At 43.4% G+C, this 115,343-nt stretch carries 95 protein-coding genes and 2 tRNA genes (2 of these 97 only partly in view); 54 read left to right on the forward strand and 43 right to left on the reverse strand.

The annotated features are described in order from the left end of the window. Together LAQ65_RS03125 and LAQ65_RS03130 are read right to left on the reverse strand one after the other, a co-directional pair. A protein-coding gene (locus LAQ65_RS03125) for a hypothetical protein (protein ID WP_224115477.1) crosses the window boundary here: on the reverse strand, positions 1-26 show its start. The gene continues 679 nt to the left of window position 1, outside the view; only the first 26 of its 705 coding nucleotides appear in the window; it begins with the start codon at positions 24-26; its stop codon lies off the left edge, out of view. Between the two features lie 324 nt (positions 27-350). Next, positions 351-2,048 (reverse strand): DUF4091 domain-containing protein, encoded by a 1,698-nt coding sequence (locus tag LAQ65_RS03130; RefSeq protein WP_224115478.1) that lies wholly within the window; start codon positions 2,046-2,048, stop codon positions 351-353. Positions 2,049-2,233: 185 nt separating this feature from the next. Here LAQ65_RS03130 and LAQ65_RS03135 point away from each other — a divergent pair, with 185 nt between their 5' ends. From LAQ65_RS03135 to LAQ65_RS03195, 13 genes are read left to right on the forward strand one after another with little or no spacing between them, the layout of a single operon-like run. Then, positions 2,234-4,723, forward strand: coding sequence for a PSD1 and planctomycete cytochrome C domain-containing protein (locus LAQ65_RS03135; protein WP_224115479.1), 2,490 nt, complete (start codon positions 2,234-2,236; stop codon positions 4,721-4,723). Positions 4,724-4,766: 43 nt separating this feature from the next. After that, the gene (locus LAQ65_RS03140) at positions 4,767-6,197 is read left to right on the forward strand and encodes a DUF1501 domain-containing protein (RefSeq protein WP_224115480.1); all 1,431 of its coding nucleotides are present in this window, start codon (positions 4,767-4,769) and stop codon (positions 6,195-6,197) included. A 51-nt stretch (positions 6,198-6,248) separates the two neighbouring features. Continuing rightward, positions 6,249-8,951: a c-type cytochrome gene (locus LAQ65_RS03145; protein WP_224115481.1), complete on the forward strand. Its 2,703-nt coding sequence runs from the start codon at positions 6,249-6,251 to the stop codon at positions 8,949-8,951. 18 nt (positions 8,952-8,969) lie between these two features. Continuing rightward, a complete protein-coding gene (locus LAQ65_RS03150; protein ID WP_224115482.1) occupies positions 8,970-10,031 on the forward strand; it encodes an aldose 1-epimerase family protein in 1,062 nt (353 codons plus the stop codon). A 21-nt stretch (positions 10,032-10,052) separates the two neighbouring features. Further along, positions 10,053-11,267 (forward strand): hypothetical protein, encoded by a 1,215-nt coding sequence (locus LAQ65_RS03155; protein ID WP_224115483.1) that lies wholly within the window; start codon positions 10,053-10,055, stop codon positions 11,265-11,267. 45 nt (positions 11,268-11,312) lie between these two features. Further along, the gene (locus LAQ65_RS03160; protein WP_224115484.1) at positions 11,313-14,489 is read left to right on the forward strand and encodes a PVC-type heme-binding CxxCH protein; all 3,177 of its coding nucleotides are present in this window, start codon (positions 11,313-11,315) and stop codon (positions 14,487-14,489) included. Positions 14,490-14,516: 27 nt separating this feature from the next. Beyond that, positions 14,517-15,368: a sugar phosphate isomerase/epimerase family protein gene (locus LAQ65_RS03165; RefSeq protein WP_224115485.1), complete on the forward strand. Its 852-nt coding sequence runs from the start codon at positions 14,517-14,519 to the stop codon at positions 15,366-15,368. Positions 15,369-15,370: 2 nt separating this feature from the next. Next, positions 15,371-16,198: a sugar phosphate isomerase/epimerase family protein gene (locus tag LAQ65_RS03170; protein WP_224115486.1), complete on the forward strand. Its 828-nt coding sequence runs from the start codon at positions 15,371-15,373 to the stop codon at positions 16,196-16,198. A gap of 8 nt (positions 16,199-16,206) precedes the next feature. After that, positions 16,207-17,010: an alpha/beta fold hydrolase gene (locus LAQ65_RS03175; RefSeq protein WP_224115487.1), complete on the forward strand. Its 804-nt coding sequence runs from the start codon at positions 16,207-16,209 to the stop codon at positions 17,008-17,010. Positions 17,011-17,032: 22 nt separating this feature from the next. Next, positions 17,033-18,574 (forward strand): MFS transporter, encoded by a 1,542-nt coding sequence (locus LAQ65_RS03180; protein ID WP_224115488.1) that lies wholly within the window; start codon positions 17,033-17,035, stop codon positions 18,572-18,574. 27 nt (positions 18,575-18,601) lie between these two features. Further along, complete coding sequence (locus LAQ65_RS03185; protein ID WP_224115489.1) at positions 18,602-19,630, forward strand: sugar phosphate isomerase/epimerase family protein; 1,029 nt, start codon at positions 18,602-18,604, stop codon at positions 19,628-19,630. A 51-nt stretch (positions 19,631-19,681) separates the two neighbouring features. Continuing rightward, entirely contained in the window at positions 19,682-20,833 is a 1,152-nt protein-coding gene (locus LAQ65_RS03190) for a Gfo/Idh/MocA family protein (protein WP_224115490.1), read from the forward strand. A 9-nt stretch (positions 20,834-20,842) separates the two neighbouring features. Beyond that, positions 20,843-21,583, forward strand: a complete 741-nt coding sequence (locus LAQ65_RS03195; protein WP_224115491.1) for a 3-keto-disaccharide hydrolase — start codon at positions 20,843-20,845, stop codon at positions 21,581-21,583. 35 nt (positions 21,584-21,618) lie between these two features. On the opposite strand, the gene LAQ65_RS03200 is transcribed toward LAQ65_RS03195, so the two are convergent. The 5 genes from LAQ65_RS03200 to LAQ65_RS03220 form a co-directional block, all read right to left on the reverse strand. Further along, on the reverse strand, positions 21,619-23,010 hold the full coding sequence (locus LAQ65_RS03200) for a DUF2231 domain-containing protein (protein WP_224115492.1): 1,392 nt from the start codon (positions 23,008-23,010) through the stop codon (positions 21,619-21,621). Positions 23,011-23,015: 5 nt separating this feature from the next. Then, positions 23,016-23,942 (reverse strand): beta-propeller domain-containing protein, encoded by a 927-nt coding sequence (locus LAQ65_RS03205; protein ID WP_224115493.1) that lies wholly within the window; start codon positions 23,940-23,942, stop codon positions 23,016-23,018. After that, positions 23,939-25,402: a DUF1501 domain-containing protein gene (locus tag LAQ65_RS03210; protein WP_224115494.1), complete on the reverse strand. Its 1,464-nt coding sequence runs from the start codon at positions 25,400-25,402 to the stop codon at positions 23,939-23,941. Before LAQ65_RS03210 ends, LAQ65_RS03205 begins: the two co-directional genes overlap by 4 nt. Before the next feature lie 2 nt (positions 25,403-25,404). Then, entirely contained in the window at positions 25,405-28,416 is a 3,012-nt protein-coding gene (locus tag LAQ65_RS03215; RefSeq protein ID WP_224115495.1) for a PSD1 and planctomycete cytochrome C domain-containing protein, read from the reverse strand. Positions 28,417-28,505: 89 nt separating this feature from the next. Next, on the reverse strand, positions 28,506-29,453 hold the full coding sequence (locus LAQ65_RS03220; protein ID WP_224115496.1) for a glycoside hydrolase family protein: 948 nt from the start codon (positions 29,451-29,453) through the stop codon (positions 28,506-28,508). A 165-nt stretch (positions 29,454-29,618) separates the two neighbouring features. On the opposite strand from LAQ65_RS03220, the gene LAQ65_RS03225 reads away from it, so the two are divergent. Continuing rightward, on the forward strand, positions 29,619-30,797 hold the full coding sequence (locus LAQ65_RS03225) for a hypothetical protein (RefSeq protein WP_224115497.1): 1,179 nt from the start codon (positions 29,619-29,621) through the stop codon (positions 30,795-30,797). Positions 30,798-30,826: 29 nt separating this feature from the next. On the opposite strand, the gene LAQ65_RS03230 is transcribed toward LAQ65_RS03225, so the two are convergent. The 16 genes from LAQ65_RS03230 to LAQ65_RS03305 all read right to left on the reverse strand — a co-directional run bounded on the left by LAQ65_RS03230 (position 30,827) and on the right by LAQ65_RS03305 (position 44,436). Further along, positions 30,827-31,666 (reverse strand): pirin family protein, encoded by an 840-nt coding sequence (locus LAQ65_RS03230; RefSeq protein ID WP_224115498.1) that lies wholly within the window; start codon positions 31,664-31,666, stop codon positions 30,827-30,829. Positions 31,667-31,671: 5 nt separating this feature from the next. After that, positions 31,672-31,965, reverse strand: coding sequence for a hypothetical protein (locus LAQ65_RS03235; RefSeq protein WP_224115499.1), 294 nt, complete (start codon positions 31,963-31,965; stop codon positions 31,672-31,674). A 74-nt stretch (positions 31,966-32,039) separates the two neighbouring features. After that, positions 32,040-32,792: an SDR family NAD(P)-dependent oxidoreductase gene (locus tag LAQ65_RS03240; RefSeq protein ID WP_224115500.1), complete on the reverse strand. Its 753-nt coding sequence runs from the start codon at positions 32,790-32,792 to the stop codon at positions 32,040-32,042. A gap of 112 nt (positions 32,793-32,904) precedes the next feature. Next, the gene (ygiD, locus tag LAQ65_RS03245; protein WP_224115501.1) at positions 32,905-33,753 is read right to left on the reverse strand and encodes a 4,5-DOPA-extradiol-dioxygenase; all 849 of its coding nucleotides are present in this window, start codon (positions 33,751-33,753) and stop codon (positions 32,905-32,907) included. 30 nt (positions 33,754-33,783) lie between these two features. After that, positions 33,784-34,254 carry a DoxX family protein gene (locus tag LAQ65_RS03250; RefSeq protein WP_224115502.1) on the reverse strand — a complete coding sequence of 157 codons (471 nt, stop codon included), beginning with the start codon at positions 34,252-34,254 and terminating at the stop codon, positions 33,784-33,786. A gap of 28 nt (positions 34,255-34,282) precedes the next feature. Further along, complete coding sequence (locus tag LAQ65_RS03255) at positions 34,283-34,855, reverse strand: YceI family protein (protein ID WP_224115503.1); 573 nt, start codon at positions 34,853-34,855, stop codon at positions 34,283-34,285. Between the two features lie 38 nt (positions 34,856-34,893). Beyond that, positions 34,894-35,514 carry an NADPH-dependent F420 reductase gene (locus tag LAQ65_RS03260; RefSeq protein WP_224115504.1) on the reverse strand — a complete coding sequence of 207 codons (621 nt, stop codon included), beginning with the start codon at positions 35,512-35,514 and terminating at the stop codon, positions 34,894-34,896. A gap of 115 nt (positions 35,515-35,629) precedes the next feature. Beyond that, positions 35,630-36,208: a Crp/Fnr family transcriptional regulator gene (locus LAQ65_RS03265; RefSeq protein WP_224115505.1), complete on the reverse strand. Its 579-nt coding sequence runs from the start codon at positions 36,206-36,208 to the stop codon at positions 35,630-35,632. An 8-nt stretch (positions 36,209-36,216) separates the two neighbouring features. Beyond that, positions 36,217-36,969, reverse strand: coding sequence for a DUF3667 domain-containing protein (locus LAQ65_RS03270; protein WP_224115506.1), 753 nt, complete (start codon positions 36,967-36,969; stop codon positions 36,217-36,219). 47 nt (positions 36,970-37,016) lie between these two features. Beyond that, positions 37,017-37,631 (reverse strand): outer membrane beta-barrel protein, encoded by a 615-nt coding sequence (locus tag LAQ65_RS03275; protein ID WP_224115507.1) that lies wholly within the window; start codon positions 37,629-37,631, stop codon positions 37,017-37,019. Beyond that, positions 37,618-38,856, reverse strand: a complete 1,239-nt coding sequence (locus tag LAQ65_RS03280; protein ID WP_224115508.1) for a glycerophosphodiester phosphodiesterase — start codon at positions 38,854-38,856, stop codon at positions 37,618-37,620. Before LAQ65_RS03280 ends, LAQ65_RS03275 begins: the two co-directional genes overlap by 14 nt. A 32-nt stretch (positions 38,857-38,888) precedes the next feature. Next, entirely contained in the window at positions 38,889-39,629 is a 741-nt protein-coding gene (locus LAQ65_RS03285) for a hypothetical protein (RefSeq protein ID WP_224115509.1), read from the reverse strand. Between the two features lie 150 nt (positions 39,630-39,779). Next, the gene (locus LAQ65_RS03290) at positions 39,780-42,881 is read right to left on the reverse strand and encodes a GH116 family glycosyl hydrolase (protein ID WP_224115510.1); all 3,102 of its coding nucleotides are present in this window, start codon (positions 42,879-42,881) and stop codon (positions 39,780-39,782) included. A 393-nt stretch (positions 42,882-43,274) separates the two neighbouring features. After that, positions 43,275-43,598 carry a Dabb family protein gene (locus tag LAQ65_RS03295; RefSeq protein ID WP_224115511.1) on the reverse strand — a complete coding sequence of 108 codons (324 nt, stop codon included), beginning with the start codon at positions 43,596-43,598 and terminating at the stop codon, positions 43,275-43,277. A gap of 129 nt (positions 43,599-43,727) precedes the next feature. Next, complete coding sequence (locus tag LAQ65_RS03300; protein WP_224115512.1) at positions 43,728-44,261, reverse strand: GRAM domain-containing protein; 534 nt, start codon at positions 44,259-44,261, stop codon at positions 43,728-43,730. 101 nt (positions 44,262-44,362) lie between these two features. Beyond that, positions 44,363-44,436, reverse strand: a tRNA-Arg gene (locus LAQ65_RS03305). A gap of 113 nt (positions 44,437-44,549) precedes the next feature. On the opposite strand from LAQ65_RS03305, the gene LAQ65_RS03310 reads away from it, so the two are divergent. From LAQ65_RS03310 to LAQ65_RS03335, 6 genes are read left to right on the forward strand one after another with little or no spacing between them, the layout of a single operon-like run. Next, positions 44,550-45,032: a MarR family winged helix-turn-helix transcriptional regulator gene (locus LAQ65_RS03310; RefSeq protein WP_224115513.1), complete on the forward strand. Its 483-nt coding sequence runs from the start codon at positions 44,550-44,552 to the stop codon at positions 45,030-45,032. Next, positions 45,029-46,591, forward strand: coding sequence for a histidine ammonia-lyase (gene hutH, locus LAQ65_RS03315; RefSeq protein WP_224115514.1), 1,563 nt, complete (start codon positions 45,029-45,031; stop codon positions 46,589-46,591). The genes LAQ65_RS03310 and hutH overlap by 4 nt, the downstream gene beginning before the upstream one ends. 19 nt (positions 46,592-46,610) lie before the next feature. Continuing rightward, positions 46,611-48,296 carry a urocanate hydratase gene (gene hutU / locus LAQ65_RS03320; protein ID WP_224115515.1) on the forward strand — a complete coding sequence of 562 codons (1,686 nt, stop codon included), beginning with the start codon at positions 46,611-46,613 and terminating at the stop codon, positions 48,294-48,296. A gap of 34 nt (positions 48,297-48,330) precedes the next feature. Then, the gene (locus tag LAQ65_RS03325; protein ID WP_224115516.1) at positions 48,331-49,704 is read left to right on the forward strand and encodes a UDP-N-acetylmuramate--L-alanine ligase; all 1,374 of its coding nucleotides are present in this window, start codon (positions 48,331-48,333) and stop codon (positions 49,702-49,704) included. Between the two features lie 3 nt (positions 49,705-49,707). Then, positions 49,708-50,952 (forward strand): imidazolonepropionase, encoded by a 1,245-nt coding sequence (hutI, locus tag LAQ65_RS03330; protein WP_224115517.1) that lies wholly within the window; start codon positions 49,708-49,710, stop codon positions 50,950-50,952. Positions 50,953-50,984: 32 nt separating this feature from the next. Continuing rightward, entirely contained in the window at positions 50,985-52,040 is a 1,056-nt protein-coding gene (locus tag LAQ65_RS03335; RefSeq protein WP_224115518.1) for a formimidoylglutamase, read from the forward strand. Here the strand turns inward: LAQ65_RS03335 and LAQ65_RS03340 are convergent. The 3 genes from LAQ65_RS03340 to abc-f are packed head-to-tail and all read right to left on the reverse strand — an operon-like array spanning position 52,001 to position 57,459. After that, complete coding sequence (locus LAQ65_RS03340) at positions 52,001-53,179, reverse strand: threonine aldolase family protein (protein ID WP_224115519.1); 1,179 nt, start codon at positions 53,177-53,179, stop codon at positions 52,001-52,003. The two genes, LAQ65_RS03335 and LAQ65_RS03340, sit on opposite strands and share 40 nt — an antisense overlap. Before the next feature lie 48 nt (positions 53,180-53,227). Then, positions 53,228-55,498, reverse strand: coding sequence for a patatin-like phospholipase family protein (locus LAQ65_RS03345; protein ID WP_224115520.1), 2,271 nt, complete (start codon positions 55,496-55,498; stop codon positions 53,228-53,230). 11 nt (positions 55,499-55,509) lie between these two features. After that, complete coding sequence (gene abc-f / locus LAQ65_RS03350) at positions 55,510-57,459, reverse strand: ribosomal protection-like ABC-F family protein (RefSeq protein ID WP_224115521.1); 1,950 nt, start codon at positions 57,457-57,459, stop codon at positions 55,510-55,512. 92 nt (positions 57,460-57,551) lie between these two features. Here abc-f and LAQ65_RS03355 point away from each other — a divergent pair, with 92 nt between their 5' ends. Beyond that, entirely contained in the window at positions 57,552-59,936 is a 2,385-nt protein-coding gene (locus LAQ65_RS03355) for a TonB-dependent receptor (protein ID WP_224115522.1), read from the forward strand. A gap of 7 nt (positions 59,937-59,943) precedes the next feature. Here LAQ65_RS03355 and LAQ65_RS03360 read toward each other — a convergent pair whose 3' ends face one another. Both LAQ65_RS03360 and LAQ65_RS03365 read right to left on the reverse strand, forming a co-directional pair. Next, a complete protein-coding gene (locus LAQ65_RS03360) occupies positions 59,944-60,795 on the reverse strand; it encodes a hypothetical protein (RefSeq protein ID WP_224115523.1) in 852 nt (283 codons plus the stop codon). A 75-nt stretch (positions 60,796-60,870) separates the two neighbouring features. After that, positions 60,871-61,953, reverse strand: coding sequence for a hypothetical protein (locus tag LAQ65_RS03365; RefSeq protein ID WP_224115524.1), 1,083 nt, complete (start codon positions 61,951-61,953; stop codon positions 60,871-60,873). A gap of 144 nt (positions 61,954-62,097) precedes the next feature. On the opposite strand from LAQ65_RS03365, the gene thrS reads away from it, so the two are divergent. From thrS to LAQ65_RS03435, 14 genes are all read left to right on the forward strand, one after another. Then, positions 62,098-64,035, forward strand: coding sequence for a threonine--tRNA ligase (gene thrS, locus LAQ65_RS03370; RefSeq protein WP_224115525.1), 1,938 nt, complete (start codon positions 62,098-62,100; stop codon positions 64,033-64,035). Between the two features lie 46 nt (positions 64,036-64,081). Further along, positions 64,082-64,675 carry a translation initiation factor IF-3 gene (gene infC, locus LAQ65_RS03375; protein WP_224115526.1) on the forward strand — a complete coding sequence of 198 codons (594 nt, stop codon included), beginning with the start codon at positions 64,082-64,084 and terminating at the stop codon, positions 64,673-64,675. Between the two features lie 98 nt (positions 64,676-64,773). Then, complete coding sequence (locus LAQ65_RS03380) at positions 64,774-70,050, forward strand: S8 family serine peptidase (protein ID WP_224115527.1); 5,277 nt, start codon at positions 64,774-64,776, stop codon at positions 70,048-70,050. A gap of 117 nt (positions 70,051-70,167) precedes the next feature. Then, a complete protein-coding gene (rpmI, locus tag LAQ65_RS03385; RefSeq protein WP_224115528.1) occupies positions 70,168-70,365 on the forward strand; it encodes a 50S ribosomal protein L35 in 198 nt (65 codons plus the stop codon). A 34-nt stretch (positions 70,366-70,399) separates the two neighbouring features. Then, on the forward strand, positions 70,400-70,744 hold the full coding sequence (rplT, locus tag LAQ65_RS03390) for a 50S ribosomal protein L20 (protein WP_224115529.1): 345 nt from the start codon (positions 70,400-70,402) through the stop codon (positions 70,742-70,744). Between the two features lie 163 nt (positions 70,745-70,907). Beyond that, complete coding sequence (locus tag LAQ65_RS03395; RefSeq protein ID WP_224115530.1) at positions 70,908-72,308, forward strand: type III PLP-dependent enzyme domain-containing protein; 1,401 nt, start codon at positions 70,908-70,910, stop codon at positions 72,306-72,308. Between the two features lie 102 nt (positions 72,309-72,410). Further along, positions 72,411-73,277, forward strand: a complete 867-nt coding sequence (porG, locus tag LAQ65_RS03400) for a type IX secretion system protein PorG (RefSeq protein WP_224115531.1) — start codon at positions 72,411-72,413, stop codon at positions 73,275-73,277. A gap of 85 nt (positions 73,278-73,362) precedes the next feature. Next, positions 73,363-75,291 (forward strand): menaquinone biosynthesis decarboxylase, encoded by a 1,929-nt coding sequence (locus LAQ65_RS03405; protein WP_224115532.1) that lies wholly within the window; start codon positions 73,363-73,365, stop codon positions 75,289-75,291. Positions 75,292-75,298: 7 nt separating this feature from the next. Continuing rightward, positions 75,299-76,225, forward strand: coding sequence for a TraB/GumN family protein (locus LAQ65_RS03410; protein WP_224115533.1), 927 nt, complete (start codon positions 75,299-75,301; stop codon positions 76,223-76,225). A 78-nt stretch (positions 76,226-76,303) separates the two neighbouring features. After that, on the forward strand, positions 76,304-77,146 hold the full coding sequence (locus LAQ65_RS03415; protein WP_224115534.1) for a methylated-DNA--[protein]-cysteine S-methyltransferase: 843 nt from the start codon (positions 76,304-76,306) through the stop codon (positions 77,144-77,146). 21 nt (positions 77,147-77,167) lie between these two features. Further along, positions 77,168-77,776, forward strand: a complete 609-nt coding sequence (locus LAQ65_RS03420; RefSeq protein ID WP_224115535.1) for an alpha-ketoglutarate-dependent dioxygenase AlkB family protein — start codon at positions 77,168-77,170, stop codon at positions 77,774-77,776. Positions 77,777-77,800: 24 nt separating this feature from the next. Then, the gene (locus tag LAQ65_RS03425; RefSeq protein ID WP_224115536.1) at positions 77,801-78,214 is read left to right on the forward strand and encodes a DUF1801 domain-containing protein; all 414 of its coding nucleotides are present in this window, start codon (positions 77,801-77,803) and stop codon (positions 78,212-78,214) included. Between the two features lie 71 nt (positions 78,215-78,285). Then, on the forward strand, positions 78,286-78,717 hold the full coding sequence (locus tag LAQ65_RS03430; protein WP_224115537.1) for a hypothetical protein: 432 nt from the start codon (positions 78,286-78,288) through the stop codon (positions 78,715-78,717). Further along, the gene (locus tag LAQ65_RS03435) at positions 78,714-79,475 is read left to right on the forward strand and encodes a creatininase family protein (RefSeq protein ID WP_224115538.1); all 762 of its coding nucleotides are present in this window, start codon (positions 78,714-78,716) and stop codon (positions 79,473-79,475) included. Before LAQ65_RS03430 ends, LAQ65_RS03435 begins: the two co-directional genes overlap by 4 nt. A gap of 70 nt (positions 79,476-79,545) precedes the next feature. Here the strand turns inward: LAQ65_RS03435 and LAQ65_RS03440 are convergent, their stop codons facing one another. Next, complete coding sequence (locus tag LAQ65_RS03440; RefSeq protein WP_224115539.1) at positions 79,546-79,962, reverse strand: nucleoside-diphosphate kinase; 417 nt, start codon at positions 79,960-79,962, stop codon at positions 79,546-79,548. Positions 79,963-80,019: 57 nt separating this feature from the next. Between LAQ65_RS03440 and LAQ65_RS03445 the strand changes: the two genes are divergently transcribed. Next, entirely contained in the window at positions 80,020-81,039 is a 1,020-nt protein-coding gene (locus LAQ65_RS03445; protein WP_224115540.1) for a DHH family phosphoesterase, read from the forward strand. After that, on the forward strand, positions 81,036-81,953 hold the full coding sequence (locus tag LAQ65_RS03450; protein WP_224115541.1) for an FKBP-type peptidyl-prolyl cis-trans isomerase: 918 nt from the start codon (positions 81,036-81,038) through the stop codon (positions 81,951-81,953). The genes LAQ65_RS03445 and LAQ65_RS03450 overlap by 4 nt, the downstream gene beginning before the upstream one ends. Before the next feature lie 74 nt (positions 81,954-82,027). Here LAQ65_RS03450 and folP read toward each other — a convergent pair whose 3' ends face one another. Then, entirely contained in the window at positions 82,028-82,858 is an 831-nt protein-coding gene (gene folP / locus LAQ65_RS03455) for a dihydropteroate synthase (protein ID WP_224115542.1), read from the reverse strand. A gap of 54 nt (positions 82,859-82,912) precedes the next feature. Between folP and LAQ65_RS03460 the strand changes: the two genes are divergently transcribed. From LAQ65_RS03460 to LAQ65_RS03470, 3 genes are all read left to right on the forward strand, one after another. Next, positions 82,913-83,476: a DUF1599 domain-containing protein gene (locus tag LAQ65_RS03460; RefSeq protein WP_224115543.1), complete on the forward strand. Its 564-nt coding sequence runs from the start codon at positions 82,913-82,915 to the stop codon at positions 83,474-83,476. 43 nt (positions 83,477-83,519) lie between these two features. After that, positions 83,520-84,641, forward strand: a complete 1,122-nt coding sequence (locus tag LAQ65_RS03465; protein WP_224115544.1) for a BT_3928 family protein — start codon at positions 83,520-83,522, stop codon at positions 84,639-84,641. 74 nt (positions 84,642-84,715) lie between these two features. After that, complete coding sequence (locus LAQ65_RS03470; protein ID WP_394369714.1) at positions 84,716-85,729, forward strand: ABC transporter permease; 1,014 nt, start codon at positions 84,716-84,718, stop codon at positions 85,727-85,729. 11 nt (positions 85,730-85,740) lie between these two features. On the opposite strand, the gene LAQ65_RS03475 is transcribed toward LAQ65_RS03470, so the two are convergent. Both LAQ65_RS03475 and recF read right to left on the reverse strand, forming a co-directional pair. Next, entirely contained in the window at positions 85,741-86,022 is a 282-nt protein-coding gene (locus tag LAQ65_RS03475; RefSeq protein ID WP_224115546.1) for a DUF721 domain-containing protein, read from the reverse strand. 233 nt (positions 86,023-86,255) lie between these two features. Next, the gene (recF, locus tag LAQ65_RS03480; protein WP_224115547.1) at positions 86,256-87,371 is read right to left on the reverse strand and encodes a DNA replication/repair protein RecF; all 1,116 of its coding nucleotides are present in this window, start codon (positions 87,369-87,371) and stop codon (positions 86,256-86,258) included. A gap of 72 nt (positions 87,372-87,443) precedes the next feature. Here recF and pdhA point away from each other — a divergent pair, with 72 nt between their 5' ends. The 7 genes from pdhA to LAQ65_RS03515 are packed head-to-tail and all read left to right on the forward strand — an operon-like array spanning position 87,444 to position 92,921. Continuing rightward, the gene (pdhA, locus tag LAQ65_RS03485; RefSeq protein ID WP_224115548.1) at positions 87,444-88,439 is read left to right on the forward strand and encodes a pyruvate dehydrogenase (acetyl-transferring) E1 component subunit alpha; all 996 of its coding nucleotides are present in this window, start codon (positions 87,444-87,446) and stop codon (positions 88,437-88,439) included. 20 nt (positions 88,440-88,459) lie between these two features. Next, on the forward strand, positions 88,460-89,143 hold the full coding sequence (locus LAQ65_RS03490) for a YfgM family protein (protein ID WP_224115549.1): 684 nt from the start codon (positions 88,460-88,462) through the stop codon (positions 89,141-89,143). Positions 89,144-89,166: 23 nt separating this feature from the next. Beyond that, complete coding sequence (ribH, locus tag LAQ65_RS03495) at positions 89,167-89,667, forward strand: 6,7-dimethyl-8-ribityllumazine synthase (protein ID WP_224115550.1); 501 nt, start codon at positions 89,167-89,169, stop codon at positions 89,665-89,667. Positions 89,668-89,670: 3 nt separating this feature from the next. Continuing rightward, positions 89,671-90,393 carry a (Fe-S)-binding protein gene (locus tag LAQ65_RS03500; RefSeq protein ID WP_224115551.1) on the forward strand — a complete coding sequence of 241 codons (723 nt, stop codon included), beginning with the start codon at positions 89,671-89,673 and terminating at the stop codon, positions 90,391-90,393. Between the two features lie 23 nt (positions 90,394-90,416). Then, positions 90,417-90,827: an EVE domain-containing protein gene (locus tag LAQ65_RS03505; protein ID WP_224115552.1), complete on the forward strand. Its 411-nt coding sequence runs from the start codon at positions 90,417-90,419 to the stop codon at positions 90,825-90,827. Positions 90,828-90,853: 26 nt separating this feature from the next. Continuing rightward, on the forward strand, positions 90,854-91,549 hold the full coding sequence (locus LAQ65_RS03510) for an SIR2 family NAD-dependent protein deacylase (RefSeq protein WP_224115553.1): 696 nt from the start codon (positions 90,854-90,856) through the stop codon (positions 91,547-91,549). A gap of 46 nt (positions 91,550-91,595) precedes the next feature. Beyond that, positions 91,596-92,921 carry a hypothetical protein gene (locus tag LAQ65_RS03515; RefSeq protein WP_224115554.1) on the forward strand — a complete coding sequence of 442 codons (1,326 nt, stop codon included), beginning with the start codon at positions 91,596-91,598 and terminating at the stop codon, positions 92,919-92,921. A gap of 528 nt (positions 92,922-93,449) precedes the next feature. Here the strand turns inward: LAQ65_RS03515 and LAQ65_RS03520 are convergent. Continuing rightward, on the reverse strand, positions 93,450-94,427 hold the full coding sequence (locus LAQ65_RS03520) for a hypothetical protein (protein WP_224115555.1): 978 nt from the start codon (positions 94,425-94,427) through the stop codon (positions 93,450-93,452). Between the two features lie 212 nt (positions 94,428-94,639). On the opposite strand from LAQ65_RS03520, the gene gyrA reads away from it, so the two are divergent. Both gyrA and LAQ65_RS03530 read left to right on the forward strand, forming a co-directional pair. Further along, on the forward strand, positions 94,640-97,237 hold the full coding sequence (gene gyrA / locus LAQ65_RS03525) for a DNA gyrase subunit A (protein ID WP_224115556.1): 2,598 nt from the start codon (positions 94,640-94,642) through the stop codon (positions 97,235-97,237). 30 nt (positions 97,238-97,267) lie between these two features. Beyond that, the gene (locus tag LAQ65_RS03530; RefSeq protein ID WP_224115557.1) at positions 97,268-98,551 is read left to right on the forward strand and encodes a hypothetical protein; all 1,284 of its coding nucleotides are present in this window, start codon (positions 97,268-97,270) and stop codon (positions 98,549-98,551) included. A gap of 98 nt (positions 98,552-98,649) precedes the next feature. Here the strand turns inward: LAQ65_RS03530 and LAQ65_RS03535 are convergent, their stop codons facing one another. Both LAQ65_RS03535 and serA read right to left on the reverse strand, forming a co-directional pair. Further along, positions 98,650-99,930, reverse strand: a complete 1,281-nt coding sequence (locus LAQ65_RS03535; RefSeq protein ID WP_224115558.1) for an NAD(P)/FAD-dependent oxidoreductase — start codon at positions 99,928-99,930, stop codon at positions 98,650-98,652. Between the two features lie 18 nt (positions 99,931-99,948). Further along, positions 99,949-101,181 (reverse strand): phosphoglycerate dehydrogenase, encoded by a 1,233-nt coding sequence (serA, locus tag LAQ65_RS03540; protein ID WP_224115559.1) that lies wholly within the window; start codon positions 101,179-101,181, stop codon positions 99,949-99,951. Positions 101,182-101,319: 138 nt separating this feature from the next. Between serA and LAQ65_RS03545 the strand changes: the two genes are divergently transcribed. Genes LAQ65_RS03545 through LAQ65_RS03555 form a run of 3 tightly spaced genes read left to right on the forward strand, consistent with a single transcriptional unit; the run spans position 101,320 to position 105,133 of the window. Beyond that, positions 101,320-102,534 carry a serine hydrolase domain-containing protein gene (locus LAQ65_RS03545; RefSeq protein WP_224115560.1) on the forward strand — a complete coding sequence of 405 codons (1,215 nt, stop codon included), beginning with the start codon at positions 101,320-101,322 and terminating at the stop codon, positions 102,532-102,534. 36 nt (positions 102,535-102,570) lie between these two features. Then, positions 102,571-104,076, forward strand: a complete 1,506-nt coding sequence (locus tag LAQ65_RS03550) for an NAD(P)H-hydrate dehydratase (protein WP_224115561.1) — start codon at positions 102,571-102,573, stop codon at positions 104,074-104,076. 16 nt (positions 104,077-104,092) lie between these two features. Beyond that, positions 104,093-105,133, forward strand: coding sequence for a proline iminopeptidase-family hydrolase (locus LAQ65_RS03555; RefSeq protein WP_224115562.1), 1,041 nt, complete (start codon positions 104,093-104,095; stop codon positions 105,131-105,133). 16 nt (positions 105,134-105,149) lie between these two features. Here the strand turns inward: LAQ65_RS03555 and LAQ65_RS03560 are convergent, their stop codons facing one another. Together LAQ65_RS03560 and LAQ65_RS03565 are read right to left on the reverse strand one after the other, a co-directional pair. Then, positions 105,150-106,328, reverse strand: a complete 1,179-nt coding sequence (locus tag LAQ65_RS03560; protein WP_224115563.1) for a sialidase family protein — start codon at positions 106,326-106,328, stop codon at positions 105,150-105,152. A 28-nt stretch (positions 106,329-106,356) separates the two neighbouring features. After that, complete coding sequence (locus LAQ65_RS03565) at positions 106,357-107,598, reverse strand: DEAD/DEAH box helicase (RefSeq protein ID WP_224115564.1); 1,242 nt, start codon at positions 107,596-107,598, stop codon at positions 106,357-106,359. Between the two features lie 52 nt (positions 107,599-107,650). On the opposite strand from LAQ65_RS03565, the gene LAQ65_RS03570 reads away from it, so the two are divergent. Then, a complete protein-coding gene (locus tag LAQ65_RS03570; RefSeq protein WP_224115565.1) occupies positions 107,651-108,973 on the forward strand; it encodes an MATE family efflux transporter in 1,323 nt (440 codons plus the stop codon). A 26-nt stretch (positions 108,974-108,999) separates the two neighbouring features. On the opposite strand, the gene LAQ65_RS03575 is transcribed toward LAQ65_RS03570, so the two are convergent. The 6 genes from LAQ65_RS03575 to LAQ65_RS03600 all read right to left on the reverse strand — a co-directional run bounded on the left by LAQ65_RS03575 (position 109,000) and on the right by LAQ65_RS03600 (position 114,521). Further along, positions 109,000-110,025: an AI-2E family transporter gene (locus LAQ65_RS03575; RefSeq protein WP_224115566.1), complete on the reverse strand. Its 1,026-nt coding sequence runs from the start codon at positions 110,023-110,025 to the stop codon at positions 109,000-109,002. Between the two features lie 25 nt (positions 110,026-110,050). Next, positions 110,051-111,121: a dipeptidase gene (locus LAQ65_RS03580; RefSeq protein WP_224115567.1), complete on the reverse strand. Its 1,071-nt coding sequence runs from the start codon at positions 111,119-111,121 to the stop codon at positions 110,051-110,053. A gap of 9 nt (positions 111,122-111,130) precedes the next feature. Next, positions 111,131-111,601 carry a RidA family protein gene (locus tag LAQ65_RS03585; protein ID WP_224115568.1) on the reverse strand — a complete coding sequence of 157 codons (471 nt, stop codon included), beginning with the start codon at positions 111,599-111,601 and terminating at the stop codon, positions 111,131-111,133. A 195-nt stretch (positions 111,602-111,796) separates the two neighbouring features. Next, positions 111,797-111,867 (reverse strand) — tRNA-Cys (locus tag LAQ65_RS03590). Beyond that, entirely contained in the window at positions 111,842-113,083 is a 1,242-nt protein-coding gene (locus LAQ65_RS03595) for a sterol desaturase family protein (protein WP_224115569.1), read from the reverse strand. The genes LAQ65_RS03590 and LAQ65_RS03595 overlap by 26 nt, the downstream gene beginning before the upstream one ends. Positions 113,084-113,480: 397 nt before the next feature. Next, positions 113,481-114,521, reverse strand: a complete 1,041-nt coding sequence (locus LAQ65_RS03600) for a nucleoside hydrolase (RefSeq protein WP_224115570.1) — start codon at positions 114,519-114,521, stop codon at positions 113,481-113,483. Positions 114,522-114,686: 165 nt separating this feature from the next. On the opposite strand from LAQ65_RS03600, the gene LAQ65_RS03605 reads away from it, so the two are divergent. Then, on the forward strand, positions 114,687-115,343 hold the 5' portion of the coding sequence (locus LAQ65_RS03605) for a PIG-L deacetylase family protein (RefSeq protein ID WP_224115571.1). The gene runs 240 nt beyond the window's last position; 657 of the gene's 897 nt are visible here — the first part of the coding sequence; the start codon lies at positions 114,687-114,689; its stop codon lies off the right edge, out of view.

Below are 115,343 nucleotides of genomic sequence, written 5' to 3' on the forward strand. Positions count from 1 at the left end.
GGGGCAGGGACTTGTTTTTTTTTCATACAGCATTGTTTTATTGGTTAAACATTAATGGAATGCTTCTGTAAACAGAAATAATATTCCTGTTCGAATGGGTACAAGTAGAAGTCCGACTGACTGTTGGATAGGGGTGGGAATTTGGAGCAAAAAGACTGGAATAAAGCCAATTGATTGGAAGGCCGCTTAACAAATTAATCTCAGGTAATTTGTTCAATTGCCTAAGTTACAAATTTGGTACCGGAATTCCTTTTGCTTTTTTTCTATTTTGAAGGCATAATTTCCTTTCAGCCCAGTGGAAGGGAAAGGTAACCGTATAAACAGGGAAATGTTTTTATGATTTTTCCGTGTTAATAACTATTAAGCGTTTTTTGGGCTTTTTCAATCATGGTTGCAGCACTGGTTTTATCCAATGATTTTATGGTGAAAATGGCCAGCAACTTGTTTAAGGACTCCAGGTTTTTGGTATTTTTTTGCCGGATAAATTCTTCTTTAAGGATCCTTACCTTTTCAAAATCCTGGATGCCCTCTATTAGTTTTTCAAAGCGAATGGAAGTCCATGGACCAGGGTATACCTGGTAAGTATCACCAGCAGGCCAGGCAGTATAACGGCTGTCGGCCAATGGATCTTTTACCCAACTGTTATAAGCCCACCTGAGGTATCCATTGAAGCCATTTGCGGCTGCATACCAACCAAGCCAGGCACCTTCCGCCGGAGGCGAAAAAGTGAATATATTTGGCCTTGCTTCTACACAGCAGGTATAATATGTACTGGGTTTGCCAAGGCTTTTACGTTCCTCTAAAACTTCGGGGGTAAACCGGAATTTCGAAGCCACACAATAATCATAAATATCCTTTTCGATTTCCGGATGGTATTCCCCGGCCAGTGCTATTTTCCAGGCTGGATCAATATTTTTAAGTAAGGCAATTACTGCCTTCATATCTGCCATAGGTCTTTCATCCATAGCGATCCTTGTAATGGAAAACCAGCCCTTTTCTTTAAGATGTACCGTAAAATCTTTCAACATGGCCGACCAATGGCTGTTGTATTCTTCAGAACCAATTTTGGCAACCAGGGCAGTATCTTTGGACAGGCTTTCATCATAATATTGGAAAGAGAGTTTCCAGGGTACCATAGAATAGCAATTGATGCCTTTATTTATGCCACAGCTCATTACAAACGAAACATATTGGTCAAATAAGCTGTAATCATAATACCAGCTGCCATCTTTTTTCTTTACCCATTTTATCAGGCTTGGAAAATCATCATATGTCTGGTGGTTCCAGGGTTCAGTGATGATGCTGGTTGTAACATATTTCTGTCCTGCATTGGCCAGCATAGTATAATAAGGCCGCATAAACGCGTAATGCGCAACACTCCACAATGGTACATTATGGATCCTGGAAATTGCTGCCGGGTGTTGCCACAGGTCCAGGGCGAATGTCCAGTCACCCGGTGGTGGTAATTCATGGTTAACCACTGTCAGGGAAACCTGGAGCTGATAAGGCTTATCTGCATTGATTGTAACAGTTCCTTTATACTCTCCAGGAGTTGCTGAAGCCGGTACCTGTATACTTAGCCAAACTGGTTGGACAGTATATTGCTTTACTGCTGTTGCTGTGGCAGGATCAATAGGATCAGCTACAAGAGAAGAATCGAAATCCTTTGGTTGACGGTATCCGCAGCCATTCGCGAATTCATCTGTTATAACATAGCGAAGGAATCCCGAAGTAATATTATTGGCATTTATTTTCTCGCCACTGTTATTGGTTAATTCATTAGCCTGCACACTCAGGTTACTGATTTTTTCGCTTGACCAAACCAGGAGCTGTACCTGTACTTTTTCACCGCGCCAGGCTTTAGCTGTCCATTTGGTATTAGCAGCAATTTGTGGTAATTTATCCTGTGCATATCGTAAATTGCTACTGGCAAAACTGACAGTGGTGCCCGGTTTCATTTTTTTCCAGGCAGCATCCTGGGCAAATAAAGAACTAAAATTGGTAATGCATAATAAAAGGAACAATAAATTGGTGGCAATTTTTTTCATACCCTGGTTGGCAAGTTTTCGTTGAAATTCCTTTCAAATATCTGTTAAAAAACAAGCCGGGGAATTTTTTCTGCCATTTAGAATTGCAGGACGGCACAGGACGGTTATATAACACCAAATAATTATTGTTGTAGGCTACTATATATTGGAATAATTCATTTTTTCAGAAACGATTGTAATACCAGATGGGAAGTATTAATATTTTTTATAAAGGAAAGGCAAATTTCCACCTGAAGGCCGCTTGTATTACTTTTTTAATTGTACTGATCTGTTTTCCTTCATTCATTGCTAACGCCCAGGAAAGCCCTGTTGAAATTCCTGCCAAAGAAGGTTTCTGGCTTTGGTCTTTGTTGGGAAGGTTCCATCCTGCTATTGTCCATTTCCCTATTGGGTTTTTGTATATCGCCATCCTGCTCGAATGGATAGGCAGAAGAAAGAAAACCGGCCAGTTTGAAAGCAGCATTTATATTACTGTTTTAGTAGCTGCAATTTCTTCCGTCCTGGCGGTAGTACTGGGCCTGGTTTTATCGAATACCGAAAGCTATGGCAGCAATGTGCTCGTTGTTCACCAGTGGACGGGAATTGCAACAATGATTTTTTCCTGTATTACAGCTTATTTATATCAGAAGAAACTGTTTCGTTATGCCTTCCTTTTTTTATTTGCCAGCACCATTGGCGTAACGGTTGCCGGACACTATGGTGCAGAATTAACACATGGTGACGATTACCTGACCAGTGTGCTTCCCAAAGGTGAAGAAGAAGTAGTAGCAGGAGAGGATGGAGAAGAAAATAAATTTTCCCTGGCGAGTCTGAAAGGACCAATAACAAATGAACAGGTTCAGGAACTGAATTTCCAGGTAAGGACAATACTGGCCCATAATTGTTATAGTTGCCATGGTCCGGGGAAAATGAAAGGGGAATTACGCCTCGATTCTAAAGAAAGTATATTCAAGGGCGGGAAGAATGGCATCATCCTGAAACCGGGCCATCCTGAAACTAGTGAAATTATTCGCAGGGTTACTCTACCACGTACCCATAAAGAAGCTATGCCATCAAAAGGGAAGGCGCTTACTTCTAATGAGATTGCCATTCTTGAGTATTGGATCAAGCAGGGTGCGCCCTGGCCAAGCGGTCCTGAAAAAAGTTTATATCGCGTTGCTGCGCTTGAACCAAGGCTACCGGAAGTTCCTGCAGCTTCGGAAAACCTCACCAACCCGATTGACAGGTTTGTTGGTGCCTATTTCCAGAAACACAAAATCCAGTGGAGTTCGCCGGTTGATGACAGGATTTATATCCGGCGTGTTTACCTGGATGTTATCGGTTTGGTTCCACCTCCGGATAGTATAGATGCCTATGTGCAGGATAAAAGGCCAGATAAACAAAGCATCCTTGTCAGAAACCTCCTGAACCGTAATAATGATTATGCGCAACACTGGCTAACTTTCTGGAATGATGCGTTGCGGAATGATTATACCGGCACAGGCTATATAACAGGGGGCAGGTTTGATATTACCCAATGGCTGTACAACTCGCTGTTGGAAAACAAGCCTTATAATACTTTTGTAAAGGAATTGCTTAGTCCCGATAGCTCCTCCGCGGGTTTTATCAGGGGCATTCAATGGCGGGGTGTTATCAATTCAAGCCAGTCTACAGAAATGCAGGCTGCACAGAATGTTTCGCAGGTTTTCCTGGGCCTTAATTTGAAATGCACTTCCTGCCATGATAGTTTTATCAGCGACTGGAAACTGGATGATGCCTACGCCTTTGCTAATCTTTTTTCAGATTCTTCCCTTGAAATTCACCGGTGTGACAAGCCAACCGGCAAAATGGCGGGCCGCAGGATTCTTTTTAAAGACCTTGGGGTAATTGATTCTACTGCAACCAGGATTAACCGTTTAAAGCAACTGGCTGATAACCTGGTACAACCCAGGGATGGTCGTTTATACAGAACGTTCGTGAACCGCATGTGGGCACAGTTTTTTGGCAGGGGAATTATTGAGCCGGTGGATATGATGGACAATAAGCCCTGGAACCAGGATTTGATCGACTGGCTTGCCTATGATTTCGTAGCTTCCGGATATGATACTAAAAAACTGATTCAGAATATTCTCACTTCGCAAACCTATCAGTTGCCATCAGTTGCGATGAAAGATCCTGAATTGGTCACAGCTCCAGGCTATGTATTCCAGGGAATGGTGCGGAAAAGGTTAACTGCAGAACAATTTGCAGATGCTGTTAGTGAAACCCTGCAGCCAATTTACCAGGATAGTATGATTGTTTTTAACCTGTTGCCTGAAAAAGTGAAATATAATATTCCGTTTGCCAGGGCTTCACTGATGAGAAACGATCCGTTCCTTACAGCATTGGGGAGGCCAAACCGCGAAACTGTTTCTACCAGCAGAAGTTCGCAGGCGAACCTGCTTCAGGCGCTGGAATTAACCAACGGGAACTTATTTAATGAGGCTATGAAAAAAGCCGCTGAAAAATGGAAAAATAAATATCCTGATCCGGTTGTAATGATCAGGCAGGTGTACAGGAATGCATTGGGGCGGTTACCGATGAAGCATGAAGAGGAAATTGCGCTAAAAGCTATAAAGGAATCACCTTCAGTAAACGGAGTTCAGGATTTCCTTTGGGCCATAGCACTGCACCCCGAATTTCAGCTGATTTATTGATCGGTTCTTTTTTTTTTAAATTTCAGCATTACAAATCAGACAAATGAAACCTAATTGGAACAGAAGGGAATTTATCAGGAAAACCGGGGCAGCGACCATGGCTGCTTTAGCTGCCGGTGTTCCTATTGCCGGACTGGTTTCGGGTTGTGGCAAAAGAAGTTTGTTAAGGGATTCAACAGCCGATACCGTTATCCTTTTATGGATGGCCGGTGGTATGGCCCATACGGAAACCTTTGACCCTAAGAGATATACTCCTTTTGAAACGGGTATGGAAGGAAACCGGGTGCTTAGTACTTTTAAATCTTTCCCAACAGCTATTGACGGTGTGCAGTTTTCTGATGGATTGCAATCTATTGGGAATGTGATGGACAGGGGTAGCCTCATAAGGTCATATGTAGCTGCAGATATGGGGCATATCCTGCATTCCAGGCACCAGTACCACTGGCATACCTGCTACGAGCCACCCCAAACTGTTGCTGCCCCGCATATCGGTTCCTGGATTGCCAAGGAGCTTGGCCCCAAAAATCCGGTTATACCCGCTTTTATTGATATCGGGCAACGATTTACCCTTGGGGAGGGTGAGGAACTTAAAGCATTCCATACAGCGGGATTCCTGGGAAATGAATTTGGCCCTTTCCTGATTCCTGATCCCAGCCAGGGACTTGAGTCTGTTCGTCCACCTGTGGGTATGGACGCAAAACGCTTTGAACGCAGGAACCAACTTTACAATGAATTGATAAGTGCGAGCCCGGTTGGCGAATTTGGCAGCGACTACCAGAAAGAATCCTTAAAGCGGTCGATGGAGCAATCTTATATGTTGCTGAATTCACCTGAGGCAAAAGCCTTTGACCTTAGTTTAGAGCCTAAGGAAATTTACGATATCTATAATACCGGCCGCTTTGGCCTGGGTTGCCTGCTGGCTAAGAGACTAACGGAGCAGGGCGCACGCTTTATTAGTGTTACGACCGAGTATGAGCCTTTCAAAGGTTTTGATACCCATGAAAACGGGCATACCAGGATGGTGGATATGAAAAAAATGATTGATGGCCCGATCGCGCAACTGGTGAAGGACCTTGAAAAATCTGGCAAGCTCGACAGGACACTTATTATCCTTGCCAGTGAATTCAGCCGGGATATGATGGTGGAAGGAAGGCCAGATAAAAAAGTACTGGAACAGGTTAACCAGCCGGATATTCTTTCTGAATTGAAATTCTATGGTATGCACCGCCATTTTACAGATGCCGGGTCAATTCTTATGTTTGGTGGCGGCATAAAGAAAGGATTTGTTTACGGTAAAACTGCCGATGAGCGTCCTTGCAAGACCATTGAAAACCCGGTTAAAATAGACCAGGTACACCAAACCATTTACCATGCCCTGGGAATTCCGGAGGATACACAATATGAAATAGAAAAGCGCCCGTTTTATACCACTCCCGATGGGAAGGGTAAACCAATTAAGGAGCTATTCGCATAAAGTAAAGTTTCGTTTAAAAATCGTCGTTCATAAAACAATTAATTCGCAAAAATGCAAAGGTATCCACTGATTAAATTTTTACCCGTCATTGCTGCATTCCTCCTGGTTTTTTCCTGTAAAACAGAGAAGAAGCAGCAGGAGCCACAGGTTGCGGCAGATCCAAAAGTTGCCAAACTTAAACTGCCGGAAGGCTTTAATGCCGATCATTTATTTGGCCCTTCAGAAAATGGAGAAGGATCATGGGTGGCCATGACTTTTGATAATAAAGGGCGCATTATCGCATCCGATCAGTATGGTTCATTATACCGCATGGTTATCCCGGCCATTGGTGATACCAGTACCAAAATAAAAGTTGAGCAGCTTACTATCCCAACTGCTAAAGGGGAAAAACCAGATACTTCCGGCAAAAAAATCGCCATGGGCTATGCGCATGGATTGTTGTACGCGTTTAATAGCCTTTATGTAATGATCAATCATGAAAGTGATTCTGAATTCAATAAGGGCAGTGGCTTATACCGCATGCAGGATACTGACGGTGATGACCAGTACGATAAAATCACTTTGCTCAAAGCCCTCGACGGCGAAGGGGAACACGGACCACACAGTATAGTGTTATCTCCTGATAAGCAGTCCTTATATGTGATAGCAGGGAATTTCACCAAAATCCCGAAGATGAATGCCTACCGGAATTTCCCGGAAAGCAAACTGGATAATATTATGCCCCTGATCAAAGATCCGAACGGCCACGATAATACCGTAAACTGGCATGGCGGCTGGATCGCAAATGTAGATTCAACAGGATCTAATTGGGAACTGTACGCTTCAGGTTTCCGTAATCCTTTTGATCTTGCCTTTAATGAAGAAGGCGATATGTTTACCTATGATTCCGACATGGAATGGGATATCGGTACACCATGGTATCGCCCGACCCGTATTTGCCATGTAACCAGCGGCAGTGAATTTGGCTGGCGCCCGGGTACTGACAAATGGTCTCCAGTATGGCCGGATAACAGTCCCGCTATTTTGAACATCGGCCAGGGTTCACCTACCAATGTTGTATATGGTGCAAATGCGCATTTCCCCGAAAAATACCGCAGGTCAGTTTTTGCTTTTGACTGGAGTTTTGGAATTATTTATGCCATGCACCTGGAACAGCAGGGCTCTTCCTATAAAGCAACCGGGGAAGAATTTGTTTCCGGCTCACCGCTTCCTTTAACAGATGGCGTTATCGGACCAGATGGTGCTTTGTATTTCCTTACCGGCGGTCGCAGGCTTGAATCTGATTTATATCGTGTATACTATGGCGATAGTAAGCAGAATACCGAACCACTGGCACCCCAGGCTTTGAATGAAGACCATAAAATTCGCCGTAAACTGGAAGAATACCATGGCGCACCAAAAGCCGGCGCGGTTGATTTCGTGTGGCCTTACCTGAAACATGAAGACCGTTTTATCCGCTACGCTGCACGTGTAGCGCTCGAACACCAGCCGGTGAAAGAATGGCAGGACAGGGTAGTGGCAGAAAAAGATCCTGTGATATTAACTCAGGGCGCTATTGCGCTTGCGCGGAAAGGAAATGCTTCAATTAAGGATAAATTACTGGAAGCAATGGCTGCAGTAAATTATACTGCTCTTTCTGAACCACAGCAGGTTGACCTGGTGAGAAGTATTGAATTGGTGATTTCGCGTATGGGCATCCCCGGTACAAAAGCCAAATCAGGAATAACATCATACCTGGAGGCCCAATATCCTTCAAAAAGTGGTAATGAATTGAACAGGGAATTAAGTAAGGTACTGGTTTACCTGGGCGATCCGCAAGCAACTCAAAAAACAGTGGCTTTACTGGCTACTGCCAAAGATGACAATAGCGCCGGACAGGAAACCTTTACCAGTTCTTCAGACCTGATCATGCGTAACCCGCAGTACGGAATGGATATCGCATCCATGCTGTCTAAAATGCCGCCGCTGCAGCAAACTTTTTATGCAACAGTACTTAGCCAGGCAAAAACAGGATGGACACCTGAATTACAGGATGCATATTTCAAATGGTATTACAATGCTTTCAGCTTCAGGGGGGGACACAGCTTTACCGGATTTATAAATGGTGCACGCAAACTGGCGTTGGCCAATGTTCCCAAAGACAAGTTTGCTTATTTTAATACAATTTCCGGCGATTCCATTGCGGAATTATCAGGAGCTGCCCTGGCCAAAGGAGCCATCAGGCCCAAAGGACCTGGTAGGGACTGGACCATTGAGGAAGCTACAAAAATAGCAGACAGCGGAATTTCACATCGTGATTTCGAAAGGGGAAAAGGACTGTTTACTGCCTCATTGTGTAGTTCCTGCCATAATATGCGTGGTGAGGGTGGTATTGCCGGCCCTGACTTAACGCAGCTGGGTACCCGCTTTTCTTATAAAGACATGCTGGAAGCAATCATTGATCCAAGTAAAACGATTTCCGACCAATATGGCGCCACTGTTTTTTCGTTGAAAAAAGGCGGATCAGTAGTCGGACGGTTAATCAGCCAGGATGATGACAAGTACGTTATTTCACAGAATCCTTTTGCGCCACAGGTTACCCGAGAATTGAAAAAATCTGACGTAAGCGGAACACGGGTTTCAGAAATATCGCCCATGTTGCCGGGAATGATTAACCAGTTAAATCCTGAAGAATTAAAAGACCTGTTGGCTTTCCTCAAGTCTGGTGGTAATTCACAGGATACCATATTCGCTGCAAAGCAAGGCACAAAATAAAGACGCAGGGTAAAAACAATGCTGCAGCCATTCCATCATAAGTTATCCCACCATTCCCAGCTCGGCGGTATAGAAACCGCCGTGCTGGACAATGGCCCGGAACGAGGTACCCGTATTGCCTGGATAAACACTGGCACTGGATTGCGTTTCAAGGTAGTCATTGACCGGGCAATGGATATTGCTGATGCATTTTATAACCAGCATAGCCTGGGTTGGATGAATGCAACCGGGGTAAGGCCACCGCAAATGAATGGTGACAAAGGAATAGACTGGTTGAAAACATTCGGGGGCGGGTTGCTTACCACCTGCGGGCTTACCCATGTAGGCGGACCGGAATCAGACGAGTATGGGGAACGCGGGCTTCATGGTCCGATCAGCAATACGCCGGCTGAAATTGAATCAATTATTCAGCCTGATCCGATTTTCGGAAAAATGGAAATGAGTATAACCGGGAAAATACCCCAAACACATATTTTTGGTCCATGCCTTGAATTGAGGCGAACTATTTCCTGTGTACTTGGCCAGCCTTTCATTCATATCCATGATGAAGTGACGAACCGGGGCAATACAGTTGCACCACATATGCTCCTTTACCATTGTAATTTTGGATGGCCGCTCGCTGATGAAGGCGCGCAGATATTATGGAAAGGTGAGTGGCAACCAGGCAATCCGGATTGCAAAATATTTTCCGCTACAAACGATTTTCATACTTGTCCGGCCCCCTTGCAGTCACACAATGGTTCAGGGGAAGAAGTGGCATTTATTGATATTGCCGCTGATGATGAAGGAACATGTACCTGCGGATTATACAACCCGAAAATTAATGTGGCCCTTGCTATCCGCTTCTCAAAATCACAATTGCCATGGCTAACAAACTGGCAACATTGGGGAGAGGGCGAATATGTTACCGGCATAGAACCAGGTACAAATCCGCCTATTGGGCAATCTAAGGCAAGGGCACAAAATACACTCCTCTTTTTAGCGCCCGGGGAGACCAGGATGTATGACCTCCATTTGCAGGTATTGCATACCCGTGACGAAATTCAATCATTTATAAACGACCTAACGATTACACAATAAACTCATCTTTAAGTTAAGCCAATGGAAAATTTACAAGTAGCCCAAAAAGCACTCGAACAAGGAAAAGGTATTCTTAGACTGGCACCCACCTGGGTACCCAGGTCTTTTTGTGTACCAGGGAGAAGGATAAAACTGCATCCCGATGATTATTATGTATTGGGCGGCCAGCGTGGAGGCATCGATGAGCGTTGGCTTTCCTCCACCACACCAGCCAAGAACGGCCCCTTAACCGGCGAGCACGAAGGCCTTAGCAAAGTGGTATTTACAGATGGCGGCAAAACTGAGCAGTTTTTACTGAAAGATGCCATTGATGCATTAAAAGGTGCATTGATTGGTGATCGTATATGGAACGCTTACGGCAGCTGGCCGATGTATTCCAAGTTTTTCGATAATATGGGACCACTGCCACACCATGTGCACCACAACGATGAAAAAGCAGCATTAATAGGACAGAAGGGCAAGCCAGAGGCCTATTATTTCCCGCCACAACTGAATAACCATGGCGGTGATTTCCCGTATACTTTCATAGGAATTGAACCTGGCACAACCAAAGAACAGATCAGGGAATGCCTGGTTAATTTTACCAAAGGCGATAATAAGATCACAAACTTTTCTTCGGCATACAGGCTTGAACCAGGCACCGGCTGGGATGTGCCACCCGGATTACTGCATGCACCGGGTAGTTTATGTACCTATGAACCACAAAAAGCATCGGATGTATTTGCCATGTACCAGTCGCTCGTTAATGAGGCGATTATTCCGGAAGAATTATTGTGGAACGGATCCCCGAAAGAAAGTATCGGAGATTATGATTCCTTAATCGATATCCTGGATTGGGAACTGAATGTTGATCCCAATATGATGACTAACCGCTTTATGGCGCCCAAACCAGTGAAGCCGGTAGCAGAAATGCATGCCGAAGGTTATTCTGAAAACTGGATCTGCTATAAATCGCATGATTTCAGCGCGAAAGAGTTAACCGTTTTCCCCGGACAAACAGTTACCATTAAAGACAGTGCAGCCTATGGCATTATTGTAATGCAGGGGCATGGCAAAATGGGCGTTTGGGATATTGAAACACCAGCCCTGATTCGCTATGGCCAACTAACCAACGATGAATTTTTTATCAGCGAAGCTGCTGCTAAAGAAGGTGTGAAAATCACCAACCCTTCAGCAACAGATCCGATCGTAATGCTGAAACATTTTGGCCCCAATAACCCCGACCTTGTAGTGTAATGTTTCAAAAGATTGCTTGAGTTTTTGATGTAATAAATAAATGAAATGGGAAAACAGTTTAGTAAAAAAAGCAATCTTGTATTGTTCTTTTTTGGCGCAGTAATGTTTTTAGCTCCGGGATGTACAAGTAAAAAGGCCGATGGGAATCACCTCACCCTAAAGAAAGGAGCGCACATCATCCTGGTCGGGAATAACCTTGGCTCGCGGATGATGAACTACCCTTATTTTGAAACGGACCTGCAGGTGCGGTACCCCGACAGTTTATTGTATATCCGCAATATGTGCGACGGCGGAAATACGCCGGGGTTCAGGCCGCATTCTGGCCGACCTACACCATGGGCATTTCCGGGGGCAGAAAAATTCCAGACTGAGCTGGCTAAAAGTCCGGAGAGCGAAGGCTTCTATGAATATCCCGACCAATGGATAACAAACCATAAGGCGGATATCATCATTGCTTTGTTTGGATTCAATGAATCCTTCCAGGGTGAAGCCGGACTTGAGAATTACAAAGCCGAGCTGGATGCCTTTATCATACATACCCTGCAACAAAAATACAATGGTGTTTCAACGCCACAGCTTGCCATTGTTTCACCCATCGCATTTGAAGACCTTTCAAAGAAATTTGACCTCCCCGACGGCAAGACCGAGAACAAGAACCTTTTATTATATGCCAATGCGATGAAAGAGGTAGCAGAAAAAAATAAGGTATTATATATAGATGCCTTTACCCCATCAAAAGCTTGGTTTGAAAGTGAGGAAACAGATTTTACAATTGATGGTTCACAATTATCAGATGCGGGTTATGCTAAGTTCGGGCCATTTTTAGCGGATGCGGTTTTTGGAAAGGCTGAAGCAAAGGCTGAAGCTAATCGTGAATTGGTTAGCAAAGCAGTGGTGGAAAAAAACTGGATGTGGCATAATGACATCAAGATACCCAACGGAGTGCATGTTTTTGGCCGGCGTTATGATCCTTTCGGTCCGGATAATTACCCCGCTGAAGTCAAAAAGATAAGGGAAATGACCCTGTTAAGGGATGAAGCCATCTGGAAGGCGGCAAAGGGCGAAAAGATGGACCTGGATTCAGCTGACAAAACAACTTCCCCATTATCTGAAGTTAAAACCAATTTTAAGCCTAGTGAGAAAAATGGCAGCCTGCGGTATCTTTCTGGCGATGAAGCATTAGCCAAATTCAAAATGGCACCAGGGTACAAAATTGATTTGTTTGCATCGGAGAAAGAGTTTCCTGAATTGGCAAAACCCGTACAGATATCCTTTGACAATAAAGGTCGTCTATGGGTAGCTGTTATGCCTACTTACCCGCATTGGAGACCAGGCGACCCTAAGCCCAACGATAAATTAATTATCCTGGAAGATACCAATGGTGATGGTAAGGCTGATAAGGAAACCACTTTCGCTGATGGCTTACCGCTGCCACTTGGCTTTGAATTTGCACCAGAAGGTGTATACCTTTCACAGGGTACCAATTTTGTGCTGTTAAAGGATACCAATGGCGATGATAAGGCCGATACCAAAGAAATATTATTGAGTGGATTTGATGACCACGATACCCACCATGCCCACCATGCTTATACAACAGATGCTTCCGGTTCAATTTACATGGGCCAGGGTGTTTTCCTGCTGAATGATATTGAAACTTCTTATGGACCTGTGCGCGGTACTAACGGTGGCTTTTTCCGCTATGATGTTAACCGCCGAAAATTAGATCGGATCGCTCAGTTGTCCATTCCCAATCCATGGGGTATCGCATTCGACAATTGGGGCCAGGTTTTTTATGCTGAAACCTCAGGACCCGATGTTAGCTGGATGATGCCCGGAACTGTTAAACCCAGGTATGGGGAATTTACCCCGAAATCTCCCAACCTTATTGAAGAAGCACATAAGGTTAGGCCTACATCCGGACTTGAATTTATTTCGAGCCGCCATTTTCCGGATGAAGTACAGGGCGATATGCTCATCAACAATACTATCGGATTTTTAGGGACCAAAGAACATAGCCTTACCGATGACGGCACAGGTTATAAAAGTAAACACCGGCAGGACCTGATGACATCATCTGACCCGAATTTCCGTCCCGTTGATTTAGAGTTCGCACCAGATGGGTCTTTATATATCGCTGACTGGCATAATGTATTGATCGGCCATATGCAGCACAATGCAAGGGATCCGTTACGCGACCATTCACATGGACGAATCTACCGGATCACCTATCCATCCCGGCCCCTTGTTGTACCGGCCAAAGTTGCCGGTGCCAGTGTTAAGGAATTGCTGGATAATTTAAAACTGCCGGAATACAGGACCCGATACCGGAGCCACCGGGAATTGCGTGCACATCCGGCCACTGAAGTATTGCCGGCACTTGCTACATGGATAGGTCAACTCGATAAAACATCCCCGGATTATGAACACCAATTGCTGGAAGCACTGTGGGTAACCTGGGGGCTAGATAAGGTGGACCAAAATCTGCTCAAACAATTATTGCAGGCAAAGGACCCAAGGGTAAGAGCTGCTGCAGTTGAGGTCGTACGTTTCACCCCCCAAAATTTACCTGACCAGGCCGACCTCTTAATGGCTGCTGCAAAAGATGACAATGGCCGTGTTCGTTTGGAAGCAATTGTTTCCGCCTCCTGGCTGGATAAGGAAAAAGGGTTGCCCATTGTTTTGGAAGCAGGAAAAAAACCACTGGATGACTGGATGAAACCTGCTTATGAAACTGCTGTTTTACACCTGAACGGCCGTGGACCTGATGAGAAAAAACAAGAAATCATGCATGACCTGCCCGAGGGCATTAAGGAAGATGTTATGCTTTCCGGAAAGGCTATATTTGGAAGGGACGGTTATTGTATTACCTGCCACCAGCCCAATGGAAAAGGCCTGGAGGCATCAGGGTTCCCACCATTGTCAGATTCGAAATGGGTAACAGGCAATGAAGACCGGCTGATTAAACTGGTATTAAAAGGATTGTACGGTCCCATTGATGTAAATGGAAAAAAATTCCCGGGACTGGTGCCGATGACGCCTTTCGGCGGTATGCTGAAAGATGAAGAGGTAGCAGCTGTTTTAACCTATGTCCGAAATTCATTTGGAAACAGGGCTTCTGCAATTCAACCTGAAAAAGTAAAAGCGGTGCGGGCCGAAATTGATAAGAAGTCCGGATTTTATTCCCCGGAAGAATTACTCAAACAACATCCAATGGATAAATAGGAGCAACCACTTTACAATACAGAACCCATGAATAAAATTGGATTTAATACGCTCGTCTGGTCTGCAGTTGTGTCGGATGATTTATTCCCCATCATAGACCGTTTGAGGGAGATAGGGTATGATGGTGTGGAGTGTTTTATTGGTGCACCTGATGAGAAAGCCTACCGGCGCTTCGGGAACCATGCAAAAAATATTGGCCTCGAAACAACGGCAGTTACGGTTGTCAGTGAAACTGAGAACCCGGTCAGCCCTTCGGCATCAATCAGGCAGAAAGGGTTAGACCGCATCAAATGGGTTATTGACCGGGCCCAGGACATGAATGCCACCGTATTATGCGGCCCTTTTCATTCGGCGCATAGTGTTTTTTCCAGGCAACCACCCCAGTCGCAGGAGTATGGCTGGGCAGGTGAAGTATTGCATGCCGCAGGTGATTATGCAGCCCAGGCTGGCATTACCCTGGCACTGGAAGCGCTGAACCGTTTTGAATGCTATTTGTGCAATACAGCCGAACAGTTGACAACATTGGTACAAGCTGCTGCCCATCCTAATGTCCGGGCCATGTATGATACCCACCATGCTAATATTGAAGAGAAAAATAACCAAACGGCCATCAGAACAATTGCCCCCTTATTAGCTCATGTGCATATCAGTGAGAATGACCGGGGAACTCCCGGTGATGGTCATGTGCTTTGGGACGAAGCTTTTTCAACATTGGCAGAAATCAATTATTCAGGCTGGCTCACGATTGAGGCCTTTTCCCGGATTGATCCCGATTTTGCGAATGCGATCAATGTATGGCGGGAATATTCAAAGCCATGGGATATAGCAACAAAAGGATTAGCCTTTATTCAACAACAATGCAAAAAACACAGTCTTTAATCATGGCAAACGCACTACCATTCAGGTTTGGTTCTGAAGTATATACCTGGTTTATGAACGGCAGCGGTAAAACGCATGAGAACAGGCTTGGGCATATGATGGAAATAATTGCCCGGGCAGGGTTCACCGGAATCCAACCCATCCATTTCTGGATGGGTGATTTAAGTGACCCGGGCCTGCTGGAAGCAAAACTCAGGGAGACCGGATTGGAATTAGCTGCCATTTCACTGGCTTTGGATTGGAAAGGCACTGAAGAATCAGAAAAGGAAAGGAAGGAAGCCGACCAGATGATCAGTTTATTGCAACGTTTTCCGGGTGCCATACTTTGCACTGTACAAATACCTTCCGGCCGCCATGAACTGGAAACACGCCGCAGGAACCTGGTCAATATAGTGAACACGGTTTCAAGAAGGGCCATGGAGAAAGGGGTGCCCTGTAGCTTCCATCCCAATTCACCACATACATCCATTGTACGTACAGCCGAAGATTATGCGGTGATATTGCCGGCACTGGATAGCGCTGCAACTGGCTGGACGCCTGATGTCGGCCATATCATAAATGCCGGAATGGACCCGTTGGAAAAGATGAAGGAATATTCGGCCCTGATCAACCACATGCATTATAAAGACTGGAACGGTGAACCGGAATTCACACTGATGGGAAATGGTAAGGTCGACCTGATAGGCATCACCCAATGGCTGAAAGATATTAATTATAAGGGCTGGATCATTTGCGAGGATGAAGGTCCTGAAGCCATGGATGATCCAGATTATGTAACGCTCCACGATGGCCGCTGGGTGAATGAAACCCTGGTCAGGGCATTAAAATAATAACTGCGATGCCTAAAATACGCACTAACGGTATAGACTTTTTTTATGAGGAACAGGGCTCAGGTGAGCCGCTGCTGCTTATTATGGGAATTACCGCAACAGGATCGGTCTGGGAAAAACATGTGGCGCACTGGCAAAATAGTTTCAGGTGCATCACTGCAGATAACCGCGGTGTGGGCCAGTCAGATACTCCTGCCGGACCTTATACAACTGCGCAGATGGCAGATGATTATGCAGGTTTGCTGGATGCGCTTCAATTGAAAAAAGTAAGGGTGGTGGGCGTTTCCATGGGAAGTACCATTGCCCAGCAACTGGCGATCCGGCATCCTGACAAAATTATTTCATTAGTGTTGATGTGCCCCTGGGCAAGATGCGACAACATGGCTAAAGCCATCTTCCAGCACATGGTCAATTGTAAAAGGTCCCTCGATCCGGAAGCATTCAGCCTGTTTATACAACTATTGATTTTTTCAAAGTCCTCCTGGGACAACGAAACGATATTTGCCCAGTTGGCAGAAGACCGTAAAAAGGCCGCGACTAACGAGCAGGTCCAATCGCTGCAGGGTATATCCGGTCAGGCAGCAGCATGTATAAATCATGATGTGCTTGACCAACTCCCCCGGATCCGGAAACCGGTATTGGTCATTGGTGGCACTGCAGATATTTTTACGCCACAATGGATGGCAACTGAAGTGGCCGGTGCTATACCCAACGCTGAATTGCATATGTATGAAGGGTGCGGACATGCTTTTCATTGGGAACAAATAGCAGACTTCAATGAACGTACCAGCCAGTGGCTATTAAATCATTAATTTAACCTTCAATAAAGTAAATATGAATTCAACAATAGTGGGCTCTGTAAAAACAACTACAGAAGAGCAGGATAAAAAAATGCTATTCTGGGGATGTTTTATAGCCCTGGTCGCTACTGCATTTGGTTTTGTTTTCAGGGCATTTATCATGGCACAGTGGGGCGTTCAGTTCGGGTTAAGTAAAACGCAGCAGGGGGAAATATTCGGTGTTGGATTCTGGCCTTTTGGTATCAGTATTGTTTTCTTTAGTCTTATAATTGATAAGATCGGGTACAAAAAATCAATGGTCTTTGCTTTTATCTGCCATATACTTTCAGTCATCATCACCATTTTCGCGAATGGTTACTGGATGCTTTTTGCAGGTACCTTTTTATTCGCTTTAGGTAACGGCGCCGTAGAAGCTGTAATCAATCCAGTTGTGGCCACCATGTTTCCCAGGGAAAAAACCAAATGGCTGAATATACTGCATGCGGGATGGCCTGCCGGTATGGTGATTGGTGGTTTATTAGGGATATTTATGATTAACCAGCAATTTCCATGGCAGGTGATCATCGCATTTATTTTACTGCCTGCCATCGTATATGGCTGGATCATTGTTAAGCGGGAATTCCCGGTTAATGAGCGGGTTGAAGCCGGTGTCAGCTACCTCGACATGTTAAAGGAAGTTGGCATACTCGGTATGCTTATTATAGCTGCTTTATGTGCATTCCAGCTTGGCAGCCTTTTTCAATGGTCTTATACAGTAAGTGTTATTATCACGCTGGTTGCAGTAGCTATTTTCGGATATTACGTGCGCTCCTTAGGCCAACCGCTGCTTATCCTGCTGCTCCTCATCATGATTCCACTGGCGACCACCGAATTGGGAACGGATAGCTGGATTACAGATTTAATGACACCCGCAATGCAGAAAATGGGTTTCCAGGGTGGTTGGGTATTGATGTACACATCTATTTTAATGGCCCTGCTCAGGTTTTATGCGGGCCCCATTGTTCATAAGCTTTCGCCGGTAGGGCTGCTGCTGTCCTGCTCACTGGTAGCCATGCTTGGTTTGGTATTTCTTTCCTATTCAACCGGTGTATTGATTATTGTGGCGGCTACTGTATATGCTTTTGGCAAAACATTTTTTTGGCCTACAATGCTTGGGGTGGTTTCAGAACAGTTTCCAAGGGGTGGGGCGCTTGCCATTAATTTTACAGGGGCTGTTGGTATGATGGGTGTTGGTGTAATTGGTGCGGTTATACTTGGTTTTGTGCAGGATAAACAACTGGACCAGAACCTGGCCGCTTATGACCAGCAAAATAATACCACATTGCACACGACCTATTTGACGGAACCAAAACAGGGACTTTTCGGAACATATAAGGCACTTGACGCCCAGAAAATGGCCCAGGCCCCTGCACAGGCAGTTGAGGAGATCAACCTTGTCCAGAATGATGCTAAAAAAAGCGCCTTGCGGACAGTGGCCTTTTTCCCAGCCTTAATGTTTCTATGTTATCTCTTACTCTTTATTTATTTTAAATCCAGGGGCGGCTATAAACCTGTACTGCTTACTGAACCTCATTGATGCTATAAAAAAATAAAACCTGACGATATGCAACAAAACAATTTCCCGAAACTGCACAATGCAACCTGGCCTGGAATTGTAGGCAAAGGACCAGACTCAGAACCACCAATTCCATTGGATACTTTACTGGAATTAACCGCTGCCGCAGAGGTAGATGGCGTTAAATTCGATGGGATAGATATCGGGCTTTTTGAACCCCATTTTGATATAGATATATCAGACGATGGCTTGAAAAAGCTGGCTGAAAAATGTGCCGGACTGAACCTGAATATCGGCAGCCTTGTTGCACCGATCTGGGGCGGCCCTGCTATGGGTAGTAAGGAAGACAGGGCCGTGTTTGTTGACATGGTTCGCAAATCCTGCCGCTTTGGCCAGAAGCTCCGGGAATTGGGTGTACGCCCATATGGTGTTATCCGGATCGATTCTGCTTCCAAACCAGAGGACTGGGCAAAAGATCCAGCCGGTAATACCCGCCTGATTGCTGAAACATTCCGTGAAGCCTGCGATGTAGCCGCTGATTTCGGTGAAAAACTGGCGGCGGAAGGTGAGATCTGCTGGGGTGGCATGCATAGCTGGAAAGCGATGATAAATACGCTTGAAGCGGTTGACCGGCCTAATATCGGCTTCCAGGCCGATATGGCACATACCCTGTTGTACATGTTAGGTTATAACAGTCCGGAGGACCGTATTCTTCCTGCAAACTTCGATTGGAATGATCGCGAAACATTCAACGCCGGACTTAAGAAATTAACCGCAGCCCTTCGTCCGTGGACAATCGATTTTCATGTTGCACAGAACGATGGAACAGTATTTGGCAGCGGATCCCATGATAAAACAGGACGCCATTGCCTGGCAACAGATCCTAATGGCAAGCTCGATATTGTACATGATGCCGGGTATTGGTTGCGGGATGAAAACGGGGAACTTACTAAAGCGTTTAAACATATTTGTTGGGATGGCTGTATGTTCCCGAATGCTGTGATGATGAAGCAGCAAACCTGGAATGACATCCTTGGAAAAATGATTAAAGTACGCGAAGCCCACGGTTGGTCTTAAGCGTAATGCATAACTCATAAATATCAATACTACCTTTTAATTTAATAAAAGATGGCCCAGAAAAAACAATTAAGAATCGGACTGATAGGTTGCGGCTTCATGGGAAGAACCCATTCAAATGGCTACAACAGGATAGCTAATTTCTTTCCCGAACTTGCATTTACACCTGTTTTGCAGGCGGCTTGTGCGCGTAATGAAGAAAAGGCCCGTGCATTTGCTGCGCAGTGGGGCTATGCTTCTTTCGAAACAGACTGGAGAAAAATGGTTGCCAGGGATGATATTGATGCGATCGATATATGTACACCGAACGATACCCATGCTGAAATTGCTATTGCCGCCGCGGCCGCAGGCAAAATGATACTCTGCGAAAAGCCACTTGCCAGATCATTGGAGGAATCACAAAAAATGGTTGATGCAGTGGAGAAAGCAGGTGTAAAAAATACAGTGTATTATAATTACCGCCGCATTCCCGCAGTAACCCTGGCCAAACAAATTATTGATTCCGGCAAACTGGGAAAAATATACCATTACCGTGCAAATTTCCTGCAGGACTGGACCATCAATGCAGAACTTCCGCAGGGCGGGGAGGGCTTATGGCGCATGGATGCTGCTGTTTCAGGATCCGGGGTTTTGGGCGACCTGTTGTCGCATTGTATTGATACTGCAATATGGCTGAATGGTGGCATTAAAGATGTTTCTGCTATGACGGAAACATTTGTAAAGGAACGCACCCATCAGTTAACCGGTAAAAAAGAACCTGTAACAATTGATGATGCCTGTGCCATTATGTGCCATTTTAATAATGGGTCACTAGGACTTTTCGAATCAACCCGTTACGCGCGTGGACATAAAGCTGAATATACTTTTGAGATCAATGGCGCCAATGCTTCCATTGCCTGGAACCTGCATGACCTGAACCGGCTGCAGTTTTTTGATAATTCAGATGAGTCTATTTTGAAAGGTTGGAGGTCTATCCATGTTACCGATGGCGACCAGCCATATATGAACAGGTGGTGGGTACCCGGCCTGGGAATTGGTTACGAACATTCCTTCATTCACCAGGTGGCCGATTTCTTTAAGGGCCTTGAAACCGGCGAAGACTGCTCGCCAACATTTAAAGAAGCCTATGAAACAGAAAAAGTTTGCGAAGCAGTTTTGCAATCAGCAGCTACAGGATCCTGGAAAGCAACAAATAATTTATAAAAAACAATCATGAAATATCTATCAATTCCTGCAGCCATCCTAATTGTAACCGTAATGGCCAGTTGTAATAACCCGGCACCTAAAGAAAAAGAAGCTGAAACAGCTACCAGTGATACCGCTGCTGCTACACCTGGTTTTGTTCCCATTTTTGACGGAAAATCTTTTGCGGGCTGGGAAGGTGACACCAGCTTCTGGCATATTGAAAACGGGGTGTTAACCGGACTGGAAACAAAAGACCATAAACTCAAAACGAACACTTTTATGATCTGGAAAGGCGGTGAACCGTCTGATTTTGAATTCAAAGCAGAATACCGGATCAGTTCAGGTGGTAACAGCGGTGTTCAGTACCGCAGTGAATTGGTGAAGGACATTCCTTATGCCTTGAAAGGGTACCAGGCTGATATCGATGGGGCCGATGTGTATACCGGCCAGAACTATGAAGAAAGGGGCCGCGGGTTTTTGGCTATGCGCGGACAGATTGCTACCATTCCTACAAATGAAAAGCCTGTGATCACAGGCTCATTAGGCAACCCCGATTCCTTGAAATTGAAAATACATCCCAACGACTGGAATGAGCTGCACCTGGTTGTAAAAGGAAACCATATGCTGCATTATGTTAATGGGGTTTTGATGAGCGAAACAACCGATAACGACACCATTAACCGCAAAGATAAAGGCCTCATTGGGTTGCAGCTGCACGTAATGGATGATATGAAAGTGGAGTACAGGAACATACAGCTGAAGCAGTAAAAGCAATATTATATTTCAAAAGGGGGCAGTTATTTTTAATTGTCCCCTTTTATTTTATACACTATTTCAAGGTCTTTTTTCGGGACTTTAAAAGTATCCATCTTCAATGTGTCAACGGCAGTTTCCCAAACGTATAATTTTTTAAGATTTGGCAAAGCCATTAAAGCAGTAATGCTGCTATCTGAAATAGCCGTACCATATAAATTCAGGTATTCTAGTTTTGATAAACCCAGGAGGTACCCTATCCCTTTATCAGAAATTTTGTTCCTGCTAAGGTTAAGCTTGTAAAGGTTTGAAAGGCTTCCGATTTCTTTTAAGTCATCATCTGAAATGCCGCAATCTGTAAGCTTCAACCAGACTAATTGTTCTTTTAGTAGTTTCAGGTCTTTAACCTTTGGGGGCTCATTTGAATTCCCGTTCCGATTTACTTCATAAAGGTGTTTATCCCTTGTAAGCTGGTTAACCAGGTAGCCATCCTGTAATAAGGTTTTTATGGCTTCAGGACTTTCAGGCGGCGCCGTAAAGTCCAGGATTTCATCCCTTCCGATCTGGAAGAAATCCCCTAAGATATCCTGCATTTTCTTATTCGGATGCAAGTCGCCAATCATGGCTTGTTTTTGTGCACCGTTTTCAATCCACCATTCCAGGATAGCTACCTGTTCTTCAGTTAGCGGTTTTTTTCCACCAGTTGGCATAAACTCTTTATGGTCCTGGGGAAGTGTTATCCTTCTGAAGATTTCACTGGTAGCAAGGTTTCCTGGTGTAATACCTTCGCGCGTTTTGCCGCCTGCAAATATTTCGTCATAAGAAGTCAGGAGCAAGCCCCCTTTTTTCTTTTCCTTATTATGGCAACTGGTGCACTTCGATTGTATAATCGGCAATACGGCATCATTAAAAATATCAGCAGAATCAAGTGATGTTACCTTTCTTTTTACCGGATGGTTTTCAACCGTACCTGGCGAAAAACCAAATAGTGATTTTGGTGCGAATTCAGAAAGGTATTCATTGCCATGGGTAAGTGAACCACCAAGATGTCCCGTAACAATAAGGCTGATTGAAGTGAACAGTATAAAAATCAAATATACCGGCCGGTTGGATTTTTTGAAACTGGAAAAATTTTGCCTGTTCAGGAAAAAACCAATCAGCGACAGTATAATTAAGGTGAACCCGCCGAACCGATGCCAAAACAAGGTACTCTCATTATACCCGCCCCCAAGTGACAATGAGTATCCTAATAAAACCGACACGATGGTACTAAAGGCCGTCAGTAACCAGATAAATGGAATGAAGTTTTTGAAATGTTCAAACCGTTTTCCAGGTATTAGGATTTCTAATAAAACAGCCAATGTCAGGAACCCTATTGGCAGGTGGACAACAAGGGAATGAAACCGTCCTAAAAAAATAAAAATATCCGGGATTGGCTCCATGGTCATTATTTAAGCGGAATACCTGAAAGGGGAACGCCATTAGTTGAGAGTACCTGGAAATCATGCACCTTGTGCCCGCTATAATTCCAAACCATCTCTTTGTTTTTGTTGACTTCAAATAGTTTTATGCCTTCCGGGGCGCCATAGCTGGCAATAACTGTATTCCCGTTTGGCAACCTTTGTGCGCCACACGGATCTTTAAAAGGTTTTCCCTCCAGGTCATCATTGGATATTTTCCACACCACTTTCCCTTTCCGGTTTAATTCTACAACCTTGTTGCCATGCGTCAGCGTTACCAAAGTATTTCCATTCTGCAGCCGTATTGCCGTAAAGGGCCAGTTTTCCGCTTCCCTTCCGCCAAGCTCAGGCAGGTCTGTTTTAAATACGTTCACTACCTGGCCGGTTGGGGAATATTCCTTTACCGCAAAGGCTAATAAATGGGGGACAAGGTAATTACCATTTGGAAGTTTCCTGGCCATCCGCGTTTGCATATGGATGTTATCAGTTTCCGGTTGCAATATGATTGATGAAACAATATTCCCCTGTTGATCCACTTCCAGTAACCTTGGGTTTTTCCCTGACTCTGTAATGAGCGTATTGCCATTATCTAACCTCACAGCGGTTCCCAATTCATTTTCCGGTGCAGACTTTTTAAAAGTAAAAATCACTTTCTTGTCATGGTCAAATTCAAGTACCTCATCCCCCCAGCAAATGAGGATGTTGCCATTTGGAAGGACATAGCCATCCCTTGCCGCCGCCTTTTCAGCTTTCCATATTTCCTCACCGCCTTCACCTATAATTCCGGTGAAATCCGGACCTGCAATAAAGACGGAATGGGTAATGGGGGATTGGCCATAAACTTCAGAAACAATAAAAAGCCATAAGGGCAATGCAAAGAGGTACGGGATCAAATTCTTCTTTAAGCGAATCATGATAATATTTCTTTTATAACATTTCCATGTACATCCGTCAGGCGAAAATCACGCCCGCCAAAATGAAAGGTCAATTGTTTATGGTCAATACCTAATAAATAAAGCATGGTGGCATGCAGGTCGTGGATAGTGACCGGATTTTCAATTACCCGGTATCCATATTCATCTGTTTTCCCGAAAATTGTTCCGCGTTTAATTCCTGCACCTGCCATCCACATACTGAAGGCTGAAGGATTATGGTCGCGACCATCCAGACCCTGTGCAAATGGTGTCCGGCCAAACTCACCGGTAAATACCACCAGGGTTTCATCCAGTAAGCCCCGCATTTTCAGGTCTTTTATTAATCCGGCAATCGGCTGGTCTACAGCATGTGCATTATTTTCATGGCCCGACTTCAGGTTGGAATGCTGATCCCAACGGTCAGCACCATTGCCTACGGAAGGACAGGTTAATTCAATGAACCGTACCCCTCTTTCAATTAACCTCCTGGCCAGCAGGCATTGCGAGCCATAGCTCCTTGTATGAAGGTCTGGTGAGTTGAGTCCATACAGGTTTTTTGTGGCTTCAGTTTCTGTCCCAAACTGTGTCAGTTCAGGAATGGATGATTGCATTTTGTAGGCCAGCTCATAGTTTGAAATAGCTGATTCAATTTCATCCGCGCCACCCAGGCTGGATAAAAGGTGGTTGTCCATCTTTTTCAGGAAGGCCAGCTTTTCATCCTGGATTCCCTGGGTGGAATCAGCCGGCCTTATATTGGCCACAGGCTCTGCGCCGGCACGAAGAATAGAAGCCTGGTAAGTAGCGGGAAGAAAACCATTTTTAAAATTGTCTAACCCGCCAGGTGGTATTAATCCACCATCAAGAACAACATACCCCGGAAGGTTATTGTTTTCGCTGCCGAGCCCGTAATTGACCCAGGCGCCCATGCTGGGCCTGCCCTGCAAGCCACTTCCTGTATGCAAAAAATAATTGGCGCTGGTATGTTCAGGGAAATTGGAAACCATTGATCGTATCATCACCATATCATCTGTACATGTGGCAATATGCGGAAACAACTCACTAACATCCATTCCTGATTCACCATATTTTTTAAAGCTCCAGGGACTCTTTAATATTTTTCCGACATTCCCGAATTGCGTTGCATCTACCTTGAATTTTTTACCAGGGTCTTCGCCGTTTTCTTTTTCAAGCCTTGGTTTAGGATCAAAAGAATCAACCTGTGAAACTCCACCGTCCATATACAGGAAAATGATGTTTTTTGCTTTCGGTACAAAGTTGGGTAGCGGGTTGCTGCCTGAAAGTTTTTTAACCAGGTCTGACTGTGATTGATCAAATAAAGAACAACCGGGAATACTGCCGAATAAACTAAGCAAGGCAAGTGAGCCAAAGCCGGCCTTGCACATGCCCAGCATTTCCCTTCGGGTAACCGGCCTGTATATTGGGTGTTTTTGTTGTACCATATCTAGTTCAGGTATATAAATTCTTTTAAGTTGAACACTGAATGGATATAATCTTTCCAGAGATGTATATCTCCATCCATGTTTCCCCCTTTTAATTTGTATATAGTCGCCAGGTGTTGGATAAGTTCTTTTGCAGCGCCAATTTCTTCCATAGATGCCGTTCGGGACACAGTTCTTTTATATATCCATTGTACCCTGTTTTCGAATGAAAGGTTTTTAGCAGCCACCAGCTTTTTTGCCATTGTTTCCGCTTCCGTTACGACAAATGGATCATTTAAAAGGATAAGTGACTGTGAGGGTACATTGGTAACATTCCTTTTTCCAAAAGATGTAAAAGGGATAGGCCGGTCAAAAGTGGTCATCATAGGATCAAGGAAGTTACGTCGAACTTCCAGGTAAATGCTCCTGCGGCCATAACCATCTAATGGGCCGGAGTTTTCCGGTTTGCCCCTGCCATTCATAAAGCTTGTGATATGGGTGGGAACAGGTGGGCCATACATGGTGGTGTCCAGTTTTCCGGATGCTGAAAGAATTGCATCACGGATGGCTTCAGCTTCAAGTCTTTTGATGGGGAAATGCGATAAGTACAAATTATTCGGATCAGTTTTCCTGGCCTCGTCACCAGGCTGTACACTTCTTTTAAAAACGTTGGATAATAAAATGGCCCTTATCGTTTTCTTAATTGAAAAACCATCCCTTTGAAATTTAATGGCCAGGTAGTCGAGCAATTCCGGATTAGTGGGGAGTTTTCCCTGCATTCCAAAATTGTCAACCGTTTCAACGATGCCTTTACCGAAAAGATGGTGCCAGATCCGGTTTACCATTACACGCGCTGTAAGCGGGTTTGCCGGGTTAGCAATAGATTGTGCCAATTGCAGCCGGCCACTACCTTTCTCATTGTATATGGCATTCGCAGGCCGTAAAGCCGAAAGGAAGGCCCTTTCAACTGGTTTATCTGAAAGTTGCTTATAACTTCCGCGGATGAAAACCGGGCTGTTTTTCGCATATCCATCGGTTACCGCACTTATAAATTCTATCGAATCTTTAAGTGTTGCAGCCTGTTTTTCTTTTTGCTTCAGCAGGCTGACTAATTCATGCATATCAGCAGGCAGGCTTTGCTTGCGGATTAATGTATTAATTGCACTGATCTCCCGGGAACTGGATTTGAAATGGATCCAGTTATCAAGAGCGGTTTGCAGATCTGTTGGTTGTCCATAGAACTGGTATGGCGGCTCGGTCCATTTGTCATTAAAGGCTATCGCATATTTCACTTCAACATAAGCACCTGTTGGCATTTTAAATACATGGCTTTCAAAATATCCAGGCAGGATCTCTATATAAGCTTTCTGGCCCTTCCATGGCGAAACGTCGAATTGGTAATTCTTCCAGCCCGCTGAATCAACGTGCTGGTCCATGCCCCCATAAATAGGGTATTGGATCAATTGGAAATTATCTATGACTATCCTGACAGAGGCATCCTTTCCCAGCGCGCGTAGCCCGATGAAATTTTTATCAATGATAAAGTCCGGAGATCGCAATGCCCCAAAAATGCCCGTCCCAATGATCCTGCTGGAGGCCTTTCCATCTTCGAGCGAAACAATTTTATTTTGTCTGTCAAACACCGGATCACCCAGGGTTGTTTTGTTGCTGAAAGCCATACCATCAGATTTCCATTCGCCTAATCCATTTTCCCTGAAATCCCCGAGTACTGTTGTTTCATTCGTTTTTTCTGTTGGTAATGTTGGGGGGATAACGGAAACCCTTTCTGCTTTTTTTGCAAGTCCATTGATCCATTTTGCTGCGATGATCGCACGCATGGAATCTTTCTCACTTCCCAATAACTGGATAGTGCCGGATTGGTGTGCCGTATTCGCAGGAACAGGCGAAAACCTGGTTCCTTCAATAATGCCAAACATGGAATAATAGTCCTTGGTACTGATGGGATCAAATTTATGGTCGTGGCACCTCGCACATGAAATCGTTAATCCCTGGAAGGCTTTCCCGGTTACATCAATGATATTATCAATCCTGTCGGCTTCATCCTGGCGAACATCAACCGGACTATGAGTGCCTTCTCCCATGGTATAAAATACCGTCGCCACCCGTGATTCGTTTTCACCACTTGCCTGGTTGATCCTTTGGTTATTCAATAAATCACCGGCAAGTTGTTCCCTGATTAGCTGGTCATAGGGGAGATCGTCATTAAATGCCCTGATCAAATAATCCCGGTATCTCCAGGCGCCTGAAATAGTATAATCAAATTCGTGGCCTTTAGTTTCAGCATACCTTACCATGTCCATCCAATGCCTTGCCCATCGTTCACCGAAATGAGGGGAACCTAAATAACGGTCGACCATTTGCTCATATCCGCCGGGACTTTTATCTGCCATAAATTCATCTACGGCTTCAGGTGTCGGCGGTAAGCCTGTTAATAAATAGGAGACCCTCCTGATCAGGGAAGTTTTACCTGCTTCAGGGGAAGCTTTCAAACCATTTTGTTCCAGTTTTTTATTGATGAAATGGTCAATGCCTTCATTCTCCTTTTCCTGCAGGACTGCTTCATCGGAAATGGTTGGTGGGATAAATGACCAGTGTTGTTTCCATTCAGCACCCTGGTCAATCCACTTTTCAATCAGTGCCCTTTCCCTTTTCGTTAACTGTAAATTTGATTCCGGTGTCGGCATCATTATTTCAGGATCCTTATGGTTGATCCGGAAGATCATTGTGCTTTTGTCGGCATGACCCGGCGAAATCGCTTTAGTGCCTTCCTTGGACAATGCTGTAGCCCCTTCATAAGTATCAAGGCGCAAATTCCCTTTGCGACTGCTTGAATCCGGTCCATGGCATAAATAGCATTTTTGTACAAGGATTGGCCGGATATCATAATTAAAATCAACTGTATCCGGAAGGGCGGGGGAATAATTTTGCTGGCAGCTTAGGAAAAATACAACCGGTAGCGCTAATAAAATCAGGGTAGCCAGTATTTTATAATTTATGGCACTGCGCAGCTGCATTTGGTTTTATTATTTCAGGTAAAATACCCAACATCTATTAAAATATCTGGTAATATTTTTACTATTTCTAATTCATTTTGAACATCCTTTTATCGGGTATTATCAGGGAAATGAACCGCAACTTTTTCATGCATGGAATATAACCGGTATTGTTTACCATCAAAGACCAGTATGGGGCTTGACTTATTTTCCTGTAGGATAGGGTTGCCGGGAAATTTTTTCCAGTGCACCAGGTCTGTTGAAGCAGCAACGCAACTAGTCCAGTTCTTACTGGTATCAGTAGCTAATGCATGGTAATAACCATAATATTTTCCATCGTATTTAATGACCTGGTTCATGGCTACCTGTGCTTTATCATATAGTTCCGGGCCCAGGGCGATGACTGGTTCATCCTGCACGTTGGTCCACGTTTTAAGGTCAGTAGATGTCGCAAGCCAGATGCCCATGTCGCCACGCTCATAGAACAAATACCATTTGCCATTTTCCAGCCAGATAGCCGGTGTTCCATAAGCGCCCTCGCTTAGTGGTTTGCCATTAGTGTAGCGGATATCCAGGTTGCCTTGTTCGGTCCAGTGAATGCGGTCAGTGGAGATGAGCATATGGGCGATATCATTCCGTCCTTCGGCAAACATATAATAGGAACTACCTGATTTAATGACGGTCATGTCTTCCACCCAGTCAGTTTTCAAAAGGGGGTTGCCGCCATACCTGGTCCATGTGAGTCCATCAGGTGAAGTGGCGTACCCCAGGTGCATTACAGTGTCTCCTTTATCGCGATACCCCGTATACCACATATGGTACAAACTATCTTCTTTAAGAATATACCCTCTTTCACGGATATGCTGGTCCCAGGTATCACCGCCAGTACCCGTAAATACAGGATTCTTTTCATAGGCTTTGAAATTGGTGAGTACGGCAGGAAATACCAGGCTGTCGATAGTATATAAAGGTTGTTGTTTTTTGCCGGCCTGGTCATTGCATCCGGCGATCAAAAATCTTAGCGCGATATAACAGGCGGTATACCAGTTGCAGGTCATGGTTTTTGGTTTTTGGGGAATAAATAGTTATAACCTGTCATTTTCAATGTTCAATATTCTATATGACGAATGTCATAGTGCAAGTATTATCCTCTTCGTATTTTAAAGCAATAAGAATTCGTAATATTAATATCATTATTCTATTTCCCCGTTAAAATTTAAGAAATGGCAACAAACCATTACAGGACAGAAGAGTTTTATATATCTGAAGGAGGGCCTTATCATAATGCAATTATGAAAATGCATTTACACAACAGGGTGTTTAAATTAGCCTTGTTGATTTTATGCATTACCTGGCTGCCATTGGTCATCATTACTTTTTTTGAAGGAACATTGTATACCGGAGTTCAACTTCCCTTCCTTAAAGACGTTGATATGCAGGCGCGGATCCTGGTGGCAATGCCTATGTTGGTTTTGATAAAGCGCATTATTGACATTAAAGTTGCAAAAGTTGTAGACTACCTGCCCCACTCATTGCTAAGTCCAGAGGAATGGCAAGGGCAATTCACTTCTGTACTTGACAGGGTAAGAAAAGTTATAAATTCAAAATATATTGAAATTGCCTTATTACTGACAATAGTAACAATTAATGTTTTTTTTAATGGCAGTTTTGTATTTAATCTTGAAGATACCACAACATCCTGGAGGGTCAGGACTGCGCCTGGAATCCATGAAGTAAGTATTGCAGCTCGTTGGGCTTTTTATGTTTCGGTGCCTGTTTTTCAATTTCTTTTTGTGAGGTGGTTATTGAGATATTTTATTTGGGTATGGTTATTATACCGGTTATCCAAAACAAACCTTAACCTGGTGGTGACTCATGCTGACCGCTCTGGTGGTTTGGGTATCTTATCGCTGGCACAGCAAGGTTTTATGTATATTTTTGTGGCGCTGGGTATTGTAGTGTCAGGCGAATTTATTACACAACTTCTTATTGATCCCGCCGCCTTTCCTGCTATCAGGAATGAAGCAATGGGATATATTATCCTTTGTATTTTATTAATAATCCTTCCGCTGTTTTTTTTCAATAATAAATTATTGAATTTAAAACACGAGGCACAATTCAAAATGAGCGATCTCTCTGCAGATTTAAGCCGGGAATTTGAAAAACATTGGTTAAGTGATTTGCCAATTGGCGAACGATTGGTTGGTAAGGAGGCAAATTCATCAATGTTGATCGATTATCAGAGTATGTATGACGTACTATTGCAGCTTCGCACTGTTCCTGTTAACTTAAGAGATATCATTGCTATGGCAGTATTACTTTTTATACCCTTTTTGCCCATCCTGGTTATACATTTTTCGGTTGCAGAATTGGTGTCAAAAATTGTCGGCATGGTGGTATAAAATACAACCCGGCAGATCCCTTTTGTGCATCAGAATTTTCCATTTCGATAATCCTGGTAGGCCTGCCTGATCTCAGTTTCTGTATTCATAACAAAGGGGCCCTGTGCAACAATCGGTTCATTTAAAGGCAGTGCATGCCCAAACAGGATGATGCTGTCTTCTGATGCTTCTATTTTAATTGCATCTCCATCATTATTAAATTCTACCAATTGGTGGATTTGCGCCTCATGTCCATTTACCATTACTTTTCCTTTTACTACATAAAAGAAAATATTTCTTGCTGGGTTAATTGAGGTGTTATAAGTTCCGCCTGGCTTAAGGAAAATAGTGGCTAGCTGGATATCAACCAGGGGGCTAAATGCGCCTTTGGTATCTTCCCAGTTTCCAGAGATCACCTGGATAGTAACTTTGCCATTATCGAGGGAAATTTCGGGGATCTCATTTTTTTGGAGGCCGGTATATTTGGGTGCTGTCATTTTTAATTTGGCCGGCAGGTTCACCCATAATTGAAGTATTTCTAAAGGGCCTCCGTTTTTCATGAATTCCGGCGAAGAAACTTCGGCGTGGATCAATCCTTTGCCAGCTGTCATCCATTGCACACCGCCTTCTTTAATGATGCTTTCAGAGCCACCACTGTCATTATGGGAAAGGTCTCCCTGGAGTATAAAAGTCACAGTTTCAAATCCACGGTGCGGATGTGGACCAAATGGTAACCCCCTGTTATTTTTCGGGTATACCTGATAGCCATGGTGATTCAAAAACAGGAAAGGGTCAATATGGTCAATCGAGTTCGTTGGTAGCGCACGATAAGTCACGAGGTCGGCAATGGGTGCATTTTCGGCCAGGTGAATTTTTTTGATTGTCCTCATCCGCCTCAGTTTTCATCCAGGTTACTGTGGTTGTCGCCACCCAGGCTGTAATAATTATTTTCTTCATCTTCTTCCCCTATGTTTTCATCCGAATCGTCTAATTCGGTACCAGGTATATCAAGGTCTTCATCCAGTGAAGGGTCAGTTTTTTTTCCTTCTATCCCGATATGGCCGTCTGAATCTATAGGTTCTTTCTTTTCATTGTTGTAAATATCCTCATCTGCTGAATAGACAGGATTGCCGGGTAATTGTTCCTTATCCTGGGCAGGGGCTTCCTTTTTGTTTGGCTTCTTATCCATATCAAAAAATTATGTACCTAAATTTACTGACTTTAATGGTCATTAAATTGTTATTTCCAGGAAGATGTAACCTGTTATTGGGCGAGGTAGCCGCCATCAACGTTATAATAGGCACCTGTAACGAATGAAGCTTTATCTGAATTAAGCCATAAAGCCAGTTCAGCTACTTCTTCAGCAGTTCCCAATCTTCCAATAGGGTGAAGTGCGGCTAATGCTTTCAAAGTTGGCTCATCCAGGGATTTGCTCAATAATGGCGTCATTATATAACCCGGACCAATAGAATTTATCCGGATATTCTGGTTGGCATATTCCAGCGCAGAGGCTTCTGTGAGGCCTATAACACCATGTTTGGCTGCCACATAAGCGGCCGATCCTTTTGCGCCTACTTTACCCAGGATGGAAGCAATATTCACAATGCTGCCTCCACCGGAAGAAAGTATTGCCGGGATCTGGTAACGAAGGCCATAAAATACACCAGAGAGATTTATTGAAATTACTTTGTCCCAGCCATCAATGGGATATTCGCCAACAAATTGGATAGGACCGCCAATACCGGCATTGTTAACGGCAATATGCAATCCGCCAAATTTTTTAACTGCTTGCGCTACAACATTTTTCCCGTCTTCAGGTTTTGATGTGTCCGCTTTTACAAAAATAGCTTCCCCGCCTTTCGCAGTTATTTGCGCTACAGTTTCATTTCCACCTTTTTCATCAACATCGGAAGCAACAATTTTTGCACCCTCTGTTGCATATAACAGCGCAATGGCCCTGCCAATACCAGAGCCTGCCCCGGTAATAATGGCTACTTTATTGTTTAAACTTTTCATAACAATGGTTTTATATTCAACAACCTGAAAATGAATGGTAAAAGGTTTTCCGTAACAGAAAAAGCAGTTACTATAATTTACGACTTATTTTCAAGTCTGCGATAATATATTTTCAATTAACCTGTGCCTGGCCCAACCTGACTGAAGTCATTGTCAGTGCTCCTGCAACTGCCCTGTCATTAAAGAAGGAAACACCATCGCCAGCGCCTTTTAATCCTAATGTATACAATAGTGGCAGGTAATGTTCTGGAGTGGGAATGGAAAGCAGGGCATCTCTTCCTAAACCGGCGTAATTGATAAGTGATTTATGGTCGCCATTTGCAATCAGGGTTTTAAAAGTTTCATTCATTTTCAATGCCCAGTCATATCCAAATCCCGGTTCATCTAATTTATCCCAGGCTACCATCCTCAGGTTATGGACCATATTACCGCTTCCGATAATCAGCACGCCTTTTTTCCTCAAATCAAATAACTCCTTTGCCAATTCATAATGGTACTGTGGACTTTTTGTATAATCAATGCTTAATTGCAGGACGGGGATATTGGCCTCCGGGTACATGTGCCTTACTACCGTCCAGGCACCATGGTCAAGTCCCCAGTCATGATCCAGTTCCGCTTTTACGGAATGAATAAGAGAAGCGGTTTCCATTGCCAGTACCGGATTGCCGGGTGCTTTATATTGTACGTCGTACAAGGCTTTCGGGAAACCTCCAAAATCATGGATCGTTTTCGGGAAGTCCATAGCAGTTACCAGTGTGCCTTTGCTCAACCAGTGGGCTGATATTACGAGCACTGCTGATGGGGTAGGGATTTCTTTTGCAAGCTGCGTCCAGCGCTGGCTGAATTCATTGTCCTGGATTCCGTTCATTGGGGAACCATGACCAACAAATAAGACTGGCATCAGGTGTTCCTGCTCCGGCAGGTCACTTGTAAATTTATTAAATGATGATATTGTAGTCATAGTTGTAGATTGAAATGTTTTACATACATATTAACTATAGATACTTATAGTAGGATCTTCAATGGTTTTGTGGTTGTAAGCAGGCTTCTGTAACCTTTGTGTTAAAAGGTTGTCGATGGAATATTTGCCACTACCTTTTAAGAGTAAAATAATATAGGCAACCAGGTAAAGCACTGCTAATTCTTTTATTGCAAACGGATCTGCTGCATGGATATAAAATACTGCCACCAACATGGTTATAATCAGTGGGATCACAGCAAGTCTTGTTCCAAACCCGATAAGGATTAACAGGGAACAAAATACTTCAGAGAATACAGCAATGGAAAGCGACGAAGTTGCATCCAGGCCGAATAAGGCAGGGAACTGGACATTACCTGAAAGCAGGGATGCGAATTTTGGAATGCCATGGCTTAACATTAAAGCTGCAATAAGAATTCTTAAGAGTAACACAGCAATATCCGATATTGCTGTGTTATGGTTTACGTTAAACAGGGATTTCATGTCTGATGAATTTTATTATTTGATAAGTTTAGTTTTTTGCGAATTCTCCGTCTGCCTTGATCGTTACTTTATCACTGATCATAGGAGCGGGGAAGCCCGGACCTACATTAAAGTCAGACCTGTTTATGGTGCCTGATAGTTGGAACCCGGCAACTTTCGCCTTGGACATAGGGTTTTCGGTTGTTCCCCTGTAGGTAAGGTCCATGGTTACTTGTTTGGTAACACCGTGAATGGTCAGGTTGCCTGTAACGATGAATTTATCTTTACCGTTTTCTTTCAGCGAAGTGCTTTTGAAATTTATTGTCGGGTATTTCGCAGCATCAAAGAAATCGGCGCTTTTCAGGTGGTTGTTCCTTGCTTCAACCCTTGTATCAATGGAGGCAACATTTGCCGTTAATTCAAAAACTGCATCGCTGAAATCTGGCTTTGAAGAAGTAACAATGGCTTCAAAATCATTGAAAGTGCCGGATACATCTGAGATGCCGAGGTGTGTTACTGTAAAGCCTAATTGGGAATGCGGCTTGTCATTTTTCCAGGTATCCAATGTTGTAAATGCTGTTAATGCTAAAACTGCCGAAAGAATAATTGTGAACTTTTTCATTTTTATTTTATTTATGGTTTTGAGAGAAATGGGAAATTTTACTTGTTTAATTGAAGGATCTTTATAAGCTGCATATTTTCCAATATCCTGCTTGCTGAAAGGTCACCGGCAATGATTGGATAGAATCCTGCCGTATTTACTAATTCACTCACTATTTCAAGTGCTTCCGGATCATTGCCTGCAATAAAAGAGCCTGTATGTGTGGCAGCAGGTACTGTTTTTGGAAAATCAGCTGCGAAAATGGTATTGAAGGCTTTAATCACTTTTGAGTGGGGAAGTAGCTTTTGTAATTCTTCTGCCGCACTGCTGCCGGGTGGTGTAACCAATCCGTCGAATGTATCATTCAGGGGGTTGGCTATACTGATGACGATTTTCTGGTTTGCCACTTCCTTTATTCGGTCAGCCACTTCTTTTTCTGCCGGATAAGGAATGGCTGAAATGATGATATCCGCTTCCCAACTCGCCGTGTAGCTACAGGTAATAGGAGCAACATCAGCATCCGGATGCAACCGGAGAATAGTTAGCTCCAATTTTTTTAATTTACTCTCATCCTTACCAAAAAGCAGTAAACGGTAATTGCCTTTAGCGAGGCTTTTGGAGATGGCCGATCCCATATTTCCTGTGGCTCCGATGATGGCTATTGTTTGCCTGGTTTGCATATCAATATTTAATTTGATACTGCAAAGCTACAATGGCAGGCAGGCCTCATCCATTGTGTTAAGGCAAGAAATTACGTTGACATTTGTCAATGAAAACGTTTGACGAAAAGCAAGGTTATTTTGATTTTATTTTCCTGCGGGCACGGCTTAAGGTTTCAGGCGTGAGTCCCATATGGGAAGCGATCATGTGCTGGGGAAATCGCTGAACAAGTTCGGGGTAGAGCTGGGTAAAATTGGCATACCTTTCTTCAGGCGACAAGGTGTTTACTGAAGTAAGCCGCTTTTGCAATGCAAGGTAAGCACCTGTTACCTGCAGCCGGAGATATGTTTCGTATTTGGGCAGCTTCCGTAGTAATTCTTCGTGGGCAGATTTGCTGAGCAGAACTAATTCGGAATCTTCCACAGCATCTATATTGTAAGTGGCAGGTTCGCCGGTCAGGAAACTGTACAAATCAGAAATTGTCCAGCCTTCGATAGCAAACTGGATTATTTGTTCATTACCATTTTCGGCGATTGAATATTCCCTCAAAGCACCTTTCTCTACAAAGGCAATTGATTTGCAAACATCGCCTTCCTGCAGCAGGTATTGTTTCCTGCGAAGTTTTTTGGGAGTGAGGTATGTTTTAATCATTTCCTCCTCCTCGTGGGTAAGGGGAACCTTTTCATTGAATTTCCGGAAGAATAACTCGTACATGCAGCAATTTAAATCAGGTTTTCAAGTTGGATCCATGCTATTGGAAGGTATTCCAGCATTACCCAGCCAATTAATGCAGTTAGCATAGCCCCGCTGATTAACCGGACCCAAAAGTAACGCAAGTGGATCCGTTTAAAAAAATCAAAGGAGAACCAGAAGTTATATAGCGAGGAAAGAATGGCCTGCCATAAAAAAACATCGGTAGACAAAATGTCGACTTTTAAAACAGCACCAAATAAAATATCGCTCACCAACAACATCATAAAATAGGTGCCGCCACCGAAAATTGAAACGGCTACAATTTCCGGGAAATTAAACCTTGGCTTGCCTAACAACAAATATTCTATCAATGAGGAAACTATAACAAGTGGTATAAGAAATAGGGTAAAATGCTTTCTTAACAAGGCGTTGGCATGATCGCGCAAATTATATGCAACAAGACTTAGTTCAGTGAGCTGGTAATGGTAATGATTTACGACAAGGTTATGGATTATAATATAAATGCCTGTCCAGATGAGAAAGTAACTAATTGGTTTTTGGTATTTTTTTCTCTTCCCTGCTAAATAATTTAAAGAAGTCTGGCCTGGCCTGATTATAAAATTCCAGGTTGTATACAAAAACCCTTTTTCAAGGTGCGTGAAAAAATGAAATGTTTCTTCCGCTAAAACCGGGACAGTGATTTTTTGGACAGTAGATTTCTGTCCGCAATTCGGACAGAAATTCCCTTCAAATGACTCGCCGCAATTTAAACAGGTAATCAAGGCGAAAAATTTGCTTAAATATAATTAAAAAAATCGCGGCTTAACTTTTACCATTCCATAAACTTCCAGCGAAGCTGGATTTGAAGAGACATGGAGACATCTTTCGTTTCAAAAGCATTCAATAATTTTATTTCTCCTGCTAAACCGACTTTATCATTGATGGGATATTCATAAGATCCGGCGGCCATCCAGCCCACGCTGAAAGTTTTTGATTTTGTCTGTCCTTCATAATCAAGTTTTGAAGTAATAAAATAGCCGCCGGGACCTGCAAAAATATTAATGCGTTTTGTAATTGGCATAGAGAATACAAGCAGCAGCGGAACTGCCTGTACAACTACATTACCGGATATCGAATCCTGGATTTTATAGGAATAAAAATTTGTAATTCCTGTTTCAAGCCCGACTTTTAGCAGGTGATCAGGGTACCACATAACTCTTAAGGTTCCCGTTGGATGTATCCTGGAAACCTGTGATTTTACATCAGAGGGCGTACCGGGATTTGCCAGGTAAAAGGAAACTCCCCCGCCGGCAAAGACATTCAGGGAATATATCCCCCTTTTACCTTCTGCTTCAATACCGCTTTTGTCCTGCGCCATGGAAGGGACATGAATGAATTGCAGCAATACTATCCAACTGATGCAGTATAGGTTATTCTTTGACATAATAATAATAGGCAACTAGTGATGGATAATTTGAAAGGATCCCATTGAAATAACCCTCATTGATAAATTGACTTATGTAATCAGGAACATCAAGCGTCCATACAAAAGCCCTTCGACCTTCCGCCTGTACCTGCTTTACAAGATCGTTTTGCAGTCCTAAAGTCCACCGTGGAGCCCATACCTGGGCATTTATATCAACTACATCCTCAGGCGATAGTTCGCATGCGGAGGGGATAGAATCATAATTGGGTAATTCCTTGAATTTGGCCAATTGATCCTCTCCGGGCAGGCCGATGACTATTTCAAGGGAACGTCCCATGGCTTTGGCTTTTTGCAGGTATTCAGCTTGTAAATTCCTCATCGAAGTAAGTGAATCATCATGTTTTGTATCCAGCCATACAAAATGCAGATTCGTATTATTTAAAACCGTTTCCAAAGCCTGCCTTAAAGTGGGAATCTTTTCACCATCAATTAATGAAACCAGGCTGTTTAATTGCGCATAACTATAATCCTCAATAGCACCTACCAGTCCGTTTTTTTGGATAAGCCTAAGGTTAAGGGTGTTATCATGATAAAGAATCGGAACGCCATCCCTGGTGAGCCTGACATCTAATTCAATGCCGGTTGCACCTAGCTGGCTGGCATATTTAATCATTCCGATTGAATTTTCTGAATACGGCATATGGTCGGAAGTCCGACCGCCTGATCGATGGGCCAGTATTTCTAAAGGGGTCCCTTTATATACTGGCCTTTGGTAAGTAAGGACCAATTTATTGGATGGTGAATCCTGGCCATTGCCAAACATTCCACTTATCACAATACTGTCTTTGCCAATTTCCGGAAGCGGGCTTAGCAGTTGCTTGGCACCATTGTTTGCGCCAATACTAAACCGGGCAATACCTGTTTGCGTATTGGTGAGCTTCCGCCAATATCCATTTAAAAGAATGGAATCCCCCAGTACTTTACCTTCTACAGTAAAATAGGCGATGTCTTTGGAACAAAAAACAGACAGGTAATAGGTTGTGTCCAATCCCTCTGCCACATAGCTCCACTTCAATACGACCTGCTCGCCAAAAACGGATGCGCCATCGGTAACTTTATAAATGCCTTCCATGGCTTCGCGGCTTTGCTTTGGCATGGGGTTGGCGCCAGGTGAATCAAATAATGGCCAGTCTGTATCCGGCACAGGTGCTTCAAGCTCTTTCCTGCAGGAAAATAGCGCCATGGATAAACATAATATGAAGCAGTATCTTAGAATCATAAAATAAATCCCACGGTTATTTCAGGATAAAATAGTTGCCGGTCAAACGTTTCGAAAAGCGACCAGGTCTGCCAATAGAAATTGCTGTATATGGCCCTTAAGCCAAGGGTTAAATTCTTCTTTTTATAAAAAGGCTGTTCAAGGTAAATACCGGTAGACCAACCGGACAAAGTGTTATGGCTTTTGGAAACTTCCAGTCCGCCGACACTGGAATGATAACTTAAATTTACAATTGCCTCTGTTTTCCATGTTACTAATAATTGTTCCTTCACCCGGTAACCAAGGGAAATATTCGGATAATTTAACCATCCATTCGCGGTCGTATTAAAATCCCCGACTTTCAGCACACCAAACCACCAGCCGATGTCATCTCCAAGGGAAAAAGAAAACCTGTTATTGATTACATGCGCCCATCTTGGCCCGATCGACAGGTGATTTTGCACGACCTGGAAAATAAGCTGGCCATCCAGGTAAAATCCTTTATCAATTTTCCGGATTACATGGTAATCCCCGGCAGGAGCCCTCACCTGGGCTTCTTCTGAGATATCCTGTGGCCATAAAGTGAGCGAAAATCCAATAGAAGAATGCCATTTTTTTGCCTGCATCGGATAGGGGAAATACAAATAGGATTGAGAAGTTGAATCTGTTTTTATTTGCCCCGAAACAAGACCAGGCAGAAAAAAAACAGCAAGAACCACCAATTGACAAACCAGGCGGAATTTAAAATTGTAGCTCAATACTTCTAATTAAAATTTAACCACTAAGTATTTTATACAAAACTGCAGTTTATAGTTCGCTATTTTTATAATATCAGGCAATCAATTTTATGATTTTTGTCAGGCAATACGATATCAATCCACTCTAAATATAAAGGCGGCATTTGCCTTCTATAGGTTCACTTTCAGTACCATTGACTGACCGGCTGCTATGACCGTATCATCGAATTCGATCGCCAGGCTATTATTCTTTTGTGTAAAAGAAAATGGAATTGCCTGCCCATTAGCCTCCAGCTGTATTTTTTTCGCTTTCCCTGCCAATTCAATGGAAAGCTTTCCCAGCCGCAAGGAACCGTAGGCCAGCGAAATAGTATTCGTTTGCAGGCCAGGTGACCTTTTTTGTTCAATATTTCCCCAACCTTCCGCTGCAGTGAAAAAGCTTTTAAAGTTGTCCTGCTGCACTTTTGGCGCAAAGGACAGTGAATTGGCCGGACCATCATACTTAAAGTCCTGCAGTGCCAATAAAACACCCCAGGAAGCTAATGCGCGGGCATAATGGTCACCACATTCAATTTCATTCCAGGGATTATGTTTCTCGGGCCGGTAACGTTCATGGATCGCTTTTACCAATGAAAGACCTTCTTCGGTCATGCCTTCATAAATCATATTGGTCGCTACCTGGTATTCAATGCCGGTCCAGACCTCATCCCGATAACGCACCCCTGCTTCGCCCATGTGCCTGCTTTTGGGCCAGGTAGCAACGAGCAGGCCGGGTTCACCCGGACTCGCATAGATCCTTTCCGGTTTGTGCACCTGGTTTTGCACGCCGACATCCGAAGACCAATTATATTTCCAGATGGATCGCAAAGTGGCCTTGACTTTTTCTTCGGGATAGATATACCCCAGGTTGGCCAGATGCGCCCAGGTTTGCCCGAATAGCTGGTCACTTAAGCAACCATTGGCATATTGCGATAGCGGATGTTTCGTCAGGTCAACGTCCTGTACAAAATATTCACCATTCCACAGTTTTTCAACGCTTCGGTTACTCCCGCTTTGGAAAATACTGTCACAGTGTTGGGCAAATGCCGTGTCTCCCATGAGCAGGGCCATTTTACCGGCTGCCTTAAGAGCAGCAAGATATAGTCCACCCACATAGGTGTTGGCACCATAAAAGGCAATATCATAGGTATTGGCCTGTTCCTTTTCGATCAGCCCATCACCATTGCCATCTTCCTTAATAATGAATTCAGTTGCTTTTTTGATTTTGCCCCAGTTCCTGGACAGGAAGAGAACATCTTTTGAGTCCAGGTGTTCCCGATAGGCTTTTAAAATACCGCCTGCATGCCCGTCAATTAAAACACCGCCCCAGCCATTCCTTGCCAGTATGCCACCATCCGACTGGAAGGATGTGCCATAATCAGTTTTTTCCCGGATGTTTCTTTCCAGATCGGGAAATAACTTCGAGAGGGCATGTTCATAATTCCACACATGCGTACAGGTACCCACACAGGAACCTACGCCTTCCCAGGCCCAGAATTTATCATTGGCCCACCACTGGCAGGTTTCTGTAGCGAGGGTGGAAACCGGCATCATCAGCCTTTGCACCAGCCAGTAGGGTAGGGTTGTGTTCTTATAATACGTGTCATGAAAATTGGCCGTTTGCTGGTTTAGCCTGTCCAGGTTTTTATGTAACCAACCGGCCACATCAAGCGCATCGTCGTACCAGTTGGCATACATATTGCCAATAGCCGGGCCTTCAGTTGGTATTGCCATATTCCAATTGCCGCCTTCGCCATATAGCATGGGCCGGTTCGGGAAATACCAGGTGAGCAGGAAGCTAACAGATTTTGTTTCACCTGGCGCCAGTTCGAAAGATGTACCAACAGCACCAGCTAATTTTTCATTGGCTGGTGAAGTGGAAATTGTGGTGTTGTTAATTGGCGTTCCGATGCCCCTGAAATCAGCCGTTGCAAAACCATCCTGGTTGATGACGCTAAGTGCGATACTGCCAAAATAAGGATGGTCGGCGGGAAAGAATTTGTCTTTTGCCGGAAGATTACTGAAGGTGATTTCGTCGATGTTGATATGTCCCCAACTGCCAGTTTCGCTATCGATCACTTCAAGGTACGCCTGCTGTCCTTTGAAAGCCTTTACATCCCAGCTAACATCACGCAATGTTTCTTCGCTGTTACCCGTTGCCGTCTTTTCAATTTTATGGTTAACAACTAAATTGATGCAGGTTTTCCCCCGGTAAGCTCCACCACCTAATTTGAAATTGATATAGTCTTCCTTAATAACAAATGTTGGGGAAGTCAGTTTGCCGGTACCGCTATCACCAAAATCCGTCAATTTAGAATTGATCAAAAAATTACCCACTTGTCCGGTTACTTCATCTTTAGTTGCAGCAGCGCTGGAAACCGGGGCTTTACCAAATGCCGTTCCTTCCATTTTCCATTTGCCATAATTGCCCGATTCGAAATCCTGGTAGACTTCTGTTTTACGGGGCTGGCCAGTCGTGTTTTCAGCTTTGACCAGGTCCATCATGACCGATGTCATGCCTTCGGTTTTAACGATCCTGTTGCGCAGGTTGCCTTTGACCTGGTCTTTAATATCTATGCAAACCAGGTTTTGCAGCCAGCCGGTAAGGTCAACCTGCATTTTTTTTGCGGAAGTGTTTTTCAGTGTATACCGCAACACAGTACCTGGTGTGGCCGATTCTTTCGCGTTCAGGGGAATAAATGGGGAGAAAACAGTGGCATCCACCTGCAGTGGGACCGGATTCGCTTTTGAAGCATAGCTGATATAAGCAATGGGATATTCCCCAATGAATGAAATATTGTCAAAGTCTTTTTTATTAAGTCGCCTGGTGGTTGTTTTGCCCGCTTGTTTGAAAGTGATGGCAAATCCCTGGTCGATATAACTTAGGGGTTCAAAAGTCTGGTAACAGACCTTCCAGGGGCCGGCCGCTGTTTCAAAGTTCAATAGCCAATCAATGCCATAGCCGGTGTTATAGGCGTTATTAGCGATCCACCAGTTGGCCAGGGTGCCATCCCCCCGGACATATAATTGTCCGGCTGCAATGCCGCCGCAGGGCATACCAATGGTTGTTAATTCATTTCCTGTATACACTTTACGTTCATTCTGCCAGAGCGATCGGGTCCAGGAAGCCGGAAGGTTTTTCTCCGGTGGTATGAGGTGGGAAGGATCAGTTTTCTGTGCTGATGCTGATACAACAATCGAAATAAAGCAAATGGACAGCAAAGGCAATTTCATGGTGGTAAATGATAGCGGTTTTCAAAAAACTAAATTTAAGCAAGGAATTCCTGCTGTTTATTCTGCCCGGTAAAAAATGTTCGGGGCGTACTGATCAGGGTTTAGTAATATATGTGTAATCCAAGTGCCATCCATGTGCTATCCTGCGTAAAATGGCCTATTTTAGCATGGTTGGCACATGGTTGGCACATGGTTGGCACATAGTCCGGAATTCATTAAATGGTTACGCAGCCCCGTTTTAGTGTCCCTCAAAATCACTTTCAGACCGGAAATAAGTATAGCCGGTCCCGGAAATAAGTATAGCCGGTCCCGGACTTTGAAATTGTATAGCCTGGCCAATTATTTTTGGTTTGTTGTTATTGCCGGGGAAGCTTACACGGTCAGGGGCTGTTTTTAAACATCCAGTGAATCGTAAACGATTACTTTTTTCCACAGGTGGGAGTAGTTCTTCACGAAAGCCTGGTGTATCGGATGATCCTGGTAAATCTTTTGGCCGGCCTCATCATCAAAAAACATCAGTTCAGATACATCCCAGGAAGTATCTACCACATCCCTTTTCTCAGTCGATGCCAGTACGCCAATATGGAGCTGGCGGATCGAGGGTATTGCTGCCAACGTTCTGAGTCCCTTGATAAGTTCCTGCCTGTCCGCTTCCAAATCCGGATTTGTTAGCCAGAAGAAGACGTGATGTTGTAATTGTTTTTTAGGTGTAGACATAGCCTGTGTTATAACTGATGTTCTTTTTATAGTAAGGGGTCGGGATAAAGTTACTGCGTTTTATTACTGAAAATATTATTGCTATCCGGGATAAATTTGAATTATGCTATTAAGGACTTTCCAATTAAGTTATATACAAAGAAAATTCTTTTCGGTTAGTATGTTAATCCATTCTTCAATCTCTTGAACTACAAACTTTTCTTTTTTATTGTCTCTGGTTGTCACACATAAACCGTTATTTATTAATCCCAGGGTTTTATATCTGTCAACTTTGCCAATGTCTGACAAACTGATTGAAAGTTCATGATTTTGGATATTCAATTTATGAGATTTAAATACCAGGCGCTTATTTGTCAAGTACAATTTTCCACCTACACCTTCAGCTCCTTTGAAATGATTGGCACCTGTTTCAAGTAAAATAGTTTCATCGGATGCTGTGTCAATTTTTGAGGTTTGCGTAATCAGTTTAGAATTAACAAAGAGTCCTATTAACGAACCAAATATAAGTCCAGCCAAAGCACCCCCGACAAGGCCAGAAGAAATAAACATAATTAAATTCTTTATCTCCAAATTATCATGTGTTACCAAATCCCGCAAAATGAAAAACGTTGACATTACCATGCCAAATATGATACCTGCTTTAATCTTACTTTTCTTACTCATCATAAGTAATTTAGATATTTAACAGGTTAAATTTTATTCCCTGCAATACTCCCTACAATAAAAAAGGGTTTCAATCTCTTGAAACCCTTTGCTAACATATGTGATCCGGATTGGATTCAAACCAATGACCTACTGCTTAGAAGGCAGTTGCTCTATTCAGCTGAGCTACCGGACCTCGGGGCGCAAAGATAACGGAATACGCCTTTCCCCCAAAAAAATGGACTAAAATTTGGCCGGACAAAACCTGCCTTAGTATATTTGTATAAGTACTTATATAAATAGCCAACCTTGCCATTTTACCAACAATCAGGTGTGCTGGCCTTCGGTAGCCGGCTCCGCAGGCTCAGCGAAGCTTTCCTGGCTGATGTGAACAGCATTTATAAACACCACGGCATCCGCTTCGACGCAGCCTGGTTTCCCATCTTTTATATGCTGGCGAACAATGGCGCCCTTTCCATCAGGGAGATTTCCCTGGAACTTGAAGTATCCCATTCTGCCGCCAGCCAACTGGTGAGCAAACTGCAGGAAAAAGGGCTGGTCCGCACGGGTATCGACAAAACAGATGCCCGGAAAAAGGTGGTGACCTTTACCACCAAAGGGAACAAATTATTACAGCAGGTCCAACCCATATGGATGGCTGTTCAAAAAGCAATGGATGAACTGCTCCAGGAAACTCCCCATGGAAAATTATTAATGACTGGTATCAGCGAACTGGAAAAATCTTTCCAGCAAACCACCATCTACGACAGGATAGAAAAACAATTATTATGAACAGCACCTTTCAATATGGAATCGATCGCCTGACCATCGGTAATGTACTCGATATTTGTGCCGGCAGGCTCAAAGCTAAGCTGGGACCAGCATCTATTGTGCGTATTAAAACCAGTGAAGCGGCCGTTGCCCGGATTGTTCATGAAAACCGCACCGTTTATGGTATTAATACCGGCTTTGGGATCCTGGCAAATACCTCCATTTCCGAAGCTGATACCCGTACACTGCAATACAAAATACTGCAAAGCCATAGCGTTGGGGTAGGCGAACCAATACACCCCGACATCGCCAAACTAATGCTGATCACCAAAGTGCATGCCCTGGCACAGGGATTTTCAGGTGCCCAGCTGACCACACTGGAAAGGCTATGCTGGCATATTGAAAAAAATATTATTCCTGTTGTCCCGGAAAAAGGGAGTGTTGGCGCCAGCGGCGACCTGGCGCCATTGGCTCATCTTTGCCTGCCCCTGATCGGTTTGGGTGAAGTATTTGAAAATGGCGAACGGAAGGCTTCTGCAGCTGTGTTGAAAGCCCATGGACTCGATCCTATCCAACTCGGTCCGAAAGAGGGACTTGCCCTCATCAATGGCACGCAATTTATCCTGGCCCACGCGGTAAAAGGAGTAGAGCGGTTCCTCAATTGTTTGGATGCTGCTGATATCATTGGTGCCATGAGTCTCGAAGCCCTTACAGGAACCAGGGCGCCCTTTGAAGACCGGCTTCACCAACTAAGGCCCTTTGAAGGCAATCGCCTGGTAGCACAGAGACTTCGGAAAATCCTGGATGGCTCCGAAATCATGCAAAGCCATATCGACTGCGGCCGGGTGCAGGATCCTTATTCCCTGCGCTGTATGCCACAGGTTCATGGTGCCAGCCGTAATGCCTGGTTACACCTGAAATCGCTGACAGAAACAGAACTGAATTCCGTGACAGATAACCCCATAGTATTTGATGCACACAATACGATCAGCGGCGGAAACTTTCACGGCCAGCCACTTGCTTTGCCACTCGATTACAACTGTTTCGCGGCCGCTGAAATCGGGAATATCTCAGACCGCCGTTGCTACCTCTTGCTGGAAGGAAAATGGGGATTGCCAATGTTGCTGATGAACAATGTTGGACTCAATAGCGGTTTTATGATCCCCCAATATACAACGGCTGCATTGGTAACAGAGAATAAAACACTATGCTTCCCGGCAAGTGCCGATAGCATCCCCACTTCACTTGGCCAGGAAGACCATGTGAGTATGGGCAGTATCAGCGGCAGGAAACTGAACCAGGTGATTACCAACCTCGAATTCATTTTATCCATCGAACTGATGAGCGCCTGCCAGGCCATCGAATTCAGGAGACCATTAAAAAGCAGCCCGGTCCTGGAATTTGCGCATGGTCATGTGCGCAAGTTCGTTGGCTTTGCCAATGAAGACCGGATCTTCTCGCGCGATATTGAGCAAATCAACCGTATGATCCGTGATTTTTCCTTCGTTAAAGAGGTAAACGAATTTGCCGAAAATTCAGGCCATCTTCTGAATGAAGGATTCGGGGAATATCAATTATAAACGATTTAAAACATTTGTGATGAGTACGATCCCAACCAGTGGCTACGATATAAGTAAATACAAAACCCCAACGGGTACAACATTATCCTGTAAAGGATGGATCCAGGAAGCGGCACTGCGCATGCTGCTCAATAACCTTGATCCGGCTGTAGCTGAACGGCCTGATGAACTGATTGTTTACGGTGGCCGCGGCAAGGCAGCCCGCAGTTTTGAAGCGCTGGACCTCATCATCAAAGCCCTCAAAGTACTGGAGAATGATGAATCCCTGCTGATACAGAGCGGCAAGCCCGTAGGCATTTTAAAGACACATCCGGATGCACCACGGGTGCTGATTTCCAATTCACAGCTTGTACCGAAATGGGCCACCTGGGAACATTTTGATGAGCTCGAGAAAAAGGGGCTGATGATGTATGGACAAATGACTGCCGGTTCCTGGATTTACATTGGATCGCAGGGGATAGTCCAGGGTACCTATGAAACCTATGCAGCAGCTGCGGACAAACATTTTAACGGTACATTGAAAGGCACCCTTAACGTAACTGCCGGGCTTGGTGGAATGGGTGGCGCTCAACCTTTGTCCATTACCATGAACGAAGGAGTTGCACTTATTGCTGAAGTGGAAGAATGGCGTATCGACAAGCGCATTGAAACCCGCTACCTCGACCTGAAAATGACAGATATTGATAGCGCTATTGATCGCGCACTTGAAGCCCGCAAAAACGGGGAAGCCCTTAGTATCGGTGTCCTGTGCAATGCCGTGCACCTGCTTGCCCGGCTTATTGAAAGAAAGGTGGTGCCTGATACCCTTACTGACCAAACCTCCGCACACGACCCATTGATCGGCTATATTCCGCATACACTTACCGTTCAACAGGCAAATGTGCTTCGCAGGGAAAACCCATCTGCATACATTGAGCGAAGCTATGATAGTATGCGGCTGCACGTTGAACATATGCTCACCCTGCAAAAGATGGGGGCCATCACTTTTGATTATGGCAATAATATCAGGGCGCGAGCAAAGGAACGCGGACTGGCCAATGCTTTTGATTTTCCCGGATTCGTTCCCGCTTATATCAGGCCGCTTTTCTGTGAAGGGAAAGGTCCATTCCGGTGGGCAGCCCTCAGTGGTGATCCTGCTGATATCGCGGTGACCGATGACCTGGTTGCCAGGATGTTTCCCGAAAATAAAAGCCTGCAACGCTGGCTGAAACTGGCCCGGGAAAGGATAGCCTTCCAGGGATTGCCTGCACGGATTTGCTGGCTTGGACAAGGGGAAAGGGAAAAAGCAGGGTTGGCCTTCAATGAACTGGTGCGCAGCGGAAAAGTTAAAGCGCCGATCGTAATTGGTCGCGATCACCTGGATACAGGATCTGTTGCCAGCCCGAACCGCGAAACCGAATCCATGCTCGATGGCAGTGATGCCGTAGCGGATTGGCCAATATTAAACGCCCTTGTTAATACTGCAGGTGGCGCTTCCTGGGTGAGCCTGCACCATGGCGGGGGTGTTGGTATGGGCTATAGCATCCATGCCGGCATGGTGATTGTTGCCGATGGATCCGAAGCCGCAGCAAATAGACTGGCACGGGTTTTAAGAAATGACCCGGGAATGGGTGTGATCCGCCATGCTGATGCCGGTTATGATATTGCAAAAGATACCGCAAGGCAACATCGGTTAGACATCCGCGAAAGACTGGGCGAAGAATAAATGAGCTGGCTTACCTTTAATGCAAAGAAGACAGATGAATAGTATTAACGATTTTCAACGGGTGTTCTTCATCGGTGTCGCCGGTACCGGGATGAGTGCCCTTGCGCAATATTTACAAGGCATTGGCAAAACAGTTAGCGGAAGCGACCGGTATTTCAAACCCGGGGAATTTAATGACACCCGCCAGAAACTGGAGGCCGAAGGCATTACCTGCTTTGAGCAGGACGGCAGTGGTATCGCTGCAAATACCGACCTGGTGGTGGTTTCAACTGCAGTGGAAGAAACTGTTCCCGAAGTAATCAAGACCCGTTCATTAAATATTCCCATTATCAAACGCAGTGAACTTTTAGCACTGATCGCAAAAAGTAAAAAGACCATCGCTGTTGGCGGCACTTCCGGAAAATCAACCACCAGCGCCATGCTGTTCGATATCCTTCAATTTGCCGGTAAGGAACCGAGTATTATCAGTGGTGCCGGGCTGGTAAGTATTATCCGTGAAGGGAAAATCGGGAATGCTAAAGTTGGTAAGGGTGACTGGCTGGTGATTGAAGCCGATGAAAGTGATGGCTCTATCGTACAATACTTCCCGGAAATTGGCCTCTTGCTGAATGTTGACAAGGACCATAAGGAAATAGAAGAACTGATGGATGTCTTCAACACTTTCAAAAATAACAGCAGGCGATTTGTGGTGAACCGTTCGAATTCCCTGGCTGAAAAATTATCTCAGGATATCAGCCAGGATTTTTGTCACCATGTAAATTGCAATGCCGGTTATGTGGCCCGTGATTTCGGGCAGGATGGTTTATCGGTGAAATTTACCATCAACCATGTACCGTTTGCCATGAACGTGGTGGGCCGGCATAACATGGAAAATGCATTAGCCGCCAGCACCATCGCCAACCTTGTGGGCATTGACCTGGCAGTTTGCGCTGAAGCACTAAAAGGATATGAAGGTATTTACCGCAGGCACCAGGTAATCGGGCAAAAACATGGGGTCTGGCTGATAGATGACTACGCCCATAACCCTGCCAAATGTGCCGCCAGCATCGAAGCCTGCCAACCCATTGCCCCTAAAGTCATTGCCTGGTTCCAACCTCATGGTTACGGGCCAACACGTTTCCTGCGCCATGATTTTGTGCATGAGATTGCCAGGGTACTGAGACCTGAAGATGAGATCTGGATGAGTGAAATTTTTTATGCCGGTGGCACGGCGACAAAAGATATTTCCGCCAATGACCTGATCGAAGACCTGCAGAAAACAGGTAAAAACGCTTTCTTCGTCGATAACCGGAACGACCTGCTCAGTTACTTGCGGTTACACCTAACCGAAAATTGTGTTTTACTGCTCATGGGTGCCCGTGACCCGTCTTTGGAAACCTTTGCCAACCAAATCTGGCAGGAATTGTAAACAATGGCCATGCTCTTTAAAAATATTTCCATCCTGGCAGGGATCAGGTCTGCTGATAAACCTGCAAAACCCTTGCGGGGCAAAGACCTGGCCGAATTGCCGGTTATAAAAAATGCCTTCCTGCTCACCGAGGGAGATCGTATTGCCGCATTTGGACCGATGACTGAAGCACCTGCAAATATTCCCCCGGGCCAATGTATCGATGCCACTGGTCGTATTCTGATGCCTGCCTGGTGCGACAGCCATACACACCTGGTTTTTGCGGCTAGCCGGGAAAATGAATTCATCGACAAGATCAGGGGTCTCAGTTATGCTGAAATTGCTGCAAAAGGAGGGGGGATTTTAAATTCTGCTGCCCGCCTCAATGAAATGCCGGAAGACAAACTTTTTAACCTTGCCCTGCAGCGCCTGGACGAGACTGTAAAAATGGGAACGGGGGCTATAGAAATTAAAAGCGGTTATGGATTAACGGTGGATGGAGAATTGAAAATGCTGCGGGTTATCAAAAGGCTGAAACAGGCATCCGGGTTAACTATTAAAGCCAGCTTCCTCGGCGCACATGCATACCCGCCCCAATTCCGTGATAATCATGAAGGGTACCTTCAACTCATTGAGCAGGAAATATTGCCGGCAATTGCCCGCGAAGGGTTGGCAGATTTTATTGACGTTTTTTGTGAAGAGGGCTTTTTTACCCAGGCTGAAACGGAAAGGATCTGCAGGGCCGGACAGGCCTATGGCTTATTACCGAAAATCCATGCCAATCAATTGCACCTTTCCGGTGGTGTCCAGGCTGGTGTAAATGTTGGTGCCTTGTCTGTTGACCACCTCGAGACCATGGATGAAGCCGCTATCCGATGCCTTGCAGCATCCAGCACCATTGGTACCTTATTACCAACTGCAGCTTTTTTCCTGCGGATGCCTTACCAGCCCGCCCGCCAGTTAATTGATGCCGGCTGCATCATTGCCCTGGCAAGCGATTTTAACCCGGGTTCTTCCCCCAGTGCCAATATGAACCTTGTTGTATCCATGGCCTGCATCCAGTTAAAAATGTTACCAGAAGAAGCCATTAATGCAGCTACTTTAAATGGTGCCATAGCAATGGGCATCGGTGAAACACATGGCAGCATCACAATCGGTAAAAAAGCCAGCCTTATCCTGACCAGGCCTGTGCCTTCCCTGGCTTACCTACCATATGCTTTTGGCAGCAATCTTATTGAAAGGGTAATGGTGGCTGGTGAATTTACCTGAATTGGTTATATTCATTATCAAAACCAGCACCATTGACTACCCCACATTTTAAGTTTTACAGTAAACAGGATATCCTTTACCTGACACGCCTGCGACGGTTTGAAACCAAATTAGGCGAACGCCTGCAGGTAATCACGGACCAGGAACAGTTTGAAGAAAAACTGAACAAATCACCGGCACGTTTTGTCCTGTTTGGTATCCCGGAAGATATTGGGGTGAAAGCCAATTATGGCAAGGGAGGCGCAGATTCAGCCTGGTTGCCCTTTTTAACTGCCTTCCTGAATAGCCAGAGCAATGATTTTCTCACCGGCGAAGAGATTTTGTTACTGGGTCATTTTGATTTTGGGGACTTGCAGTACCTGATTGAAAACCATGCCCATGGTGAAGAGGAAAAAGTGGAAGCTTATCGGCACGCAGTACAGCAGATAGATGAGGAAGTGGAAAGCCTGTCCAAGCAAATAACTTCAGCGGGGAAAGTCCCTATTGTAATAGGTGGCGGACACAACAATGCCTATCCATTGATTAAAGGAGCTTCCAAAGGATTGTTCAAGGCTGGCAAACTGCAACTGGCGCAAATCAATGCCATCAACCTCGATGCACATACCGATTTTCGTCCGGTTGAAGGACGCCATAGTGGCAATGGGTTCCGGTATGCCGAAGAAGATGGTTATCTGCAAAAATATTGTGTGGTTGGTGTGCAGGAGAATTACCTGCAACAGAATGTATGGCTTGATTTTGTGAATAATCCTTTCCTGGATATGATCACTTACGAAGATATTTTCCTCCACGAAAAAAGAAATTTCATCCAGGCCCTGGCCCATGCCACGGCATTTACAGAAGACGGGTACACTGCGCTTGAACTGGATCTTGATGTAATTGAAGACACCCTAAGCAGTGCAGAATCTCCCGTAGGGATCAGTCCCATGCATGCCCGCCAATACATCAATTTCGTGGCAATGAATTCGAAGCCGGCCTACCTGCATATCTGCGAAGGAGCAACCCAACTGAGTGATGGCAGGAAATGCGAAACTACCGGCAAACTCATCAGTTACCTGGTAAGCGATTTTATAAAAGCATCAATTATATAGCTGGTATCCTGGTATAAAAGAGTTTCGTTCACAGAAATTTTTGCCATATTATTTTGGTCGGGTTTGGGTATCCTGATGTTGAAATCATTGAATAATTTTTCCTGGGTTTTTCCCCCATTAATATTTTTATCCAACTGCAATACATAGATATTAGTACCTCCATCAAGGGCGCTGATGTTAATACCCTTAACCTGGTTCAATGCAGAAAAAATTTTTACCGATCGGTTGATGGCTTCCTTTAAGCGGTTTTCAATTCCTTCAAGCCTGTTATAGGCCATGGCAGCGTTTAACCAATTGCCATACATGGTGCCACCATGGATCTTAACCAGGTGCTCCATTTTGTCAATCACTGTCTTTTCTCCGCAAAGCATTGCGCCTCCGCTGGCGCCCAGGTATTTGTATAAGGAGATATAAATCGTATCAAAATATGAAGCATACTCCTGCACAGAAATACCTGACCAGGCTGAAGCCAGGTAAATACGGGCACCGTCGAGGTGTAGTTTGATATTGTTGTTACGGCAATAGGCACTTATTTTCCTGATCTCCTCAATGGGTACCATCCTGCCATCAGCCCTCCTTACCGGGTTTTCGATGGAAACTGCGCCTACACCGCTTTTAAACACTTCATCAACCTCAAGGGATTCTATTGCCTGCTGCAATGCTGCTGAAGTAAAATATGTTTCACCTTTTGCTAATGGCATAAGCCTTTTCTGGTGAACCGATTGGGCAGCATCGGCTTCATCCCGGAATACATGGCTGGTTTCCTGGACAAATACTTTTGTGTTTGTTCCACTAAGAACCGCTATGGCCAATTGATTTGCCATCGTGCCGGTTGGCATGAACATGGCCTTTTCTTTACCTGTAATGGCTTCGAATTTTTTTTCCAATGCGGCGACTGTGCCTCCATGGCCATACCGGTCTTTTTCAATAGCTGACACATTGTTCATTTGAACCAATTGGTCTAAGTACACAGCTGGCTCAAACATTTCACCATCACCAAAAAATTTCACTAGTGGCTGTATTGGTGCCGGGGGGATCCCTGAAGGATTGCCCGCAATTGCTGCAGAAAAGGGCAGGAGTGCAGGAATTAAGGACATCCCGGAAGATTGCAGGAATTTTCTTCTGTTAAATACTGGCATGGTAATGATTTAAGCCTTGGTTTTAAATGCAATCAGAATCCTGATTAGTTAGAACATAGCCCTGGAAAAGCGATAGCCCAGGTTTACATAATTTTTCAGGATACCGCTCTGGTCGCTGTACATAAAGCTGAACTCCAGCGGACCGATAGGGGAATCTATGCCTAACGTTAACCCATAACCGGTTAATAGTTTTTCAGGGGTATAGTAAAATTGCTGCTGTTGCAGGAATGAATGGTACATCAGGTTTAAAGTGGCTGCGGCGTAAACACTGCCTGAAAACTGGTACCTCCAGTTGAAGGATCCTTTAACGAGACTATTGGTGCGCACCGAAGCATCGGGAATGCCGGTAAATGTAACCTGGTTACGGATAACCGGTTGCATACCGCCAACCACAAAATCCTGGAATACGAATGAGTTTGTATTGAAATTTGCATCTGCTTCGGCCTGAAGGGTAATGAAATTTTTGCGGGAAACAGGAACCACTTTCTGTGCCTGGAACCGGAACCTGGTAAAAGTACTTTTTTTAATACCCAGTGAATCCATATTCCCAATCTCCGCGCCATTGGATTTTAAGGTGATATCCTCAGGCCTGTTGATAATAACCGACGGTTCAAATAACACGTAACCACCCCTGCGGGGGAGGAACAAACGATCGTGTGAATTATATTCATACCTGAAATAAGCCTGGCTGAAATTATTAGTTCCCCTCAGGTCAAGGATAGTCTGGGATAATGGTTTGATCGATCCGGTTTCCCAGTGCATCCCAACTGCATAGGATGACCTTCTTTTAAAAGCGAGTTGCAACCGCGTGTCAACATAAAAAAGAGATTGCCGGTTGCTGCCAATAACCCTGAAATCTTTATATGATGAAAATTCCTGCCGCTCTCCATACATTTCGGTAATGGATGCCATTGGTATTTTCTTTGTACCGAAGATCATGGTATGTTCCAGCCTTAGCCGCGGATTTTCAGAAATGCCGATTGTGGCTGAGCTGATACTTGGTTTGCCAATAATATCACGGATAGTCATGTTGGCAATCAACATGATATTACTGAATGAATTATAATTGATGGCAAGTTTGGCAGTGACCGGGGCATTCTCTTCTGCAATCAGGTGCATATCGGCTACGCCACTTTCTACCGGTTCCAGCTGGTAATACAGCCTGTTGAAATACCGGGTTCCATAAGCTTGCCGGATGCCGTCTTCCAGCTCTTTTACGGTATATGCCTGTCCCTCTTTTATACCCAGCATTTTTACCAGGAACACTTTGCTGATGTACCTTAAGCTATCCGTTATCACGTGCCGGATGGTTATTCTTGGAGCTGTAGCCGGGAAAGTAACTTTTTCAGGTATCCCATAAATTGCATTAAGGGAATCTGCAAGATGTTTGAATACCGGGTAAAATTGATTTCCCATTTCCAGTCCGATTGCAGTTATACTGTCGCTACTGTTAAAGCTGGCAGTATTGTATTTTGCTAATGGATGGGTAATATAATAATCAACCAGTCCGATTTCCTGTTTTACAGATTCTGCTTCCTTGAAAAAAGCGATCTGCATCAGGATCTGAATGGGAGAAGTGATTTTTTGCGCGGATAATAAACCTGTGGCCACATTGCTTCCAATTACGATATCGGCACCCATTTGCCGCACATCACTCACGGGAAAATTGCGGACTAGTCCGCCATCTACCAGCTTTTTATTACCAAGGTTTACTGCAGTGAAAACGGATGGGATTGCCATACTGCTGCGTACCGCACTTACCAGGTCGCCACTGTCTAATACAACTGCTTCTCCGGTGGCGAGGTCGGTGGCGATACATTTAAATGGCCGCTTCAACTGGTTGAAATCGCGAACCTGGTAAACCGGGTGAAACAATTCATCAAATTTTAACCAGAGTTCCTCAGCCTCCAAAACCCCTGAAGGAACACTGAACCGGCCGCGGGTTTGCATGGGTAATTCCAGGGCATAGCGGCCATATTCACTTTTCTCCTCCATTATGAAGGCATTCAGGGAAGACTTATTGCTGAGCAATTGGCTCCAGTCTAACTTATTGGCGATTTGTAAAATAGAATCACCGGAATAGCCTACGGCATAAAGGCTTCCAACAATGGCGCCCATAGATGTTCCGGTAACATAATCAATTTGTAGTCCGGCTGAATCAATAGCTTTTAGAATTCCAATATGGGCCAATCCTTTTGCGCCACCGCCACTAAGGGTTAACCCAATTTTCGGCCGGTGGTTCTGTTGCGTATAGGCTAACAGGGAATGAAAGAATATTAAACTGAAGAGGCTGCGGAGAAAAATATTCCGATAACGCATACCCGATGAAGTTACTCAATTTCACTTTCGAGTTGAATGATCTTCTCAAAAATGCTTTCGTATTGTTTGTTAAGATCTGTTAATTCTGCCTGTTGCCTTTTATACTCTTTTTCAGCTTCACCAAATTTTGAACGGTCGGAATAAATGGCCGGATCTGAAAGGGACGCTTCTACCTGGTTCTTTTTTTCCGTTACCCTGGCAATTTTTTCTTCCAGTTGGCTGAACTGTTTTTGCATCCTTTGCAATTCTTTCCTGCCATCTTTATTAATAGGGGTGCCGTTCTGTAATTTTACCGCCTGCACTATTTTAGCAGGCTGTTCAGCGACTGCAGGTTTACCCTGCTCAATTTTGGGTGCCTGGCGGGCCATCCGTTCTTTCCATTCAATCCATTCTGCATAGCTGCCTTTAAATTCCTTGATCTCGTGGTCAACAATTTCCCAGATCTTATTGGCCGCCTTTGAAATAAAGTACCGGTCATGGCTCACCAGGATAAAGCTGCCTTCATATTTATTCAGGGATTCCACCAATAGTTCCACCGAATGCATATCGAGGTGGTTGGTCGGTTCATCAAGCATGAGGAAATTAGCCTTGCTTACAATGGTTTTTGCCAGCGCAACACGGGCTTTTTCCCCACCGCTCAGTACCTTGATTTTTTTATCCGTATCATCACCGCTGAACAGGAAACAACCCAGCAGGGTGCGTAATTCCTGCTCGGTTTTCTGGCTGCCGCAGGCTTTCATTTCTTCCAGGAGGGTATTGTTCAGGTCCAATGCTTCCAGTTGGTGCTGTGCATAAAAGCTTTCGTCAACATTATGGCCCCATTTCCTTTCCCCATCAAATTTCTCCACACCAGCAATGATCCTTAGTAAAGTTGATTTTCCCTTACCGTTTGCACCAATCAGGGCAATCTTATCGCCTCGCTCAATTTCTGCGGAAGTGTTGGAAACGATTACATTTTCGCCAAATTTCTTGGTGACGTGTTTCAGTTCACACAGGATTTTACCCGGTGTTTTATCGATCCTGAAATTGATCTTGATATTGGGCCGCTCTATTTCAACTTCTTCAATCCGGTCAATTTTATCAAGTCGCTTCATTGCGCTTTGGGCTGCAGCGGCTTTGGTAGCCTTTGCCCGGAACCTTTCAATAAATCGCTCCTGTTGCCTGATATAGTCCTGCTGGTTCTCAAATGCCCGCTGCTGCAGTTCTACCCGCATTGCTTTTTCGGTTTCGTAGAACTCATAATTGCCGTTGTAAAAATGCAATTGCTTCTGGTATACCTCCACCACTTTGGTGATCATCCGGTTCAGGAAGAACTTGTCGTGGCTTACGATTACCACGGATCCCTTGTAGTGTTGCAAGTATTTTTCGAGCCATTCAATCGACGGAAGATCAAGGTGATTGGTAGGTTCATCTAATAATAATAAGTCGGGTTGCTGCAGGATCATTTTTGCTAATAGGACCCGCATCCGCCAACCTCCGGAGAATTCTTTATAGGGCCGGACGATATCTTCCTGGGAAAACCCGAGCCCGTGCAGGACTTCTTCTGTCCTGTGGTGGATATCGTATCCACCCAGTGTTTCCAGCTCATGCAGGGCATCACTATACTCGTGCAGTGTTTTTTCATCGCCTGTGGCTTCCAGTAATTTACCCAGCCGGTCGATTTCCTTTTCCAGTTGCTGCACTTTTTCAAATGCGCTGAGGGCGACTTCCAAAATGGATTGGTTGGTATCGAAACTCAAAAGGTCCTGGTGCAGGTAACCAATAGTGGTTCCCCGGCTTTTTTCCACTGTACCCGAGGAGGGTAGGTATTCTCCGACCAATACTTTGAGCAAGGTCGATTTTCCCGTACCATTGTACCCGATCAGGCCGATCCGCTCATTGGGCTGAATATGCCAGGTTGCATCGGAAACAATGACCCGGGCACCAAATTCGAACGTAACATTTTGTAATCCTACTAACATGGGGCGCAAAGTTAAATTAAAAGCCGCATTAGGCATTGATTTATGAACCAAGCTGCCGGCTTTTTGTTGTGAATCCCGAATTTTAACAGTACATGAAAAAAAACAGGCATACAAAATTGGTTATCAGTTCATTATTTACACTGGTTTTAGTAACCCTGTTGTGCTTATCGGGATTTGCCCAACAAAAATTTACCCTCAGCGGATATGTTAAAGATTCGCTTTCCGGGGAAAGCCTTATCGGGGCTTCGGTTTCAGTAATGGGCAAAGGCAAGGGCATAAACAGTAATACCTATGGTTTTTATTCCATCACCCTGCCGCAGGATGTTTACGAAATTTCCATTTCCTACGCCGGGTATGAAACCATCCGGTTTTCGATTACACTGGACCGGGATATCCAGCTGAACCGGGTACTGGCCCCGAAAATGACTACCAGCGAGGAGGTAGTGGTTTACGCCAAAAGAAAAGACGGTAATGTGCGCAATTCACAAATGGGCAGGATAGACCTGAGTATCAACCAGGTTAAATCACTGCCAGTCCTTTTCGGTGAAGTGGATATCCTCAAAACACTGCAGTTATTGCCAGGTGTGCGTAATGCCGGTGAAGGCAATGCCGGATTTTATGTTCGTGGCGGCGGACCAGACCAGAACCAGATCATGCTTGATGATGCAGTTGTTTATAATACCGGTCACCTGTTTGGGTTCTTTTCAATTTTCAATTCCGATGCAATTAAGAATGTAAGCTTAATTAAGGGCGGTATGCCTGCCCAGTATGGCGGAAGGCTTTCATCAGTCCTGGACATTGCCATGAAAGATGGCAACCAGAAAAAACTGGAAGTGGAAGGTGGCATCGGCCTGATTGCTTCAAGGGTATCAATCCAGGGGCCGATTAAAAAAGATAAAGCATCTTTTATTATTTCTGCACGCCGTACCTATATTGATGTACTGGTAAAACCTTTTGTTCCTAAAAGCAGTTCATTTTATGGTTCCGGCTACTATTTTTACGACCTCAATACAAAACTAAATTATAAATTTTCAGAAAAAGACCGTCTGTACCTGAGCGGCTATTTCGGCCGTGATGTATTTGATTTTAAAAATAACCAGCGCTCTTTCAGTGCCAATATCCCCTGGGGAAATGCCACGGCTACAGTACGCTGGAACCATGTATTCCATCCTAAACTTTTTTCTAATACGACCCTTGTTTTCAACAATTATAATTTCGCATTTAATGGTATCCAGAATAACCTGGCGTTCAATGTTAGTTCAGGTATAAAAGACCTTACCGCAAAATTCGATATGGATTATTACCCCATACCACAGCACAAATTGCGTTGGGGAGCACAGTACACCTACCATACTTTTAAACCGAACCTGGTCACGGGGCGTACAGATTCTGTAGATTTTATTCCGAATAATGCCCAGAAAAAATACGCCCGCGAAATCGGCCTGTACCTGCAGGATGACTGGGAACTGTCTGACCGGCTGCAGGTTAATGCCGGGTTACGTTTCAGCGGATTTACACAGGTGGGCGACTATACCGAATACTTGCGCGATAACAATGGAAATAAACTCGACAGTATTCATTTTGGTAAGGGTGAAAAAGTGCAGCAATACGGCGGACTTGAACCACGGCTCACCCTGAGGTATTCGCTAAACGATAATACATCCTTAAAGGCATCGGTTACCAGGAATTACCAATACATCCACCTGGTAAGCAATGCAGGATCAACACTTCCCACCGACCTTTGGGTGCCCAGTACACTTCGGGTAAAACCCCAGCTCAGCTGGCAATATGCTGCAGGCTTCTTTAAAAACTTTAAGAATAACCAGTATGAAACGTCGGTAGAGCTTTATTACAAGCAGATGCAAAACCAAATTGAATATAAAGAGGGCTATACCCCTTCCCTGAAAGACCCTGAGGAAGAATTTGTTTTTGGTGATGGATGGAGTTATGGCTCTGAATTTTTCGTAAGGAAAAATACCGGACGGCTTACCGGTTGGGTAGGGTACACATTGAGCTGGACATACAGAAAGTTCCCTTCCCTGAACAATGGCGAAACCTTTAAAGCCCGCTACGACCGTCGCCATGACATTTCAGTTGTGACTACCTATGAACTCAGTAAAAAATGGAAACTGTCGGGTGTTTTCGTGTATGGGACCGGAATGGCAACTACATTGCCTGAAAGGTTTTACCTGGTAGAAGGGGTACTAACCCAAGAGTATAGCCGAATTAACCAGTACCGGCTCCCCGCATATCACCGCCTGGATTTATCGGCAATCTATACACCCGTTCCCAAAAAACAAAAACGTTTGAAAAGCAGCTGGGTATTCAGCATATACAATGTGTACAGCAGGCTTAACCCATATTTCATCTATTATGACCAGGAAGGGAGCGCCTACAACGGCACCCTGAAAGTTACCGCCAAGCAGGTTTCGCTATTCCCCATCATCCCAAGTGTAACCTGGAATTTTAAATTTTAAGCTTTCATCAGGGAGATTTATCCTTAAGCCTGAATTTTACTGATGCGTTTTTCTTTTCTGAGGAAGACAACCGGACTTCCTGCCTTTGTTTGCCTGCAGTAACCACCATCAGGGCTGTGTTTGGTGGAATGCTGCCCAGGTTATCGGCATACATGACCAGTTCATAATCGGTATTAGGAAACGCATTTATCTTGAGGGTCAGCGGTTTGTCGGTTAGTTTTTGCCTGTACAGCAGTAATTTATTATTCAGGAAAATAGTCACTGTATCATTGTCGATTTCAGCGTTATCATACAAGTCTATTTTTACAGATGGGGTCTCCAGGGAAAGCGTTGTAACCAATTCATTTTCCCGTTTTTCAAGCTTTAGACCAGTTTGGAGTTTCGCCAGTTCTTCAGGCTGGTCTATATCCACCGGAAAAGCGGTTGCTGCTACCCGGTAGAGTGTTATTTTTCCGGGCGGGCAGCTTTTTTTACTGATGGATTCATAGCCTTTCCAATCGCCCACCAGCGCCTCTTTCCCATTTTCCATAGACCAGGTAAGGTCATAGGTTTTGGTGCAGCTTACACAGTCGTTCGGGATATTCACCTCCAGCAAACGGTCTTCAATAATTACCATCCTTTTGTTAAGGGCATTATACCGCCCGGTAAAATGATGTTTGATATAACGGGTTTTATCATAGTAGTCAAATGCGTTGCCCTGCAGGTTATTGCCCGAACCATTCAATTGGATTTCGAGATGATAGGTGGGAAAACACCCGCCTGGTTCCTGTGTAAGTGTACCTTGCCAAACGCCATTAAGGTCCTGGGCCTGCAGGTTTATTACCAATAATAAAGAAGTGATAATCAGAATGAGCCTCATGAATTGAATTATCCGGTCAATTTACAGCATCAGGCTGATTGACAGGTGAAAAAATGTTGAGCGGCTGCAATATGGTTATTTAGGCGGATCATATTTGAAAATTACTACTGCATTTTTCTGCTCTGTTGAAGTGATCCGGACTTCAAATTGCTGGTTGCCGGCTTTCACCACCATAAGGGAGGTGTTAGGCGGAATTTCCCCCAGGTTTTCCGCAACCATTACCAACTCCTGGTAATCGTTGTCATCATCCAGCTGAATGGTTAAATTGATCGGCGAAAGAGACAGCATCTGCTTAAAGACCACCTGTTTTTTGTTCAGGTAAACAGAAACAGTATCGTGATCAATAGTTCCGTTATCATAAAGGCTTACAGTTATTTCCCGGGTGTTTACCTTAAATGTTTTCACCACTTCATTTTCCCTGTTTTTCAAAACAGGGGGTACGATAATTGCCTGCGATGGCTTGTGGTATTCTTTGTTCAAATCTGCTGTAGGGGCCTGGCCTGCAATAGGTTTTGACTCCAGTGGCTTTTCAGGGGCTGGTGGTGGTGAAGGCTGTTTTTTGGGAGGTGCAACTGGTGGCGCCTTTGGCGTTGCAGGATTTGCTTTAGCTACAGCATCTGGTTGTTTGGGCGTTATTTTAGTTGCTTCGTCTGGTTTTTTCCTGCTCTTTTCCCTTTCTACAAGGAAGGGCTCCTTAAAGAAATCTGATTTGTCCACCCGCCTGAGGAATACCGTTCCACGGCCGCAATCAGTTGAATCGACCGTATTCATACTTACATAACTGCCTTCAAGAAATTCTTCTTCCCCGTTTTTGTAGTATTGCAGGAAGCAGGTCATAATGCAGGCATCACTGCCGCTTCGCATGCGTACATCTACAATCTTCAGTTCTTCCAGCAATACCTTCTTTGTTCCGGTATGGATGGTTCCCCTTGCTTCGGCCTTACCATAAAATTCTGTGGTCTTGTAAGAGTAAGTCACACCGGTAAAAGCCTTGCCACGCTGGTCAAGCTGAACCTCAAACTTATACCGGTCGTCAATATTCATCAATTGCATCATGCGGTTATTAGACCTGAACTGTCCCCGCCAAATTCCGGTCAGGTCCTGCCCAGAGCTGATTATTCCGGTTCCCAGTAAAAGAAATAAAAAAAAGGTCCGCATGGCCGCAAGTTATGATTCAATTTAAGGAAAAAGGAATCGCAATTTCATACCATTCAACCCTTTAATCTGGCAATAGTTCGTTAATTTTGCATCCCTTCCCGCCTGTTGTATGGGTGGTGAGGATTTGAAAACAGGTAAAACAAGATGATCAAAATTAGTTTTCCGGATGGCGCCCAGCGGGAATATGCTGCTGGTACAACTGCCTATGATATTGCAAAATCTATCAGTGAGGGATTGGCAAGGAAAGTGCTTGCAGCTGTAGTAAATGGGCAGGTTTGGGACCTGTCCCGGCCAATTTATGAAGATGCCCAACTGAAATTATTAGGTTGGGAAGAAAAAGAAGCCAAATCAACATTCTGGCATTCAACTGCCCACTTAATGGCCGAAGCTATTGAGTCTATGTTCCCGGGTGTTAAGTTCTGGGTCGGTCCGCCTGTAGACAATGGATTCTATTATGATATTGACCTGGGAGACCGCAGTATTAATGAGGAAGACCTGCGCAGGCTGGAATTAAAAATGGCTGAACTGGCCAAACAGAACAATGCCTTTGTGCGTAAAGAAGTGCCAAAGGCAGAAGCCCTTGCTTACTTTTCCGATAAAGGTGACCAGTATAAACTTGACCTGCTGCAAAACCTTGAAGATGGTAAAATAACCTTCTATACACAAGGTGAATTTACGGATCTCTGCAGGGGGCCGCATATTCCGCATACCGGACTGATAAAGGCTTTCAGGTTAACTAATATTGCAGGTGCTTACTGGAAAGGGGATGAAAAAAATAAAATGCTTACCCGCGTTTATGGCGTGAGTTTCCCTTCCCAGAAAGAACTTGACGAATACCTTACCCTGCTGGAAGAGGCTAAAAAGCGCGACCACCGAAAACTTGGAAAAGAACTTGGCATCTATACTATGGACGATGATGTAGGCCCAGGCCTTATTATGTGGATGCCGAATGGTACCATCATTATTGAAGAACTTGAGAAACTGGCTAAGGAAACTGAAGAGGAAGCCGGTTACCACCGGGTGGTTACTCCGCATATCGCCAAGGAAAGTATGTACCTCACAAGTGGTCACCTGCCATATTATGCCGATAGCATGTATCCGCCGATGGAGCTCGAAGGCGAGAAATACTATCTGAAAGCTATGAACTGCCCGCACCACCACAAGATTTTTGCGGCAGAACCCAAAAGTTACCGTGACCTGCCATACCGCATAGCGGAATATGGTACAGTTTACAGGTATGAGCAAAGCGGGGAATTATTCGGACTGATGCGTGTTCGCTGTATGCATATGAACGATGCCCATATTTATTGCAGTAAAGAACAGTTTGAGCAGGAATTCAGGGCTGTGAACGACATGTACCTCAAATATTTCAGGATTTTTGGTATTGATAAATATGTTATGCGCCTAAGTCTGCATTCCCCGGAAAAGCTGGGTAAAAAATATGTGGATGAGCCGCAGCTCTGGCTGGAAACAGAAGCCATGGTACGCCAGGTGCTTATTGATTCAGGTATTCCATATGTTGAGGTACAGGATGAAGCGGCATTCTATGGGCCCAAAATTGATGTCCAGATATATAGTGTAATCGGCCGGGAATTTACGCTGGCAACCAACCAGGTTGACTTTTCACAGGGCAGGAGCTTTAAATTACAATACCAAACCGCTGATAACCAAAGTGAAACACCATTGATCATTCACAGGGCACCGTTGGGTACCCACGAAAGATTTATCGGTTTCCTTTTAGAGCATTATGCCGGAAAATTACCGGTATGGCTGGCACCCCAGCAGGTGAAAATCTTGCCAATAAGCGATAAGTTCCTGGACTATGCTGAAGCGGTGAAAAAACAATTAAAAGCCGCCGGGGTTAGGGTTACCATTGATGACCGGAGTGAAAAAATAGGGAAAAAAATCAGGGATACTGAATTATTGAAGGTACCTTATATGCTGGTGATCGGTGAAAAAGAAGTAAATGAAGGCAAAATTTCGGTTCGTCGCCAGGGCAAAGGTGATGCTGGTGCAATGCCGGTAGCTGAATTTATCCAGGTGATTTCACGGGAGATTGCAAATCGCAGTAGCAGTGAATAAAAAATTCAATATTTTCGAGTTGAAATTGTTTAATTAAAATTTATAAATGGCATTTCCACCCAGGCCTCCAAGGGGGGCTTTCAATCCAAGGTTCAGGAAAGAACAACAGCAGGAACACAGGACCAACCAGATGATCCGCGTACCATCAGTACGCTTGGTTGGCGAAAACGTAGAAGTAGGTGTGTACTCCATCCAGGATGCACAACGCATGGCGCAAGACCAGGGACTTGACCTGGTTGAGATTTCGCCGAATGCCGATCCGCCGGTTTGTCGCATCATTGATTATAATAAATTCTTATACGAGAAAAAGAAGAAGGATAAGGAGATGAAGGCGAAAGCCAAGCAAAGTGAAGTTAAAGAAATCAGGTTCACACCAAATACTGATGACCACGATTTCAACTTCAAAGCCAAGCACGCCGAAGAATTCCTTAAAGAAGGCAATAAGGTGAAAGCCTATGTGCAATTCAGGGGAAGGGCAATCCAGTTCAAAGACAGGGGTGAATTATTACTCCTGAAATTTGCGGAGCGCCTATCGGAGATTGGTGTACTGGAGGGCATGCCAAAAATGGAAGGCAAAAGAATGCTTGCCATCTGGGCACCTAAAAGCCAGAAAAAGAAAAAAGATTCATCTTCTGACTAAAATAACAACCCGCCAAATGGCGGGTTTTTTTTGATATTTCCCCGGCCGGACAATTAATTCTATCCTGTGAAGGTTATATTACAGAAGATTTCTGCAATATGAACAGACCCCTATGCTTACCGCGGGTCCTGCTTGTTTGGCTGATCTGTTTTTCAGCTATTAGAGTGCAGGCGCAGCGTGTTGTTCCGGTTTACTTTAAAAATGCTGTACCCGCCAATAGCTTTAGGGTAGAAGCCATCGACCCTTTAAATATGCCAATGCAGGCATTATCTTCAGGTAACAATACCAGCATATTTTTACAATTTTCGGCTATCCCAAATAACAGGCAAAAGCAGGTTTTAAAAGCAAGGGGTATCGATTTGCTGGAATATATCCCGGAAAATACTTTTCTCGCAACTGTAAAGGGGAAATGGTCGGCAGATGCATTAAAAAGCCTGGGCATCATTGCTACCATTCCTTTGACGAAATACTTTAAAGCAACAGTTGATAACGCAAACGCTTATGCGAGAGTAGAAAATCAACCTGAAGTTTTACGTACCTACCATCTTAATATTTTGCCAGGAATGGATACCAGCCAGGTGAAGGACAATATTGCAACGATTTTACGGGGCAGGCCGGAAAAGCAAAATCCATCCAGGTTCCTGAATAATCGATTACTGGAAATCAGCCTTGGGCCTTCGGCGCTTGGCACTTTACTCGATCAGCCTTTTGTACTCTATGCAATGCCGGCTGCAGTTTTAAAGCCTCTGAATAATGATGCTACTGATCGCCTCGAAGCACATGTCGTGCAACAGGGAATCGCCGGCATGCCCGGACTAAGTGGGAATAATGTAGTGATGGGGATGGGTGATGAGGGGCGGATAGACCATGTAGATAATGGTTATAATGAGGATGGACAGGATTATAACAGTTCCTACCATTCCACCCATGTAGCAGGAACCTTGGTAGGAGCTGGCATCGTGAACCCATTGATGCGGGGATTCGCCTATAAATCAACTTTACTGGTCGATTTTTTTAATAATATTATTTACAGGGCGCCGGAATATTACCAAACAAAAAGGATGGTGCTCACTAACAATTCCTATGGTGCCGGAAGTTACTGTGTTCCTTATTCCGGTGAGTATTCCGGGTATAGCGGCCAGGCAGACCAACAGGCACTTGATTATCCAAATATGTTGCATGTATTTGCAGCAGGGAATAGTGGCGACCTGCAATGCGGGAATTATCCTGTTGGGTACCATTCAATAGACAATTCTTTCCAGGCCGGGAAAAATGTAATTACAGTAGCAGGCACAAGCCATGACGGGCTTTCTAACAAATTTTCAAAAGGGCCGGTGAACGACGGGCGCATAAAGCCGGAGATCGCTGCAATCGGCAACAGCATGTGGTCGACAATTATGGGAAACGGTTATGGTCCCAACCAGGGTACCAGTATGGCAGCACCACAGGTTACCGGCGCTCTCGCCCTGATGGTTGAACGCTACCGGCAACTCAATGGTGACCAGGATCCACCCGGTGACCTGTTAAAAGTTATATTATGCAATACTGCAACAGATATTGGCACCAAAGGAGTGGATTTCTCAAATGGTTTCGGTTGGATGAACGTAAAGAAGGCAATCGATGATATCAATGCAAGGAGCTACCGGTCTGGTATAATCGAACAAGACCAGGAGCAGGTTTTTGAAATACAACTGGATAAGGAAGTATTTGATTTTAAAGTGATGTTGTATTGGCATGACCGTCCATCGTCTTATTATACACTTAAAAACCTGGTAAATGACCTTGATATAACTGTACAGGCCCCTAATGGAACTACCTATGATCCTTTTGTCCTGGATACCAGTGCCGCAGGCGTTTTAAAGCCAGCCGTAATGGGGAAGGACCACCTGAACAATATTGAACAGGTAGTCATTGACAATGCCATTCCCGGAACTTATACCATTCGCGTTAAAGGCTATAAAGTACCTTTTGGCCCGCAGGCATTCAAAGTGGCATACAACTGGGAAGAGCCAGGCCTGCAGATTATCCAGCCTGTAGGGGGAGAGCAATGGAAACCAGGTGAGCAAAGAGGTATACACTGGCAGGATGCAGGTCACGATGCTGATACATATTCTTTCGATTATTCCCTTGATGACGGTAATACATGGACAAACCTGCCGGGTATAACAGGAAGCTATAACCGGGTTGACTGGACCCTGCCCGATGTACAAAGTGCAGCAGCCAGGATTCGGATAACCAATACTGTTAGTGGTGCTTCCAGGATATCTGCACCCTTTGTAATATTACCGGAAATCAATTTTTCAGTCACCAGCTCCTGTTCATCAGAAGTCCAGGTGAAATGGACAAAACCAGCAGGAATTGATTCAGTGGAGGTTTTGTTATATGCCGGGAAAAGAGGTGATTTCGTGCAGCAAACTGTTACTACAGATTCAAGCTGGATATTGAATGGTTTGAAGTCCGGTCCTAATTACTGGATCACCCTTCGACCCATTCTTGCCGGAAAACCCGGGGAACGAAGTGTTGCGCAAATGATTAATACCCCTAACCTGAAATGTATACCCACAGGGGCTTCGGGCGATCTGGCGCTTAGTGCTATTTTGATGCCGCCAACCGCACGGGAAGGCAGTTCCACCGCATTAAGCGGAGCCGTGCCTGTTATTTTGAAATTGGAAAACAAGGGCAATACGCCTGTCGCCGATAGCATCGTTCTGGATATTTTTAAAAATGGCATTTTTTGGGGTAAAGACACACTGGTAAAGTCATTTGCAGCCAGGGAACAATACAATTGGACGACCAAATTCCAGTTTCCGGCTGTGGCAGGGACTTCATTGCAGTTACAAGCTGCCATTGCAATTCCAGGAGATCCCGATCTTTCAAACAACCATTGCGACAGTACCTGGCGATATCTTGCGAATACGGCCCTTTCGCTGCCTTATACTGAGGACTTTTCCACCCTGGAAGATACTGTTTACGCAAAACCGGGTATCACCGGGGCATTTGGAGCCTTAGCCTGGGATTTCAGCTCCGCCTCGCCGGCCGTAAGTTTGATTGCACGACACCAGGAACCTCAGAAGGGATTCACGACCTATTGTAAAACAGATTACCAGTCCTTCCAGTTAATCGGCACTTTCAATTTGTCTGGATACCAATTGACCGATAATGTGCGGGCCAATATTTCCATTCCTTCATTAAATAGCTTCAGTTTATCTATTTATATAAGGGGAAATGATCTTTCACCCTGGCTTGTACTTCCCATTTATGATCCAATTACAGGCATCAGCAGCACAAAAAACATGAATATCAGTGGTGTTTTGGCAAAGGGCAAACAAAGCTTCAGTAGTTCCTTTCAAATCAGGCTAGTTGGCAATACCCGTAGTTTTTTGCAGGAGATACAAATCCTTAATGAATTGAAATTATTTACTTCAAAGGCAGATCTGTCGTTGGTGGACCTCAATTATACCCAGTCCAGGGTTACGGATGGCGATTCGATGCACATAGTTATAGGTGCCTATAATAAGAAACTCACCACCAATGGCGCTTTTTCCCTGGGTATAAAAGCGCCCGACGGTAACATTCAGTCAGTTTTAATAGATTCACTTGGATCCAACCAGGTAGCCTATGCCCCTTTTACCATTAAAGTGCAGGATTGGCCAAATGCAGTAGCACCAATTGTTGCCTGGGTGGCAGACCCGGAAGACAGTTTCCCGGATGATGACAGCCTTCAGGCCATTATAGCTTATTCCAGAAAGATCAGCAAGTTCCCTTACCTGCAAGGATTTGAGCAAGGGGAAGCTGGTTGGGGATCAACATTTATTTATGGATTATCGAATAAGTTATCTGAATCTGTTGCGCCTTTTAAGCCTGCCAACGGCAAAATATTCTGGGGCACAAGGTGGGTGGATTACAACCAGCAAATCGCCAATGCTATTTCATCAGGCTACCTGGTGAGTCCATGGTTTGACCTCAGCAGCCTGAAAAAACCATGGCTCTCGATGAGTGTGAATAAGCAACTCTGCAACGGGATGGATTCAATACTTATTCAATATTCTGTTGATACAGGGCGAACATGGGCAACCCTGAATCCGGCATCCGGAACAACCAATTGGTATGATTTACCCGGACAGGGTTCCTGGAAAAATTGCGGGAATGATTACTGGCAGGTAGTTTCAGCACCCCTTCCAGCACCAGCAGCTGGTATTCAGTTAAGGGTTTTATCACAGGGAAGCAATTACCTATCTGAGGAATTGCCCCGATTGCCAGGCGGGCTCCTGGTAGATGATGTGCATATTTTTGATTTGGCCTACCCGGTTTTTGACCAGCCAACTGCTGTTACTGCTCCGCAAAAAAGCGAACTGGACAATTGGGATAACTATACGGAACAAGGCAAAACAATGGCTGCATCTCAGCCCATATCAGCAAGTGCAGGTAATAGTTTCAGGCTTTCCGCACAAATCGCCAACCGTAGCTATAATGGTAACAGGGTCCTGCCGAAATCCTGGATTTTTAACGGATCGCCGGTTGTATCGGAAAATGGGCGGGTGCGGTTATATTTTACCCATAAGGAGGTAATGGACTGGCTTTCGGTTATTCCTTGCGATACCTGTATTCAAAAAAGGAGTCCCTATGATTTGGCAGTTTACCGTTATTCCGGGCCAAGTCCGGGTATTAATGAAACTGATGCTGACAATATTCCGGGTTATGATGAGGTTTGGCCTGCCGATGCATTTGACCTGGTACCTTATGAATCGGGCTATTACGCTGAAGTTCCTGCTGCAGCCTATGGGGAATTTTATATTGGCCTCGATGAGAAAGGCAGTGGGCTCCTTTTTGAGGCAAGTCGCCAGCCGGGAGCCAATATTGTATTGCTGAACTGGACAAAGGAGCATCCGGAAGAAGTGGACCACTTCGAAGTGGAAAGAGCAGCAAGGAGCAATTCAACGCTGGATTTTAAGTCCATTGGAACTGTTTCAGGCTCCCCATTAAATACAAGTTACCGCTTCCGCGATATACGCCTTCAACCGCCCGGTGCCTGGCATTACCGATTGAAAATTGTGTATAAAAATGGCGATATCCGATATTCGGCCATCCGGACCATCAGTTTTGATGCGGGGATCCTCGTAAAACTTTATCCCAATCCGTCTGCTGATGGAAAAGTGAAGCTGTTGCTGCAAAATGCAGAAGGTAAAAATGTGGAATTGGCTTTGTATGACCAGGCCGGGCGCTATCTTTGGGGCCAGCATATAGAGGCAATGGCCAACCAGCAATTGGTGCCGCTCTCAATTGGCAATGGAAAATTGCCCAATGGGGTTTATGCCCTGAAAATAACAGCTGAAGGAGAAAAAAAGACCATTCAGTTGGTGATTTCCAGAAACTAACCTACCTTCGCGCTCCCAAAAGGGTGCCGTTTAACGACGGTGACATTGCCCAAATGGCTCCATAAGTCTCCGCCTGTGCGGGGCGCCAGCAGGGCGTAACTTTCTAGAGTTATAAAAATGCCAAAGGTAAAAACAAATTCAAGCGCAAAAAAGCGCTTTAAGGTGACTGCTACAGGAAAAATCACCCACCAGAAATCTTTTAAGCGTCACATCCTGACCAAAAAGTCAACCAAGCGTAAACGCGGCATGCGTAAAGACGGTGTAGTTGCTAAATCTAATATGGATTTCGTTCAACGCCTTCTTGGTCTTAAGTAAACCAATTCAATTACAACTTAAACTCATTTAGCATATGCCACGTTCAGTAAACGCCGTTGCCTCAAGGGCACGCAGGAAAAGAATTTTAAAGCAAGCCAAAGGATATTATGGCAAGCGTAAAAATGTATACACAGTAGCCAAGAATATCGTTGAAAAAGGCATGACCTACAGCTATGTAGGCCGTAAACTGAAGAAGCGCGAATACCGTGCCCTTTGGATCGCCCGTATAAACGCAGCCGTTCGTGAAGAAGGTCTTACCTATTCTACATTCATTCACAAGCTGAATGAAAAAGGAATTACCCTCGATCGTAAAGTGCTGGCAGACCTGGCTATGAACAACGCCGAGTCATTCAAGGCCCTGGTTGCTTCAGTAAAATAATACCAGCTCAAAATTAACTGTCAACCGGCTCCTTAAAAAGGGCCGGTTTTTATTTGCCGTCGCCTGCATGAAAACCACAAAATTTCTTTACCCGATAATTCATGTTTTTCTTATAGGTTTGTATGTTTTTATAGTATCACCAACAAACCATGTGTATATATAGATGAACAATACTTACTACGATCTGGTTGACCAAACCTTCAATTTCCCCCAGGAAGGTTTTGAGGTAAAAGATGGTTATCTCCAGTTCAACGGCCTGAATATTAAAGCACTGATTGATAAATATGGTACGCCTATGAAGCTGACCTATTTGCCGAAAATTGGTATGCAGATCAATAAGGCCAAACAGATGTTCGCCAATGCATTCAAAAAACACAAATACGAAGGCGAGTATTTTTATTGTTATTGTACCAAGAGCTCCCATTTTTCTTTTGTGGTGGAAGAAGCGCTTAAACACAATATACATCTTGAAACTTCCTATGCATATGATATAGAGATTATCAAAAAGCTCTATGCCAAAAAGAAAATAAGTAAAGACACTTTCATTATTTGTAATGGCTTTAAACAGAAGCCATATACCCGCAGGATTGCTAACCTGATTAACCAGGGATTCAGGAATGTAATTCCCATCCTGGATAATGTAAATGAACTGGATGATTACCGAAAATCAGTGCGTACACCCTTCAAACTTGGTATACGTGTAGCTGCTGAAGAAGAACCTTCCTTCCCATTTTATACCTCACGGTTAGGCATAAGGGCAAAGGATATCCTTGAGTTTTATGTCGACAATATAGAGGGCTATGAGAATAAGTTCCAGCTGAAGATGCTGCATATATTCCTGAACAAAGGGATCAAAGATGATATTTATTACTGGTCAGAGTTGAATAAGGTCATTAACTTATACTGCCAGTTGAAAAAAATTTGCCCTGAGCTCGATTCCATCAATATAGGCGGAGGTTTTCCTATTAAGCATTCCCTGGGATTTGAATATGATTACCAGTTCATGATTAATGAGATAGTGAGCAATATCAAAAGCGCCTGCAAAAAGGCGAAAGTGCCAATGCCCAATATTTATACCGAATTCGGGTCCTACACGGTTGGTGAAAGCATGGCCCATATTTATTCGGTGATTGCCCAGAAAACCCAGAACGAGCGGGAGATTTGGTATATGATCGATTCTTCCTTTATTACAACACTTCCCGATACCTGGGGAATAGGGGAAAGGTTCCTGCTCTTGCCTATTAATAAATGGGAGGAAGAATACCAGCGGGTGGTACTTGGTGGAATAACTTGTGACAGTCACGACTATTACGATTCAGAAGAACATATAAATGAAGTATTCCTGCCTAAGCTGACCGGCAGTGCGGAGCCACTTTACCTGGGATTTTTTCATACCGGTGCTTACCAGGACCAGATCAGCGGATATGGTGGCATAAAGCATTGTATGATCCCATCACCAAAGCACATTATTGTAGGCCACGATAAAAACGGCAAACTAGTCGATTGGGTTTATGCCAAGGAACAGACTGCGCAAAGTATGTTGAAAATTTTAGGATACGTTTAAGGAAGTGGGTTGTAGTTTGGTACCTGATTTGCATGAAACAATAACCAATCCCTTCCGTGAAAAGCCTTGCAGGCTTGCGTACTAAATCATCAATGCACCTTTATGCAGAAATTCTTTCTGTTTTTTATAGCACTCGCACCATTAGCAGCCATGGCCCAGGATTGGCAAATTACCGGTTTTGGGGGAATCTCCAATTACCAGGGCGATTTCCAGGAAAAGCGGATTACGACCAATCAATCACACGGATCCTTCGGATTGGGTGTACAATATAACCTGACGCCCCACGTAGTAATCCGCTCAGGACTTGTTTATGGAAAAATCTCCGGCGATGATAAATTGAGCAAGGACAGTATGCTCGTTATGCGAAACCTGAATTTTACTTCGCAAATTTTGGAATTCAACCTGATGGCAGAGTATGATTTCCTTGATTTGGAGAACAAAAAATTTACACCATATGTTTTTGCCGGTATTGCTGTTTTTGGATTTGATCCTTATACATACGATACCCTGGGCAATAAATATTACCTGCAACCACTAAGTACAGAAGGAGAGGGATTGGCAGCATATCCGGATAATAAGCCTTACCACCGTGTGCAAGTTTCTATTCCTTTTGGCGCAGGTATAAAGCTTAAGGTCAATGAACAAGTCACCATTGGATATGAGGTTGGTCTCCGCAAAACATTTACAGACTACCTCGATGACCTTAGTAACCGGTATGTTGACCGGGCGACGCTGTTGGCCGCTCGCGGACCTAAAGCTGTAGAACTTGCCTATAGAAGTGGTGAGCTGAAAGACGGGAATCCGCAATACCCGGCTGATGGAACTATCCGGGGTGGTCCAACCGCTAAGGATTATTATTATTTTCAGGGGCTTACCGTTTCTTACCGCTTAAAAGGTCGCTCTTCAGGGAATGGTTTCCGGAAAAATGGCATGGGCAATCAAATGGATTGTCCAAAGAATGTCTATTGATTCGCATTAATAATTCTTGTTTAGCCAAATTATGAACAAGGGTGCGCCTTTGGTGTTTTACCTTTGTAACCTTGAATCATGAAGTATGGCGTATAAGAATCAGCAGGAATTTATCAATGCGTTGGAGAAAGCCGGTGAACTGGTGCGGATTTCCGCCTATGTTGATCCTCATTTGGAAATAGCCGAAATCACAGACCGGGTAAGCAAATCAGGCAATGGTGGGAAAGCACTGTTATTTGAGAACACTGGTTATGATTTTCCGGTGTTGATGAATGCTTACGGCAGTGAAAAAAGAATGTGCATGGCCCTGGGTGTTAACCATCTCGATGATGTTGCCCATGAAATTGAGTCCTTGTTTAAATTGCTAACCAAGCCCAAGGAAAGTATCCTCGACAAATTGAACCTGTTACCCAAGCTTGGACAATTCGCCAGTTGGATGCCTAAAGTCCGCAGTGGGCGTGGAGAATGCCAGGAAGTGATCCTGGCAGAACCTGATATCACTAAATTACCCGTTATTACCTGCTGGCCAAAAGATGGTGGCCCCTTTGTAACACTTCCGGTGATCCATACAAAGGATCCGGATACCCATACCCGTAATGTTGGCATGTACCGGATGCAGGTTTTCGGCCCGACCTTAACGGGAATGCACTGGCACAAGCATAAAGTGAGCGCAAAGCATTTTGCTGCATATAAAAAAATGGGGAAGCGCATGCCCGTAGCTGTTGCCCTTGGCGGCGACCCGGTATATGCCTATTCAGCAACAGCACCCTTGCCTGAAAATGTAGATGAATACATGCTTGCGGGTTTTTTACGTAAGAAAAAAGTGGATTTGGTGAAGTGTATCACCCAACCTGATATTGAAGTGCCTGCGGATGCCGATTTTATTATCGAAGGCTATGTGGAACCCGATGAAGAACTGATTTGGGAAGGCCCTTTTGGTGATCATACAGGGTATTATTCCCTGCCAGACTGGTACCCGCGCTTTCATATTACCGCCATTACACACCGCAGGAATGCAGTTTACCCGGCAACAATAGTAGGTATTCCTCCGCAGGAAGATGCCTGGCTGGGAAAGGCTACGGAAAGGATATTTTTAGCACCCATAAAGATGACTATGGTGCCCGAGATCATAGATATGGATATGCCTATTGAAGGTGTTTTCCATAACCTGGTGATTACCCAGATCCAGAAAGATTATGCTGGCCAGGGACAAAAAGTGATGAATGCCATGTGGGGAGCCGGACAAATGATGTTTAATAAAATTTTGGTGCTGGCTGATGCCGGGGTTAAGATCCAGGATTATGGCGCTTTAGCACGATATGTATTTAAAAACCTTGATGTAGCCAACGATGTGGCTTTTAGCACGGGACCAATGGATGTGCTGGACCATAGCTGCAGTAAGATGGGTTTTGGCGGCAAAATGTGCATTGATGGAACTGCCAAGATGGAAGAAGAGATAACGGACCAGAATCATTTTAGCAAAGCACAACAACAATTATCACTAACCGAGGAAGATTTCCGGCAATTCCCGGAGATCATTGGCGTGAACTTGTCTTTACTGGCAATGGATATTCCCTGTATTATTGTAAGTGTACAAAAGAACAGGCTGCGGCATATCAGTGAACTGCATAATAAAATGGGGGAGTCGGTCCTTGCTATGGAATCGGTGAAAATGGTCTTGTATGTAGAACATACCATTGATGCGAAAAATTTGCCGGTTGCACTATGGCGTTTTTGTAATAACCTGGATCCAAAGCGCGACCAGTACTTATTGCAGTTACCTGCACGTACTGAACCCGGAAAAACCTTTAATTGCCTGGGTTTGGATGGTACCATAAAGACCAGGGAATTTGATAACTTTCAGCGCGACTGGCCAAATATTATAGTTGCGGCGGATGATACAATTGCAGCGGTTGATAAAAAATGGGATAGCCTGGGACTTGGCGCTTTTATACCATCACCCTCACTTTCATTCAAACACCAGATATATGGCGAAGAAGCCGTTGCACAATAAATAAAATATGCGTTTATTAATTACCGCCATACTACTATGTTCACTTCCTTTTTTAGGTTTTGCGCAGGTAAAAACCACTTCTAAGAAAAGTGTAACTCAATTGGTCCAGGCTCCAAATTCCGTGCTTTGGGAGATCAGCGGTAATGGGCTGGAAAAACCCTCTTACCTCTTTGGTACTATGCATATTTTGTGCGCGCAGGATGCACTGCTGAGTGACAGCCTGCAATTTTCAATTGATCGTGCAAGCCAGGTCTATTTTGAAGTTGATATGGATAATATGGCTGAACTGATGGGATTGTTCAAGTACATCAAAATGAAGGACAATAAGACATTAAGTGACCTGATTACGCCGGCTGAATACGACAGGGTGAAAAAATATTTTGCTGAAAACCGTTCCATACTTCCTTTGAGTATGATGGAGCGGTTTAAACCTTATTTTATTGCTTCCATTCTTAGTGAATCCAAAATGCCCTGTGAAACAAAAAACGGCATGGAAGAAGTAATTATGCAGGAGGTTAAGAAACAACAGAAAGAAATCAATGGCCTGGAGTCAATTGCTTTCCAGGCCAGCATCTTTGATAGTATTCCCTATGAACAGCAGGCGCAGGAACTACTCAGGACGATTGACAGTGCCGGTGTTGAGGATAGTATGACGCAAAAAATGTTAGACGTTTACCGTTCACAAAACCTTGCCGAAATTGAAAAGCTGACTTTGCAGGAAGAGGGTGGGGTTGCCGCCTACCTTGATCTTTTCTTATATGGCCGCAATGCCAAATGGATACCATTGATTGAAACGGCTATGAAAAAAGGATCCACTTTGTTTGCGGTTGGGGCTGCACATTTACCCGGTGGGAAGGGTGTAATTCAACTATTACAAAATGCCGGCTATCGCTTGCGCCCAATGAAGCATTCAGTTAATCAAAGGATGATGTAACAGAATAAATTATAGCAACTTTCGGGTTTTTCAACAACAGGCAACATTCTACATTCGTACTATAAAACTTCGAATGGAATGAACAAACAAAATGAGATCGATTATAAACGTATTGCGGTTGCCATCGAATATGTAAAAATGAACTTCAGGGAGCAACCGGGGCTGGAAGACCTTGCCCGGATCGTTCACCTCAGTCCCTTCCATTTTCAACGGCTTTTTACCGATTGGGCAGGAGTCAGCCCCAAGAAATTCCTGCAATACATCAGCATTGAGCATGCCAAGAAAATGCTGAAAGAAAGTCAATCTTCCCTTTTTGATACAGCCATTGAAACCGGTCTATCAGGCCCTGGCCGGCTGCACGACCTATTTATCAATATTGAAGGAATGACCCCGGCTGAATATAAAAACGGAGGCGCAAACCTTTTCATTAACTACAGCTTCGCGGTAAGTCCATTTGGGAATATCCTCGTTGCGTCAACTTCAAAAGGTATATGTTATATGGCTTTTGCTGAAGAAGCGCAAACAGCATTTGCTGTTATGCAAAGCCATTTTCCCAATGCCCGATTCAGACAAACAGTTGATCTAATTCAGCAAAACGCCCTTATTATTTTTACGCATGACTGGACAAAAATTGACCAGGTAAAGCTTCATTTGAAAGGCACGGACTTTCAGTTGAAAGTTTGGAATACCTTGCTGAGAATTCCGATGGGCCAGCTTTCAACATATGGATCAATTGCCAGGAGTATCAGGAAACCATTGGCAGCAAGAGCTGTTGGTACTGCAGTTGGGGATAACCCGGTAGCGTTCCTAATTCCATGCCACCGGGTCATCCAGGCTTCAGGTGAGATTGGCGGCTATATGTGGGGTAATACCCGGAAGACAGCTATCCTGGGTTGGGAAGCTGCTAAAACAATCGATTAACCCCCAGGTAAACCCGGAAATATGGATTTATTTAGTTCTGTCGAAAAGCAAACCATTAATTTATTACCCGGGGACGGGGTTGTAAATTATTTTGGAATAGTGTTAACCCGCCTAGAGGCTGATTATTTCTTTATCAGATTATTGGAGAGCATTGCCTGGAAAAATGATGAAGCCGTGATTTTTGGAAAACGTATTATTACCAATAGGAAAGTAGCCTGGTATGGTGATAAAGGATATAGTTACACTTATTCAAATATTACAAAACAAGCTTTGCCCTGGACAAATGAACTGCTTTTACTGAAAACCATTGTCGAAAGGAAATTAAATGAACAATTCAATTCCTGCCTGCTAAATTTATACCATAATGGCAAAGAAGGAATGGCCTGGCATAGTGATGGGGAGAAGGAGTTGAAGAAAAACGGGGCCATTGCTTCTTTAAGTTTAGGCGCCGAACGGAAATTTTCATTTAAGCACAAACAATCCAAAGAGACTGTTTCAATTAACCTTGAACATGGTAGTTTATTGGTAATGAAAGAGGATACCCAGGCTAATTGGTTGCATCGTTTACCTCCTTCAAAACAGGTAACCAGACCAAGAGTGAACCTGACCTTCAGGACAATAATTTCCTAAATTAAACTCAGTTAATTATTATATATGGAAAATGCCAAAGCTTCAGTCCCCGAAAAAGTTGATGCTTTTTTGGAAACCCTAAATCATCCTTTAAAAGATGCGGTGGAGTTATTGCGCAGAATTATTCTCAACGCCGGTAAAGAGATTGGGGAAGAAATTAAATGGAATGCACCTGCTTTCTTTTATACCGGTAAAATGAAACCATTTAACCCCAAGGAATATAAGCGACAATTCATTGTATTCAACCTGCTTAAGAAAGACTGTATAAGGTTGGTATTTCCTACGGGAGCAAAATTAAACAATCAGTCTGGCCTTCTGGAAGGAGATTACGCGGATGGCCGAAGGCTAGCCTTGTTCCATAGTATAAAAGAAGTTAAAGCCAGGGAAAAAGATTTGCAGGAACTGATCGGGGAATGGTTGAGATTATTGGATAAATGATTACAGATGTGTTCAGCTAAAATAAGGAAATTGATAGTTGAATTATCTTTAGCAATAATAACGATAGGTGAATGAAAATATTAATCTCACAAAGAGTTGCCGCCAATGTCATTCTTATTCTATTGTCAATAGTTATTATATTTCACATTTTAGTACTGCTGGGCATATTTCCATATTCAATAGTTTTGGGTGGTCGCATTCAAGATAAATGGCATGCATATTCACTGGAAACTATTGCGATCCTTATAAGTTGTGTGCAGATGATACTGGTTTCTATCCATGCAGGTTACCTGAAATTTGCAATTTCCCCAGTCATTTTAAATATTGCATTTTGGGCAATGATTGCCTTATTTCTTATAAATACTTTTGGAAATCTATTGTCGGGAAACAGGGTTGAGAAAATAATTTTTGCGCCAATTACAATGGTTCTTGCCTACCTATATTTTATCCTGGCAATTAATAAAAAAGACAAACCAATTGTCCAATCAAAATTTGATAAATGAGACCATATATTTTAGCAGAGACTAATTGGAAAGCCATTAAGCAAACTACTTTTAACCTGGCCATTTTGCCCTGGGGCGCAACCGAAGCGCATAATTACCATTTGCCTTATGGCACCGATGTTATTGAAGCTGAAAATATTTCAGGTGCTGCGGCTAAACTTGCTTGGGAGAAAGGCGCTAAAATAATTGTACTTCCCACAATTCCGTTTGGGGTAAATACGGGCCAGGCTGATATCCTGCTGGATATTAATTTGAATCCAAGTACCCAGCTGGCCATTCTTGCGGATATTGTGGAGGTACTTAACAGGCAGGGGATTTATAAATTACTGATTACAAACAGTCACGGTGGAAATGATTTTAAACCTATTTTGCGCGAATTAGGACTCAGGTTCCCTAAAATGTTTTTATGTACCTGTAATTGGTTTCAATCCATTAAAAAAGAGGAATACTTTTCTGCATCTGGTGACCATGCTGATGAAATGGAAACCAGCCTGATTTTACACCTGGCACCCAACCTTGTTCTTCCATTGGAAGAAGCCGGCGATGGCAAAGAAAAAAAGCCCAAAATAAAAGCCTTTTCAGAAGGATGGGTGTGGTCGGAAAGGCGCTGGTCGCAAATTACTGCAGATACCGGTACGGGGAATCCAAAAGCAGCGACAAGAGAAAAAGGGGCGTTATATTTTGCTGCGGTAAGTGAAAAATTGGCGAATCTTTTTGTTGAATTATCACAAAGTGACCATGACGACCTTTATGAATAAGACATTCCGGTTGGTTCAATAAAAAAGCCACCGAAAAAATTCCGGCGGCTTTTAATTTGGTATTCAGTACTTAAAATTTCTCCAGTCCGCTAAAGAAAAAGCTGCCCTCAATGGCTGCATTTTCATCACTGTCACTTCCATGAACCGCGTTTTCACCAACAGAAGTTGCAAACAGTTTACGGATAGTGCCAGCATCAGCCTTTGCCGGATCAGTTGCTCCGATCAGCGTACGGAAAGCTGCCACTGCATTATCTTTTTCGAGGATGGCCGCAATAACAGGACCACTGCTCATAAACTCCACCAGTTCGCCAAAAAAAGGCCTTTCCCGGTGAATTGCATAAAATTCGCCAGCTTTTTCCTCACTCAATTTGGTCATCTTTAAGGCTACAACACGAAACCCTTCCTTGATAAAACGATCGAGGATGGCGCCTGCATGCCCATTTTTCATGGCATCCGGCTTGATCATGGTAAATGTTCTGTTGCTCATATTACTTGCTATTTGGGGCGCAAAGGTATCCTTTTTTTACTACATTTGCCCCGCTTTATGCAACCAATACACCATATTTTTTCCCAACTTTTTCAGCCCCGCAAGGTGGTGATTACCACTCATCAGAAACCCGACCCGGATGCCATGGGCTCTTCGCTTGGACTTTATCACTTCCTTCGTTCTTTTGGGCATGAAGTAACGGTTATATCTCCCACAAACTGGGCCGCATTTCTTGATTGGATGCCCGGTTGTGAAGGGGTTATCAATTATGAAATGAACCGTGAAAAGTCGGAAGGTCTTGTCCAGGGTGCAGAATGGATATTCTGTCTTGATTTCAATACGCTCGTTCGCACTAAAAGCCTTGCACCGGTTATTGAAAGATCCAGTGCAACCAAGGTTTTGATTGACCACCACCAGCAACCCGCTATTGAAAGTTTCCAGTTTGGCATAAGTGACACCAGTAAAAGCAGTACCTGCGAAATGGTATATGACTTTATTGTTGAAAGCGGCCATGGCGATCAGTTATCACAGTCAATAGCAGAATGCCTTTATGCAGGAATCATTGGTGATACAGGGTCATTCCGATTTCCTGCAGCCTCTGCAAGTGTACATCGCATGGTAGCAAGGTTAAAGGAAACAGGTTTGAACCACACCCAGATCCATGAAAATATCTATGATAATTTCCTGGAAAACAGGCTCAGGTTCATCGGGCATGTATTGACAAATCGTATGGAAATCTCCTACGAATATAATACTGCACTAATATATATACCCAAATCAGACCTGCTGCGGTACGAAATAAGGACCGGTGATACTGAAGGATTAGTGAACTATCCCCTTAGTATCCAAGGTATTAAGATGGCTGCGATTGTGATCGACCGCGATGAGGAAAGAAAATGGAGCTTCAGGAGCAAGGGTAATGTGGATGTTAATACCTTTGCCCGGCGCTTTTTTGAAGGCGGTGGTCATTTCAATGCCTCAGGTGGGCGCAGCAGTGCATCCCTTGAAGAGACAGTCCGCACCTTTAAAAAGGTATTAAAAGAAAACGCATCCGAATTCAACTTAGATAACAAATGACAAAGATTTCACTATTAACAACAGCAATTGCTGCCATAATGATGGCAGCCTGTGGAAGTGCCGACTACAGTAAAACAAAAAGCGGTATCACGTATAAAATTGTAGAAAAGGGCAGTGGTCCACAGGTAAAACTGGGTCAATTCCTTAAAGTACATTATACACAAAAAGTAAATGATTCAATTCTGGGTACTTCAATTGGCGGTTCTCCTGCTTTCGCAAGAGTGGATAGCATAGGCGCCGTTTATAACCCGGCAGAAATTTTCCGCTTCCTGCACAAAGGTGACAGTGTAGTAGTAGTTCAGGAAGTTGATTCATTGCTGAAACAAAACCCTGTATTACCTCCGTTCATGAAGAAAGGTGGTAAATTGTACCTTACACTTCGTGTCGTAGATGTCCTTGATAACGAGGCAGATGTAAAGGCTGCACAAGAGGTTGAACTGAAAGCACAAGAAACACGCGATGTCGCTTCATTAGATGAATACCTGAAAAAAAATAACATTACAGCAAAGAAGATCGGCCGTGGAACTTATGTTTCTGTCCAGTCTCAGGGTGAAGGTGCCGTTGCTGATTCTGGTAAATTTGTTTCTGTTCGCTACCGTGGAAAATTAATGTCTACCGGTAAAGAGTTTGAAACAAATATGGAGGCAGGCAAAGAGCCTATTACTTTTCCACTCGGACAAGGACAGGTTATTCCAGGTTGGGATGAAGGTCTGAAGGAATTTGCAAAAGGTGGTAAAGGGACCTTGTATATTCCTGGTTTCCTGGCATATGGTTCAAGGCCCGGGCCTGGTGGCAAGCCTAATGAGGCATTAATTTTTGATGTAGAAATGGTTGACATTGCAGATAAAGCACCAGCACCGAAGCAAAACCCGATGCTGCCTCCGGTACAAGGACAACCAAAGCAAACAAAATAATTTTCTATCTGACTGAAACAGAATAAAAAAGGCCGGCAGTTAAAAATTGCCGGCCTTTTTTATTACGTGCTAAGTCAGCCTTTCTGGACAGCCTGAACCAGTTCAATTGCCTGCCGGGCTTCCTTTACATCATGCACACGAAGAATATTGGCCCCTTTCAGTAATCCGATTGTATGTAATACTGTTGAACCATTCAGGGCTTCCGATGCGGGTATTCCTAATGTTTTGGTAATCATTGATTTACGTGAAATACCTAATAATAAAGGGCAGTCTAGGATTTGGAAAGCGTCTATTTTTTGCAGCAGTTCAAAATTCAGCCTACCTGTTTTTGCAAAACCAAATCCGGGGTCCAGTATAATATCTTTTATGCCTTCGTTTTTGCAAAGCCTGATCCTTTCTATATAATAGTCGGTCATTTCCGCAATCAGGTTATCATAAACTGCCATTGAGGCCATGTTTTGAGGAGTTCCTTTCATGTGCATGCAAACAAAGGGAACGCACAGAGCTGCGACTGTTGGGATCATATGCGCGTCTAATTGTCCGCCACTCACATCATTCACAATGGATGCTCCTGCTTCAACAGCTCTTTTTGCAACAGTATGGTGAAATGTGTCTATCGATAAAATGGTTTCCGGAAAAACCTTTGATAATTTTGGCAATACATCCCCAAGCCTTTCCCATTCTGTTTCTGCATCAAGCCATTCACTTCCTGGGCGGGTACTTTGGCCCCCGATATCCAAAATAGCTGCGCCATCTTCAATCATGCGACCGGCTTTCTCCAGCACCTGCCTTATGGTTTGGGAGCGACTTGGGGCATGGAATGAATCTGGCGTAATGTTCAGGATGCCCATTACTACTGGTTTTTCCAGGGAAAGTAGCTGTCCTTTGCAATTAAGGGTGAACATGAAGGTGAATCCTTATTTTTGAAAGATAAAGATGATCAATTTTTACGATTAACAATGTCTGACACAAATACGCAATACCAGCAGAGCATCCAGCAATGTCGGGAGATATTCCTGCATAAGACGAAAGATTACGGAACATCCTGGAGGGTATACCGTCCGATTTCAATAGTTGACCAAATGTTTATTAAAGCCAAGAGGATCAGGACCATCCAGGAAAACCGGAAGCAACTTGTTGGGGATACTATCCAGTCGGAGTTTATGGGTATACTTAATTATTCGGTTATCGGGCTGATACAACTGGCCCTACCCGCTGACGCCCCTGATGATCTGCCATATGATAAAGTTAAAGCCCTTTACGATGAGCAGGTTGAGCGTGCAAGCGGACTGATGTCCAAAAAAAACCATGATTACGGCGAGGCATGGCGGGATATGAGCCAGGAAAGTTTTACCGACCTGATTTTGGCAAAGTTATTACGGATCAGGCAGATCCTGGCCAACGACGGACAAACTCTGATCAGCGAAGGGATCGAAGCAAACTACCTTGATATATTTAACTATTCTGCATTCGCCCTGATCATGATCTCAGAAGGAAAGCATACCGGCGAAACAGCTCATTAATCCAATTTCCATTTACTATTCACCAATCACCATTCACTAAAAAATGAAACCTCTCCTCACTATTTCCCGCTATATTGTCGGCATTCTCTTCATTTTCTCCGGAATGATTAAAGCTAATGATCCCCTTGGATTAAGCTATAAAATGCAGGAGTTCTTTGAAGTTTGGGGTTTGCATGGCTGGAATGATTATACATTGGCCTTATCCATCGCGATGATTGCTTTTGAAATCATTGCAGGCATTGCCGTAATCATTGGTTGGCAGATGAAATTATTCAGCTGGTTGTTGCTGGGTCTGATAGTGTTCTTTACTTTCCTTACCGGTTACGCGCTTTTTTCAGGAAAAATCAGGACCTGCGGGTGTTTTGGTGACTGTATTCCGCTTACTGCCGGACAGTCATTTACCAAAGACATATTTTTGCTTTTCCTGATCCTGTTCCTGTTCGGGCAAAGGAACCGTATTGTATCAACAATGCCTGCCCGAAATAGTGTTCTTATTTTAAGCTTGTCAGTTTTATTCAGCTTTGGCTTTCAATGGTGGGTTTTGCGTCACCTTCCCGCAATTGATTGCCTTCCCTACAAAAAGGGAAAAGTAATTGCCAATCAGATAAAGATCCCACCAGGGGCTATTCCGGATAGTACGGTCATCACTTTTGTATATAGTAAAAATGGGAAGGAGCTTGAATTTACTGCAGAAAAATTTCCTGCTGATTTTGATGACTCAGTTTATCATTTTGTAAAACGCTACGATAAACTGGTACGCAAAGGAAATGCAGAGCCGCCCATTAAAGATTTTGTACTCATCACTGCTAGCGGTACTGATACAACGCAATCCATCCTGTCGGAGCGCGGACCAATGCAATGGTTATTTATTCAGGAAATCAGGCCAAAGGATTTAACAGACCTGAAAAACCTGGTACTTGAACTGCGTGATATTGCCGCCACAAAAAAGATTCCCCTATTTATCATTACACCAGCCGCCGATGCCGTAAAAGAAGCCCTGTCTTCGGAACTGCAGAATGTTACTGTGCTTAGATCAGATGTCGTGGCGGTTAAAACAGCTGCCCGTTACCCGGTAACCCTTTACCTCATTAATGATGGCGCTGTCATGGACAAATGGTCTTTACCGGATGGAGAGGCAGGCATTTCAGCCCTTCAGTTATTTTAAGGAAAACTTGCTATTAAATACCAAAACATAATATTCTTTTGATTCGATTTTTCTTACAAAAACTGGGCTACGGAATGGCAGTACTAGTGGGGGTAGTAGTGGTGGTATTTTTATTGTTCCAGGGTTTTGGGGATCCGGCAAGATTAGTAATGGGGCAAAGGGCTGATAAAATGACACAGGAAAATATCCGGCGCGACCTTCACCTCGATCAGCCAAGATGGAAACAGTTTTTGTTATACCTAAATGATATTTCGCCTATAGCAATTCATAGTGCCGGTGAAATTCAACAGAAAGAATTAAAAGGATTATTTATAGGTCCTGTTGCCCACCGCTTTGGTATCAAAATTCCCTACCTGCGTCGTTCCTACCAAAGCAAACGGGAAGTGGGGGCTGTAATCCTGGAAGCGTTGCCGGGTACACTGATGCTGGCATTTGCGGCGATGTTACTTGCTGCCATTTTAGGAATTTCAATTGGAGTTCTGGCCGCGCTGAATAAAGGAACCTGGCTTGACACAGGCGCCATTTTTTCCAGTATCCTGGGAATTTCAGCACCTTCATTTTTCATGGCAATTGCCATTGCTTATTTATTTGGATTTGTATGGAGCAAATACACAGGTTTGAACATGACCGGAAGCTGGTTTGACCTTGATACCCAAACGGGGAGGAGGTACCTGACCCTTTCCAACCTGGTTTTGCCTGCCGTTACCCTCGGGATAAGGCCACTGGCCATTATTGCGCAACTGACCAGAGCGGCATTACTGGATGTTTTACAACAGGACTATATCCGGACTGCAGTTGCAAAAGGCTTGTCCCGAAAAGTCATTATCTGGAAACATGCTTTAAGGAATTCGCTCAATCCGGTTATAACCGCAATTACCGGGTGGTTTGCAGAACTACTTGCTGGTGCATTTTTTGTGGAATATATTTTTGGCTGGAAAGGGATAGGCAAACTTACCGTTGATGCGCTGGAAAAACTCGATTTTCCTATTGTAATGGGATCGGTCTTGGTATCGGCCTGTTTATTTGTATTGGTTAACCTCTTATCAGATTTACTATATGGGGTAATTGACCCACGGGCCCGGCTTTAATTAAAAGCAACTTACTGAATTATCACCTCCCGGATTATTTTTTCACCCAAAGCTTCGTTCACGCGTTCTACAATTTTTTCCTTTTGAAACATCAACTCCTGTTTTAAAGGGGCAACGGCTGTGGTTACATATAATTTATCTCCATAAATTTTAATGCTTTCGGTATACTTGGCTACAGTTTTCCCCATGATTTCTTCCCACACATCAGTGATCTGCAGGGCCTGAACTGAACCTTTTAACCGGCTTTTTTTCAGGAATTGCTGGATAGCTTCAGATAATGAGTATTCTCCCATACTCCAAAGATAGCCGACTAATCCAATATTTTGGCCTGAATTGGTCAGGCAGTTACCCGGGAAAGCTATAAATAATAGATAGTAGGCTGTTTACTGGTTGTTGCTGCAACCATTGTATACTGTTGCCTGTCTTGATTGTGCTTTTGGTTAAGAGTGCTGTTTTTAACCGGAGTGGTCCCGTTTTTATATCCAACCTAGATCAGCCGGTTAATCCGTACCCATTTTTTACTGTTTCAGCGGGTTGTTATGATTGATCCATATTGCAGTCCTAAGGACGAAAAGCTGTCTTTTATCCTTTCGGGATGGGTATCAGTAACCAGTACCTGTCCCTGATTAACCAAACAAACTTCATATAGCAGGTTCTGCATCCGCGTGTTATCCAGTTTTTCAAAGACATCATCCAGCAATAATATCGGCGCAAAGCCTTTGGCTTCTTTCAATAAGGCAAATTCTGCCAGTTTGAAGGCAAACAACAAGCTTTTTCGCTGCCCCTGCGAAGCTATTTGGCGGAAGGGCTGGTCATTCAGGCTAATATTGATATCATCGCGGTGAATTCCCGATTGTGTACGTTGGGATTGCATATCACGTTCGCGGTTTTGCTGGAGTAATTCCGGGAAAGATTTTTCCATTAAAGAAGAATCATAACGTAGCTGCAGGTTATAATTTTCACCGGCAATATTGTTGTAACGATTATTAATTAATATTAATAACTTATCCAGGTATTCTTTTCTTTTGGAGAACACATAAGTAGCAGGACCAATTAATTGCTGGTCAAGTACTTCCAGAAGGTCGGCAGAACGCTGGCGCTGTTCCGACATTTGTTTTAGAAGGCTGTTTCTCTGGAGTAAAATGCGGTTATACTGAATTAATTGCATTAGGTACTGGTGGTCGATCTGGGAAAAAATCGCATCCATGAAGCGCCTTCTTTCTTCGCTGCCATTAGTAATTATCTGAACGTCATCCGGAGCGACCATCACTGCAGGGAAATTCCCTATGTGGTCGGCCATCCGGTCACAGAGCTGGTCATTTACACGAAATTCCTTCTTACCCGTTTCCCTGATGACCCCACTGATTAAATATGGATTCCCGTCCTTTAAAAATTCACCTGCCACACGCATTCCCTGTGCACCCTGGTGCACCAGCAGGGCATCTGATTTTTGAAAATATGATTTGGTAAAACACAGGAAATAAATGGCATCCAGGAGATTGGTTTTGCCCGTTCCGTTCCTACCGGTGATACCAGTAACCCGTTCAGGAAATGTCCAGGACTGCTGCAGGTAATTCTTATATTGAAAAACCGATATGGATTGTATTGATAACAAAGCGGTTGCAAGATAATTCCATTGCATAACAATCCTTACCCAACAATCTGCAATTATTTCCCATTTCCCTTATCTTTGCCCCCTCTCAAAATAAAAACTGTGGCAACAAAATTTTCAAAGGAGACCTATTTGTACTGGTACGAACTGATGCTGTTGATCCGCCAGTTCGAGCTGAAGGCTGAAGAGAAATACAAGATGGAAGGTAAAATCCGCGGCTTTTTCCACGCTTATATTGGCCAGGAAGCCATTGCTGCGGGTTGTATGACTGCTACAAAAGCAGAAGATGCCTTTATTACAGCCTACCGTGACCATGGCCTGGCACTTGCAAAAGGTATTAGCGCTAAATCATGTATGGCTGAGTTGTATGGCAAAGCAACCGGATGTGCCAAAGGCAAAGGCGGAAGTATGCACTTCTTCGGTAAAAAAGAAAGATTTTTTGGAGGCCACGGTATCGTCGGCGCCCAAATCGGAACAGGGGCTGGAATTGCCTTTGCCGAAAAATATAAAGGTACTGATGCTGTTTGCCTCACCTTTTTTGGTGATGGTGCCGCCCGCCAGGGTATGCTGCATGAGACATTTAACCTTGCCATGTTGTGGAAATTGCCGGTGATTTTCATTTGCGAAAACAATAACTATGCAATGGGGACTTCAGTGGAAAGGACCTCCAATGTAGTTGATATTTATAAATTGGCGGATGCCTATGAAATGCCGGCTGATTCAATAGACGGGATGAGTGCAGAAGCTGTACATGAAAGTGTTTCGCGTGCTGTAAAACGTGCCCGTGAAGGTGACGGACCCACATTGATTGAAATCAAGACGTATCGTTATAAAGGTCACTCCATTTCTGATCCCCAGAAATATCGTACCAAAGAGGAAGTCGATGAATACAAACAAAGGGACCCTATTGAGCAGGTTCTGACCACTATACTGACCAATAAATTTGCTACCCAGGCAGAAATTGATGCTATCAATAAAAGGGTTGAAGAGGAAGTGGAAGAATGTGTAAAATTTGCTGAAGAAAGCCCATGGCCGGATGACAGTGAAGTGCTCAAAGATATTTATGTAGACCAATCTTATCCGTTCATAGTTGACTAAAATATAAATAAAAACTTAATATGGCTGATCATAAGCATATACCTGTGGAAACAATCCCTGAAGTAGAAATCGTAGATAAGGTTACCGGATTCTGGCAACAGAACAGTAAAAATATTTTAATTGGAGTTGCTGCAATTGTGATTATTGCAGGTGGTGTTGCAGGATATAAATATTTTATATCCGGACCAAAAACTGAAAAAGCAAACGAAGCCATATTCAGGGCGGAGAATTATTTCCGCATGGATTCGCTGCAATTAGCCCTGAATGGTGATGCCACCAACCCTGGTTTTATAAAGATCATAGATCGTTACAGTGGTACACCGGCAGCAAACCTTTCGAAATTCTATGCTGGTGCATCTTACCTTCGTTTAGGTGATTACGCCAAAGCGGAAAAATACCTGAAGGATTTTTCAACTGGTGCACCACAGATTAATGCCCGTGCAAAGAGCCTTTTAGCAGATACGTATTCTGAGCAAGGTAAAAAAGAAGAAGCCGCTAAATTATACCGTGAAGCAGCCGGCCTTTTTGATAAGGATGAATTCAATTCTTCTGAATATCTGTTCCGTGCTGGTTACCTGTATGAAAGCCTGGGTAAAAATGCAGAAGCTATTGAAGCATACAAAACAATAAAGGAAAAATATCCACGCACTGAAAGAGGTTTTGAAGTTGATAAATACCTCGCACGCCTGGGAGAAACGGAGTAATTCCTTACGACCAAATATAATTTATGGCAAGTACTGGAAATGCAAACTTGTTAACACTTAATACAGGCATTCTTGCAAAGGATGCCTGTATTGTTATTGTGAAAACTGAATGGAATGCAGCAATTGTAAATGAATTAGAAAATGGATGCCACAGGATATTTACAGAACAAGGGATACAAAATATTCTTTCATTAATTGTTCCCGGTGCTGTTGAAATTCCTTTTGCTATTAAGGCTTTTTGGGAAGCTAAGAAATATATGGATGAAAGGCCAAATGCCTTTATTGCGCTGGGGTGTGTGATAAAAGGTGATACTCCTCATTTCGATTATGTTTGCAAGGCGGTTACGGATGGTGTTACTTCCCTGAATCTTGCTTTGCCGGTTCCAGTGATATTTGGAGTACTTACGGTTAATACCGATGAGCAGGCACAGGAAAGGATTGGCGGGAAACATGGACATAAAGGCGAAGAAGCCGCTATTACAGCTTTAAAAATGATTGCTCTTCAAAAAAGCTTTAAACTATAAATTTTGCAGGTTCAGCTATTCATACCTTGTTTTGTTGACCAGCTTTTTCCATATACTGCTTTTAATATGGTTAAAGTACTGGAAAAGCTTGGCTGTACTGTAAAATATAACGAAAACCAAACATGTTGCGGACAGCCTGCTTTTAATGCAGGTTTCTGGGATGAAAGTAAATCGGTTTGTGAAAAATTCATCATTGAAAATAGCGGAAGCGATGATCCCATAGTTTCACCAAGCGCATCCTGTACCGGATTTGTCAGGAACTATTACCCGAAATTATTTGATAACTCTTCAGTCCATAATGAAGTGAAGGATTTAAGGTCACGTACCTATGAATTTTCGGAATTTCTGGTTAATGTACTAAAGGTTGAAAAACTGGGAGCCTGCCTTCCGGTTAAAGCAACTTACCATGATTCCTGTGCCGCTTTACGGGAATGCAGGATAAAGGAAGAACCCCGAAAGCTTTTGGCAAATGTAGCAGGACTTGAATTGGCCGAAATGGAAGATGTTGAAACCTGTTGCGGATTTGGTGGAACCTTTGCTGTAAAATACGAGCCCATTTCAATTGCGATGGCAGAACAAAAGGTCAATAATGCCCAGAAAACAGGCGCCACCTGTATCATATCAACCGATTTGTCCTGTCTCATGCACCTTGATGGTTATATCCGCAATAAAAACCTGCCGATCAAAACAATGCATATAGCTGATGTGCTGGCGAGCGGATGGTGAAAATTGTTTTAAACTTCACAATTATGGCATATTGGCTGGTAAAATCTGAACCCTTCAAATACAGTTGGGATGAATTTGTGAAAGACAAGCGAACTTTATGGGATGGGGTTCGCAATTATGCCGCACGGAATAATCTGCGTGCAATGAAGAAAGATGACCTTGTATTCTTTTATCACAGTAATGAGGGATTGGAAATAATTGGCATAGCAAAAGTTGTAAAAGAATATTATCCCGACCCCACATCAACAGAAGATGCCTGGTTAGTAGTGGATCTTGCTCCAGTCAGGAAGCTGAAAAATCCGGTTGGTTTAGCTCAAATAAAAGCCAATCCTGCCCTTACCCAAATGGCGCTGATAAGGCTTGGACGTCTTTCTGTCCAACCGGTAACAACAGAAGAGTGGAATGAAGTTTTACTAATGGCAGGTGAGAAGTAAAGCACCTTAGGCTTTATTTTTGCAGTATGCAAAAAAAGAAGCTTGTTGTTCTGACCGGTGCAGGAATTAGTGCAGAAAGCGGATTAAAAACCTTTCGTGATAGTGATGGGCTTTGGGAGGGTTATGATATCGAACAAGTGGCCACTCCGCGGGCCTGGAAAAGCAATCCTTCCCTGGTACTGAATTTCTATAATCAGAGAAGAAAAAATGTATTTGAAGCAATACCAAATGTCGCACATATTTTGCTGGCCGGATTACAGGAAAAATTTGAAGTAATTATTGTGACACAAAATATTGATGACCTGCATGAAAGGGCAGGTTCCGACAATGTACTTCATTTACACGGAGAGATTTTGAAAAGGAGAAGCGAGGTCAATCCAGACATAGTAAGTTCCATTACTCAGGATATGCTGCCTGGCGAATTGGCACCTGACGGAACAGCATGGCGGCCGGATATTGTATGGTTTGAAGAACCGGTTCCAAGGATTTCTGCAGCTGCAGAGCTAGTGCGGAAAGCTGACATATTTGCTGTTGTGGGCACTTCATTGGTCGTTTATCCGGCAGCCGGATTGGTCAACTATGCACCCTACCATATTCCAAAGTTCATAGTAGATAAGAAAATACCTGATAGCATCTCCCTGCCCAACCTTATTGCAATAGAAAACCTGGCTACTGCAGGAATGAAAGAACTTTCTGATCGGTTACTGTCCGAAAATTTTTAATCATTCCCTAACAGGAGTATACGCTTTATTAACTTCTATTTGCAACATGAAATTATTCCTGGTTTCGGGTCTTTGTATATTATTTCCATTTTGGGCTGAATCACAGCTAACGGCACCCTTGCAACAATTACAGCAGCATATCCTGCAAGATTCTTTGTTGCAGGATTCAGGAATTATTCGAAATCCTTTATATGATTTGAAAGGGTTCAATTACCTGAAACCAATATACCGACATCTGGCAGCCCTTGGTTCTGGGAAAATGGCTGGCCGCTTTGCAGAAACACCGGGAAAATTCACCATAATGGCTCAGGATTTTGCTTTTGCCGGTGATTACCTGACTGCTGCTCTTTATGGCCAAAAGGATTATGATTCCATTTCAGCGGCTGGTTACCAGGATGCCCGGCTTTTCCTCGATACTATGAAGTCAGTGCAGTTCAGGGATGCGCGTGGTTATATTTTATCGAGGGCGGCAGAGGAACGGGTAATTATGATTAATGAAGCGCACCATATGGCAATGCATCGCGCATTTATCCTGGGATTGTTAAAAGATTTTTACCAATCGGGCTTCCGTTACCTGGCTATGGAACTATTGAATAACCGTTCTGACCGGAGTTTAGGTGAAGTGGATATAAGGACTGGATATTTCACCGCAGAACCCATTGCCGGGGAATTAGTGCGGAAAGCACTGGATATTGGATTTACTTTGGTTCCATATGAAGATACGCTCTCAGATAATCATAGTGGTACAGGAAGAGACGCTATCCAGGCTGCGCGTATTGCGGCTATTCTTCAGAAAGACCCCGCTGCCAAAATATTGGTATTGGCAGGCCACGCACATATCAGCGAAGCCAAAATAGGCAAGGACTATATCCCAATGGCTGTGGCATTCCGCCGGTTTACCGGTATCAATCCATTTACAATTGACCTAACAGAAATGTGCGAAGGCAGTTCCTTTGAATACGGCCGGTATTTTTACCAATTGCTGACTTCAAAGATCAGGTTGAAAGAACCAGTTATTGCTTTTCGAAATGATACCCCGGTGAGTTTGCTGGAAAATGACCATTATGATGTACAGGTCATTCTGCCTTTGGCTACACCAATCCATAACAGGCCCGGTTGGCTTTCATTGAATGGTCAGCGCAAGGAGTTTGCCGTTCGTCCGACAGAGAAAAAATTGTTCATGGTGCAGGCATATTACCTCAATGAAGCCAATAAAAAACCTATTGGCATGCTTGTTCCCGCAGACCAAACCTATATTTCAGGAAGTGATGGATATTACTGGTTATACCTGTTTCCTGGAAAATACAAGATTGTATTGCGGGATATGGACTACAACATATTATCCACAAAGGAAGCGGAGGTTCCGCAATAAGTTGGATTTATTGTTATCGTTCCACCCAGGATGAAATTTCACAGATGACTCCATACATGGATAAATTGCCATCTTTTACGTGGGCCTTGATAACTTTTTACCTAAACACTATCTATATTTCGAATAGTTTTAGATAATTCGGCAACGGTTTGTTGCAAGGCTTTTCCATTCCCTTTATAAGAAATGTGATAACCTTAATGACTAATACAATTGGCATTGTTTCGGTTTTATTGCAAGAAAACATTACTATTCCAGGGGTAAGGACAAGCCGCCCCAATTCTATGGTTTCTTCTCTGTTTTGTTCAATGCGCCTGTAATGAAAATCGTGGTATGGTACAATGACATCAATCCAAACTGAATATTTACCGGGCTTAACGGGAATCTGGAATTTACCAAGGGTTTGGTAAACAGGCAAAGTATCTGAATCCTGTATTGGTCATAATCCTGGTAGTATAATTGCTAACGTAGCCGGATATGTGAAACTATTATGTTCAATCGATATGCCATACACGAATAAGGTGAATAAGTTTATGGGGCTGATAAATTATTTACCCTTATAACTCTGGTTTGAAAGGCAATTCCATCTCGGCTATCAGGCACTAATACAGTTAAAGACTGGTTGGCTTCAATTGTATTAATTCTAATGTTTTCAGTATGAGAAATAGTTTTGTTTTTGTTGAGGTAATCAATGGCAATTACGATATTCTTGAGGGGATTATTACTGGTGTTTTTAACAATTAACTGAAGGTTGTATACCCCCCCAAAAAATCCAACTTTAAAATTCCCGGGAATAACTTCCACATATCTTTTATAAGCTGCAAAATTTAGAACAGCATTGGGCTGAAGGCGGACTATATCATCATTTTTAATTTCGTCGGTTACTCCGGCAGATGGATTGATGAGTTTTTCAGGAGATTCAGCTTGCTGGTCTGGTTTAATAACTTTTGGTTTTATCCACGATTTTTGTGAGGTTCCAAAATAAATACCTCCAGCCAAGACCACAAGGAATGCTCCTGCTATCAAAAACCGGTTCCTGGAGCGGTTTGGAAGGGCATCATGAATGGATATATCTCTGTCTTCCCTTTGTGAGATTTCAGTTTTTTCCGGCAATTTGGGAACGGACTGGACAATTGGTTGGACAACTGGTTGAATAATAGGTTGAACAATTGGCTGAACTATGGTTGCGACCTCGGGTTTCTTGGTCATTTGTGGTAAAATAACCGAAACATATCTCCTTTGGTTGTTTTTTTTGACAGTGGCTGATTTTACAGCAGTGGGCTGGGCAACCTGTTTTGCCAAAGCGGGGGTATGAAATTGAACGTAAAAGTCTTCCGTAGCCTGTGGTGCATGCGCTTTCAGTTCCTCAAACTCTGAAGGATACCGCCAGGAAGAACTCTTTCCTTCCGCCCAAACCAGGTCATATGCCTTTAAACCCAGATCAATAAGATCCTGCCAGGTATATGGTCCAGTTTCCCTGTTGTTGCGCAACAACCTGTACTGTTGCATGATCCGTCCGTTTTGTGGTGAATAATCCGGTAAGCCCAAATAATAATTCAACCCTAAATGTACAAAAAGGATGGTGAATACTGGTGGAAAAAATGGCTTAAAAAGACCCGATTTGTTAAGGTTTTGAGTGCTAAAAAGGGTAGATTTGCCCACCTTGAAAAAGGCATTATTTCGAATAAACAAAAACTATTGAGACGGTTAACTTTTAAAGCATGGAAGAAAATCTGACGCCGCTGGAAACAAACGATAACAACCGCATCATTCAGATCAATATTGAAGAGCAAATGAAGACAGCTTACATCGATTATTCGATGTCGGTGATTGTTGGCCGTGCTCTGCCGGATGTTAGGGATGGGCTAAAGCCTGTTCATCGCAGGGTCTTGTATGCGATGAATGACCTTGGGATCACTTCAAATAAGCCATATAAAAAGTCGGCCAGGGTTGTGGGGGAAGTATTGGGTAAATATCACCCGCACGGTGATGCATCGGTGTATTTTACAATGGTTAGGATGGCCCAGGAGTGGAGTATGCGCCATACCATGATCGATGGGCAGGGTAACTTTGGCAGCCAGGACGGTGACGGACCGGCAGCAATGCGATATACAGAGGTTCGACTGCAAAAATTTGCGGAAGCGATGCTCGAGGATATCGAAAAAGATACTGTTGATTTCCAACTCAACTTTGACGATTCACTGGAAGAGCCTACTGTGCTTCCAACAAGGGTCCCTCAATTGCTGGTGAATGGTTCTACAGGTATTGCTGTGGGTATGGCCACCAATATGCTGCCCCATAACCTCGGCGAAGTAATTGATGGTTGTATTGCATACATTGATTACCGTGATATTAGTGCTGAAGACCTTATTAAATATGTAAAAGCCCCGGATTTCCCTACCGGCGGAACTATTTGGGGGATGGATGGTGTTCGTCAAGGTCTTACTACCGGACACGGAAGGGTTGTATTGCGTGGCAAAATGCATATAGATACAAAACCCAGCGGACGCGAACAGATTATTATTACTGAAACACCTTACCAGGTTAACAGGGATACTCTTTGTGATAAAATAGGTCAGTTAGTAATTGCAAAAACAATTGAGGGAATCGCACACGTTAACAACGAATCTAACCAGAAAGAAGGAACACGTATTGTTATTGACCTGAAACGCGATGCTGTTGCTAACGTGGTGATGAATCAATTGTACAAATTCACAGAATTACAGACTTCTTTTGGTATAAATAACGTTGCCCTTGTAAAAGGCAGGCCACGTACCCTGAACCTTCGCGACCTGATCCATGAATTTGTAGAATTCAGGCACGAAGTTGTTGTTCGACGTACAAAATATGAGTTGAAAGAAGCGCAGAAACGTGCGCATTTGTTGCAGGGATACCTGATAGCACTTGATCACCTTGATGAAGTGATTGCCATGATCAGGAGTTCGTCAACACCCGATATAGCCAAGGAAAACCTGGTGAATGCAGGTTGGGGCCTTGATGAAATTCAGGCAAAAGCTATCCTGGAAATGCGGTTACAAAGGCTTACTGGCATGGAAAGGGAAAAAATCAGGGAAGAATATGACTCCCTGATGAAGCTAATAGCTCACCTGCAGGAATTACTGGGTAATGAAGGAATGCGGTATGAAGTGATCAAGAAGGAATTAGTGGAAGTAAAAGAAAAATTTGCAACTCCAAGGAAATCGGAAATCACTTATCTCGCAGATGAAATGAATATACTTGATTTCATTGCCGAAGAAGATGTTGTGATTACTATTTCTCATCTGGGTTATATTAAAAGGACATCAGCAACTGAATACCGGTCGCAGCGAAGGGGAGGACGGGGTGCACAGGGAGGCAGGACGAGGGATGAAGATTTCCTTGAGCATATTTTTGTCGCTTCCACCCACCATACCATGATTTTCTTTACCGAAAAAGGCCGTTGTTACTGGCTTAAAGTGTATGAAATTCCTGAAGGTGAAAAAAACAGCAAGGGAAGGGCAATCCAAAACCTGATGCAATTGCCACCTGATGACAAGGTTCGTGCAATTATTGACGTATCTAACCTTGATGATAAGGAATTTGTAAAATCACATTATATTGTTCTTTGTACTAAAAAGGGCATCATTAAAAAAACATTGCTGGAAGATTTTAGCCGGCCCCGTCAAACAGGTGTAAACGCTATCACTATCGTTGAAGGCGATCAACTGTTAGATGCCCGGATGACAGATGGTAGTTCCGAAATTATGATGGCTGTAAAAAGTGGCCGCGCCATACGGTTCCCCGAAGATAAAGTCCGCCCAACCGGCAGGGGCGCTATAGGAGTCGCTGGTATTGAAGTTGATGGAGAACTTGATGAAGTAATTGGCATGATATGTGTCAAAAAGGACGAAACTGATAAAACTGTTTTAGTTGTCAGTGAAAAAGGATTTGGAAAGCGGACCCAGATTGATGAATACAGGATTACTAATCGTGGAGGTAAGGGAGTTAAGACGATTAGCGTTACGGAGAAAACAGGGCCACTGGTCGGAATACTGGATGTAAAGGAAAGCCAGGACCTGATGATCACCTGTAAAAGTGGCTTGACTATTCGTACAGCTATCAGTAATATTCGGGAAGCTGGCAGGGCTACTCAGGGAGTAAAACTGATTAGTTTACAGGGCAATGATGAAATTGCAGCAATTACTAAAATTGACGAGGTGGAAGTGGAAAACCAGCCCATTGATAGTGAAGATATTGTGAATGGCGAAGAAATTCCCAATGCAGACACAACCAATAAATCGGAAAATACATCTGACGGACAATCAACCCCCGTGGAGTAATATCAAAACCTACAAACAAAAATAAGACTGATGAAAAAGTGCTTTCTTACAACGATGCTGGCATTTACCTTATTAGCCTCTTTTGCCCAAAGCCTCGATAAGGCGAAGGATTACTTAAAATCCAAAAAACTGGCAGAAGCAAAAACCCAGATTGACCAATACCTGGCCACTGAGAAAAATGCAAAGAGCATAGAAGGTTGGTATACTAAAGCAAAAATATATTCTGAAATTGCGCAGGACCCGGCATTGGCAGCAGGCACACCTGATGCAAGGTGGACGGCTTTTGAAGCACTTAAACAGTATGTTGTGCTTGACGAGAAAGGTCAGTTAGTTTTAATGCAACTGGATAATTATAAACCAGTTATGGATATTTACCAGGGATATTTTAAAGTGGGTGCAGATAATTATAATGCGAATCGATTTGAGCCTGCATTTGATAATTTCAAGAAATGCCTTACTGTAAGTGAGTACATGATTTCTAAGAAATGGAGTAATATCACTTTGGATACTACCGTAGTACTTTATGCAGGGATAAGTGCTGAAAAAGCCAACAAAAAAGACGATGCTGCAATATATTATGCCAAACTTGCCGAAGCAAAAGTGAATGGCGAGGGAATGGTGGAAATTTACAAATGGCTGGTTGATTACAATTATAACACTAAAAAAGATGCTGCAACAGCAAGTAAATACCTTGCCCTGGGAAAAGAAGTTTTTCCAAAAGATCCATTCTGGTCAGCCTATGAGTTAGATATGGCCAGAGAAAAAGGCGATAAACCCGCATTATATAAATTGTATGAATCAGTCCTGGCTGAAGACCCTGCTAATACACCCATCCGGTATAATTATGCTGTTGAAATGTATCAGGATGCCTACAAACCAGACCTGGCCCAAAGACCACCCAATTCAGTTGAACTGATTGCTAAATCAGAAGAAAACCTAAAAAGGGTTATTGGTGAAAAACCTGATTATGCTGCAGCTTACCTGGTACTTGGACAAATCCAATATAACCAGGGGGTTGATTTTAACAACCAGAATAAAGCAATCCGTCCGCCTCAGGGAGGCAAACTAAAGCCCGAAGAACTGAAGAAAAAAGATGAGTTACGTGGGTTAATTACTCAGAAATTTGATGCTGCAGTTCCTTATCTGGAAAAAGTTGATGAGATTCTTGGAGGAAAGGGAAAATTGAAAATGGACGAAAAAGGTTACCTGAAAGATGCCTATGATTTGTTGATCACTATTTACGATAATAAAGGCAATAAAGATAAATTAAAGGTCTACGAAGACAAATTCAATAATGTAGATAAAATTCACTAGTTTATACAGCATCTTAAAAGAGCCACTTCATTTATGAGGTTGCTCTTTTAGTTTCCGAATGTCTTATAATTTATATTATGTTAAATAGTATCTTTATGTTATAATCTACCTGCGGAAGTTTTTCCTCTGGTAAATTCACTAAAAATCAGGCGAAGTGATTGGTCATAAGTCAGGTAATTGTAAAGCCAGTTCAGGAAAACGAAGAGACGGTTTTTTACCCCAAGAATTAGCATTAAGTGAAGTGTCATCCAAATGAGCCAGGCAGGAAATCCTCCAAAATGAAACTTAGGTTTAGGTATGTCTACAACTGCAAGGTTTCTGCCAACGGTTGCCATAGATCCCCGGTCATTAAAATTAAAAGCCTGCAAACCTGACTCTTTCCTTAATTGTTTTTTTAAATTCTTAGCAAGGTTTTTTGCTTGTTGCAAGGCAACCGATGCTACCTGCGGATGGCCATTAGGATAATTGGCTGAAGGCATAGCGGCTATATCACCTATTGCATAAATATGGTCCATGTACTTTACTTGGTTAAATAAATCGACCTCAAGTCGGTTACCTTTTTTGAATGAAAGTGATTCAAAGCCACCGGGTATATTCCCTTTTATACCAGCAGCCCAAATAACAGTTGCAGAAGGAATTATATTTCCATCTAATAATTTCAGGTTCAATCCATTATATGAATTTACCTGTGTATTAAGCTTAACTATAACACCCAATTTTTCCAGGTATTTTTTTGCCTGGGAAGAACTTTTTGCACTCATGGATCCAAGAACTTTACCTGATCCTTCAAGCAGGAAAATCGACATTTTACTAAAATCAAGCTCGGGATAGTCTTTAGGTAAAACAAACAATTTCATTTCTGCAATTGCACCGGATATTTCGACACCAGTTGGTCCACCCCCAACAACGATAATATTCATCAACCGGCTTAATTCCAGTTCATCAGCTGAAGTTACAGCCCGTTCCAGGTTCTCCATAAGGCAGTGGCGAATTTGCAGGGCTTCAACAGTTGATTTCATGGGAAAAGCATTCTGCTCTAATTCTGCATTACCGAAAAAATTAGTGCCAGCACCTGTCGCTAGCACTAAAATATCATACTCAATGTCTCCAGAATCAGTAACTACTCTTTTTGCAGAAGTGTCAATCCGTTTTATTTCTGCCATCCGGATCCGCACATTCTTGCTTTTTTGAAAGATTTTTCTAAGCGGGAATGAAATATTACTGGCATCCAGACCTGCTGTAGCCACCTGGTAAAACAAAGGCTGGAATTGGTGATAATTAAACCGGTCAATAAGGATTATTTCAAAACCTTTTTTATTGTTTAAAAGCCTGGCCAGTTTTAGTCCCCCAAACCCACCACCAGCTATTACCAGTTTCATACTGTTAAATTTAATGACCTAGTACAGCAACCTCACTTTAATGGTATCTTTAACATCCCTGAGCAATTTTTGGGCCTGGCTCGACAATTTTTTATCGACATCCAATACCACATAACCAATGTCTTCGTTGGTTTTAAGGTATTGGGCCAGGATATTTATTTTGTGTTTAGAGAGTTCCGTATTAATCGCAGATAGCACACCAGGAACGTTTCTGTGAATATGCAATATCCGGTGGGTACCTTCCTGTGGCGGCAAACTTAATGATGGAACTGTATGTGAACCAAAGCTCGTACCCATTTCCAGGTACTGGTACAACTTAACACTAACATCTTCCCCAATATTCTCCTGCGCCTCTTCAGTTGAGCCACCGATATGTGGTGTTAAAATTACGTTTGGTAAACCCTGCAACGGGGTTTGAAAGCGGTCCCCGTTCTTTTCTGGTTCCCAAGGAAAAACATCAATGGCGGCCCCATTTAACTGTCCATCCTGCAGGCTTTTTGCTAAAGCTTCAAGATCAACGACCTCACCCCTTGCATAATTCAGAAGGATGGAACCCTTCTTGAAATATTTTAAGGTGCTTTTATTAATCATGTTTTTCGTCAGGTTAGTTTCTGGAACATGTAAAGTAACAATGTCTGACTGGCTTAATACATCTTTCAGCGTTTTACCAGCTATTGCATTGCCCAATGGTAATTTGGTAAGTGTGTCGTAAAAGATCACTTTCATACCCATAGCTTCGGCAAGAACACTTACCTGTGTGCCAATATTGCCATAACCCACAATACCCAGGGTTTTTCCCCTGATCTCAAAACTTCCTTTCGCGTCTTTCATCCAAACACCCTCATGTGCTGCCTTGTTCTTATCAGGAATGCGTCTTATCAGCATAATTGCTAATCCAATAACCAGTTCGGCTACAGAACGGGTATTTGAATAGGGTGCATTAAAAACCGCCACCCCGTTCCTTGTCGCCGCCTTAAGGTCTACCTGGTTGACGCCTATACAAAAACAACCAATAGCCTGTAATTTTGTAGCTGCGGCTAATACTTTTTCGGTTATCTGGGTCTTGGACCGGATGCCAAGCAAATGCACATCCTTGATTTCCCTGATAAGGTCTGCCTCAGAAAGTGCGCCACCAAGCTTGCGCACCGAAGCATAACCCATACGCTGAAAGTGTTTTACTGCTTTGTCGCTGATGTTTTCAAGAAATAAAATGTTGATTTTATCTTTAGGATAACTCGTTTTTGGTTCCATATCAATTACTTGCTATTTGCAAATATCCTGGATTTTAACCATAAATACAGCCAAAAAAATGCCTTAGGCATACAATTTGAGAGCCATAGACCGTTATATTTGTGTAATCCTTATCCATTTTAATCTAAATAGAATCGATTGAAATACAGATTAGTACAATTGCTGGCAATAACTACTATCCTGACCAGCTGTCGCCAAAATCCATCTGCATCACTAACTGCTAATAAAGCAAAGGGGTCTCCTATGGTGATTCAGGTTAGCCAGCATGCAGATGCTGTTACTACTGAAAAATATACTTCCGCAATCAATACATTTTTTGAAAAAAACTTTGGGAGCCGTGGTTTTAACGGAGCGTACCTAATAGCAAAAGATGGCGAAATTATTGCTGAAAAATACACGGGTTATCGTGATCCAATATTGAAAACCAGTCAATTAGGTGAACATGATGCATTTCACCTGGCATCTGTCTCTAAGACCTTTACCGCCATGGCTGTATTGAAATTATGGCAAGATGGAAAGTTGAATCTGGATGATGACCTTTCCCTTTATTTTGATAAATTTCCTTACCCTGGCACCACTCTTAAAATGCTTTTAAGCCACCGGAGTGGTCTGCCTAACTATACTAATTTCCTGGAAGCTTATAAATGGGACAAAAAGCAATATGTAACCAACCTGGATGTATTATCCTGCCTTTATAAATACCACCCCCCATTACAATTCCCAACTGGAACCAGGTTTACTTATTGCAATACCAATTTTGCCCTGCTTGCCCTAGTAGTTGAAAAAGTGACGGGGAAACCATTCCATAATTATCTTGAGGAGACTTTTTTTAAGCCACTCCAGATGAACGACACTTATGTATTTAGCCAGGCTGATTATGAAAGGTCGATGCCTTCTTTTGAGTGGAATAACCGGAAATATGGCCTGGAATTTATGGACCTGGTTTATGGTGATAAAAATGTATATAGCACCGTTCGGGATATGTTGAAATGGGACCAGGCAATGTATAATGGCAAAATTTTCGCAGATTCCACTTTAATGGCCGCCTTCACAGGCTATAGTTATGAAAAAGCCGGTCACAGGAACTACGGATTGGGCTGGCGCTTAACAGAAGTTGATAATGGAAAGAAGATTGTTTACCATAATGGCTGGTGGCACGGAAATAATACTGTTTTCATCAGGATGCCAGAAGAAAAAGCTACGATTATCCTTTTAGGCAATAAATATAACCGCTGTATTTACAAGGCTAAACAATTGTGCGACCTTTTCGGTGACTATAAACAAAGTAATAACCTGTTTCAGGACGCCGAAACTGAAGGGGTAAATAATATGGCAACGGGCGGTTCACAGTAATCTTTCAACCAAACATCTTTTTTTGTACTTTCCAGTATGGTTGTTTTATCAGCTGGACAAGTTAGGGCGTGGGACCAATATACCCTGCAACATGAGCCGGTATCTTCCGTTGACCTTATGGAAAGAGCCGCAAAGCGCTGCGTGGACTGGATGGAAAACCAGAAGATCCTCCAGCAACAGCAGTTTTATATTTTTTGCGGTAAAGGAAATAATGGCGGAGACGGGTTAGCCATTGCCAGAATGCTGCATGAAAAGGGGCGCCCAGTAGATGTTTTCATCCTTGAATTTGGACAATTAGGTACTGTTGAATTCCAACAGAATCTTCAATTGTTGCATAACCTTCCGGTTAATATTCATTTCCTGCAACCAGGTATCCCCTTACCTGTTATTCCAGAGACCTACATAGTAATTGATGCTCTCCTGGGTACTGGAACAAATCGCGCCGTTGAAGGCAGAATGGCTGAATTAATTCAACACATTAACGAATCCGGGAACCCGGTCATCAGTATCGACCTTCCCAGTGGTCTCTTTGCAGACAGAAGTACATTACCCTATCCTGCCATTAAAGCAATCATAACACTTAGTTTTCAATGCTACAAACCAGCTTTACTGCTGGCGGAAAATGCTCCTTATTTTGGTAATATTGAATTGATTGATATTGGCTTGGATCCCCATTTCCTGACGACTATCCAGCCTGCTTATGATTTGGTTGACCAAACCTTGGCTGCCAGTATCATTATTACCAGAAAATCCTTTGCCCATAAAGGCAATTTCGGACATGCATTATTGTTAGTAGGAGCAGCAGGTAAAATGGGTGCCGCTCTTTTGGCTGCAAAAGCTGCATTAAGATCGGGTACCGGACTACTCTCCTGCCTTATTCCGGAAAAGGGATTGATCGTTTTGCAAACTGCCCTCCCGGAAGCAATGGCAATAACTAAAGGAAACGATTTTCTTGCAGGTGACTTGCCTGACTTATCGCCATACAAGACAATTGGTTGCGGTCCGGGTATTGGAACTGCACAACAAACTTCAGCATTACTGGAACAATTGATTCAAAATTTTAACCGTCCAATAGTATTGGATGCTGATGCGATAAATATCCTCGCAATGCATTCAGGATGGCTGGGAAAAATTCCCCCTTTCTCTATTTTGACACCCCATCCTAAAGAGTTTGAAAGGCTGGCTGGTGCTTCTGTTAATGAAAGTGAACGATTGGGAAAAGCTATGGAATTAGCCCGCAAACACCAATTGATAATTGTATTAAAAGGCCATAGAAGTTTTATTGCCATGCCGGGTGGCAAGGCTTATTTCAACCTTAGTGGAAATGCTTCCATGGCCAAAGGAGGCAGTGGTGATGTATTAACAGGAATCCTTACAGGGTTATTGGCAAGAGGATATACACCTGACCAATCTGCTTTATTGGGTGTTTACCTGCATGGTTTATCTGGTGAATTGGCCAGTATTCAATGGGGAATGGAATCTGTATTAGCTACTGATATAATAGATAATATTGGTAAAGCATTTATTCAGCTATCATTATAAATATTTAACCCTTCATATGAAGTTTAGGAATATTTACGCTGCCTTACTTATCTTTTCTTCGTGGATTTTTTGTTCCTCTTGTAAACAGAATGAAGAAACGACCCAAGAGCAAAAGATTGTAAAAGATTATTTCACATCCCCCGAAACCGGGATTAAAACCGGTGGGGTTAAAATGGTTTCCATCCAAACACCAAAAGGGAAATTCAAAGTATGGACCAAGCAGTTTGGAAACAATCCAAAAATCCGGATGCTTTTATTGAATGGTGGCCCAGGTGCAACCCATGAATATTTCGAATGCTTCGAAAACTTCCTTCCTTCCGAAGGGATAGAATTCATTTATTATGACCAACTAGGTTGTGGAAACTCCGATAATCCCAATGATACTTCCATGTGGGACCTGCCCCGTTATGTGGAAGAAGTTGAACAGGTAAGGCAGGCGTTGGGATTGAATAAAGATAATTTCTTCCTGCTGGGTCATTCCTGGGGAGGAATACTGGCTTTGGAATATGCCTTAAAATATCAGGACCAGATGAAAGGGCTGATAATTTCCAACATGATGTCCAGTTGTCCGGATTACGGTAAATATGCTGAAAATGTGCTTGCCAGACAATTCGACCAAAAGGTCCTGGATACCATTAGGCAGATAGAGGCTAAAAAAGATTTCAGCAATCCTAAATACATGGAATTGCTGATGCCCAATTTTTATGAAAAACATATTTGCCGTATTCCTTTGGCGCAGTGGCCGGAGCCGGTGAGCCGTTCCTTGGGGAAAACAAACCAGTCCCTCTATGTTACAATGCAGGGCCCCAGTGAGTTTGGCATATCCGGAAAATTGGAACATTGGGACCGGAAAGCAGACCTGCCTAAATTAAAAGTACCTACACTTACTATTGGCGGCAAATACGATACTATGGATCCTGAACATATGAAATGGATGTCAACCCAAGTTCAAAATGGGACTTATTTATTTTGCGAAAATGGCAGTCACATGAGTATGTATGATGACCAGGAAACCTATATGAAAGGATTGATCAGATTCCTGAAAACAGTGAATTGAAAATTCCAGTTTAGAATTACCATTTTACCACTGTAAAAACAATTCTCGAATAATTCATTTGCTCATACAAAATGCCAATTTTTTTTCTGCTTAAAATAACCATATCGGAATAGGCGACGTGGTCGCTATTGCTGGTATTATTACCCTTATCGATAACCATACTTTTATTCCAGTTTTTTCCTTCATCGTAACTAATCCTTAAGGTTAGGTTATCCCGGAACAGGGTGTCGGCTGCATTGCAAAACGCGATAATATTCCTGTGTTTCCTGTAACGTAGTGTTAAGATACTGCCTTGGCAGACCGGGTCAGGAAGCTGATAATCAAAAAAAGTGGTGTCCCAGCTTTGCCCCCCATTACTACTGATACTTACTAACCTTGCCCGGGTTTCACCTTTCTGGTTACGAGTGTTCACCATCAGTCGGTTGCCTGATAATTCTGCAGCCATTGATTCATTTCCACCTGGTACGGGAATCACATCACTTAAATGAAATGTTTTTGTATGGTCATCGGTATAAAATCCATGTGCTTTATAATCACTGAAATCTGGCAGTGGATTTCCTGCTGAATGATTACCCGCCACATAAATTCTACCCTTGTAAATACCGGTCTTCAATTGAATCGCATGTCCGGGTGTGTTGGCGTAACTTCTCCAATCATCAGGAAATGTATAGGACTGATTAATTTCCGGTTTATTAGGGCGATGTGTTGAAGCGGTTATATTTGTGGGGGGCGACCAGGTTAGTCCACCATCTGTTGAACTGATAAACCAGGATTCACGAAGCCCATTTCCTTTTCTGACTTCTCCTTCGAGGTTATTGCCACTGTTGTAAAAAAGGAATACTCTTCCATTTGGATAAGAGGGATCAGTCATATCCAAAACAGGTGCCGGATTGCCAGCCTGCAAATTTCCAAAATCCACAATAGTTTGAAGCGGGGTCCAGGTTTGCCCCTTATTATTGCTTTTTTTCAAAACGATATTAATATCGCCAAAATCATCCACACCCTCAACCCTTCCTTCACAAAACGCCAAAAGCTTGCCATCAGGCAGACTTATGATTGCCGGAATACGGTAACTTTTGTATCCCTCTGTTCCTGCAATAAAAACAGGGATAACTTCCTTCTGGGCTAAGGAAAAAAATGAGAACAGGAGGAATAATACACCAAACCCGATTCTTTTTGTGCAGTTAGATTCCATATTAAATATCGACTCCTTTACCGTAAGCCTATTTCTTTTTCTTTTTCCTTGCATTTGCAACAGCTTTTTTGTCATCTTCCAGCAACTGTCGCCAGTTGTCGTGGGGAACTTCTTCTGAAAAGCCTATAGTTTCACGGTATGCATCTTTATTGATTGTCATTTCCCTGATATCTTTACCGATATACTGCTGTATTTTTTCAAGAACCGGTTTTTCTTCCGTACTGCAAAAAGAAACTGCCTGGCCTTTATGAATACCTCGCCCGGTGCGGCCCACGCGGTGTACATAATTTTCAGGAAGATCGGGCAAATCATAATTTACCACATAATCAACATTCGGGATATCAATACCTCGGGCATTCACATCGGTTGTTATCAGCATTTTTACTTCACCTTCCTTAAACTTGTCCATTACCTGAAGCCGATCGTCCTGCTCCTTTCCACTATGCATAGTTATTGCAGTTATACCTACCCGTTGCATAGCCTGCATAACCCGTTCTGCCCGTACCTTGGTTCTCACAAAAACGAGAATTTTTTTATCGGGTAATTCTTTTACAAGCCGTTCCAGGAAAAACCTTTTATCATCCATTTCCACATAAGCTACAGCATGGCTCACATTTTTTGATACCGGATCCTGTGGCGATACTTGTATCCGGATTGGATTCCTGACCAGTGCATATGCAAGGTCTTTGATCTTTTCATCGATTGTTGCTGAGAAAAATAAAGTTTGATGTTCCCTTGGTAATAGCCTTTTTACATCCCTGATATCCCTGTTAAAACCAAGATCCAGCATATGATCGGCTTCATCAAGTACTAATATGCGCACTGTACTCAGGTCAATAAACTTTTGGTTGATCAGGTCAAACATTCTACCGGGAGTTGCAATCAGTATGTCCACTCCCCTTTTCAACTGCCTGGTCTGCTCTTCCTGGTCCACACCTCCAAATAAACCCAGTATATTGAGATCAGTATATTGGCCAATTTGTTCAAAAACAGTTGCTATCTGTATTGCCAGTTCCCTCGTGGGCACCATTACAAGGCATCGAAGTTGGTGGCTTACCCTACGGTTTAACTGTTTTTGTTGCAACAGATGCAATACAGGAATGGCAAATGCTGCGGTTTTACCTGTTCCTGTTTGGGCGATGGCTAATACATCTTCTCCCTTAAGAATGGAAGGAATTGCCTTGAACTGGATATCTGTCGGCCGTTTAAATCCCAGTTCGGCTAAACTCTCTTTGATATCAGGAGAAATATTGTATTGTTCGAATTTCATGCCCCTAAAGGTAGATTTTTTTACATTTGCCGTCTTTTAAACCATCAGGATCATGTTGCGCAGAGAAGCATACAGCACTTTACAACTTGCTTTGCCGATTATTATCGGCGAGCTGGCGCAAATGGCCTTACATATTATTGATGCGGCCATGGTGGGTGCAATAAGCTATAAACAACTTGCTGCCTCAGCACTTGTGCTGAATGCCATGAATATCCCATTTGTTTTAGGCATTGGTATGACCATATCTGTATCCCAAATGGTTTCCATGGCTCATGGCCGCAAGGAGGTACTGCTGGTGTCCCATTACTTATTCAACGGGTTTCTACTTTGCACAATAACTGCCGTGTTGATTTTCGCACTTCTTTTCATTTTCCAACCCTTACTATTTCACCTGGGACAGGATCCTGAAGTTGTTCGTTTAGCCATGCCCTTTATGCGTTTGATGTCCTTTTCTATTATACCCATGCTGTTGTTTATGACCTTAAAACAGTTTACAGACGGACTGGAGTTTACCAAAACGGCCATGCTGCTTTCACTTTCAGGAATGCCAATAAACATCCTGCTAAACTGGTTACTAATTTATGGCAACTGGGGTTTTCCTCGACTGGAACTGGCCGGTGCGGGCTGGGCAACGCTCATAACCAGGAGTATGTTATTTATAGTTCTTGGTATTATTATATGGAAGCATTCTACTTTTCGCATATACATCGCAGCAAGAAAAAGCCAGTGGATACTGAATAAAAAGACCCTTAAGGATTTGCTTCACATAGGGATTCCCAGCAGTTTACAAATTGGCATGGAGGCCGGTGCATTCGCAGTATCCGGAATCCTGATTGGGACATTCGGCGCGGTACCGCAGGCAGCCCACCAGATCGCATTGAGTTGTGCAGCATTCACCTTTATGGTGTCAATGGGATTAGCCCAGGCTGGTTCTATCAGGGTGAGTAATGCTTTCGGGAGAAATGACTGGACAAAAATATCAGTTATCGGCAGAAGTACCTTGCTAACTGCACTTGTTTATGGAATTTTCTGCGCAGTTTCTTTTGCTTTATTTCGTAACCAGCTTCCCTTATTTTTTAATAGTAATTATGATGTAATTCACCTTGCGGCTATGCTCCTGCTCTATGCAGCCGTATTCCAGATATCAGACGCCACTCAGGCCATTGGCGCTGGCTTATTGCGTGGCATTAAAGACGTAAGAGTTCCTACCGTTCTTGTTGGTATTGCATATTGGGTGGTTGGACTGCCACTGGGTTGTGTCCTGGGCTTTGTTTTTGGAATGGGCGCAAAAGGAATGTGGTTAGGATTTATTGCCGGGTTAACGCTTGCATCGGCTTTCCTGATCAGCCGTTTTTTGAAAATGAGCCGTAAATAAGTACAGCCCACCAAAAGGGATCCGGTTCATTTATTGGAAATATCTTCAGCCTGGGTGAATTCATTTCGGTATATAGTAAATAATACCCCAATATAACTTACCAGCAATGGGCCAAAAATGATTCCTATAAAACCGAAAAGACTTAACCCGGAAATTACGCCAATAATTGTAACTACCGGATGCACATTACCAATAGTTTTTAGCAGCGTCATTCTCGCCACAGAGTCAATATTTCCAGTAATGATAAGACTATAGAGCATAATAGCTGTGGCTTGCCAGTGTTGACCAATGGCATAAAGATAGATTACGATCGGAACCCAAATAATCATTGTACCTACTATTGGGAAAAACGCGAAAAGTCCGGTGAGTAAACCCCAAATCAGGAAGTCCGGCAGGTGGAAAATATAATAACCTATCGTAGCAATGATACCCTGTATGATGGAAATTAACGGTATACCAAGTGCATTGGCTTTGATGTTTTTTTTAGTTTCAGTTACCAGCGTGTGGATGTTTTTTTCTTTTAGAGGCGTTATATGGTAAAAATAGTATTCAATAGTTTTCCCGTTTAACAACATATAATAAAGCAGGAAAAGCATCAGTACAAGGTTAAACAGCAGGTTTGTGGTGCTGTTAATAAGTCCGGGTATAGTTGCAGATAATTTACCAAAAAATGTATTAAGTGCAGTTGGGGATAGTAAATCGAGTCCCCACCTTTCCTGGATAATGGTTAACAGGTTTTTCGCAGGGTCAATAAATTTATCGGGGTGGCTTAAGTATTCATTAACGCGCGGGCTGAGTAATAATATTATAATGTAAAAAGGAACACCTAGAATTACCAGGTAAAAAAAAAGAAATAAACCAGCTGTCCAACCTTTGCGCCATTTCCTTTGATATACCAGATGGAAATATTTTTCCCGGCTAAGTATATATAAAGTTATTGTACCTAAAATGCCCGGAATAAATGCATTCAGCGAAATGAAAAGCACTGCAATAAGTGACAGGATTATTCCCAGCAGTAATAATTGTCTAAGGTGTTGGTTAAATTCTCTCATGAAAAAAATTGGCCGGTGTCAATTATTATTTCCAGGTTTCCCGCAGGAAACGGATCCAGTTACCATGCATAATATTTTCAATTTCCAGTTGTCCGTACCCCCTCTTTTTAAGTAGTGTTATAAAGATTTGAAGGTCGGCAATACTGTTAAGGTCATATGGGGCTTGTTCCTTTCCATATCCGCCATCAAGGTCTGATCCCATTCCAACGTGAAGGCAATTTCCTGCAAGCTGGCAAATATGATCAATATGGTCCACTAAGACTTCCATTTTACATTGCATCGATACTGGCTCAGAAACACCTCTGATCCAATCAGGTACCATCATCCAGGCATCGAGCACTCCTCCTATAACTGCATCTCTTTCGATCAATGCCCTGATCTGGTCGTCACTGAATTGTCGATTATGGTTAACAAGACTTCGGCAATTATTATGGCTCGCCCAAACCCTTCCATTAAAATGATCCAGCGCTTCCCAGAAACTGTCATCACACAAATGCGTTGCATCTAAGATAATATTCAATCGCTCCATTTCCTTTAGGAGGTCCTGGCCTGCAGCACCCATAAACCCAGTAGCATCAGTTCCCTGTGCATAACGACCGGGACCATAATGCGCCGGACCGATTGCTCTTAGTCCGTAGGAATATGCTTTTTCGACGTAAGACAAATCGATGATCGAATCCGCTCCTTCCAGGCTCAGGATATAACCGATTGGTTTTTTTATGTTGTCTATTCCATTATTCCACAATTGCAGGTGTTTCTCAAGAGAGAGTTTGTCATATACCTGAACCATTTCCCCTGCTGCTTCCATTGTTTTGTACCATGCCAGTTGTCCCTGGGTCTGTGCCCAGGCTTGTTCAGGTGAATGCCAGCCTGGAAGAGGGTTCTCAGGTGAAACATACCTGGCAATCTGCGTAGCAACTACAAGGCCGATATTTCCTTTCCGGAGTTCGGGTAACGATACAACAGCATTACCCCTGTCGCGTTTGTCTGTCAGGCCTTTTTCCCTTTCATTGATGGTGGCAACCGGTAACTTCAGGTCGCGGTTCCATTCCATTGCATTCATGCTTAAGTCGAGGTGGGCATCAAATATAAACATATCATCAATTTAATATAATTCAAACAAGGCTTCAATTTCAACCGGAATATTTCCTGGAAGCGATCCCATGCCAACCGCGCTCCGGACACCAATGCCGTTATCGTCGCCCCAAACTTTGGCAAATAATTCACTACAGCCATTAATTACATATGGATGTTGTTCAAAATCGGAAGGACAGCTGACCATACCCAGCACTTTTATCACGCGTTTGATTTTATTCAGGCTGCCCAGGTTATTTTTTAATGTAGATAAAATAGTTAATCCAACCTGTAATGCAGCGATTTTACCTTCTTCGACTGTTAGCGTATCGCCTACCCTTCCTTTTATCATGCTGCTGTCAATATTCACAGGACCGTGACCGGAAACATACACATACTTGCCATCTACCAGGAAAGGTTTATAAACTCCCATTGGCGTGGGTGCAGGAGGAAGCTGGTAACCCAATTCTATTAACTGTTGGTCTGCATTATTATTTTCCATTCACGATTTTTTGGGGAAGTTAGGCAAAATGACACTACAATTGATACCTCTGGCAATTACTATGATATGTGAATTGGCAACAAAAGAATCCATGCTTGAAAAATCTGCAGGAGATAAACCGGTTACAGTTTTGACCTAAGTAAAAAGGGCAGCATAGAAATGCCGCCCGTCAACGATTGCATGCTACAAGTAAAGACATCCCGGAAGGATTCGAACCATCGTAAAAGGTTTTGCAGACCTTTACCTAACCACTCGGCCACGAGATGAAAAATTTGTATACCCTAATAAATACCTTTTGTATTGCTGATATATGGACCGGTAAAATATTATACCTGTTCCAAATGCAAAAAAATAGGTATATAGTAAAGTTGTAGATGGCATCATTTTATAAGTAAGTGCCCCAATCAAAATAATTCGTAGTAATTCAAGGTAAAATACCCAGGTTTTTCTTTCCAGCATCGCTCCGGTATATATTACACTAACTAATATAAAAAGGGCTACCAGCAAAAATACAATCGGGCTTATATAGGCCTTAAAAAGAAGGACGATAAATAGAATTACCATGGTGAATGCTGTTTGCACGCCAATGAACAATTGAAGGGATTTTGAAATTGCCACAGCGTGGTTCCTGCTCAATAATTTATATTCCAGACATGTTCTGATCCTGGGATCAAGGTGATCAGGTTTGCCAAAAATTACTTTCAATTTATTTTTCCAACCAATGGCCCTTTTGCAGGCGACAAAAATTTCCAGCATGAAATGAAAATGTTGCCAAAGAAAACTATAGCTTTTAAGAGGGCTGGTTAAGCCATACACAGGTTTTTCCCTTTCCATTGCAAATGTGCCAAAAAGCTTATCCCATATGATCAGTACATCACCATAATTCTTATCCAGATATTCTGGATTACTACTATGGTGTACCCTATGATGGGAGGGTGTGACTAAAAATTTTTCCAACCAGCCCAGTTTGCCAACAAGTTGCGTATGGGTAAAGAATGGATATGCACCATGAACCATAAGCAAAACTGTGATAAGTGCCGGTGAAAACCCAGCCAGGGGAAGGATACACCAGAATAAGCCTCTTGCAATTGCCTGGAAAATAGTTATTCTCACGGAAGTGGTATAATTGAAATCTTCACTTTGGTGGTGAACAACATGGGCACTCCAAAACAGGTTTATAGTATGTCCAAATCGATGATACCAATACCAGATAAAATCTGTCAAAAGAAAAAGAACTATCCAGGTCAGGAAATTCTGCGGCATTTTATAGATTGCCAGATGCTGGTAAATCCAATTGAAAATAACGTAAAAAAATCCGGCAACATAAATGTCAGTAAGCCTTTCAGCTATACCAACATTGATATTTGCAACTGACTCCCCGAAATGGTGAAGGCTCTCCTTTCTTTTTTGCCCCAACATGAATTCCAGCCAAATCAGTCCGGCAAAAACCGGTACTACAAATGCAATCCAATTTATTTGCATTAAACTACTGATTTAAAGGTTACCAATTAGGCTTTATTATCTGCTTTTCTGTCAGGTTGCCAATGGACTAAAAAATGAATCATATCTGAATATGAGAGAATCATACAGCGATTTGTTTGATAAAAATACATATTATTATTAGTCTACCAAAATTATAGACTTAATAATTAATAATTATCCTATCAACAATTCAAGCACTGATATTTTCTTCCTAAAAATGCTGTGTCTGACGATTGGTTAGTGGTAGCTATGCTACAAAAGTCTGTTGAAGGATTGGATATTAACTGCTCCCCTGCTATTTATTCTTTCAAAGGCGTGTAAAGTGTTAAATCCGGCTTGAAATGCATGAGATGTGAGGCTTAATACCGGCCATACCAAATGCATAAAATATTTATTTTCATTTGGCCGGTTGGTGCATAATCAGATCATCCAGTATTTTCTCTATTTGGGGGACAGGCATTTTTTGAATCAGGTAACTATCCCGTTTGCCATATTTATCCCATCCATTACTTCCATTGCTATTGCAAATTATTTTCCCATGAGCAACGTCAAAGTATTTTTTGTATCCTCTGACTGCAACCAGCACTGCAGTTTCATCCCAACTCATCCGGCCATCAGCATCATTTGGATCGAGGGGAATGCTTAAAGCAAATACATCCTTTACAGGTGAATGAATGAATTGACTATTCGCTATGGGAATTCCAGTGTGTATTCTGACGCCAATTTCAAAGCCACTGAAAATAATGGGTGTTGGCCAGTTATCGAATGCCAGCCTGGCACTTACGGCATCCATAACGACATTGAACTCTTTAAAACCTCCCATTTCGTTATCGAACCTACCGGCCATACAAACCAGTTGTATTACTTTTTTACCAACCAGGGTTTTGCCGTCAAGGGGTGAAAATTTATCTGGTTTTGATTGCAGAAGATTGGCCATGTTTGTAAGAAAACCTACTGTTACAATTGTTACAGTTTTGTCGGGCTGCCTTGCCAGAATCTTACGGTATAAAGCAGTTGCATCTTCAGCCTGGTCATTGGACAAAAGATCATGTGAATAATTTGCAACAATCAATGAGTCCCATTTTTGCGGCGCCACCATATTTACGGCATCGCTTCTTACAACCCCAACTGGTAAGTCGGGGCGATTGAAATAGGTGTTTATTACATCCAGGACGGATGCGATGCGCTGGTGCTTATTGCTAGCAATTGTAGCCAGTATTTTGCATTCGCCACTATCAGCCAATGCATGGAGAATCGCTAAAGCACCAACATCATCATAATCCGGACCAATATCTGTATCGAAAATAACGGCAACAGGTGTGCTTTTTTTACCAGACTGAGCTAATATTGATTTCGGAACCAATACCAGTAATAAAAAAGCAGCGAGGGAGATTAATACCAGCGTATGTTGTTTTTGGAACCGTTTTTTTTGCTGCATAATTTATCCTCGTTTTAATGTCCTAAACCAGGTAGCCCAAGCCAAACAGGAACCTGGAAATACAGTTAAATAAACAGATTTATTGGGATCGTTTAAAACTAAATTAAAATACTTAAATTGATAATACATTTTACATTCAACATTCACTCCATCTAAATAAAAAAAATGAAAAGAATTTTCTTCTTCTTTTTGCTTTTGGTAAATGCGCAATTTTATAGCAAGGCACAATCTGTTACTGGGCAATCCGGTAAAATCAGGGTGATCGTTTTTGGAGCGCACCCCGATGATTGCGATATAACAGCTGGCGGACTTGCTGCTCTGTATGTATCTATGGGACATGCCGTAAAATTTGTTTCGTTGACGAATGGGGATATGGGGCACCAAAAAATGGGGGGTGGAGAACTTGCTGCAAGACGTTTAAAGGAAACCCAGGAAGTTGCCCGGAGACTTGGGATTACCTATGAAGTACTGGATACCCATGATGGTGAATTATTGCCAACCCTTGAAAAACGTTTTGAAGTTATCCGTTGTATCAGGGAATGGAAAGCTGATATTGTGATTGCGCCACGTCCCAATGACTACCACCCCGATCATCGCTATACAGGAGTATTGGTTCAGGATGCTGCCTATATGGTTATTGTCCCGAATGTACTTAGCAGTGTACCACCTTTGCATGATAATCCGCTTTTTTTATACGTAAGCGACAGGTTTGAACGGCCGAATCCATTCCGACCGGATATTGCTGTAGACATCAGCTCCGTTTTTGCAAAGAAAATTGATGCCCTGGATGCCCATGTTTCACAGTTTTATGAATGGCTTCCC

It is taken from the genome of Flavihumibacter profundi, assembly GCF_020076305.1.
In the GTDB taxonomy this organism is placed as follows: Bacteria; Bacteroidota; Bacteroidia; order Chitinophagales; family Chitinophagaceae; genus Flavihumibacter; species Flavihumibacter profundi.

Excerpts from the sequence above, each read along its gene's own strand:
- LAQ65_RS03130 (WP_224115478.1), bottom strand. The coding sequence starts at position 2,048 with ATGAAAAAAATTGCCACCAATTTATTGTTCCTTTTATTATGCATTACC.
- LAQ65_RS03135 (WP_224115479.1), top strand. The coding sequence starts at position 2,234 with ATGGGAAGTATTAATATTTTTTATAAAGGAAAGGCAAATTTCCACCTG.
- LAQ65_RS03140 (WP_224115480.1), top strand. The coding sequence starts at position 4,767 with ATGAAACCTAATTGGAACAGAAGGGAATTTATCAGGAAAACCGGGGCA.
- LAQ65_RS03145 (WP_224115481.1), top strand. The coding sequence starts at position 6,249 with ATGCAAAGGTATCCACTGATTAAATTTTTACCCGTCATTGCTGCATTC.
- LAQ65_RS03150 (WP_224115482.1), top strand. The coding sequence starts at position 8,970 with ATGCTGCAGCCATTCCATCATAAGTTATCCCACCATTCCCAGCTCGGC.
- LAQ65_RS03155 (WP_224115483.1), top strand. The coding sequence starts at position 10,053 with ATGGAAAATTTACAAGTAGCCCAAAAAGCACTCGAACAAGGAAAAGGT.
- LAQ65_RS03160 (WP_224115484.1), top strand. The coding sequence starts at position 11,313 with ATGGGAAAACAGTTTAGTAAAAAAAGCAATCTTGTATTGTTCTTTTTT.
- LAQ65_RS03165 (WP_224115485.1), top strand. The coding sequence starts at position 14,517 with ATGAATAAAATTGGATTTAATACGCTCGTCTGGTCTGCAGTTGTGTCG.
- LAQ65_RS03170 (WP_224115486.1), top strand. The coding sequence starts at position 15,371 with ATGGCAAACGCACTACCATTCAGGTTTGGTTCTGAAGTATATACCTGG.
- LAQ65_RS03175 (WP_224115487.1), top strand. The coding sequence starts at position 16,207 with ATGCCTAAAATACGCACTAACGGTATAGACTTTTTTTATGAGGAACAG.
- LAQ65_RS03180 (WP_224115488.1), top strand. The coding sequence starts at position 17,033 with ATGAATTCAACAATAGTGGGCTCTGTAAAAACAACTACAGAAGAGCAG.
- LAQ65_RS03185 (WP_224115489.1), top strand. The coding sequence starts at position 18,602 with ATGCAACAAAACAATTTCCCGAAACTGCACAATGCAACCTGGCCTGGA.
- LAQ65_RS03190 (WP_224115490.1), top strand. The coding sequence starts at position 19,682 with ATGGCCCAGAAAAAACAATTAAGAATCGGACTGATAGGTTGCGGCTTC.
- LAQ65_RS03195 (WP_224115491.1), top strand. The coding sequence starts at position 20,843 with ATGAAATATCTATCAATTCCTGCAGCCATCCTAATTGTAACCGTAATG.
- LAQ65_RS03200 (WP_224115492.1), bottom strand. The coding sequence starts at position 23,010 with ATGGAGCCAATCCCGGATATTTTTATTTTTTTAGGACGGTTTCATTCC.
- LAQ65_RS03205 (WP_224115493.1), bottom strand. The coding sequence starts at position 23,942 with ATGATTCGCTTAAAGAAGAATTTGATCCCGTACCTCTTTGCATTGCCC.
- LAQ65_RS03210 (WP_224115494.1), bottom strand. The coding sequence starts at position 25,402 with ATGGTACAACAAAAACACCCAATATACAGGCCGGTTACCCGAAGGGAA.
- LAQ65_RS03215 (WP_224115495.1), bottom strand. The coding sequence starts at position 28,416 with ATGCAGCTGCGCAGTGCCATAAATTATAAAATACTGGCTACCCTGATT.
- LAQ65_RS03220 (WP_224115496.1), bottom strand. The coding sequence starts at position 29,453 with ATGACCTGCAACTGGTATACCGCCTGTTATATCGCGCTAAGATTTTTG.
- LAQ65_RS03225 (WP_224115497.1), top strand. The coding sequence starts at position 29,619 with ATGGCAACAAACCATTACAGGACAGAAGAGTTTTATATATCTGAAGGA.
- LAQ65_RS03230 (WP_224115498.1), bottom strand. The coding sequence starts at position 31,666 with ATGAGGACAATCAAAAAAATTCACCTGGCCGAAAATGCACCCATTGCC.
- LAQ65_RS03235 (WP_224115499.1), bottom strand. The coding sequence starts at position 31,965 with ATGGATAAGAAGCCAAACAAAAAGGAAGCCCCTGCCCAGGATAAGGAA.
- LAQ65_RS03240 (WP_224115500.1), bottom strand. The coding sequence starts at position 32,792 with ATGAAAAGTTTAAACAATAAAGTAGCCATTATTACCGGGGCAGGCTCT.
- ygiD (WP_224115501.1), bottom strand. The coding sequence starts at position 33,753 with ATGACTACAATATCATCATTTAATAAATTTACAAGTGACCTGCCGGAG.
- LAQ65_RS03250 (WP_224115502.1), bottom strand. The coding sequence starts at position 34,254 with ATGAAATCCCTGTTTAACGTAAACCATAACACAGCAATATCGGATATT.
- LAQ65_RS03255 (WP_224115503.1), bottom strand. The coding sequence starts at position 34,855 with ATGAAAAAGTTCACAATTATTCTTTCGGCAGTTTTAGCATTAACAGCA.
- LAQ65_RS03260 (WP_224115504.1), bottom strand. The coding sequence starts at position 35,514 with ATGCAAACCAGGCAAACAATAGCCATCATCGGAGCCACAGGAAATATG.
- LAQ65_RS03265 (WP_224115505.1), bottom strand. The coding sequence starts at position 36,208 with ATGTACGAGTTATTCTTCCGGAAATTCAATGAAAAGGTTCCCCTTACC.
- LAQ65_RS03275 (WP_224115507.1), bottom strand. The coding sequence starts at position 37,631 with ATGTCAAAGAATAACCTATACTGCATCAGTTGGATAGTATTGCTGCAA.
- LAQ65_RS03280 (WP_224115508.1), bottom strand. The coding sequence starts at position 38,856 with ATGGCGCTATTTTCCTGCAGGAAAGAGCTTGAAGCACCTGTGCCGGAT.
- LAQ65_RS03290 (WP_224115510.1), bottom strand. The coding sequence starts at position 42,881 with ATGAAATTGCCTTTGCTGTCCATTTGCTTTATTTCGATTGTTGTATCA.
- LAQ65_RS03295 (WP_224115511.1), bottom strand. The coding sequence starts at position 43,598 with ATGTCTACACCTAAAAAACAATTACAACATCACGTCTTCTTCTGGCTA.
- LAQ65_RS03300 (WP_224115512.1), bottom strand. The coding sequence starts at position 44,261 with ATGAGTAAGAAAAGTAAGATTAAAGCAGGTATCATATTTGGCATGGTA.
- hutH (WP_224115514.1), top strand. The coding sequence starts at position 45,029 with ATGAACAGCACCTTTCAATATGGAATCGATCGCCTGACCATCGGTAAT.
- hutU (WP_224115515.1), top strand. The coding sequence starts at position 46,611 with ATGAGTACGATCCCAACCAGTGGCTACGATATAAGTAAATACAAAACC.
- LAQ65_RS03325 (WP_224115516.1), top strand. The coding sequence starts at position 48,331 with ATGAATAGTATTAACGATTTTCAACGGGTGTTCTTCATCGGTGTCGCC.
- hutI (WP_224115517.1), top strand. The coding sequence starts at position 49,708 with ATGGCCATGCTCTTTAAAAATATTTCCATCCTGGCAGGGATCAGGTCT.
- LAQ65_RS03340 (WP_224115519.1), bottom strand. The coding sequence starts at position 53,179 with ATGCCAGTATTTAACAGAAGAAAATTCCTGCAATCTTCCGGGATGTCC.
- LAQ65_RS03345 (WP_224115520.1), bottom strand. The coding sequence starts at position 55,498 with ATGCGTTATCGGAATATTTTTCTCCGCAGCCTCTTCAGTTTAATATTC.
- abc-f (WP_224115521.1), bottom strand. The coding sequence starts at position 57,459 with ATGTTAGTAGGATTACAAAATGTTACGTTCGAATTTGGTGCCCGGGTC.
- LAQ65_RS03355 (WP_224115522.1), top strand. The coding sequence starts at position 57,552 with ATGAAAAAAAACAGGCATACAAAATTGGTTATCAGTTCATTATTTACA.
- LAQ65_RS03360 (WP_224115523.1), bottom strand. The coding sequence starts at position 60,795 with ATGAGGCTCATTCTGATTATCACTTCTTTATTATTGGTAATAAACCTG.
- LAQ65_RS03365 (WP_224115524.1), bottom strand. The coding sequence starts at position 61,953 with ATGCGGACCTTTTTTTTATTTCTTTTACTGGGAACCGGAATAATCAGC.
- thrS (WP_224115525.1), top strand. The coding sequence starts at position 62,098 with ATGATCAAAATTAGTTTTCCGGATGGCGCCCAGCGGGAATATGCTGCT.
- infC (WP_224115526.1), top strand. The coding sequence starts at position 64,082 with ATGGCATTTCCACCCAGGCCTCCAAGGGGGGCTTTCAATCCAAGGTTC.
- LAQ65_RS03380 (WP_224115527.1), top strand. The coding sequence starts at position 64,774 with ATGAACAGACCCCTATGCTTACCGCGGGTCCTGCTTGTTTGGCTGATC.
- rpmI (WP_224115528.1), top strand. The coding sequence starts at position 70,168 with ATGCCAAAGGTAAAAACAAATTCAAGCGCAAAAAAGCGCTTTAAGGTG.
- rplT (WP_224115529.1), top strand. The coding sequence starts at position 70,400 with ATGCCACGTTCAGTAAACGCCGTTGCCTCAAGGGCACGCAGGAAAAGA.
- LAQ65_RS03395 (WP_224115530.1), top strand. The coding sequence starts at position 70,908 with ATGAACAATACTTACTACGATCTGGTTGACCAAACCTTCAATTTCCCC.
- porG (WP_224115531.1), top strand. The coding sequence starts at position 72,411 with ATGCAGAAATTCTTTCTGTTTTTTATAGCACTCGCACCATTAGCAGCC.
- LAQ65_RS03405 (WP_224115532.1), top strand. The coding sequence starts at position 73,363 with ATGGCGTATAAGAATCAGCAGGAATTTATCAATGCGTTGGAGAAAGCC.
- LAQ65_RS03410 (WP_224115533.1), top strand. The coding sequence starts at position 75,299 with ATGCGTTTATTAATTACCGCCATACTACTATGTTCACTTCCTTTTTTA.
- LAQ65_RS03415 (WP_224115534.1), top strand. The coding sequence starts at position 76,304 with ATGAACAAACAAAATGAGATCGATTATAAACGTATTGCGGTTGCCATC.
- LAQ65_RS03420 (WP_224115535.1), top strand. The coding sequence starts at position 77,168 with ATGGATTTATTTAGTTCTGTCGAAAAGCAAACCATTAATTTATTACCC.
- LAQ65_RS03425 (WP_224115536.1), top strand. The coding sequence starts at position 77,801 with ATGGAAAATGCCAAAGCTTCAGTCCCCGAAAAAGTTGATGCTTTTTTG.
- LAQ65_RS03430 (WP_224115537.1), top strand. The coding sequence starts at position 78,286 with ATGAAAATATTAATCTCACAAAGAGTTGCCGCCAATGTCATTCTTATT.
- LAQ65_RS03435 (WP_224115538.1), top strand. The coding sequence starts at position 78,714 with ATGAGACCATATATTTTAGCAGAGACTAATTGGAAAGCCATTAAGCAA.
- LAQ65_RS03440 (WP_224115539.1), bottom strand. The coding sequence starts at position 79,962 with ATGAGCAACAGAACATTTACCATGATCAAGCCGGATGCCATGAAAAAT.
- LAQ65_RS03445 (WP_224115540.1), top strand. The coding sequence starts at position 80,020 with ATGCAACCAATACACCATATTTTTTCCCAACTTTTTCAGCCCCGCAAG.
- LAQ65_RS03450 (WP_224115541.1), top strand. The coding sequence starts at position 81,036 with ATGACAAAGATTTCACTATTAACAACAGCAATTGCTGCCATAATGATG.
- folP (WP_224115542.1), bottom strand. The coding sequence starts at position 82,858 with ATGTTCACCCTTAATTGCAAAGGACAGCTACTTTCCCTGGAAAAACCA.
- LAQ65_RS03460 (WP_224115543.1), top strand. The coding sequence starts at position 82,913 with ATGTCTGACACAAATACGCAATACCAGCAGAGCATCCAGCAATGTCGG.
- LAQ65_RS03465 (WP_224115544.1), top strand. The coding sequence starts at position 83,520 with ATGAAACCTCTCCTCACTATTTCCCGCTATATTGTCGGCATTCTCTTC.
- LAQ65_RS03470 (WP_394369714.1), top strand. The coding sequence starts at position 84,716 with ATGGCAGTACTAGTGGGGGTAGTAGTGGTGGTATTTTTATTGTTCCAG.
- LAQ65_RS03475 (WP_224115546.1), bottom strand. The coding sequence starts at position 86,022 with ATGGGAGAATACTCATTATCTGAAGCTATCCAGCAATTCCTGAAAAAA.
- recF (WP_224115547.1), bottom strand. The coding sequence starts at position 87,371 with ATGCAATGGAATTATCTTGCAACCGCTTTGTTATCAATACAATCCATA.
- LAQ65_RS03490 (WP_224115549.1), top strand. The coding sequence starts at position 88,460 with ATGGCTGATCATAAGCATATACCTGTGGAAACAATCCCTGAAGTAGAA.
- ribH (WP_224115550.1), top strand. The coding sequence starts at position 89,167 with ATGGCAAGTACTGGAAATGCAAACTTGTTAACACTTAATACAGGCATT.
- LAQ65_RS03505 (WP_224115552.1), top strand. The coding sequence starts at position 90,417 with ATGGCATATTGGCTGGTAAAATCTGAACCCTTCAAATACAGTTGGGAT.
- LAQ65_RS03510 (WP_224115553.1), top strand. The coding sequence starts at position 90,854 with ATGCAAAAAAAGAAGCTTGTTGTTCTGACCGGTGCAGGAATTAGTGCA.
- LAQ65_RS03515 (WP_224115554.1), top strand. The coding sequence starts at position 91,596 with ATGAAATTATTCCTGGTTTCGGGTCTTTGTATATTATTTCCATTTTGG.
- LAQ65_RS03520 (WP_224115555.1), bottom strand. The coding sequence starts at position 94,427 with ATGCAACAGTACAGGTTGTTGCGCAACAACAGGGAAACTGGACCATAT.
- gyrA (WP_224115556.1), top strand. The coding sequence starts at position 94,640 with ATGGAAGAAAATCTGACGCCGCTGGAAACAAACGATAACAACCGCATC.
- LAQ65_RS03530 (WP_224115557.1), top strand. The coding sequence starts at position 97,268 with ATGAAAAAGTGCTTTCTTACAACGATGCTGGCATTTACCTTATTAGCC.
- LAQ65_RS03535 (WP_224115558.1), bottom strand. The coding sequence starts at position 99,930 with ATGAAACTGGTAATAGCTGGTGGTGGGTTTGGGGGACTAAAACTGGCC.
- serA (WP_224115559.1), bottom strand. The coding sequence starts at position 101,181 with ATGGAACCAAAAACGAGTTATCCTAAAGATAAAATCAACATTTTATTT.
- LAQ65_RS03550 (WP_224115561.1), top strand. The coding sequence starts at position 102,571 with ATGGTTGTTTTATCAGCTGGACAAGTTAGGGCGTGGGACCAATATACC.
- LAQ65_RS03555 (WP_224115562.1), top strand. The coding sequence starts at position 104,093 with ATGAAGTTTAGGAATATTTACGCTGCCTTACTTATCTTTTCTTCGTGG.
- LAQ65_RS03560 (WP_224115563.1), bottom strand. The coding sequence starts at position 106,328 with ATGGAATCTAACTGCACAAAAAGAATCGGGTTTGGTGTATTATTCCTC.
- LAQ65_RS03565 (WP_224115564.1), bottom strand. The coding sequence starts at position 107,598 with ATGAAATTCGAACAATACAATATTTCTCCTGATATCAAAGAGAGTTTA.
- LAQ65_RS03570 (WP_224115565.1), top strand. The coding sequence starts at position 107,651 with ATGTTGCGCAGAGAAGCATACAGCACTTTACAACTTGCTTTGCCGATT.
- LAQ65_RS03575 (WP_224115566.1), bottom strand. The coding sequence starts at position 110,025 with ATGAGAGAATTTAACCAACACCTTAGACAATTATTACTGCTGGGAATA.
- LAQ65_RS03580 (WP_224115567.1), bottom strand. The coding sequence starts at position 111,121 with ATGTTTATATTTGATGCCCACCTCGACTTAAGCATGAATGCAATGGAA.
- LAQ65_RS03585 (WP_224115568.1), bottom strand. The coding sequence starts at position 111,601 with ATGGAAAATAATAATGCAGACCAACAGTTAATAGAATTGGGTTACCAG.
- LAQ65_RS03595 (WP_224115569.1), bottom strand. The coding sequence starts at position 113,083 with ATGCAAATAAATTGGATTGCATTTGTAGTACCGGTTTTTGCCGGACTG.
- LAQ65_RS03600 (WP_224115570.1), bottom strand. The coding sequence starts at position 114,521 with ATGCAGCAAAAAAAACGGTTCCAAAAACAACATACGCTGGTATTAATC.